This window comes from Dactylosporangium sp. CA-152071 (genome assembly GCF_050936335.1).
Taxonomy (GTDB): domain Bacteria; phylum Actinomycetota; class Actinomycetes; order Mycobacteriales; family Micromonosporaceae; genus Dactylosporangium; species Dactylosporangium maewongense.
In genome coordinates this window covers 1-115,343 of record NZ_JBNJMZ010000002.1, presented here as the reverse complement: position 1 = coordinate 115,343, position 115,343 = coordinate 1, and the positions used below count along the sequence as shown (strand labels likewise).

24 protein-coding genes and 3 pseudogenes (1 of these 27 running past the window's edge) are annotated in these 115,343 nt (G+C 73.7%); 10 read left to right on the top strand and 17 right to left on the bottom strand.

Annotated elements, in window-relative coordinates; genetic code table 11:
* The 4 genes and pseudogenes from ACQEVZ_RS40490 to ACQEVZ_RS40475 all read left to right on the top strand — a co-directional run.
* Window positions 1-389, top strand: partial view of a methylaspartate mutase gene (locus ACQEVZ_RS40490; protein WP_433377432.1) — the 3' portion only. 988 nt of this gene lie to the left of the window's left edge; only the last 389 of its 1,377 coding nucleotides appear in the window; its start codon lies beyond the left edge, outside the window; the stop codon is at window positions 387-389.
* Window positions 386-1,732, top strand: a complete 1,347-nt coding sequence (locus tag ACQEVZ_RS40485; protein WP_433377429.1) for an aspartate aminotransferase family protein — start codon at window positions 386-388, stop codon at window positions 1,730-1,732. The genes ACQEVZ_RS40490 and ACQEVZ_RS40485 overlap by 4 nt, the downstream gene beginning before the upstream one ends.
* Before the next feature lie 199 nt (window positions 1,733-1,931).
* Window positions 1,932-2,387: pseudogene (locus tag ACQEVZ_RS40480) on the top strand (S1 family peptidase); the annotation flags it as partial.
* A 1,998-nt stretch (window positions 2,388-4,385) separates the two neighbouring features.
* Window positions 4,386-6,011: pseudogene (locus ACQEVZ_RS40475) on the top strand (RelA/SpoT family protein); the annotation flags it as partial.
* 47 nt (window positions 6,012-6,058) lie between these two features.
* Here ACQEVZ_RS40475 and ACQEVZ_RS40470 read toward each other — a convergent pair.
* Complete coding sequence (locus ACQEVZ_RS40470) at window positions 6,059-6,982, bottom strand: AMIN-like domain-containing (lipo)protein (RefSeq protein ID WP_433377426.1); 924 nt, start codon at window positions 6,980-6,982, stop codon at window positions 6,059-6,061.
* A gap of 466 nt (window positions 6,983-7,448) precedes the next feature.
* Here ACQEVZ_RS40470 and ACQEVZ_RS40465 point away from each other — a divergent pair, with 466 nt between their 5' ends.
* Window positions 7,449-8,198 (top strand): AbfB domain-containing protein, encoded by a 750-nt coding sequence (locus ACQEVZ_RS40465; protein WP_433377423.1) that lies wholly within the window; start codon window positions 7,449-7,451, stop codon window positions 8,196-8,198.
* A 127-nt stretch (window positions 8,199-8,325) separates the two neighbouring features.
* Here the strand turns inward: ACQEVZ_RS40465 and ACQEVZ_RS40460 are convergent, their stop codons facing one another.
* Window positions 8,326-10,278, bottom strand: a complete 1,953-nt coding sequence (locus ACQEVZ_RS40460; RefSeq protein WP_433377420.1) for a ricin-type beta-trefoil lectin domain protein — start codon at window positions 10,276-10,278, stop codon at window positions 8,326-8,328.
* Between the two features lie 223 nt (window positions 10,279-10,501).
* Between ACQEVZ_RS40460 and ACQEVZ_RS40455 the strand changes: the two genes are divergently transcribed.
* Both ACQEVZ_RS40455 and ACQEVZ_RS40450 read left to right on the top strand, forming a co-directional pair.
* The gene (locus tag ACQEVZ_RS40455; RefSeq protein ID WP_433377417.1) at window positions 10,502-11,503 is read left to right on the top strand and encodes a LacI family DNA-binding transcriptional regulator; all 1,002 of its coding nucleotides are present in this window, start codon (window positions 10,502-10,504) and stop codon (window positions 11,501-11,503) included.
* A 78-nt stretch (window positions 11,504-11,581) separates the two neighbouring features.
* A pseudogene (locus ACQEVZ_RS40450) lies at window positions 11,582-11,884 on the top strand (DUF4419 domain-containing protein); the annotation flags it as partial.
* A 151-nt stretch (window positions 11,885-12,035) separates the two neighbouring features.
* On the opposite strand, the gene ACQEVZ_RS40445 reads toward ACQEVZ_RS40450, so the two are convergent.
* A complete protein-coding gene (locus ACQEVZ_RS40445) occupies window positions 12,036-13,043 on the bottom strand; it encodes a helix-turn-helix transcriptional regulator (protein WP_433377414.1) in 1,008 nt (335 codons plus the stop codon).
* Window positions 13,044-13,133: 90 nt separating this feature from the next.
* Here ACQEVZ_RS40445 and ACQEVZ_RS40440 point away from each other — a divergent pair, with 90 nt between their 5' ends.
* Window positions 13,134-13,532: a VOC family protein gene (locus ACQEVZ_RS40440; protein WP_433377411.1), complete on the top strand. Its 399-nt coding sequence runs from the start codon at window positions 13,134-13,136 to the stop codon at window positions 13,530-13,532.
* A gap of 182 nt (window positions 13,533-13,714) precedes the next feature.
* Here ACQEVZ_RS40440 and ACQEVZ_RS40435 read toward each other — a convergent pair whose 3' ends face one another.
* The 8 genes from ACQEVZ_RS40435 to ACQEVZ_RS40400 form a co-directional block, all read right to left on the bottom strand.
* Window positions 13,715-14,236, bottom strand: a complete 522-nt coding sequence (locus ACQEVZ_RS40435; RefSeq protein WP_433377408.1) for a hypothetical protein — start codon at window positions 14,234-14,236, stop codon at window positions 13,715-13,717.
* A gap of 170 nt (window positions 14,237-14,406) precedes the next feature.
* The gene (locus ACQEVZ_RS40430; RefSeq protein ID WP_433377405.1) at window positions 14,407-14,664 is read right to left on the bottom strand and encodes a hypothetical protein; all 258 of its coding nucleotides are present in this window, start codon (window positions 14,662-14,664) and stop codon (window positions 14,407-14,409) included.
* A gap of 95 nt (window positions 14,665-14,759) precedes the next feature.
* Window positions 14,760-48,725 (bottom strand): non-ribosomal peptide synthase/polyketide synthase, encoded by a 33,966-nt coding sequence (locus ACQEVZ_RS40425; RefSeq protein WP_433377402.1) that lies wholly within the window; start codon window positions 48,723-48,725, stop codon window positions 14,760-14,762.
* A 54-nt stretch (window positions 48,726-48,779) separates the two neighbouring features.
* Window positions 48,780-49,064, bottom strand: a complete 285-nt coding sequence (locus tag ACQEVZ_RS40420) for an acyl carrier protein (RefSeq protein ID WP_433377399.1) — start codon at window positions 49,062-49,064, stop codon at window positions 48,780-48,782.
* Complete coding sequence (locus ACQEVZ_RS40415) at window positions 49,061-50,746, bottom strand: acyl-CoA dehydrogenase family protein (RefSeq protein ID WP_433377396.1); 1,686 nt, start codon at window positions 50,744-50,746, stop codon at window positions 49,061-49,063. Before ACQEVZ_RS40415 ends, ACQEVZ_RS40420 begins: the two co-directional genes overlap by 4 nt.
* Complete coding sequence (locus tag ACQEVZ_RS40410) at window positions 50,736-52,445, bottom strand: acyl-CoA dehydrogenase family protein (protein ID WP_433377393.1); 1,710 nt, start codon at window positions 52,443-52,445, stop codon at window positions 50,736-50,738. Before ACQEVZ_RS40410 ends, ACQEVZ_RS40415 begins: the two co-directional genes overlap by 11 nt.
* On the bottom strand, window positions 52,442-54,214 hold the full coding sequence (locus tag ACQEVZ_RS40405; RefSeq protein WP_433377390.1) for a fatty acyl-AMP ligase: 1,773 nt from the start codon (window positions 54,212-54,214) through the stop codon (window positions 52,442-52,444). Before ACQEVZ_RS40405 ends, ACQEVZ_RS40410 begins: the two co-directional genes overlap by 4 nt.
* A 31-nt stretch (window positions 54,215-54,245) precedes the next feature.
* On the bottom strand, window positions 54,246-54,485 hold the full coding sequence (locus ACQEVZ_RS40400) for an MbtH family protein (RefSeq protein WP_360571750.1): 240 nt from the start codon (window positions 54,483-54,485) through the stop codon (window positions 54,246-54,248).
* 422 nt (window positions 54,486-54,907) lie between these two features.
* On the opposite strand from ACQEVZ_RS40400, the gene ACQEVZ_RS40395 reads away from it, so the two are divergent.
* Entirely contained in the window at window positions 54,908-56,497 is a 1,590-nt protein-coding gene (locus ACQEVZ_RS40395) for an MBL fold metallo-hydrolase (RefSeq protein WP_433377386.1), read from the top strand.
* Between the two features lie 101 nt (window positions 56,498-56,598).
* Window positions 56,599-58,563, top strand: coding sequence for an ABC transporter ATP-binding protein (locus ACQEVZ_RS40390; RefSeq protein WP_433377383.1), 1,965 nt, complete (start codon window positions 56,599-56,601; stop codon window positions 58,561-58,563).
* Window positions 58,564-58,632: 69 nt separating this feature from the next.
* Here ACQEVZ_RS40390 and ACQEVZ_RS40385 read toward each other — a convergent pair whose 3' ends face one another.
* From ACQEVZ_RS40385 to ACQEVZ_RS40360, 6 genes are all read right to left on the bottom strand, one after another.
* The gene (locus tag ACQEVZ_RS40385) at window positions 58,633-59,838 is read right to left on the bottom strand and encodes a cytochrome P450 (RefSeq protein WP_433377380.1); all 1,206 of its coding nucleotides are present in this window, start codon (window positions 59,836-59,838) and stop codon (window positions 58,633-58,635) included.
* A gap of 31 nt (window positions 59,839-59,869) precedes the next feature.
* The gene (locus ACQEVZ_RS40380) at window positions 59,870-60,904 is read right to left on the bottom strand and encodes a ParB N-terminal domain-containing protein (protein WP_433377377.1); all 1,035 of its coding nucleotides are present in this window, start codon (window positions 60,902-60,904) and stop codon (window positions 59,870-59,872) included.
* Window positions 60,905-61,230: 326 nt separating this feature from the next.
* A complete protein-coding gene (locus ACQEVZ_RS40375) occupies window positions 61,231-61,527 on the bottom strand; it encodes a LysR family transcriptional regulator (RefSeq protein WP_360571740.1) in 297 nt (98 codons plus the stop codon).
* A gap of 191 nt (window positions 61,528-61,718) precedes the next feature.
* Window positions 61,719-75,167 (bottom strand): amino acid adenylation domain-containing protein, encoded by a 13,449-nt coding sequence (locus ACQEVZ_RS40370; protein WP_433377373.1) that lies wholly within the window; start codon window positions 75,165-75,167, stop codon window positions 61,719-61,721.
* Window positions 75,167-106,456 carry a non-ribosomal peptide synthase/polyketide synthase gene (locus ACQEVZ_RS40365; RefSeq protein ID WP_433377370.1) on the bottom strand — a complete coding sequence of 10,430 codons (31,290 nt, stop codon included), beginning with the start codon at window positions 106,454-106,456 and terminating at the stop codon, window positions 75,167-75,169. Before ACQEVZ_RS40365 ends, ACQEVZ_RS40370 begins: the two co-directional genes overlap by 1 nt.
* Window positions 106,456-115,343 (bottom strand): amino acid adenylation domain-containing protein (locus ACQEVZ_RS40360; RefSeq protein ID WP_433377367.1); only part of this gene is annotated, 8,888 nt, incomplete at its 5' end. The genes ACQEVZ_RS40360 and ACQEVZ_RS40365, both read right to left, overlap by 1 nt.

Here is a 115,343-nt window from a genome sequence, read left to right as displayed (position 1 = left end):
TGGGCACCTCGGAGCTGCTGGACTTCGTGGCGCTGGACGAGGCCCGCATCGACGAGGAGATGTCGTGGCTGCAGCGGGAGGTCGCGGAGCTGGTCGACCCGGTGCTGCAGGACGGCGACGTGCCGGCCGGGGTCGCCGGGGCGTTCGCGGCGGGGCGGCTCGACGTGCCGTTCAGCGCGAGCGTCCACGCCCGGTCGCTGGTCGTGCCGGCCCGCGACGCGACCGGCGCGATCCGCTACCGCCGCACCGGCGAGCTGCCGTTCTCCGCGGCCGTGCGGCAGCGCAACGACCGCCTCACCGACACCGGCGCCGGGTCACCGGACCGGTTCATCCAGGCGGTCACCGCCGACATCAACTACTTCCTGACCAGCGAAGGGGTCACGTCATGAGCGCGCACCGCACCAACGCCGAGGCGACCGCGGCCGACCGGGCGCACGTGTTCCACTCCTGGTCGGCGCAGGGGGCGCTGCGACCGCTGCCGGTGGCCGGCGGGCGCGGCAGCCGCTTCTGGGACCTGGAGGGCAACACCTACCTCGACTTCTCCTCCCAGTTCGTCAACCTCAACATCGGCCACGCGCACCCGAAGGTCGTCGCGGCGATCCAGCGGCAGGCCGCGACGCTGCCCACGATCGCCCCGCACTTCGCCAACGACCAGCGCTCCGAGGCGGCCCGGCTGGTCGCGTCGCACGCCCCGGACGGGCTCACCAAGGTGTTCTTCACCAACGGCGGCGCCGAGTCCAACGAGCACGCGGTGCGCATGGCCCGGGTGGTGACCGGCCGGCCGAAGGTGCTGTCGGCGTACCGGTCCTACCACGGCGCCACGCACACCGCGATGCACCTGACCGGTGACCCGCGCCGCTGGGCCACGGACACCGGCGCCGCCGGCGTCGTGCGCTTCTTCGGCCCGTACCTCTACCGCAGCGCCTTCCACGCCACCACCGAGCAGGAGGAGTGCGACCGCGCCCTGGCCCACCTGGAGCAGGTCATCGCGCTGGAGGGCCCGGGCACGATCGCGGCGGTGCTGCTGGAGCCGATCGTCGGCACCAACGGCGTGCTCGTCCCGCCGGCCGGCTACCTGCCCGGCGTGCGCGACCTCTGCGACCGGCACGGCATCCTGCTCATCTTCGACGAGGTCATGACCGGGTTCGGCCGCACCGGCGCCTGGTTCGCCGCCGACCACTGGGGTGTGCGGCCCGACCTGCTCACGTTCGCGAAGGGCGTCAACTCGGGCTACGTCCCGCTGGGCGGGGTCATCCTCTCCGATGCCGTCGCCGCCGCGTTCGACGAGCGCCCCTACCCGGGCGGGCTCACGTACTCCGGCCACCCGCTCGCCTGCGCCGCCGCGGTCGCCACGATCACCGCCATGCGGGAGGAGGGCATGGTCGAGCACGCCGCCCACCTCGGCGAGCACCTCATCGGCCCGCGCCTGGCGAAGATCGCCGACGCCCACCCGAGCGTCGGCGAGGTCCGCGGCCTCGGCGTCTTCTGGGCCGTCGAGCTCGTCCGCGACCGCACGACCCGGGAGATGCTCGTCCCGTTCGGCACCGCGGGCGCGCAGGGCGCCGTCGGCGAGGTCGTCGCCGAGTGCCACCGCCGCGGCCTGTGGCCGTTCGCCCACTTCAACCGCATCCACGTCCTGCCCCCGTGCAACACCACCGAGGCCGACGTCCACGAGGGCCTGGACATCCTGGACGCCGCGCTGGACCTCGCCGACCGCCACGTCACCCGTTAGCCGCATCTGCGGACCACGACACGCGACGCGAGATTCCTCCGGCGGCACGCCTGGCGATACCATCACCATCATCGGAAAAGGCGACGGGAAAGTCCGCATTCAAGATTGGGCTTGAGTGGGGCGGGTCGAGCCAGCCGCCGCGACAGCGGCCGAGTCTCTCGAGGCATTGACGAGCGAGGCAACCGTAGCGCTCTCGACGATGCCTTCGGCCACGCGCGCCACCGCCGTCTCGGGCACCGGCTTCTTCGTCACTCCCGACCTGGTCGCGACCTGCGCGCACGTCGTCGCCGGCGACGTCACCGACCTGCCCGACTTCGTGCGCGCACGCGACACGGTCACCGGTGAGGAGCTCACGCTGCGGGCCGTGCCGGAGCTCTACTTCCGGCACCGCGACGGCATCGACCTCGCCCTGCTCAGCATCACCAGGTCCGTGCCGGCCGCGGGCCGCGCGTTCGTCCTGCCGTCGACGGATCTGGTCGCCGGGGACCGGCTCTGGACCTGCGGGCATCCGGCGGGCGACGTCCCCGCCGGCTTCCAGTACCAGGGAACGTCGCGACACAAGCTCAGGCCGGCCGGCCGGCTGCCGCGGCTCTTCGGCGCCCCGCTCCAGGGCACCGCCAACGGCAGCCCTGTCGTCAACCTCCGCACCGGGGCAGTCTGCGGGCTGCTGTGCCTGTCCGACGACGGCGGCGCGCACCTCGTGCCGATCGGCGCCGTGCTGGAGCGCTGCGCCGAGGCCCAGGCCCTGCTTGACGCCGGCGCCACCGCGCACGGGCGCTGGCTGGCCCGGCTCAGCGACGAGCAGCTCCTGGCCGGGGCGTGGCCGGTGCCGACCAGGCGCCTGCGCGGCTACCTCGACGCCGCCGAGAAGGCCGCCCAACGGCACCCCTACCAGGAGCTGATGGTCCCGCAGGACCACGGGGCACACCGGATGCCGGCGCTGTCGGAGATCTACGTGTACCAGCTGGCCACCGGCGAGAACGAGGAGGCCCGTGACGGCATCGAGGCGACCGACCTCGTCCCGATCGCCGCGGATCAGATCTTCGAAGGCACCGGCGACAGCGTCCTGCTCGGCGACGCGGGCTCGGGTAAGTCCAGCCTGCTGCAGTCGGCCGTCTGGACCTCGGTGCAACGCTGGGAGCGGGACGTCGACACGGTCGTGCCGGTGCGCGTCCGCGCCGCCCAGCTGCTCGGCAGGAAGATGCTGCCGGAGCTCGTCGCGGCCGCCGTCAACGAGGAGCTCGGCGCGGTCGGCGCCGGTCAGCAGTGGCCGGCCGGGTTCTTCGCCACGCCGCCGATGGCCGGCGTGCGGTGGCTGGTCCTGGTCGACGGCCTCGACGAGATCATCGAGTACCGCGACCGCAAGGCGGTCATCGACAAGATCGTGGGCTTCCGGGCGCTGTCGGACCGTGCCGCGCACCGGTTCGTCGTCGCCACCCGGCCGCTGACGGAGATCGACCACTACGCCGGCCCCGACTTCACCCCCGCGGCCTTCCGCCTGCTGCCGTTCACCGATCAGCAGTTCGTGCAGTTCGCGCAGCGATGGTTCGAGCACCTCGGCTCGCCGGAGCCCGGGGACCGGGCCACGGACCTGCTCGACCGGATACTCGGCGGCGGCCTCGACGACCTGTTCCGGATCCCGCTGGTCGCGATGATGATCTGCAAGCTGGTCGCGGACCAGCCCGGCGACGCGCTGCCGTCCTCCAGCATCGAGCTGTATCAGCGGTTCGTGTCCATGCTGACGGAGCGGCTCTTCCGCTCTGATCTGCGCGCGTCGCTCAACCGGGTGGCCGGCGACTACGGCGCCGAAGCGCTACCCGCGGTCGACCGGCTGCTGAGCCAGGTCCACCCGCTGGCCTGCCGGCTGGCCTGGCGGCAGCGCACCGATCAGCGCACGGACGCGCTCGCGGCGATGGTGGAGTGGACCGCTCACCTGCGCCCCCCGCACCTGCCGGACGGCACCTGGCGGGTGCTGGTCCGCGAGACGCTGCGCCGCACCGGCCTGCTCGTCGAGCGCGACGGGCGCTTCCAGTTCCTGCACCACAGCATCGCGGAGTTCCTCGCCGCCCTGCACGTCGACGCCGACCGGCGCCTGCGCACCGACGAGTTCGCCGCCGTGTTCCGTGCCCGCCGGGGCGGCTGGTCCGCGGCGCGGCCGCGCTGGCGGCACCCGTACGCCCGGTTTCTGGCGTTCCTGTGGCGGGACCGCGAGGACCTCGGCGAAGCGCTGCGGCACATCGCCGCCGGCGGCGGCCTCGACGGGGGCCTGTTCATCGCGGCGCTGCGCCACGACGGCGTGCCGGTGCCGCCGGCCGCCCTCGCGACGGCGGTGAAGACGCTGACACCGTTCGCCGGCAGCAACAGCGACCTGCCCAGTCGACGGTCCGCGATCGATGCGGTGACCGTGCTCGACCGTGCGGCCGGGGCCCGCCTGCTGGTCGCGGCGGCGACCGATGCCGCCGTGGACAAGCTGGGACGGCGTTGGGCCGTCGAGACGCTGGCCGGGCTGGCCGACCGGCGGGCCGCGGCCCGCCAGTCCGCGCACCGCCGCGACGGCGTGCCCCGCGATCACCGGTGGGCGCTCAGGGTGCTCGCGGCACGGCCCGGCCCGGCGGGCGCGGACCTGCTCGCGAAGCTCGCGGCCGACCGCAGTCTGGACGAGGTCGACCGGGAGTGGGTGTTCCAGGCGCTCGAGCGGGCCGGTGACCCGCGGGTGGGAGGGCTACGGCTCTCGGCGAAGGGCGTGTACCCCGTGGGCCTCACCGAGCCCAGTTCGCCGGTGGACGCGGCCCTACTGTTCGGCACCGCGCCGACCGGCCGCCGGGTCCGCGCGCGGTTCGCCCGGTTCAACGCGCCGTGGCAGAGCCCGGCGGTGAGCGAAGTGCTCGAACCGCTGATCGCCCAGCACAGGGCCGTCCACCCGAAGGCCGACCTGCGGCTGCTGCAGCGGGCGTATGACATGGCCGAGCACTTCCACAGGGGGCAGTACCGCGAGTCCGGCGACCCCTACATCACCCACCCGCTGGCCGTCGCCACGATCCTCGCCGACCTGGGGATGGACACCACGACCCTGGTCGCGGCGCTGCTGCACGACACGATCGAGGACACCGACTACACGATCGAGCGGTTGCAGCTCGACTTCGGCGGCGAGGTCACGCTGCTCGTCGACGGCTTGACCAGGCTCGACAAGGTCAAGCTGCGCGCCGCGGCGAAGCCCGAGACGGTCCACAGGGTGATCGTCGCCGTGGTCAAGGACCCGCGGGTGCTGGTCATCAAGCTCGCCGACAGGCTGCACAACATGCGGACCCTGACCTTCGTGCCCCGCACGAAGCAGGAGCAGAAGGCCAAGGAGACCCTGGAGGTCCTGGCGCCGCTGGCGCTCCACCTCGGCATGAACGCGATCAGGCGGGAGCTGGAGGACCTCGCGTTCGCCACGCTCTTCCCGAAGCGGTTCGACGAGATCAGCCGGCTCGTCGCCGAGCACATCCCGCAGCGCGACGCACTGCTGACCGCCGTGACCCGCCGGATCGCCGCCGACCTCAAGTCGGCGAAGATCAGGTCGGAGGTCACCGGCCGGCCGAAGCACCTGTTCTCCATCTACAAGAAGATGATCGTCCGTGGCCGCGACTTCGGCGACATCTACGACATGGTCGGCGTGCTCGTCCTGGTCGACACGGTCCGGGACTGCTATGCCGTGCTCGGTGTCATCCACGAGAACTGGCAGCCCGTCCCGGGGCGGTACAAGGACTACATCGCGACGCCGAAGTTCAACCTGTACCAGTCGCTGCACACCACCGTGATCGGGCCGAACGGCAGGCCGGTCGAGCTGCAGATCCGCACCTACGCGTTGCACCGCACCGCCGAGTACGGCATCGTCGCGTACTGGCGCTACAGCGCGGGCAGGGACGCCGCGATCGCCGAGCCCGGGACGGGACCGGCGGAGTTCCTCGACACGCTGCGCCTCGACCTGTCCGGCCGGGAGGTCTACGTCTTCACGCCCAAGGGCGACGTGATCGAACTGCCGGCCGGCGCGACGCCCGTCGACTTCGCCTACGCCCTGGACACGGACATCGGCCACACGTGCATCGGCGCGCGGGTCAACGGCAGGCTCGTGCCCTTGGAGGACGCCCTGTCCAGCGGCGACGTCATCGAGGTCTTCACGTCGAGGTCCGAGACCGCCGGCCCGGCCCGGGAGTGGCTGGGCTTCGTCAAGAGCCCCGAGGCCCGCACCGCGATCCGGCGGTTCCTCGACCAGGACCGCCGGGAGGACGCCGTCGAGTGAACCGCGCCGGTCGCCGGCGCGGTTCACTGCCGCTCGACGCGGGCTCAGTAGGCGATGTCCACGACGAGGCGGGTCGGGTCGGTCAGGAGCATGACCCGGTATCCGGTGCGGTGGTGGGTGGTGATGAACGCCGACACGGTGCCGTTGTCGTAGACGGCGAACGACACCGACTGTGCCTGGGACAGGCCGGTCGGCGCGGGGTTCGGGCCGGTGACGACGCCGCGCTGGGTGGTAGCGGCGGTGAGGCCGACGTGGATCGTCGTCGGGTTCGGGGCCGTGTAGGCGACGCTGATCAGCGGCGTGGTCGCCGTGCTCAGGTCGAGGACCACGCGGTCGTAGCCGGGGTGCGCGGCCGACCGCACGCCGGCGATCTGGACCTGTGCCGCGGTGCCGGCGCCGCCGAGGAACCGTTCGGTGGTGAACGGCTGGGTGGGCTGGTGCGCGACGTCCACCGCGATCCGCGGCGGGTTCGTCAGCCGCAGCACCCGGAAGCCGACCCCGTCGGCGAGCCCGAGACCGAAGCTGATGTACCCCTCGGACGCGCCGCCGGACTTGATCTGGCGCAGGGTCGGCAGGCGCGGGTCGTACACCCGGGTGAGGTCGATCGTGGACGCGCCGGTCGCGACGTCGTGGGCGAACGCGCCGTCGAACACGACCCGCAGCGTCGTGGCGCCCGCCAGCGGGATGGTGGCGCCGCTGCCGGCGGCGACGAGCGGGCCGTACTCCACGCGGTACCCGGGGGTGCCGCCGGTGAAGTCGAAGACGGTGCGGTCGTAGGCGTCGTGCCGGCCGGTCCGGACGCCCACCAACGTCGGCGGGTGCGGGTCCCACGGCGGCACGGTCGCGGTGCCCGTGATGGGCGTGACGCCCGTCGGGGCGGGCAGGTCGTCCGCCGCGGCCGCGGTGCCCGGCAGGGCGAGGACCGGGACGAGCAGCAGGGCGGCGGACAGCAGTCGGAGCTTGGTCATCCGCATGGCAGTGGCCTTTCCAGAGGGATCGAGTGCGATGACACGACCCAGACGCCCGACCCCTCCCGCCGGTTGACGCACCGCGCCCGCCGTGTCCTCGATTCGACACCAGATTTCGAAAATGATGGATGTGTCGGCGGCCGTCGCGGAGCCTGGATCCGCAGCGTGCGAAGAGCACCGACGTCGGGCGCAGCTGGCGCTTCCTGTCGACGGTGGCCCGGTCCGGCAACAGCGGCGGGCTGTGGGAGCCGGAGCTGGCCGTCGACGTGGCCGGGCGGCTCGTCGCGTACTTCGCCGACGAGAGCCAGCCGGGCCGCAGCCAGGTCCTCGTCCAGGCGGTCTCCACCGACGGCGTGAACTGGCCGGCCCGCAGCGTCATCGTCACCGGCCCGCAGCCGGGGCACCGGCCGGGCATGCCGGCGGTGCGGCGGATGCCCGACGGGCGCTGGCTGCTGGCCTACGAGGTGTGCGGGTTCGGCGGCCGGACGGCTCCCTCGAGGCCCGCGGCCGCTGCCTGGACCTCCCGGGCGCGGCGACCGCGGCGGGCACCCCGCTGCAGATCTGGGACTGCAACGGCTCCCCCGCCCAGCAGTGGCTGCGCCGCGCCGACGGCGCCCTGCTCAACCCCAACTCGGGCCGCTGCCTGGACGCCCCCGACGGGGTCACCGCCAACGGCACGCGGCTGCGGCTGTGGGACTGCAACGGCGCCGCCGCGCAGCGGTTCCCGTTCACGCCGGTCGTCGACCACCCCGCAGGTCTGCTACCGGGGCAGGCGGTGTCGCTGCGGTCGGTGAACTTCCCCGACCGGTTCCTGCGCCACCAGGACGGCGGCACCGTCACCGCCGTCCTGACCGCCGGCAGCCCGGTCGGGGACCGCCGCGCGGCGACGTTCACCGTCCGGCCCGGGCTCGCGGACCCGAGCTGCGTGTCGTTCGCGGCGCTCGACGTGCCCGGCGCGTACCTGCGCCACCGCAGCCTCGCCGTGCACCTCGACCCGTCCACGGACACCGCGCTGTTCCGCGCCGACGCGACCTTCTGCCCCGAGACGACCACCGCCGGCGTGCGCCTGCGGTCGTACAACTTCCCGGACCGGTACGTGCGGCACTACAACGCGGTCGGCTACATCGCCGCGCCGGGCGGCGGGACCCCGTCGGACGCCCCGGCCGGCTTCGACGCCGACACGGCCTGGCGCCCGGAGCAGGGCCTCGCCGCCTGACTGACTAGCCGAGCGTCCAGCTCGCCGCGGTGTTGTTCAGCGTCGCGCCCTCGATGTCGGGGTCGATGCGGGGAAGCGGTGGGGGTGGCGGCGCCCCGGGCGGAGGGGCGCCGCCACCGGATGTGCGCTAGGGCAGCGTCCAGAGCTGGTTGGCGCCGCCGAAGCAGGTCCAGATCTGCAGGCGGGTGCCATCGGCGGAGCTGTTGCCGGTCGCGTCGAGGCACTTGCCGGAGCCGGTGTTCACCAGCTTCGCGGCGTTCACCGTCCACTTCTGCGCGTTACTACCGTTGCAGTCGTAGAGCTGCACGGTCGTGCCGTCGGCGGTGCCTGCGCCGGTCACGTCGAGGCACTTGCCGAGCGCGCGGAGGCTGTTGTCGGCGTTGCCCGTCGTCCACTGCTGGGCGCCGGTGCCGTTGCAGCCGTACAGCTGGACCGCGGTCCCGTTGGCCGAGCTGGCGCCGGCGACGTCGACGCACTTGCCGCCGATGCCGGTGATCTGTCCGGTGCGGGTGCCGCCGCCACCGGTCTGCGTGGCGGTCGGGGTCGGGTTGCCCGTCGCGGTGTTCCACGTGAACGTCGCCGAGGTCCGCGTCGGCAGGCTGTACACGAACGACTGGCCGCCCCAGTTGACCTTCAGCGTCTGCGTCGAGCCGCTGGAGTTGTAGGCGATGAGCGCCTTCGAGCCGTCCGGGTTCTTGAACGCCACGTTGGGGATGGTGGCGTTCGCGGTGGAGTCGATGCGCACGGCGCCGGGGCGGACGAACTTGGTGAGGTGCCCCATCGTGTAGTACTCGACGGTGTAGTCGACCTGGCCGCTGCGCGAGTCGCCGCGGTGCACGGTGATCAGGCCGGTGCAGGTGCCGCAGCCGCCGTTGTGCGGGCCCATGTTCTGGTCGACGGCGAGGCTCCACTTGGTCCAGGACCGGCCCCAGTTGCGGAAGTACTCGATGAGGTCGTACATGTCCTCGGAGTGCTGGTTGCCGACCCAGGTGCCGCCGGAGTGCTCGGTGAAGTACTGGTTGACGTTCGGGAACTGGTTGTGGACCGTGGTCATCTGCGTCGGGCTGCCGCCGTAGTCGTGCCAGGCGATGCCGCCGAAGTTCGGGTGGCCGCGCAGCGCGGCGTCGTTGACCAGCGGCGCCACCCACGTGTCGTACGTGTCGAAGTTCCAGTCGCCGATGAGCAGCTTCGTGCTCAGGCCCGCGCCCTGCAGGGCCGGCATCAGGTCGTTCTTGGCGAAGGACTGCAGGCCGGAGACGGGCCACTGCATCGACGGGTAGCCGGGGCAGCAGCCGGGCTCGTTCTGCTGCGTCACGTAGTTGACGTGCACGCCCTGCGCCTCGTAGCCCTGGACGTACTTGGTGATGTACTGCGCGTACGTCTTGTACCACTGGGCCTGCAGGTAGCCCTGGCTGTAGGCGTTGTTGTCCTTCATCCACGGCGGCGCCGACCACGGCGAGCCGATGACGATCATGCCCGGGTTGAGGGCCTTGGCCTGCTTGGTCAGTGCCATCACGTCGGCGTCCCGGGCGAGCGAGAAGTCGTTCAGGTCGCAGCAGGTGGTGTCGTACGAGTAGCTGTTCTGCGCCAGATCGGAGGAGCCGATGACGTTGCGGGTGGCGCTGACGCCGATGCCGGCGGTCGGGCTGAACAGCTTGGTCATGACGTCGTTCTGGGTCGCCTGGCTCAGCGCGCCGCTGCCGCGGATGTTGAACGCGGCGGTGTCGGTGAACGACGCGCCGGCGCCCTCGAACGGCTGGTAGGTGCTGCCCTCGTTGACGGTGACCGTCTGGTTGGCGCTGCCGGTGCTGGCGGTGAACACGACCGAGGACTGCTGCTGCAGGCCGCGGGTCACGGTCCGGCCGCCGCTGTCGGAGGTGGTGGTGAGCCAGACGTTGACGCTCTCGTTGGCGGCGTTGGCGAACTGCTGGGGCAGCACGATCACGGCGGCGGCGACGACACCGACGGCCGCCGCGACGGTGACGAGCCGCCCCCGCCGGCGCCCTTGCCGGCGAGAGGGCCGGCGATGCGGGCGGGCCGCGGGCGGGTCTTCGGTGGGCGTTTCGTGGGCATGCGACATGGGCGCGCCTTTCCGGGGCGGGACACGACCGGGCGCCATCGCTGGCGGGCGGGGCACGGTCGCCGGTGGGGGTGACGGGTGTTCCATAGAACACACCCGATGCGGTGTCGAGTCAATCAAAGCGAAGCACAAATTTTCTGTAAATTTGTTACATCGCTGCCGCGCCTGCCTATACTTCGCCGCATCCCGGGCCCCCTGCCGGCGACATACTGGAGGAGCCGACGTGCCGAGACGTGCGACGATCCGCGACCTCGCCCACCACAGCGGCGTGTCGATCGCGACCGTGTCGCGCGTGCTCAACGGGCACGCGAACGTCGCCGCCGGCACCCGCGACCGGGTGCTGCACGCCGCCGGCCAGCTGGGGTGGCACGGCGGCCGCGCCACCGACGGCGACGTGGTGTTCGTCCGCTGCCCGTACGTGCTCAGCGACTACTTCGGGCTGATCGTCTCCTCGGTCGTGGAGACCGCCGAGCTGCACGGGATGAGCGTCATGATGAACGCCGGGAAGGGCGCCGCCGGCCGCAGCCCGCTCCCCGCGCTGCCGGACCGGCCTGGCGTGCGCGGCGCGGTGCTCATCCTGCCGCCCGAGCCCACCGAGGACCTGGTGATGCTCCGCGACCGGCGGTTCCCGTTCGTGGTCGTGGACCCCCGCACCGCGCCGCCGCGCGACGTCGTCGCCATCTCCTCCGCCCACTTCGCGGGCGCCCGCAGCCTCATGGCCCACCTGGTCGGGCTCGGGCACCGCCGGGTCGGGATCATCGGCGGTCCCCGCGAGTGGTCGGTCAACGACGGGCGGCTCGCCGGCTACGTGACGCCGCTCATCGAGCTCGGCCTCCTGCCGCCGTCCGAGCTGCTGCGCTTCGTCACCGAGCCGAACGAGGCGCAGGGCCACACCGCCGCCTGCGACCTGCTCGACCTGCCCGACCCACCGACGGCGCTGGTCGGCTTCAACGACAAGATCGCCGTCGGCATCCTGCGGGCGGCCGCCGAGCGGGGCCTGCGCGTGCCCGCGGACCTGTCGGTGGCGGGCTTCGACGACATCGACGTCAGCCGCGCCACCCACCCGATGCTCACCACGGTCCGCCAGCCTCTCGCCGAGCTCGGCCGGATGGCGGTGACCATGCTGCTGCGCATGATCGGCGGCCACGAGCTCGACGCCCTGCACGTCGAACTCGCCACCGAACTCGTCGTCCGCGACTCCACGGCGCCACCCCCGTCGATGTAACAGTTTCACGCGCATCTTCCACAGCGGCACCGCTCGAGCCCTGCGGCCCGGTGGAGCGCCCGGCTGCGGGGCAGTGCGGTGCGCGGTCGTGGCTATGGTTCGGGCGTAATCACCTTCCCGGTCGATGATGTGGCGCCCGCCGCCGCGCCGCTGCCGACGCGGCCGCTCGGCGAGCTGTTTCCTGACGCCCTGGCGTTCGGTGGCGACCCAGCGCTGCCGGTGCTCGACCCGGACGGCGTACACCCGCTGCTCAGCGCCATCGGCCGGGCGTTCGCCGACCATCGGCGGCTGGTGCTGTCGCCCGACGCGGTGTGGCTGACCATCGCGCACGGCGTCGCGCACCACGTCCGGCTGCACGCCGAGCAGCTGCGCCCGCGGCTGGCACGTCACTCGTCATGCTGCTCGACGCCGCTCTGGACTCCGGCGGCGACGTCGCGCACCTGGAGACCGGGCGCCTCGACCGACTCGGCGCACCGGCCGGCTGAACCGTTGCCAGAACGTCGGCCGGCGCGGCCTGCGGGAACGACACCGCTCATGGTCCGGGCCAGGCGGCAGTCGCCTCCTGCGGTGTCGTTGCGGTCGCACAGCCCGCGACACGGTTGGCCCAGGCGCTGATGACGTCGCGGAGCTGGGCCGGCTCGTGCACGAGGAACGGCAGCCCGAGCCCAGCCAGGACGCCGGGAAGCCAGTCGAGCCGCTGCGCCCGGAGCCGTACCAGCACCCAGTCCGCGCCATGGCCGGCCTCTGGTTCGATGGTGGCGATGCCTCGCGGCAGCCGCGCCTGTACCTCGTCGGCCGTGCCCTGCACCGCGATGACGACCTCGTGGCGCCAGGGGGTGCCGGCCAGGGCCGCGCGGACCACGTCGGCGGGCCGGAAGCCGTCGGGCACCGTGAACGTGCCCTCCGCCAAGCGCACCTGCGTGATCCGGTCGAGCCGGAACGTGCGCACTTCGCCCGAGGCCGAGTCGGGGCCGGTGACGTACCAGCGCCCGGAGTGCGCGACGATGCCGTACGGATGCACGGTCCGCTCGCTGCGCCGGCCGCCGCGGTCGGTGTAGGCGATCACCGCGGGTCGGCACTGCCGGGCGGCCTCCGCCAGCCGCAGCATGACGGAGGTCTCCGGCGTGGTCGTCGCGCGCTCCGGCGCGGTGAAGTCGGTGGTCGCGAACAGCGCGTCCAGCCGCGCGGCGAGTGTCTTCGGCAGCACCCTGCGTATCTTGGCGGCTGCGGCCTCGGCGGTCTCCCGCGACGTGGTCGCCAGGCCGGCTCGGCGGGCCGCCGCCAGGCCGAGGAGAACGGCAAGGGCCTCCTCGTCGGTCAGCATGAGCGGGGGCATGCGGAATCCGGGCGCCAGCCGGTAGCCGCCGTACCGTCCCCGCACCGCCTCGACCGGCACGTCGAGATCGACCAGGTGCTCGGCGTAGCGCCGCACGGTGCGCTCGTCGACGTCGAGGCGCCTTGCCAGCTCGAGAGCGGTGTGGGTGCCGCCGCCCTGCAGGATCTCCAGGAGGCCGAGCACCCGCGCGGTCGGTCGCGGCATGAATCAGATTCTTCCAGAAGCCGGGCGGAACATGTCCGGTATTGCTCGTAGCCTCTGCTCCACGCCTCAGCGCACACCAGGGAGCACGTCATGATCTTTGCGTCGGTCCGTGTCATCACCAGCGATGTCGACCGCCTCACGGAGTTCTACCAGCAGGTCACCGGGCAGCCCGCCCAACGGTACACGGGAGACTTCGCCGAAATCGTCCTGCCGGGGGCGACCCTCGCGATCGGCAGCACGGCCACGGTCAAGCTCTTCGGCGAAGGCTCGGCCGAGCCGGCCGCCAACCGGACGGCGATCATCGAGTTCCGGGTGGACGACGTGGACGCCGAGTTCGCCCGGCTGCGGGACGTGATCGGTGCGTTCGTTCAGGAGCCGACCACGATGCCGTGGGGCAACCGGTCGCTGCTCTTCCGCGATCCCGACGGGACGCTGGTCAACCTGTTCACACCGGTCAGTGCTGAGGCGATCGACCGGCAGCAGCGCTGATCGCCGCCGAGGGGCCGGACCCCGAGAGGCTTCGTCCGGCACCTCGAACGGGGGTCACCGGTCGGCCGTCCGCGTCGGCGCGGCCCGGGCCGCGCGGCCCTCGCGGTGGAACTGCCAGGCGTCCGACCTTGACGGCCTGCGGCAAGCATTGACGACGTTCTCGAACCGAGGTCAGCAACGGTTCAGCCGGCCGTGTCGCACGGCACGTCGTGCGACATCGGCACAGCACGGGCCATCCAGTCCCGGGCCTCGGCGATGTCCGCGCCGGCGAACTGCTGGACGCCCTCCTCGTGGAAACGCGAAACGACCACAAAGACGCGCGTGCCGACGCTGGCCTGCGAAGCCGACCCCGCATCGGCACGGTAGGTGAGCGGCCGGCCCACCTCGGCGCCTTTCAGCGACGCCTCCACCTGGATGGTGACCTCCCAGCCGCCGCCAGCACCGGACGACGAAACAGCTGTCACCACCCCCTCGGCGATGTACCGCGCACACGACGCGATCCCCGTGTCCGACAGCTTCCCCCGGTCGCCGCCTGTCGCGGCCACCCGGGCGGCGCCGAGACCCGTGACCACGATCGCGACAACCACCCCCGCGGCGACCAGAAGCCGGACCCGCTTCCGCCGGATCGGGGCCTGCGGGCTCGACGACTCGTCGTTGGCCACCCCGGGCTGCGCCGTCGCCGCGCTGCGCTCGCCGGTGTCCAAGGGGCACCTCTTCTCCACCGGTGTGCGTGTCCGTGGCCCAGCGAGATCGACGGACCATGGACCCGCCTCGTCGCTGGGGAACTCACAACGTAACGGATTTTGTCCACGCGTCCGAAGGCGCGTTGCGGCACATTGTCCTGGGGTACCTGGCCCGGCTCGCCCAGCATTCGTCAGCGCAGCGCCGCCACCGCGGTCTCGATCACCGTATCGGGCGGGCTGACGACGTCGGGCACGACGCCAGCGCCCTCAAGCAGGATCCGGGCCGAGCCCCGAGCCAGGGCGAACGCGGCGTCGGGATACGGCTGGGCGAGGCTGACCGTTCGAGAACGACGGTGCGCCGCCGTACCGGCGACCGATCCCGCACTGAGACAACGGCTGTCCGTGGCCGGCGGCAGATCGGAAGCCACCACCGCCGCGCGAGCACTCATCGGCCACCTGGGGCCCGACTGACCCGTGCCGCCGCGAGCAGTGCCGCGGCGGCGGCCGTCGTCGGATCGTTCTGGGAATCACTCGTCGCGGGTGGTCACCGGTACTCGTCGGGGGTGAGCATCGGGCGCAGGGCCGGGCGCGCCTGGCGGGGGATCGCCGGGTGGGTGCCGACGTGCAGGGCCAGACCGGCCGGGGTCGGGGTTTCGAAGAGGACGCGGATGTCGACCTCGACGCCGAGGGATGCCCGAATCCGGCTGATGAGGCGGACGGCGAGCAGGGAGTGGCCGCCGAGGTCGAAGAAGTCGTCGTCGACGCCGACCGTCTCCAGGCCCAGGGTCTCCGCGAACGCGCGGCTGAGCAGCTCCTCCCGCTCGTTGGCCGGGGGGCGCCCGGTCCCCGCGGTGCCCGCGTAGGCCGGCGCCGGCAGCGCCTTGCGGTCGAGCTTGCCGTTGCTGGTGAGCGGCAGCGTGTCGAGGATGACCACGGCGGCCGGCACCATGTGCTCCGGCAGGCGGGCCGCGACGTGCTCGCGCAGCGCGGCCGGTTCGGCGTCGCCGGCGACGTAGGCGACGAGGCGCAGGTCCCCGGGCCGGTCCTCGCGGACGACGACCGCGGCCTGCGACACCAGGCGGTGTGCGGCGAGGACGGCCTGGACCTCGCCGGGCTCGACCCGGAAGCCGCGGATCTTCACCTGCTCGTCGGCGCGGCCCAGGTAGGCCAGGTCGCCGGAAGGGGCCCAGCGCACGACGTCGCCGGTGCGGTAGAGGCGGCCGCCGGTGCCGAACGGGTCGGCGACGAAACGGGACGCGGTGAGCCCGGAGCGGTCCACGTACCCGCGGGCGAGCTGCGCCCCGCCGACGTACAGCTCCCCCGCGACGCCCAGCGGCACCGGCCGGAGGCGGGCGTCGAGGACGTACACGCGGGTGTTGGCGACGGGCCGGCCGATCGGCACCGGCGAGTCGCCGGACAACCGGGTGGTCAGCACGCCGATCGTCGTCTCGGTCGGGCCGTAGTGGTTGTACACCGGCCGGTCGCCGGCCGTGGCGACGAGGTCCTGAAGCCAGGCGGCCGGCGCCGCCTCGCCGCCGAGGACCAGCCCGCGGGCCGGCACGATCGTGCCGAGGGCCGCCAGGTGCGACGGGACGACCTTGAACGCGTCGACCCGTTCGGCGGTGACGAACGCGGCGAGCGCCGCCGGGTCGGTCACCGCCCCTTCGGGGGCGACGAGCAGCGTGCCGCCGGAGGCGAGGGCGCCGAACACGACGGTGTTGCCGAGGTCGGTCACCTGTCCTTGCAGGACGGCGTAGCGGCCGGGCCCGGACAGCCCGACGCGGGCCGGCACCGACGCGACGTAGTTGGCGAGGCCGCCGTGGGTGACCCCGACCCCCTTCGGGGTGCCGGTCGAGCCCGACGTGTAGATGACGTAGGCCAGGTGGCCGGGCAGCGCGCGGGCCTGGACCGGGTCGGCGGGCGTCGCGGCGATCCGGGGGTTCTCGACGGCGACCATCCGGACCCGGCCGGCCGGCAGGTCGTCGAGCACGTCCTCGGCGCCGAGCAGCAGCGCCGCCTTCGCGTCGGCGAGCATGAACGCGATCCGGTCGACCGGGTGGCCCGGGTCGAGCGGCAGGTACGCGCCGCCTGCCTTCCACACTGCGAGGATCGCGACGATCATGTCGGCGCCGCGTGGCAGGCAGAGCGCGACGACGGACTCCGTGCCGACGCCCTGGCCGGTCAGGTACCGGGCGAGCCGGTTGGCCCGGGCGTCCAGCTCGCCGTAGGTCAGCTCGGCGCCGTCCGCGACCAGGGCGACCGCGCCCGGGTCCTGCGCCGCGACCATCTCCGGGACGAGCAGCGCCGGCAGTGCTGTGGCGGTGTCGTTCCAGGCGTGCAGCACGAGGTCCCGTTCGGCCGGCTCCAGGACGTCGGCCGTGGACAGACGCCGGCCCGGGTCGGCCGCGACGGCCTCGAGGAGCCGCAGCCAGCGCCGGCCGATCGCGGCCACGGTGCCGGCGTCGAACAGGTCCGCCGACCCCGTCAGCCCGCCGGCGATCCCGGCCGGCGCACCGGCGGCGTCGTAGGTCTCGCCGACGACCGCGGCGAGGTCGAACTTCGCGGCGGTCGGCGCCGGCGCCGCCGCGGACCCGCCGGCCTGGATGCCGGGGAGGTCGAGGACCGGCTCCTCGCCGGTCTGCACGGTCAGCAGCACCTGGAACAGCGGGTGCCGGGCCAGGGACCGGGCCGGGGCGAGCTCCTCCACGAGCCGCTCGAACGGCACGTCGGCGTGTTCGAGCGCGGCCAGGGCAGTGCGGCGCATCGCGGCGAGCACGTCGGTGAACGCCGGGTCGCCGGACAGGTCGCTGCGGATGACGAGCGTGTTGACGAACGAGCCGACGAGTCCGTCGAGGGCCTCGTCGCCGCGGGCGTCGACCGCCGTGCCGACCGGGATGTCCGTGCCGGCGCCCAGCTTCGCCATGAGGACGGCGTACGCGGCCTGCAGGAGCATGAACATGGTGACGCCTTCGGCCCGGGCGACGGCGCGGAGCCGCTCGTGCAGGCTCGCCGGGATCTCGACCGGCACGGTGTGCCCGCGGTGGCTGCCGACCGCCGGGCGGGGCCGGTCGGCGGGCAGCGTCAGCTCCTCCGGTGCCCCGGCGAGGGCCCGCTTCCAGTAGCCGACCTGCCCGGCGATGACGCTGTCCGGGTCCTCCTCGGAGCCGAGCAGGTCCCGCTGCCACAGGGCGTAGTCCGCGTACTGGACCGGTAGCGACGTCCACTGTGGAGCGTCTCCGGCGAGGCGGGCGGTGTAGGCGGCCGACAGGTCCGCGGCGAGGGGACGCATCGACCACGCGTCGGCCGCGATGTGGTGGATGACGACGACGAGCAGGTTGTCGGGGGTGAACAGCCAGGCCCGGATCGGGATCTGGGTCGCCAGGTCGAACGCGTGCTCCGCGGCCCGGGCGACCGCATCCGGGCCGCCCTCCGTCACCTCGAGGTGCCAGTCGAGCTCGTCGAGGTCGAGGATCCGCTGGAACGGGTCGCCGTCCTCGGTCGGCAGGACGGTCCGCAGCACCTCGTGCCGCCCGATGACGTCACGCAGCGCGGCGCCGAGCGCGGCCACGTCGACGGCGCCGGTCAGCCGCACGGCGAGGGGGATGTTGTAGGTGGCGCTGGGGCCTTCCAGCTGGCTGATGAACCACAGCCGCTGCTGCGCGTAGGACACCGGCAGCCGCTCCGGCCGGACCGTCCCGGCCAGGCCGGCCCGGGCCGTGCCCGCACCCGGGAGGCGGGCGGCGAGCCCGGCCACCGTCGGCGCCTCGAACAGCGCCCGCAGCGGCACCTCGACGCCGAGGACGGCGCGGACCCTGCTGACGAGCCGGACGGCGAGCAGCGAGTGCCCGCCGAGGGCGAAGAAGTCGTCGTCGACCCCGACAGTGTCGACGCCGAGGACGTCGGCGAACGCGAGGCACAGCAGCTCCTCGTGCGCGGACGCCGGAACGCGTGAGGCGCCGGTCTCGAACCGCGGCTCCGGCAGCGCCCTGCGGTCGAGCTTGCCGTTCGGGGTCAGCGGCAGCGCGTCGAGCACGACGAACGCCGACGGCACCATGTACTCCGGCAGGCGCTCCGCCGCGTGCTCCCGGAGCCCGTCGGTGGCGCCGACGACGTAGGCGACGAGGCGGTCCTCGCGCAGCGCGACCGCCGCCCGGGCGACGCCGGGGTGGCCGAGCAGGACCGCTTCGACCTCGCCGGGTTCGATCCGGAAGCCGCGCAGCTTCACCTGCGTGTCGGCGCGGGACAGGTAGACGAGGTCTCCGCCGGCCGTCCAGCGCACGACGTCGCCGGTGCGGTACACGCGCTCGCCGGAGCCGGTGGGGTCGGCGACGAACCGTTCGGCGGTCAGGCCGGGGCGTCTCCGGTATCCGCGGGCCACGCCGGCGCCGCCGATGTACAGCTCCCCGGCGACCCCGGCGGGCACCGGGTGGAGCCGGTCGTCGAGGACGAGGACGCGGGTGTTGGCGATCGGCCGGCCGATCGTGACGCCGCCGGTGCCGGTGACGCCGGCGGCCGTGGACCAGACGGTCGTCTCGGTCGGGCCGTAGAGGTTCGTGACCGACGCGGCCCGACCGGCGAGCGTGCCCGCCAGGCCGGCCGGGAGCGCCTCGCCGCCGACGAGGACCCGCACGCCGCCCCAGTCGCCGGTGTCGGCGTCGGTGGTCAGCGCCTGCCACAGGCTCGGCGTGCCCTGCACGACGGTGACGCCGTGCCCGCGCACCAGGTCGCGCAGCAGCCGCGGGTCGCGGACCTCGTCCCGCCCGGCGAGCACGACGGTGGCGCCGTGCAGCAGCGGCAGGTACAGCTCCAGCGCGGCGATGTCGAACCCGACGGTCGTCACGGCGAGGAGCCGGTCGGCGGCGGTGAGGCCGAACCGGTCCTGCATCGCGGTGAGGAAGTTGACGAGCGCGCCGTGCTCGACGGCGACGCCCTTCGGGGTGCCCGTCGATCCGGACGTGTAGATGAGGTACGCGAGCTGCGCCGGGGTCACCTCGACGGCCGCCGGGCCGGGGGGCGGTGCCGGGTCGTCGAGCGTCAGGACCGGTGCCGCCGCGCCGGCCGTGGCACCGGCGGACGCGGCGTCGGTGAGGACACACACGGCGCCCGCGTCGGCGAGGACGAACGCGACCCGCTCCGCGGGGTACTCGGGGTCGACTGGCAGGTAGGCGCCGCCGGCCTTGAGCACGCCGAGCAGCGCCGCGACCAGGTCGGGGCCGCGCCGCAGGCAGACGCCGACGACGGACTCCCGCCCGGCGCCGCGCGCGAGCAGCAGGTGCGCGACCTGGTTCGCACGGGCCTCCAGGTCGGCGTAGGTGACGGCGGTGCCGCCGGACAGCACCGCGACGGCCTCCGGGGTCCTGGCCGCCTGCGCCGCGAACAGCGCGGGCAGCGTCGCGTCCGGCACGGCGGTGGCCGTGTCGTTCCAGTCCGCGAGGATCCGGCGCCGTTCGGTGTCGTCGAGGACGTCCACGTCGGACACCGGCCGGGCCGGGTCGGCGACGACCGCGTCGAGGACCCGCACCCAGCGTCCGGCGATCGACGCGACGGTCTCCTGCTCGAACAGGTCCGCCGCGCCGGTCAGGACGCCGCGCAGTCCGGCCGCGGTCCCTTCGGCGCCGAACGTCTCGGCGACGGCGAGGTCGAGGGCGAACTTGGCGGCCCGGGACCCGGCGGACGCCGGCCGGCTGCCGGCGCCCGGCAGGTCGACGGTCACCTCGGCGGCGCTCTCCAGGGTCAGCAGGACCTGGAACAGCGGGTGCCGGGCGAGGGACCGGGCCGGGGCGAGGTCCTCGACGAGGCGTTCGAACGGCACGTCGGCGTGCTCGAACGCGGCGAGTCCCGTGTCCCGCACCCGGTCGAGCAGCTCGGTGAAGCTGGGGTCGCCGCCGAGGTCGGTCCGCAGGACGAGGGTGTTGACGAAGAAGCCGACCAGGTCCTCGAGGGCCTCGTCGGTGCGGCCCGCGACCGGAGTGCCGATCGGCACGTCGGTACCGGCGCCGAGCCTCGACAGCAGCACCCCGAACGCGGCCTGCAGCACCATGAACACCGTGACCCCGCGTTCGCGGGCCAGGTCCCGGACGCGGGCGTGCAGGCCCGCCGGGACGTGCACCGTGACGCTGTGGCCGGTGTGCCCGGCCACGGCGGGGCGGCGCCGGTCGGTCGGGAGCGCGAGCTCCTCGGGGGCGCCGGCGAGCGCCTGCCGCCAGTAGCCGACCTGCCTGGCGATGAGGCTGCCCGGGTCGTCGGCGGATCCGAGCAGGTCCCGCTGCCAGAGGGCGTAGTCGGTGTACTGCGCCGGCAAAGGCGTCCACCGCGGCGCGGCGCCTTCCAGCCGGGCCGCGTACGCGGTGCCGAGGTCGCGGGCGAGGATGCCGGTCGACCAGCCGTCGCCGGCGATGTGGTGGACGACGACGACCAGCGTGCGGCCGCCGAACAGCCACGCCCGGATCGGGATCTCGGTCGCCAGGTCGAACGTGTGCCGGGTCGCCGCGTCGACGGCGTCCTGGCCGCCTTCGACGGTCTCCAGGTGCCAGCCGGCCTGCCCGCTGTCGTCGAGGATCCGCTGGAACGGTGCGCCGTCCGCGACGGGGAAGACGGTGCGCAGCACCTCGTGCCGGTCGATGACGTCCCGTAGCGCGGCGTCGAGCGCCTCGACGTCGACGTCGCCGGTGAGGTCGAGCACGGCGGGGATGTTGTACGTGGCGCTGGGGCCTTCCAGCTGTCCGATGAACCACACGCGCTGCTGGGCGTAGGACAGCGGCACCTGCTGCGGTCGGGTCCGGCGTTCGACGGCGGCCCTGGGTTCGCCCGCGCCGGCGAGCCGGGCGGCGAGGCCGGCGACGGTCGGCGCCTCGAACAGGGTCCGCAGCGGCACCTCGACGCCGAGGACGGTGCGGACCCGTGCCGTGAGACGGACGGCGAGCAGGGAGTGCCCGCCGAGGGCGAAGAAGTCGTCGTCGACGCCGACGGTGTCGAGGCCGAGCACGTCGGCGAACGCCTGGCAGAGGAGCTCTTCCCGCACACCGGCGGGTCCCCGCCCGGCGCCGGAGGTGAACCGCGGGTCCGGCAGTGCCCGGCGGTCGAGCTTGCCGTTGGCGTTGAGCGGCAGCGCGTCGAGCACGACGATCGCGGCGGGCACCATGTAGTCCGGCAGCCGCGACGCGGCGAGCTTACGCAGGGCGACGCTGTCGGCGGTGCCGGCCGCGTAGGCGACGAGCCGGTCATCGCGGGCGACGACGACGGCCTGGGTCACGTCGGCGTGCCCGGCGAGGACGGCTTCGATCTCGCCGGGTTCGACGCGGAACCCGCGGACCTTCACCTGCTGGTCGCTGCGGCCTAGGTAGACCAGGTTGCCGTCGGCGTCCCACCGCACGCCGTCACCCGTCCGGTACAGGCGTCCACCGGCGCCGAACGGGTCCGCGACGAACCGGTCGGCGGTCAGACCCGGCCGGTTCAGGTAGCCGCGCGCGATGCCGGTGCCGGCCAGGTACAGCTCGCCCGCCACGCCGGGCGCGACCGGCTGCAGGCGGTCGTCGAGGACGTACACGCGGGTGCCACCGATGGGCCGGCCGATCGGCGGGACCGTGCGGGTCGCGCCGTCGTCGAACCAGGCGGTGGCGTAGACGGTCGCCTCGGTCGGGCCGTAGATGTTCGCGACCGCCGGTACCGCGGCCCGGACCGTGTCCAGGACGGTCGCCGAGAGGCCTTCGCCGGCCAGGACCGCCATGCCTGCGGTCACGGATCCGATCACCGGCACGAGCGCCGACGGCACGGCGCAGATCAGTGACGCGTCGTCCACCGGCGCGTCGGCGAGGGCGAGGAGGTCGTCGACGAGGCGGACGGATCCGCCGCTGCACAGCGGACCGAACAGCTCGAACACCGACACGTCGAAGCTCAGCGACGTCGCGCCCAGCACCCGCTCGAACAGCCCACCACCGAACCGCTCCCCCGCCCACCGCACCAACGCCGCCACCGAACGATGCTCGACCACCACACCCTTCGGCGTGCCGGTCGAGCCCGACGTGTAGATGACATAGGCCGGATGCGACGGCAGCAGCGCCACGTCGAGGTCGGCAGCGTCGCCGCCGACCACCTCGGTCACGACAAGGACGGCGCCGGCGTCGGCGACCATGAACTCCACCCGCTCGTCCGGCAGGTCCGGGTCGAGCGGCAGGTAGGCGCCGCCGGCCTTGAGAATGCCAAGCACAGCGACCAGCAGGTCGATCCCGCGACGCATCCGGACACCGACGACCATCTCCGGTCCGACGCCGAGTCCGCGCAGGTGTCGGGCGAACCCGTTGGAGCGGGCGTGCAGCCGCGCGTACGTGACGGACCCGGCGCCGCAGACGACGGCGGTCGCGTCCGGGGTGCGGGCCGCCTGCGCGGCGAACAGCGCGGGCAGGGTGGTCTGCGGCACGGTGAACCCGGTCGCGTTCCAGTCGACGAGGACGCGGTGCCGTTCGGCCGGTCCGAGGATGTCCACTTCGGACAGCCGGGTGGCGGGTGCGGTGACGACCGTGGTCAGCACGCGGGCGAGGCGGTCCGCGAGCCGGTCGACGGTGCCGGCGTCGAACAGGTCCGCGGATCCGGTGACCGTGCCGGCGAGGCCGGCGGGGCCCTCGGTGACGGCGACGTCGAGGTCGAACTTCGCCGCGACCGGCCCGGCGGCCGCGGCCGTGACGGTGACGCCGAGCAGGTCGAGGACGGGGTCGGCGGTGTTCTGCACGGTCAGCATCACCTGGAACAGCGGATGCCGCGACAACGACCGCGCCGGCGACAACTCCTCCACCAGACGCTCGAACGGCACATCCGCATGCTCGAACGCCGCCAGACCACCCTCCCGCACCCGACCCAACAACTCCACAAACGTCGGATCCCCAGAAAGATCCATCCGCAACACCAACGTATTCACGAAGAACCCGACCAGACCGTCCAACGCCTCGTCGGTACGACCAGCCACCGCCGTCCCGATCGGCACATCCGTGCCCGCACCCAGCTTCGACAACAGCACCCCGACCGCGGCCTGGACGACCATGAACACGGTGACGCCGTGCTCGCGGGCGACGGTCCGCAGCCGCGCGTGCACGTCGGCGGGCAGGTGCAGGGCGGCGCTGTGCCCGGTGTGGCTCGCGACGGCGGGGCGGGGCCGGTCGGCCGGCAGGGTGAGCTCCGCCGGCGCCCCGGCGAGGGTCTGCCGCCAGTGGGCGACCTGCCGGGCGATGACGCTGCCCGGGTCGTCCTCCGAGCCGAGCACGTCACGCTGCCAGAGCGCGTAGTCCGCGTACTGGACCGGCAGCGGCGTCCACTGTGGGGCGGCACCGCCGCGCCGGGCCGCGTAGGCCGCCGACAGGTCGGCCGCCAGCGGGCCGGCGGACCAGGCGTCGCCGGCGATGTGGTGCAGGACCACGACGAGGGTGTGCCGGTCAGGCCCGGTGAACAGCGACGCCCGGATCGGCAGGTCGGTCGCCAGGTCGAACGGGCGGGCGGCGGCCGCGGCGATCGCGTCCGGCGTGCTGTCCGCGACCTCGAGGCGCCATTCGGCGTCGTCGAGGATCCGCTGGAACGGCAGGTTGCCCTCGGCGGGGAAGACGGTGCGGAGCACCTCGTGGCGGGCGATGACGTCCCGGAACGCCGCTTCGAGCGCGGCGGCGTCCACGGTGCCGGTGAGCTCCAGCACGGTCGGGATGGTGTAGGTGGCGGCGGGGCCTTCGAGCTGGTCGATGAACCAGAGGCGCTGCTGTGCGTATGACAGCGGCGGCCGCTGCGGGCGGGGCTGCGGCCCGAGCGCGGACCTGGCCGTGCCGGCGCCGGACAGGCGGGCGGCGAGCAGGGCGACGGTCGGGTGGTCGAAGAGGTCCCGCAGCGGCAGTTCGACGCCGAGGACGGTGCGGATGCGGCTGACGAGGCGGACGGCGAGCAGGGAGTGCCCGCCGAGGGCGAAGAAGTCGTCGACGACGCCGACCGCATCCAGGTCGAGCACCTGCGCGAACGCGGCGCACAGCAGCTCTTCGTGGACGTTCGCGGGTCCACGTCCGGCACCGGCCTGGAACTGCGGCGCGGGCAGCGCCCGCCGGTCCAGCTTGCCGTTCACCGTCAGCGGCAACGCGTCCAGGGCCACGAACGCGGCCGGCACCATGTACTCCGGCAACGACGCCGCGACGTGCTCACGCAGCCCTTCGACGGCACCGACCACGTAGGCCACGAGCCGGTCCTCACGCAGCAGGACGGCGGCCTGCGAGACCTCCGGATGGGTCAGCAGGACGGCCTCGACCTCACCCGGCTCGATCCGGAACCCGCGGACCTTCACCTGGTCGTCGGAGCGACCCACGAACACGAGATCACCGTCGGCGGTCCAACGGGCCCGGTCACCGGAGCGGTACATCCGCTCACCAGCGCCGAACGGACTCGCCACGAACCGGCTGCTGGTGAGGCCCGCACGGCCGGCGTAGCCACGGGCCAGCTGTGCGCCCGCGACATACATCTCACCGGCCACGCCGACCGGGACCGGCTGCAGCCGCTCGTCCAGGACGAACACCCGCAGGCCGGGAAGCCCTCGGCCGATGACGCTGCCGGACACCGGACCGTCGAGGAGACGGTAGGTGACGTGGACCGTCGTCTCCGTGATGCCGTACATGTTCACCAACCGGACACCGCGGTCCCACCACGCGGTGAGGCGCGCCGGGTCCAGGGCCTCGCCGCCGAACACGACCACGCGCAGGGCGCTCGGTGCCGCCGTCAGCTGGTAGAACGCGGACGGGGTCTGGTTCAGGACGGTCACCTGTTCGCGGTCCAGCAGCGCGGCGAACTCCGCCGGGGACCGGGACACGTCGAAGGGCACGACGACGACTGTGCCGCCGTGCAGAAGCGCGCCCCACAGCTCCCACACCGAGAAGTCGAACGCGAACGAGTGGAACCACGTCCACACGTCATCCGCGCCGAACACGAACCGCTCCGCCGTCGCGGCCAGCAGCGTCATCACGTTGCGGTGCGACACGACGACGCCCTTCGGCGTGCCGGTCGACCCCGACGTGTAGATCACGTACGCCGGGTGGTCCAGCAGCAGGCCCGGGACCTGAACGGCGCTGTCGTCGTCCGGCAGGTCCGAAAGATCGGACATGACCAGCGCCGGCCGGGCGTCCGCCAGCATGAACGCCACCCGCTCCGCCGGGTACGCCGGGTCGATCGGCAGGTAGCCGGCGCCCGCCTTCAGGACGCCGAGCAGCGCCACGACCAGGTCGGCGGAGCGGTCCATCTGCACGGCGACCAGGCTCTCCGGACCGACGCCACGACCGGCGAGGAAGCGGGCCACCCGGTTGGAGCGGGCGTCCAGCTCCGCGTACGACAGACGCAGGTCGCCGTCGACCAGAGCGGTCGCGGCAGGGGCGCTGGCGGCCTGTGCCGCGAACACGGACACCAGCGTGCCGGCCGGCGTCACGTCGACCGCGGGGTTCCACTCCGACAGGACCTGGCGGCGCTCGACCTCGCCGAGCACGTCGATGGTGGCGAGCGGCTCCGGGGCGCCCTGCGACAGGGCGGCGACGAGACCCGCCGTCGCGGTGTGCAGCATGGCGGCGACCGCGTGCGGGTCGATGGGGGCGGCGGCGTCGACCGCGAACGCGAAGCCGGTGCCGTCGTCGTCGACGGACACGGTCAGCGGGTAGTTCGTCCGTTCGCGGGCGGAGAGGACCTCGAACCCGCCGGTGCGGGCCGGGCCGCCGGTGCCGGCGTGCCGGTAGTTGAACAGGGTCGTGAACAGTGGCTCGTCGGCGGGGACGGCGCTGACCCGCTGCGCCAGCGCGAGCGAGGCGTGCTCGTGTTCGAGGAGGCCGGCGAGCTGGCGGCGCATGCCGGCGACGGCGGCGGCCGCGTCGAGGTCGCCGGTGCGGACGCGGACGGGCAGCGTGTTGATGAACGCGCCGGGGACCCGCTCGGCGCCGGTTCCGGCGTTCATGCGGCCGAGGAGGACGGTGCCGAACACGATGTCGGTACGGCTCGAGACGGCGGCGAGGACCCGGGACCAGGCGACGTGCATGACGGTGGCCGGGCTGGCGCCGAGCCGCCGGGCCGCGTCCCGCAGCCGGTGCGCGAGGGCCGGCTCGACCCCCAGGTGGGCCGTGACGACGTCGGAGCCGTCGCCGTGGACGCCCGCGACGCCGAAGGCGACGGTCGGCTCGTCGACGCCGGCGAGCAGGGCGCGGAAGTGCTCCTCGTGCCCGCCTGTGGCGCGGGCCTGGGCAACGAAGTTCCGGAACGGGACCGGCTCCGGCAGGTCGGCGGCGCGGCCGTCGAGGACGGCCTGGATCTCGCCGAGGACGACGTCGAGGGCGGTGTGGTCCTGGACCAGGTGATGAACTCGGACGAGGGCCAGCCACCGGCCGTCCGCCTCGGGGCTGACGTGGACGTCGAGCAGCGGGGCCCGCCCGAGGTCCATGGACCGGCCGACCTCGTCGACGCCGCCGACCTCGACGACCGGCAGCGTGGCGCTCCGCCACACCACCTGGACCGGTTCGCGCAGCCCCTCCCACACGACGGAGGTGCGGAACACATCGTGCCGGTCGATCACCTGCTGCAGCGCCGCGGTGAACGCGTCGAGGCGGGCGCGGCCGTCGAAGGCGAGGACGGTGGACAGCACGTAGGCGTCGTCGCCACCGCCGGCGAGGAGGTGGTGGAAGAGGATGCCTTCCTGCAGCGGGGCGAGGGGGTAGATGTCGGCGATGTCGCCCTCGGCGACGGCGGCGGTGACGATCCGCAGCTCGTCCTCGGTCAGGTCCGTGAGGGTGCCGGACACGGCGACCGGCACCGGCCCGGCGGTCGCGGCGAGGCCGGCCGGGGACGGGGTCTCGAACAGCGCCCGGACGGACACGGCGACGCCCCGTTCCCGGAGCCACTCGACGAGGCGAACGGCGAGCAGGGAGTGCCCGCCGAGGGCGAAGAAGTCGTCGTCGACGCCGACCGCGTCCAGGTCGAGCACATGCGCGAAGGCGGCGCACAGCAGTTCCTCGTGGACGTTCGCGGGTCCACGTCCCGCACCGGCCTGGAACTGCGGCGCGGGCAACGCCCGCCGGTCCAGCTTGCCGTTCACCGTCAGCGGCAGCACGTCCAGGGCCACGAACGCGGCCGGCACCATGTACTCCGGCAACGACGCCGCGACGTGCTCACGCAGCCCTTCGACGGCACCGACCACGTAGGCCACGAGCCGGTCCTCACGCAGCAGGACGGCGGCCTGCGAGACCTCCGGATGGGTCAGCAGGACGGCCTCGACCTCACCCGGCTCGATCCGGAACCCGCGGACCTTCACCTGGTCGTCGGAGCGACCCACGAACACGAGATCACCGTCGGCGGTCCAACGGGCCCGGTCACCGGAGCGGTACATCCGCTCACCAGCGCCGAACGGACTCGCCACGAACCGGCTGCTGGTGAGGCCCGCACGGCCGGCGTAGCCACGGGCCAGCTGTGCGCCCGCGACATACATCTCACCGGCCACGCCGACCGGGACCGGCTGCAGCCGCTCGTCCAGGACGAACACCCGCAGGCCGGGAAGTCCCCGGCCGATGACGCTGCCGGACACCGGACCGTCGAGGAGACGGTAGGTGACGTGGACCGTCGTCTCCGTGATGCCGTACATGTTCACCAGCTGGACACCGCGGTCCCACCAGCCGGCGAGGCGCGACGGGTCGAGGGCCTCGCCGCCGAACACGACCACGCGCAGGGCGCTCGGTGCCGGGGTCAGCTGGTAGAACGCCGACGGGGTCTGGTTCAACACCGTGACCCGCTCACGGACCAGCAGGTCCCAGAAGTCCGCCGGGGAGCGGGACACGTCGAACGGAACCACGACCACGGTGCCGCCGTGCAGCAGGGCGCCCCACAGCTCCCACACCGAGAAGTCGAACGCGAACGAGTGGAACCACGTCCACACGTCATCCGCGCCGAACGCGAACCGCTCCGCCGTCGCGGCCAGCAGCGTCATCACGTTGCGGTGCGACACGACGACGCCCTTCGGCGTGCCGGTCGACCCCGACGTGTAGATCACGTACGCCGGGTGGTCCAGCAGCAGGCCCGGCACCTCCACCGGGGCGTCACTGTCCGAGACTTCAGACAGGTCGGTCAGCAGCAGCGCCGGACGGGCGTCGGCGAGCATGAACGCCACCCGCTCCGCCGGGTACGCCGGATCGATCGGCAGGTAGCCCGCACCGGCCTTCAGCACACCCAGCAGCGCCACGACCAGGTCCGCCGAGCGCGACATCTGTACCGCGACCAGATCCTCCGGCCGCACACCACGGTCCACCAGGAGGCGGGCCACCCGGTTGGAGCGGGCGTCCAGCTCCGCGTAGGACAGGCGCGCGTCACCGTCGACCAGCGCGATCGCCGCCGGCGTGGCGGCGGCGATCGCGGCGAACACCGACGGCAGCGTCCCCGCCGGCGCCACGCCGACCGCCGGGTTCCAGTCCGACAGGACCTGCCGGCGCTCGGCGGGATCGAGGACGTCCACATCGGACAAGCGGGCCGCCGGCTCGGCGGCGACGGCGGCGAGGACGCGGAGCAGCCGGTCGGCGAGGCGGGTCACGGTGCCGGCGGTGAACAGGTCCGCGGCGCCGGTGACGTCGCCGGTGAGGCCGGCCGGGGCGCCGTCCTTGGTGTATCGCTCCGACACCGCCACGTCGAGGTCGAACTTGGCCGCCGGTGCCGCCCCGGCGGACGCCGTGACGGTGACGCCGGGCAGTTCGAGGACGGGGTCGGCCGTGTTCTGCACGGTCAGCATCACCTGGAACAGCGGATGCCGCGACAACGACCGCGCCGGCGACAACTCCTCCACCAGACGCTCGAACGGCACATCCGCATGCTCGAACGCCGCCAGACCACCCTCCCGCACCCGACCCAACAACTCCACAAACGTCGGATCCCCAGAAAGATCCATCCGCAACACCAACGTATTCACGAAGAACCCGACCAGACCGTCCAGCGCCTCGTCGGTACGACCAGCGACCGCCGTCCCGATCGGCACATCCGTGCCCGCACCCAGCTTCGACAACAGCACCCCGACCGCGGCCTGGACGACCATGAACACCGTCGCGCCGTGATCGCGGGCCACGTCGCGCAGGCGGGCGTGCACCCCCGCGGGGATGTGCAGCGGCACGGTGTGGCCGACGTGGCTCGCCGCCGCCGGGCGGGCGTGGTCGGTGGGGAGCTCCAGCTCGTCCGGCGCGCCGGCGAGGGCCTGCCGCCAGTGGGCGACCTGCCGGGCGATGACGCTGCCCGGGTCGTCCTCCGAGCCGAGCACGTCACGCTGCCAGAGCGCGTAGTCGGCGTACTGGACCGGCAGCGGCGTCCACTGTGGAGCGGCACCGGACAGCCTGGCCGTGTACGCCGTCGTCAGGTCCGCCGCGAGGGGGCCGGTGGACCAGCCGTCGCCCGCGATGTGGTGGACGACGACGACCAGGACGGACTCGTCGAGGAACAGCGACGCCCGGATCGGGATCTCCCGCTCCAGGTCGAACGGGTGCCGGGTCGCGGCGGTGACCGCCTCAGGGCTGCCCTCGGACACCTCGAGACGCCAGCCGTCGCGCCACTCGCTGTCGTCGAGGATCCGCTGGAACGGTGCGCCGCCGGCGACGGGGAACACGGTCCGCAGGACCTCGTGCCGCCCGATCACGTCGCGCAGCGCGGCGTCGAGCGCGGCGACGTCCACCGCACCGGAGAGGCGCAGCACGACCGGGACGTTGTAGGTGGGGCTGGGGCCTTCGAGCCGGCCGATGAACCAGAGGCGTTGCTGCGCGTACGACAGCGGCAGGCGCTCCGGGCGGACCTGTGGCGTCAGGGCGGGCCTCGCCGTGCCGGCGTCCGGGAGGCGGGCGGCGAGTCCGGCGACGGTCGGGCTGTCGAACAGGGTCCGGATGTCGATCTCGACGCCGAGGGTGGCCCGGATCCGGCTGACGAGACGGACGGCGAGCAGGGAGTGGCCGCCGAGGGCGAAGAAGTCGTCGTCGACGCCGACGGTGCCGAGGCCGAGGACGTCGGCGAACGCGGCGCACAGGGCGGTCTCGCGGGCGTCGGCGGGGCCGCGGCTCGACGTGCCGGCGCCGGTGGCGTCGGGTGCGGGCAGCGCCCGCCGGTCGAGCTTGCCGTTGCCGGTCAGCGGTAGCGCGTCCAGGGCCACGAACGCGGCCGGCACCATGTACTCGGGGAGGCGGGCCGCGACGAACTCCCGCAGCCCGCCGGTGGCGCCGACGACGTACGCGACGAGCCGCCGGTCGCCGGGGACGTCCTCGCGGACGACGACGGCCGCCTGGGTGACCTGCCGGTGCCCGGTCAGCACGGCCTCGATCTCGCCGGGTTCGATCCGGTATCCGCGGATCTTCACCTGCTCGTCGGCGCGGCCGAGGTAGACCAGGTTCCCGTCGGCGTTCCAGCGCACGACGTCGCCGGTGCGGTACAGCCGCTCACCGCCGCCGAGCGGGTCGGCGACGAACCGGCCCGCCGTCAGCCCGGCGCGGCCCACGTAGCCGCGGGCCAGTTGCGCGCCGCCGATGTACAGCTCGCCGGCCACGCCGACCGGCACCGGCTGCAGCCGCTCGTCCAGCACGTACAGGCGGGTGTTGGCGATCGGCCTGCCGATGGGCACCTGGTCCGCGAGGTCCTGGCCGGCGGCGACGCGGTACACGCAGCAGCCGACGACGGTCTCGGTCGGCCCGTACTCGTTCACGACGACCGAGCCGGGCGAGTGCGAGAGCCAGTCCCGGACCGGCGCGGCCAGGAGCGCCTCGCCACCGACGACGAGTACCTTGGCGGTCGGGCCGGTCAGCAGCTCGCTCAGCATCGGCAGGTGCGCGGGGACGACCTTCACCACGTCGAACCCGCCGGAGCCGTTGACCACGTCCGCCAACCCCTCCGCGCCGCCGTCGACGCTGGCCACCACCCGCGACCCCGCGATCAGCGGCACGACCACGCTCGTCACCGTCAGGTCGAACGCCAGGGAGGAGTGCAACACCGCACCCTGACCGGCCGGACCGTACTCCACCGCTGCCCACTGCGCATAGTTCGTCAGACCGCCGTGGGTGACCGCCACACCCTTCGGCGTGCCGGTCGAACCGGACGTGTAGATGACATACGCGAGATGATCCGGCAGCACCGCCACATTCAACGGATCTGGCGACTGCCGGGCGATCCGCGGGTCGTCGACCGCAACGGTCCGCACCCGGCCCGCCGGCAACTCGTCCAGGTCGTCCTCAAGACCCAGCAACACCGCCGCCTTCGCGTCAGCAAGCATGAACGCGACCCGCTCCGCCGGATAGGCCAGGTCGACCGGCAGGTACGCGCCGCCCGCCTTCCACACCGCCAGCAACGCCACCACCATGTCGACACCACGCGGCAGATACAGGCCGACGACCGAGTCAGGCCCCACCCCCGCACCAGCCAAGTAGCGCGCCAGACGGTTCGCGCGGACGTCGAGGTCCACATAGGACACCCCCACGCCGTCACACACCACCGCCACCGCATCCGGCGTCCGCGCCACCCGCTCCGCGAACAACGCCGGGACGAGATCGGCCCGCAACGGCTGGGACGTGTCGTTCCAGTCGGCGAGGACGCGCCGGCGCTCGCCGGCGGTCATGACGTCGACCGCGGACAGCGGGGTGCCGGGGTCGGCGGTCACCGCGGCGAGCAGCCGGACCCACCGGTCGGCGATCGCGGCGACGGTGCCGGCGTCGAACAGGTCCGCCGACCCGGTCAGCCGCCCACGGATCCCGGCCGGGACGTCGCCGCCGGTGACGTGCTCGCCGACGTTGAGGTCCAGGTCGAACGTGGCCGCCGACGCGGACTGCGCCGCCGGCACGAGCTCGGTGACCCGCACGCCCGGCAGGTCCAGGACGGCCGCCGCGGTGTTCTGCACGGTCAGGATCACCTGGAACAGCGGGTGCCGGGCCAGCGAACGGGCCGGGGCCAGCTCCTCGACGAGGCGCTCGAACGGCACGTCCTGATGCTCGAAACCGGCCAGGCCGGTGTCGCGGACCCGGTCCAGGATCTCGGTGAAGGCCGGGTCGCCGGCGAGGTCGGTGCGGATGACGAGCGTGTTGACGAAGAAGCCGACCAGGTCGTTGAGGGCTTCGTCGGTGCGGCCGGCGACCGCGACGCCGATCGGGACGTCCGTGCCGGCGCCGAGCTTCGACAGCAGCGCACCGAGCGCGGCCTGCAGCACCATGAAGACGGTGACGCCGCGGTCCCGGGCGAGGTCCCGCACGCGGGCGTGGACGTCGGCGGGGACGTCGACGGCGACGGTGTGGCCACGGTGCCCGGCAGTCGCTGGACGCTGCCGGTCGACCGGCAGCGTCAGCTCCTCCGGCGCGCCCGCGAGGGCCTGCCGCCAGTAGCCGACCTGCCGGGAGATCAGGCTGTCCGGGTCGTCTTCGCGGCCGAGGAGGTCGCGCTGCCACAGGGCGTAGTCGGCGTACTGGACCGCCGGTGCCGCCCAGCCGGGGGCACGGCCGGCGCGGCGGGCCGCGTAGGCCGCGGACACGTCGCGAGCGAGCGGGCCGGTCGACCAGCCGTCGCCGGCGATGTGGTGCACGACCACGACGAGCACCTGCTCGCCGTCCCCGGTGGTGAACAGCGAGGCCCGGATCGGCACCTCGGTCGCGAGGTCGAACGGGTGCTGGGTGGCCCGGCCGACCGCGTCCGCAAGGTCCCCGGCGGGCACCGTGACCCGCTGGAGCCGCCAGTCCAGGTCGGCGCCGGCGACGATGTGCTGGCACGGTTCGCCGTCGGCGGTCGGGAACACGGTGCGCAGCACCTCGTGCCGGTCGACGACGTCGCGCAGGGCCGCCTCGAGGGCGCCGGTGTCGACGTCGCCGGACAGCCCCAGCACCATGGGGATGTTGTACGTCGCGCTGGGGCCCTCGACCTGGCCGACGAACCACAGCCGTTGCTGCGCGTAGGACAGCGGCAGCCGCGACGGGCGGGGCAGCGGCACGAGCGCCGGGCGGGCGTCAGAGGCGCCGGGCAGCCGCGCGGCGAGGCCGGCGACCGTCGGGGCCTCGAACAGGGTGCGGATGTCGACCTCGACCTGCAGCGCCGCCCGGATCCGGCTGATCAGGCGGACGGCGAGCAGCGAGTGGCCGCCGAGGACGAAGAAGTCGTCGTCGACGCCGACCGAGTCGACGCCGAGCAGCTCGGCGAACGCCTCGCACAGCGCGGCTTCGCGGGCGTCGGCGGGGCCGCGGCCCGGCGTCGCGGCGCCGGTGGTGTCGGGGGCGGGCAGGGCGTCGCGGTCGAGCTTGCCGTTGACCGTGAGTGGGATCTCGGCGAGGGGCACGACCGCCGACGGCACCATGTACTCCGGCAGCCGCGCGGCGACGTGCTCGCGCAGCCCGGCGGGGTCGGCGGCGCCGACGACGTAGGCGACGAGGCGCCGGTCGCCGGGGGTGTCCTCGCGGGCGACGACCACCGCCCGGGTCACCAGCGGGTGGGCGGTGAGGACGGTCTCGATTTCGCCGGGTTCGATCCGGAAGCCGCGGATCTTGACCTGGTCGTCGGCCCGGCCGACGAACACGAGGTCGCCGCCCGCGGTCCAGCGCACCACGTCGCCGGTGCGGTACAGCCGGCCGCCGCCGGACGGGTCCGCGACGAACCGGGTCGCGGTCAGGGCGGCGCGGCGGACGTAGCCGCGGGCGAGGCCGGCGCCGGCGACGTACAGCTCGCCGGGGACGCCGGGCGGGACGGGCCGCAGCCGGTCGTCGAGGACGTGGACGCGGGTGTCGACGACCGGCCGGCCGATCGCGACCTGCGCGGCGGCCGGGTCGCACCGCCACAGCGTCGCGTCGACGGTGGTCTCCGTCGGCCCGTACGAGTTGAACATGCGGTGCCCGGCGGACCAGCGCGCCATCACCTCGGGCGGGCACGCCTCGCCGGCGACCATGATGGTCACGCCCGGGTCGATCGACGCCGGGTCCAGCAGGGCCAGCACGGCCGGCGGGAGCGTCACGTACGACACCCTCCGCGACCGCAGGAGATCGGTGAGCGCGTCACCGAAGCGGTGCTCGGCGGGCACGACGACGAGCGCGGCGCCCTGCAGCAGGGCCATGCACCATTCCCAGCCGAACGTGTCGAAGCTCGCCGACGCGAACTGCGCCACCCGGTCGCCGGGGCCGACGCCGAGCAGCTGGGCGTGGCCGGCGGCGAACGCGGCGAACCCGGCGTGGGAGACCAGGACGCCCTTCGGGGTGCCCGTCGAGCCGGACGTGTAGATGACGTACGCCGGGTGCTGCGGGAGCAGCGCGGCCGGCGGCGCGGCGGCCACGCCGGACGGCGGCAGGTCGTCGAGGATCACGACCGGCACGCCGGTGGCCGGCAGGGCGGCGGCGGTCGCGGCCGACGCGAGGACGGCGACGGGTGCCGCGTCGGTGAGCATGAACGCGATCCGCTCGGCCGGGTAGCCCGGGTCCACCGGCAGGTAGGCGGCGCCGGCCTTGAGCACGGCCAGGAGCATCACCATGAGGTCGGCGCCGCGGTCGAGGCAGACGCCGACGAGGCGCTCCGGGCCGGCGCCGAGACCCGTGAGGTGCGCGGCGAGCCGGTTCGCGCGGGCGTCGAGGTCGGCGTACGTCAGCTCGGCGTCGTCACTGACGACCGCCACCGCGTCGGGCGTGCGGGCGACCTGCGCCGCGAACAGCTCCGGCAGCGTCGCGACCGGCACGCCGGCCGGCGTGCCGGTCCAGTCGTGAAGGATCCGCTGCCGTTCGGCGGGGTCGAGCACCTCCACGTCGGACACGCGGCCGCCGGGGTCGGCGACCAGCGCCGCGATGACCCGGACCCAGCGGTCCGCGATCGCCGTCACGGACGCGGGGTCGAACAGGTCGAGCGACCCGGTCAGGCCGCCGCTGATCCCGGCCGGCGCGCCGGCGGTGTCGAACTGCTCGGCGACGATGGCGTTGAGGTCGAACTTCGACGGCGGCTCGTCGCGCGGAGCCTCCCGCACGTCCACTCCGGGCAGGTGCAGCACCTGGTCGGGGGCGTTCTGGAGGGTGAGCATCACCTGGAACAGCGGGTGCCGGGACAACGAGCGCTGCGGGGCGAGTTCCTCGACGAGGCGTTCGAACGGCACGTCCTGCTGGTCGTAGGCGGCCACGCCCGCGGCGCGGACCCGCGCCAGCACCTGCTCGAACGTCGGGTCGCCGGTCAGGTCCGTCCGGATGACCATCGTGTTGATGAAGTAGCCGACCAGGTCGTCGAGGTTCTCGTCGGTACGACCGGCGATCGGCGCCCCGATCGGCACGTCGGTGCCCGCGCCGAGCCGGTGCAGCAGCACCGCGAGGGTGGCCTGCAGCACCATGAACACGGTCACGCCCTGCTCGCGGGCGACCCGCAGCAGGCGGGCGTGGACGTCGGCCGGGACAGCGACGGGCACGGTGCGGCCGCGGTACGTCGCCGCCGCCGGGCGCTGCCGGTCGACGGGCAGCGCCAGCTCCTCGGGCGCGCCCTCCAGTACCTGCCGCCAGTGGGCGACCTGCCGCGAGACGACGCTGTCCGGGTCGCTCTCGGCGCCGAGGAGGTCCCGCTGCCACAGCGTGTAGTCGGCGTACTGGACCGGCAGCGGCTCCCACCGCGGCGCGCGGCCGTCGAGCCGGGCCGAGTAGGCGGCCGACACGTCCCGGGCGAGCGGGCCGCTGGACCAGCCGTCGGTCGCGATGTGGTGCACGACCGCGACGAGGACGCGGGTGCCGGAGCCGTCGTCGAACAGCCAGGCCTTGACCGGGATCTCCCGTGCGAGGTCGAAGGCGTGCCCTGCGGCGGCCGACGCCCGCTGCCGCAGCTCTGCCGGCTCGACGTCGGCGACGTCCAGCCGCCAGCCGAGCTCCTCGACGGGGACGACGTGCTGGTGCGGCCGGCCGTCGGCGACCGGGAACACGGTGCGCAGCACCTCGTGCCGGCCGATCACGTCGAGCAGGGCCGCCTCGAGGGCGCCGGCGTCGACGGGCCCGGTCAGTTCGAGGACCATCGGGATGTTGTAGAGCGGGCTGGGGCCTTCGAGCTGGTCGATGAACCACAGTCGCTGCTGCGCCGGGGACAGCGGCAGCCGCGGCGGGCGGGGCGACGGCACGAGGAGCCTGCGGGCGTCGGCGGCGCCGGTGAGGCGGGCCGCCAGGCGGGCCGGGGTGGGGGCGTCGAACACGGCGCGGGCCGGGCATTCGACGCCGAGGGCCGCCCGGACCCGGCTGACGAGCCGGACCACGAGCAGGGAGTGCCCGCCGAGGGTGAAGAAGTTGTCGTCGACGCCGACCGTGCCGACGCCGAGGACGTCGGCGAACGCCTGGCAGAGCAGCTCCTCGCGGACGTTCGCCGGGCCGCGTCCGGAGCCGCCCTCGAAGTGCGGTGCGGGGAGCGCCTTGCGGTCGAGCTTGCCGTTGACCGTGAGCGGCAGCGCGTCAAGGGTGACGAACGCGGCGGGGACCATGTACTCGGGCAGCCGCGCCGCCGTGAAGTCGCGCAGGTCGTCGGCGGCACCGACGACGTAGGCGACGAGCCGCTCCTCGCGGAGGAGCACGACCGCCTGGGACACGGCCGGGTGCTGCTGGAGGACGGCGGCGATCTCCCCCGGCTCGATCCGGAACCCGCGCAGCTTCACCTGCTCGTCGGCCCGGCCGAGGAACACCAGTTGCCCATCGTCGGTCCAGCGCACCAGGTCGCCGGTGCGGTACAGCCGTCCGGGCCCGAACGGGTCCGCCACGAACCGCTCGGCGGTCAGCTTCGGCCGGTTCAGGTAGCCGCGAGCGATCTGGGTACCGGCCAGGTACAACTCGCCCGCCACGCCCACCGGCACCGGCTGCAGCCGGTCGTCCAGGACGTAGCCGCGGACGTTCGCCATCGGCCCGCCGATCGGCACCACCCCACCGGGTCCGCACTCCCCCGACGTCACGGTGATCGCGGCTTCCGTCGGGCCGTACGTGTTGTACAGCCGGGCGTCCGGCAGCACCTCGAAGAACCGGTCCCGGACGGCGGTGGTCAGCTCCTCGCCGCCGCTGAGCACGTGCCGCAGCGACCGGCACTCCGCGGTCGACGGCTCCTCCAGGAGGGCCTGCAACAGGACCGGCACGAACTCCGCCGCCGTCACCCGCTGGTCGCGGATCAGCGCCGCCAGGTAGGCGGGCTCGCGATGCCCGTCGGGGCGGGCGACGACCATGGTCGCGCCGAACGTCAACGGCAGGAACAGCTCCCACACCGACACGTCGAACCCGACCGGCGTCTTGAACAGGATCCGGTCGGACGAGCCGAGGTCGTACTCGTCCGCCAGCCACCGCAGCGTGTTCACCACCGCCGCGTGCGGCACGACGACACCCTTCGGGGTGCCCGTCGACCCGGACGTGTAGATGACATAGGCCGCCTGCGCCGGATCCACCGCCACCGGCGCGAAGACACCGTCCACGTCCACGTCGGACAGCACCACCGTGGCACCCGCGTCGGCGAGCACGAACCCGGCCCGCTCCGCCGGCAGGTCCAGGTCGATGGGCAGGAACGCCGCACCCGCCTTCACCACGCCCAGCACCGCGGCGACCAGGTCCACACCCCGCGGCAGCCGGACACCGACCACCGACTCCGGACCGACACCGAGGCCCTGCAGGTAGCCGGCGACCCGGTCCGACCGCGCGTCCAGGTCGGCGAACGTGACCGTGGCGCCCTCGAAGAGCAGCGCGGTCGCGTCCGGGGCCGCGGCGACCCGCGCCGCGAACAGACCCGGCAGGGTGGCGGCGGGCCAGGGGGCGGAGGTGGCGTTCCACTCGCGGAGCACCCGGTCGAGACCGGCCTGGTCGAGAAGGGGCACCGCCGACAGCGGACGGGGACGGTCGCCGTCCAGCGCCTGTGCCAGGGCTTCGACGAGGCCGGCGGTCGCGGTGTGCAGCATCGCGGTGACGTTGTGCGGGTCGATCGGGGCGACCGCGTCCACGTCGAAGCCGAACCCGGTGCCGTCGTCGTCGATCGACACCGACAGCGGGTAGTTCGTCCGCTCCCGGAAGAACACCTGCCGGACGCCGTCGAGCTCGACGGGGCCGGTGGCGGCGTTGTGCCGGTAGTTGAACAGGGTCGTGAACAGCGGCTCGTCCGCCGGGACGGCGCTGGCCCGCTGGGCGAGCGCGAGGGGTGCGTGCTCGTGTTCGAGGAGCCCGGCGAGCTGGGCCCGCATCGCCGCGACCGCGGTGACGACGTCGGTGCCCGCGGTGCGGACCCGCACCGGGAGGGTGTTCATGAACAGGCCGGGGACGCGGTCGGCGCCCGCGCCGGCGTTCATCCGGCCGAACAGCACGGTGCCGAAGACGACGTCGTCGCGCCCGGACACGACCGCGAGGACCCGCGACCACGCGACGTGCAGCACCGTCGCGGGGCTGACGCCGGCACGGCGGGCGACGTCACGCAGCCGGGCCGCGAGGGTGCCGTCCATACCGGCGAAGACCTGCACGGCGTCGGTGCCGTCGCCGTGCACGTCGGCGACCCCGAACGCGACGGTCGGCTCGTCGACGTCGGCGAGCAGGTCGCGGAAGAACTTCTCGTGCCGGCCGTCGCGCAGCCCGACCCGGGCCTGGGCGACGAAGTCGCGGAACGGCAGCGGCTCCGGCAGGTCCGCGGACGCGCCGGCGAGGATCGCCCGGATCTCGTCGAGGACCACCTCGATCGCGGTGTGGTCCTGCACGAGGTGGTGCAGCCGGACCAGGCCGAGCCAGCGACCGCCGCTGACGCCTGCGACGTGCAGGTCGAGCAGCGGCGCGCGGCCGAGGTCCATCGCCAGCCCGACCGCCGCCACCAGGTCCTCGGCGCCGGCCGTGCCATGGATCTCGGTGACCGGCAGGGTCGCCGTCCGCCACACGACCTGGACGGGCTCGCGCAGGCCCGACCACACGAAGGCGGTGCGGAACACGTCGTGCCGGTCGATGATCCGCCGCATCGCTGCGGTGAACCGGTCGAGGCTCGGCCGGTCCGCGAACTCGAGCACGAGCGGCGCGACGTAGGTGTCCTCGCCGCCGGCGGCGAGGATGTGGTGGAACAGGATCCCTTCCTGCAGCGGGGCGAGCGGGTAGATGTCGGCGACGTTCGCCGCGCCACCCGGCACGGTGGCGAGCACCGCGTCGAGCTCTGCCGGGGTCAGGTCGGCCAGCGGCACCATGTCGGGCGTGATCGTCCGCGCCCCGGCCGGGATCAGGTTCGCCGGGACCGGCACCGTCACCGGGCCCGCCGCGGCGGCGACACCCGCCGGGGTCGGCGCCTCCAGCAGCGCCCGGACCGACACCGACACGCCGCGCAGCCGCAGCCACTCGACAAGCCGGACCGCGAGCAGCGAGTGGCCGCCGAGGGCGAAGAAGTTGTCGTCGACACCGACGGGGTCACCGGCAGGGTCGAGCCCCAGGACGTCCGCGAACCCGAGGCAGAGCAGCTCCTCGCGGATGTTCGCCGGTCCACGGCCGGTGCCGGCTGCGGCGAAGTCGGGTGCGGGCAGCGCTCGCCGGTCGAGCTTGCCGTTGACGGTCACGGGAAGCGCGTCGAGCGACACGAAGGCCGGCACCATGTACTCCGGGAGTCGCGCCGCCGCGAACGCGCGCAGCTCCCCCAGGTCGGCGGCGCCGACGACGTAGGCGACGAGCCGCTGGTCCGCGGTCGCGACGACGGCGACCTGGCCGACCTGCGGGTGCCCGGCCAGGACGGCCTGGATCTCCCCCGGCTCGATCCGGAAGCCGCGGATCTTGACCTGTTCGTCGGCGCGGCCGAGGAACACGAGATCTCCGTCGCCGGTCCAGCGGACCACGTCACCGGTCCGGTACAGCCGTTCCCCGATGCCGAGGGGGTCGGCGACGAACCGCTCCGCCGTCAACGCCGGCTGGTTCACGTAGCCGCGGGCCAGCTGGGCGCCGGCCAGGTACAGCTCGCCGGGCACCCCCGCCGGGACCGGCTGGAGGCGGTCGTCGAGGACGTAGGTGCGGACGTTCTCCATCGGCCGGCCGATCGGCACGACCGTCCCGGTGGCGTGCGGGTCGCACTCGTGCGAGGTGACGGTGACGGCCGCCTCGGTCGGGCCGTACGTGTTGTGCAGCCGGGCGCCCGGCAGCACCTGGCGGAACCGGTCGCGGACGGCGGCGGGCAGCTCCTCGCCGCCGCCGAACACGTGCCGCAGCGTCCCGCACTCCGGCAGGGTCGGCTCGGTGAGCAGGACCTGCAGCATCGACGGCACGAACTTCGCGACCGTGACCTGCTGCTCGCGGATGAGCGCGGCCAGGTACGCCGGGTCGCGGTGACCGCCGGGACGGGCGACGACGAGGGTCGCGCCGGCGACGAGGGGCAGGAACAGCTCCCACACCGCCACGTCGAACCCGACCGGGGTCTTGTGCAGGATCCGGTCGGCGGCGCTGATGCCGTAACCGTCGGTCAGCCACCGCAGCGTGTTGGAGATCGCGGCGTGCGACACGACCACGCCCTTGGGGGTGCCCGTCGACCCGGACGTGTAGATCACGTACGCCGGGTGACCGGGGTCGACCGTCACCGGCTGTTGAGCGCCGGTGGCGGGCACGTCGGACAGGTCGGACAGGTCGGACAGCACGATCCGGGCGTCCGCGTCGGCGAGCATGAACGCCACCCGCTCGTCCGGCAGGTCCGGGTCGACCGGCAGGAACGCGGCGCCGGCCTTGACCACGCCGAGGACGGCGACCACCAGGTCGATGCTCCGCGGCAGCCGGACGGCGACCACCGACTCCGGCCCGGTGCCCAGGCTCCGCAGGTGGGCCGCCACCCGCGCGGCCCGCGCGTCGAGCTCGGCGAAGGTGGCAGTGGCGCCGTCGAACACCACCGCGGGAGCGTGCGGTGTGCGGGCGGCCTGCGCCGCGAACAGGTCCGCGACGGTGGTGGCGGGGCGGGCGACGGCGGTGCCGTTCCACTCGCTCAGCACCCGCTCGCGGCCGGCCGGGTCGAGGACTGGCAGCGACGCCAGCTCCGCCGGGGCGCCCGCCTCCAACGCGGTGACGAGCCCGGCGGTGGCGGTGCGCAGCATCGCGGCGATGGTGTGCGGGTCGATCGGGGCGACCGCGTCGACGTCGAGGGTGAAGCCGGTGCCGTCGTCGTCGACGGACACGGCCACCGGGTAGTTCGTGCGTTCCCGGAAGTACACCTGCCGGATGCCGTCGAACGCGACCGCGTCGCCGGGGCCGGTGACCGCGTCGTGCCGGTAGTTGAACAGGGTCGTGAACAGCGGCAGGTCGGCCGGGACGGCGCTGGCCCGCTGCGCGAGGGTGAGCGGCGCGTGCTCGTGCTCCAGAAGCCGGGCCAGCTGGCCGCGCATCGCCGTGACCGCGGACGTGACGTCGACGCCCGCGGTGCCGGCGCGGACCGGCAGCGTGTTGATGAACGTGCCGGGGACCCGGTCGGCGCCGGCGCCGGCGTTCATGCGGCCGAACAGCAGGGTGCCGAAGACGACGTCGGCGCGGCCCGACGCGGCGGCGAGGACCCGGGACCAGGCGACGTGCATGAGCGTGGCGGGGCTGGACCCGCACCGGCGGGCCGCCTCGCGGAGCCGGGCGGCGAGGTCCGCGTCGAGCGGCAGGGCGGCCTGGACCACGGCCTTGCCGTCGCCGTGGACGTCGGCGACCCCGAACGCGACGGTCGGCTCGTCGACGTCGCCGAGGAGACCGGCGAAGTACCGCTCGTGCTCGCCGGTGTGCAGGCCGGCGCGGGCCTGGACGACGAAGTCGCGGAACGGCAGCGGCGGCGGCAGCTCGGCGGCACGGCCGTGCAGGATCGCGCGGATCTCGCCGAGGACGACGTCGAGCGCGGTGTGGTCCTGGATCAGGTGGTGGATGCGGACGAGGCCGAGCCAGCGGCCGTCGGCGGCCGGGCAGACGTGCACGTCCAGCAGCGGCGCGCGGCCGAGGTCCAGCGACAGGCCGGCGGCGGACAGCAGCTCCTCGGCGTCGGCGACCCCTTCGACCTGCGTCACCGGCAGCGTCGCCGTCCGCCACACGACCTGGACCGGCTCCCGCAGGCCGGCCCAGACGACGGAGGTGCGGAAGATGTCGTGGCGGTCGACGACGGTCTGCAGGGCGCCGGTGAACGCGTCGAGGTGGTCACGGCTGTCGAACTCGAACACTCCGGGCAGGACGTAGACGTCGTCGCCGCCGTCGGCGAGCCTGTGGTGGAACAGCAGGCCTTCCTGCAGCGGTGCCAGGGGGTAGATGTCGGCGACGTCGGCCGCGCCGCCGGGCACGGTGGCGAGGACCCGGTCGAGCTCGTCGGCGGTGAGGTCGGCGAGGGGCAGCATCTCGGGGGTGATGGTCTGCGCGCCGGCTGGGATCAGGTTGCGTGGCACCGGCACCGCTGCCGTGCCCGCCGCGGCGGCGAGACCGGCGGGGGTCGGCGTGTCCAGCAGCGCCCGGACCGCCACGGTGACACCCCGGACCCGCAGCCACTCGACGAGCCGGACGGCGAGGAGGGAGTGGCCGCCGAGGGCGAAGAAGTTGTCGTCGACGCCCACCGTGTCCAGGTCGAGGACGGCGGCGAAGCCGGCGCAGAGCAGCTCCTCGCGCACGTCGAGCGGCCCGCGGCCGGCGCCGGTCTCGAACACCGGCGCCGGCAGGGCGCGGCGGTCGAGCTTGCCGTTGACGGTCAGCGGCAGCGCGTCGAGGGTCACGAACGCCGACGGCACCATGTACTCCGGCAGCCGGGACGCGGCGTGCTCCCGCAGCCCGCCGACCGCGCCGACGACGTAGGCGACGAGCCGGTCGTCGCGGAGCACGACGGCGGCCTGCTCCACCTGCGGGTGCGCGGCGAGGACGGCCTGGATCTCGCCGGGCTCGATCCGGAACCCGCGGACCTTCACCTGCTCGTCCGCCCGGCCCAGGTAGACCAGGTCACCGTCGTCGGACCAGCGGACCACGTCACCGGTGCGGTAGAGCCGCTCGCCGTCGCTGAACGGGTCGGCGACGAAGCGCTCGCCCGTCAGCGCCGGCCGGCTCACGTAGCCCCGGGCGAGCTGGACGCCTGCGAGGTACAGCTCTCCGGCGACGCCGGCCGGCACCGGGGCGAGCCGGTCGTCCAGGACGTACACGCGGGTGTTGAACACCGGCCTGCCGATCGGCACCACCGGCGACGCGTCCGGCCGCACCTCGAACTCGGTGACGTCCACGGACGCCTCCGTCGGGCCGTACAGGTTGAACAGGCCGACGCCCGGCAGCACCTCGAAGAACCGGTCGCGGACCGCGGTGCCGAGGGCCTCACCCGAGCAGACGACCCGCCGCAGCCCGGAGCACTCCCCGGATTCCGGAGCGGCCAGGAACGCGTCCAGCATCGACGGGACGAAGTGAACGGTGTCGACACGCTCAGCGCGGATCAGCTCGGCGACGTACGACGGGTCGCGGTGACCGCCGGGCCTCGCGATCACCATCGCGGCGCCCTGGATGAGCGGCCAGAACAGCTCCCACACCGACACGTCGAACCCGAACGGCGTCTTGTGCAGCACCCGATCCCCCGGTTGGAGACCGAACCGTGCCTGCATCCACACCAGACGGTTCACGATGCCCTCGTGCGGCACCACGACGCCCTTGGGTAGTCCGGTGGAGCCGGACGTGTAGATGACGTACGCCGCGTGGCCCGGTAGCACGTGCACGCCCGGATCCGTGTCCGGCCATTCGTCGGCGGCAACGGACGTCAGCACGCACACGGCACCCGCGTCGGCGGCCATGAACGCGCTGCGGTCCACCGGCAGGTCTGGGTCGATCGGCAGGTACGCACCACCGGCCTTCACCACCGCCAGCAACGCCACCACCAAGTCCACACCACGGGGCAGGCGCACACCGACGACGGAGTCCGCCCGCACACCCTCAGCGATCAGCCGGTGCGCCAACCGGTTCGACCGCGCATCCAGCTCCTGGTAGGAAACCGTCACGCCCTCGAACACCAGCGCCGGCATGGACGGGGTCCGGCGTACCTGCGCCGCGAACAACGCAGGCAGCGTGCCCGGCGGCACCTCCGCCGCGGTGTCGTTCCAGTCCCGCAGCACCCGGTCCAGCTCGGCCGTGCCCAGCACCCCGATCTCGGACAGCGGCACGCCGGCGGCGTCGCCCTCGAGCGCCGACACCACACCGGCGAACGCGGCGCGCAGCATCACGGCGACCGCGTGCGGGTCGATCGGGGCGACGGCGTCCACGACGAGGCCGAAGCTGTCGCCGTTGTCGTCGACGACGACCGCGAGCGGATAGTTGGTCCGCTCGCGGTAGGACACCTGGCGGATGCCGGGCAGGTGGCGGTCCCGGTGCGCGTTGTCCTCCACGTTGTGCCGGTAGTTGAGCATCGTGGTGAACAGCGGCAGGTCCGCCGGGACGGCGCTGGCCCGCTGCGCGATCGCGAGCGGCGCGTGCTCGTGTTCGAGGAGGGCGGCGAGCTGCCCGCGCATCGCGGCGACAGCGGCGAGGACGCCGGTCCCGGCGGTGCGGACGCGGACCGGCAGGGTGTTCATGAACAGGCCGGCGACCCGGTCCGCGCCGGCACCGGCGTTCATCCGCCCGAACAGGACGGTGCCGAACACGACGTCGTCGCGGCCGGCGACCACCGACAGCACCCGGGACCAGGCGACGTGGGCGACGGTCGCGGGGCTGGCACCGACCCGGCGGGCGGCCTCGCGCAGCCGGGCCGAGAGTTCCGCGTCCAGCGCCAGGTGCGCGGAGACGACCCCGCTGCCGTCGCCGTGCGCGTCGGTGACGCCGTACGCGGCGGTCGGCTCGTCGACACCGTCGAGCAGGGACCGGAAGTACGCCTCGTGCCGCTCGGTGGCGGCGCCGGCGCGGGAGCGGGCGACGAACTCACGGAACGGCAGCGGCGTCGGCAGGGTGTCCGCGCGGCCTTCCAGGACCGCCTGGACCTCTTCGAGCAGCACCTCCATAGTCGTGTGGTCCTGGACGATGTGGTGGATGCGCAGGACGCCGAGCCAGCGGCCGGCCTCCGCGGGGCTGACGTGGACGTCCAGGAGCGGGGCCCGGCGCAGGTCCATGGCGGCACCGGCCCCGTCGGAGACGACCGGGACCGTCGCGGTCCGCTGCACCACCTGGACCGGCTCTCGCAGGCCTTCCCACCGGAAGGCGGTCCGGAACACGTCGTGGCGGTCGACGACCCGCTGCACGGCGGCGGTGAACGCGTCGAGCCGGGCCCGGTCCTCGAACTCCAGGACGAAGGAGCTGAGGTACAGGTCGTCGCCGCCGGACGCCAGGAGGTGGTGGAACAGCAGCCCTTCCTGCAGCGGCGCGAGGGGGTAGACGTCCGCGACGTTGGCGGCGCCGCCCGGCACGGCGGCGACGACCGCGTCGAGCTCGGCCTGGGTCAGCCCGACCAGGGGCAGCAGGTCGGGGGTGAGTTCGGTGGCGCCGGCCGGAATCCGGTTCGCGGGGACGGCGGTGGTGGACGGTGCGGCGACGGCCGCCGCGGCGAGACCGGCCGGCGTCGGCGTGTCGAACAGGGCGCGCACCGACACCGGCACACCACGGACCCGCAGCCATTCGACGAGGCGGACGGCGAGCAGCGACTGGCCACCGAGGGCGAAGAAGTCGTCGTCGGCGCCGACGGTGCCGGCGCCGAGGACCTCCGCGAACCCCTGGCAGAACAGCTCCTCGCGGGCGTTCGCCGGGCCGCGGCCGGTCCCCGCCGTCGCGGCGTCGGGCGCCGGGAGGGCCTTGCGGTCGAGCTTGCCGTTGTGGGTCAGCGGAAGGGCGTCGAGGGCGAGCACGGCGGACGGCACCATGTGCTCCGGCAGCCGCACCGCCGCGAACTGCCGAAGGTCGACGCCGGCGAGGTCGGCGCCGTCCTCGGCGACGACGTAGGCGACGAGCCGCCGGTCGCCGGGCACGTCCTCGCGGGCGACGACCGCCGCCTGCGCGACGAGCGGGTGGGCGGTGAGGACGGCCTCGACCTCGCCGGGTTCGATGCGGTAGCCGCGGACCTTGAGCTGTTCGTCGGCGCGGCCGAGGTAGACGAGGTCGCCGCCGGCGGTCCACCGCACGACGTCGCCGGTGCGGTACAGCCGACCGCCGGCGCCGAACGGGTCGGCGACGAACCGGTCCGCGGTGAGGCCGGGCCGGCCGACGTAGCCGCGGGCCAGCTGCGCGCCGGCGATGTACAGCTCGCCGGGCACGCCGACGGCGACGGGGCGCAGCCGCCGGTCGAGGACGTAGAGGCGGGTGTTGGCGATCGGCCGGCCGATCGGGACGAGGTCACCGTCGATCGGCTGGTCCGGGGTCACGCGGTGCACACAGCAGCCGACGACGGTCTCGGTCGGCCCGTACTCGTTGACGACGACCGACCCTGGTGCCCGGTCGAGCCACTGCCGGACCGGGCCGGCGGTGAGGGCCTCGCCGCCCACGACGAGGACCCGGGCCGCGTCCGGCGCGGCGGCGTCGTCGATGAGCCGGGCCAGCAGCGGCAGGTGCCCGGGCACGACCTTGAGGACGTCGAACCCGCCGCCGCCGTTCACGAGACCGGCGAGGCCCTCGGCGCCGCCTTCGGGGCTGGCGACGACCGGGGAGCCGGCGGCGAGGGGCATGAGGACGCTGGTGACGGTGAGATCGAACGCGAGCGACGAGTGCAGGACCGCGCCGCGGCCGGCCGGCCCGTAGTCGCCGATCGCCCAGGACACGTAGTTGGCGAGGCCGTCGTGGGTGACCGCGACGGCCTTCGGGGTGCCGGTCGAGCCGGACGTGTAGATGACGTACGCGACCTGGCCGGGCAGCAGCGGCACGCGCGGCGGGGCCGCCGGCCGGCGGGCGATCCGCGGGTCGTCGACGGCGATGGTCCGCACCCGGCCGGCGGGCAGCTCGTCGAGGTCGTCCTCGAGGCCCAGCAGCACCGCGGCCTTCGCGTCGGCGAGCATGAACGCGATCCGCTCCGCCGGGTACGCCGGGTCGATCGGCAGGTAGGCCGCGCCCGCCTTCCAGGCCGCCAGGAGTGCGACGACCATGTCGATCCCGCGCGGCAGGTACAGGCCGACGACGGACTCGGCGCCGACGCCCGCAGCGGTCAGGTGGTGGGCGAGACGGTTCGCGCGGGTGTCGAGGTCCAGATAGGACACCTCGTCACCGGCGCACGCCACGGCGACCGCGTCCGGCGCCGCCGCCACCTGACGGGCGAACAGCTCGGGGACGAGGCCGCCGGGCAGCTCGGTGGCGGTGTCGTTCCACCGGCGCAGGACCAGGTCCCGCTCGTCGTCGTCGAGCAGGTCCACGTCGCCGACCCGTTCGGCGGCGTCCGCGGCGGCGATCCAGCGCAGCACGCGGTGGAAGCGCCGCGAGACGTCCGCGCACTCGTCGTCGGCGTGCAGGTCGCGGTTGAGCTCGACGGCGGTGAAGACGCCGCCGGCCGCGCGGCCGTGGTAGAGGTCGATGCGCAGGTCGTCGACGGGGCCGGTGTACAGGCCGGTCCACTCCACCGCGCAGTCGCCGAAGCGGACCGGCTCGTCGGCCGGGATGACGTTGACGACCGTGTCGTAGAGCAGCCCGCCGACCATGCCGAGGTCGGCCATCATGTCGGTGTACGGGTACCGCTGGTGCACCAGGCCCTGCCGGGTCGCCGCCGACACCTGCCGCACGAGGTCCGCGACGGTCGTGCCGGGGGTGACGGCGAGCCGGACGGGGACGGTGTTGGCGGTCATGCCCGGGATGCCGAACTCGCGCATCCGGGTCCGGCCGTTGACGGCGACGCCGAGGACGATGTCGTCGGTGCCGGTGACCCGGTGGCGGTAGACCGCGGTGGCGGCGATGACGACACCGGCGAGGCTGGTCCGCAGCCGCTTCGCCGCCGCCCGCAGCGCCGCGAGGACGTCGAGGTCGTCGTGCTCGCGGTGCTGGACCGGACGGTGCGCCAGCCGGCCGGTGTGGTGACCGCGCCAGCCGCCCGGCTCGGGTGCGCCGGTGAGGACGCCGCGCCAGAAGTCGCGGTCCCGGTCCCGGTCGGCGGAGTCCCGGTAGGCGTCGTCGGAGTCGATCAGGACGCCGACCGGCGCGAGTGCCTCGCTGGCATCCACGCCGGCAAGGTCGGCGTAGATGCCGGCGAGCCGCCGGGCGAACACCGCCAGGCCTTCGCCGTCGACGGCGATGTGGTGGGCGCGCTGATACCAGATCGTGTGCCGGTCGCCGAGCCGCAGCACGGCCTGGGCGGTGAGCCAGCCGGCGGTAAGGTCGACCGGGGTGTCGACGTCCGCCCGCATCCACGCCTCGGCGGCGGCCCGCGGGTCGGGTTCGTCGCGCAGATCGACGACGGCGATCGGGAACGGCGTCGCGTCGTCGACGTACTGCCGTGGCGTCCCGGCGTCGGTGGTGAGCCGCAGCCGGTACGCGCCCGCCTCCGCGACGGTGCGGCGCAGCGCGGCGACGAACGCGTCGACGTCGAGGTCGCCGCGCAGCTCGTGGTAGTCGCCGATGTTGAAGGTCGGGCTGGCCGGAGCGAGCTGCTGGGCGTACCAGACACCGAGCTGGCCGGACATCAGCTCGCGGAGTTCGTGCTCAGACCCACCCATGACTGCCAACCTCGATCGTGTGAAGTGGAACGACGACGACGAACCGGGTGCCGATCACCCCGCGGAGGAATCACCGATCAGCGCGACGATGCGGTCGGTGAGGTCGGCGATGCTCGCCACGTCCCAGATGAGCGTGGGTTCGACGGTGACCCGCAGGGTGTCCTCGATCTCGCCGGAGAGCGCGAACGCGTAGACGGAGTCCAGCCCGTACTCGGCGAGCGACGCGTGCGGGTCGATCGCGTCCGGGGTCTCGTCCAGGTAGTGCGCGACGCGGCCGACGAGCCACGTGCGGATGCCGCCCGCGGTCGGCTCGACGGCGACGGTGTGCTGCTCGGTCATGGCTGGCCTCCCTGTCCCGGCAGGCGCCGGGCCGTCAGATCGAAGAGTTCGCGGTCCCGGTGGCGGGCGGCCGCGGCGAGATACAGCTGTTCCTCGACCCCGGCACGTTCGGCGTCGGTGAGGACGGAGGCGCCGCCGAGCCGGCCGGCCAGCCGGTCGAGGACGCCGAGCAGTTCCGCGTCGCCGAACCGGTCCCGCAGGGCGAGCGCCGACGCCGCCGCGAGCAGGACGCTGTACCGGTCGGCGAGCGCAAACGCGGCCGGGGACGCGCCGATGGTGATGTCCCGCGGCGGCAGGGCCAGGCAGGCGTCGCGCAGCTCGCGCAGCTCGGCGGCGAACCGGGCGGCGAACCGGGCGGCCGGCCCGCCGTCGGCCCGATCACCGGCCCCGTCACCGATCGCGGCGAGGGTGCCCATGACGGGGTCCTCGGTCGGCGCGCCGACGCTGAGCCGGTCCGGGTCCAGCGGCGGCAGCGCGCCGCCCGGCTCGAACAGCTCCCGCGCGGCCGGCGGGGACAGCAACCACGACCGGCGGGCCAGCCGTGGCAGCACCGGGAGCATCGCGGCGAGGCACGCGGAGCGCGAGATGTGGATGAACGTGGCCGACGCCGCGTCCCGGGCCATCTTCTGGAAGATGGCGTACGGGCCCTCACGCAGGTAGCCCTGCGCGCCGAGGACCGAGCGCAGGTCCTCGAACGCGTCGAGGGCCATCCGCGAGGTCAGGTACTTGGCGGCCGGGGCGTACAGCGAGACCGCCGGGGACAGGTGCAGCGCCCGCAGCACGACCGTCGAGACCGCGTCGACGGCGAGCAGGTCGGCGTGGGCGCGGGCGATGACCGAGCGGACGTAGGGCAGGTCGGCGGCGGTCGCGCCGTACAGGCGGCGCCCGGACGCGAAGCCGATCGCGGCCCGCAGCGCCGTGTCCAGCGGGCCGGTCATGAACGACGGGATGACCGCCCGGGTGATCTGGAACGCCCGCATCGCCGACTCCAGTCCTTCACCCTCCTTGCCGAGGAGGGTGCCGGCCAGCACCGGGCAGTCCCGCAGCTCCATGCCGCCGAGCTGCAGGCCGCGCAGCCCGGAGCTACCGGCCCGCGGCAGGTCCCGCACCGCGCCGGCGGGCAGGGCGGCACGGGAGATCAGGAACTGGCTGTGGCTGCGGCTGCCGGCGGTGTCGGCGGTCCGCGCGAACAGCACGAACGCCTCGGCTCGGCGCAGGTTTCCGACGACCTCCTTGCGGCCGGTCAGCAGCCACCGCCCGGCGTCGCGGCGGGCGGCGAACTCGGCGCTCGCGAGGTCGTTGCCGTGGCCGAGCTCGTGGAACGCGGCGGCGATCCGGCCACCGCCGAGGAGCAGTCCGGCGGCCTCGCGGCGCTGGTCGTCGGTGCCGGCGACCCAGACGTTGACCCAGCCGATGAACGAGCTGAAGCCGTACCCGGCCGCGAGGGACGGGTCGAGCCGCCACAGGGTGCGCTGGACGTCGGCGAGGCGGTCGGCGCTGGTCAGCCGGCCGCCGTAGGCCGCGGGGACGAACTCGGCGTTGAGGCCGTAGCGGTCGAGCCGGCGCTCGCCCTCGGCGAACATCTCGGCGCGTTCGTCGGCGGCGAGCGCCGCGGCGTGCCCGGCCGGGTTCTGCGGGTCCCACGGGTCGCCGAGCAGCGTGTCGAGCTCCTCAGCGCCCACCGGGGGCTCCCGGCACGGGGTCGCCGAACGGTGTCACGGGCGCGCCGGTCCGTGCGGCGTCGGCCACGACGTGGGCGAGTCGCTCGTCGTCGTCGGCGGCGGGAGGCTGCGGCAGCCGGAGGGTCGCGGCGATGCGGGACCGCAGCGCCTGCAGGGCCGCCCGCAGCCACAGGGCGTCCTCCCACAGCGGCTCGCCGCGGTGCCGGTCCTGTCCGGCGGCCCACAGGTGCAGGCTGGCGGCGGCCGCGAAGCCCAGCTCGTAGGCGGCGGCCAGTTCATAGGCCACCATCGCGGGGCGCGCCGCGGGCCGTGCCAGCGCCATGCGGGCGTGCAGCTCGTCCAGGTCGCCGCACAGCGCGGTCGCGAGCGCGGCCGGCGCGCCGGTCAGGGTCGCGGCGAGGTCCGGCAGCGACTGCACCACCGAGCAGCCCCGCCGCGACAGCAGCGTCAGCGCACCGGTGTCCAGCGGCCGCGGTGGTGTTCGCTCCTGTACCGCCTCGCGCAGGCCGCCCGGGTCGGCGCCACGCGAAACCCAGCCGCGGACGAGCCGCGGGAACTGCTGCACCAGGCCGGCCCGGTTCACCGGGGTGCTGCCGTCGAAGATCGCCACCACCTGGTGGTCGCGGCGCAGCTTCTGGAACGCGCCGTGCTCGTGCACGCCGGTCAGGAACGACCGGGCGCCGAGCAGCTCGGCGAGGTCGGCGAGGACCGAGTCCACGAGAGTCGGGGCGAGCGCCTTCGTCACGGCGGACAGCACGCTCAGCTCCGCCGTCAGGCTGTGGATCCCGCGGCAGGCGACGATGGTGGCGGCCTCCACCGCGGCGAGGTGCGCGGCGGCGCGGCCGAGGACCGACGCATGGAACGGCCGCTCAATGAGCGGGCGGCGCTGGATGACACGGCCGGCGACGAACCTGGCGGTCAGCCGCAGCGCGTGCTCGCCCGCGCCGAGGGACAGCGACGCGCACATGGTCCGGGTGAGCTGCAGCGCCCGCAGGACGGTCTCGACGCCGGTGCCTTCGGCGCCGATCCGCGCGGACGCCGGCACGTCGGCGCCGGTGAACTCGACGCCGGAGATGTCGGCGCCGCGGATGCCGTGCGTGGCCACCTTCGGCAGCTCCCGCCACGAGCCGGCCGGTGCGGCCGCCTTGTCGAACAGGAACAGGCTGTGGCCGCGGGCGCCGCCGTCGCCGGTGCGGGCCAGCACGGTCAGCAGATCGGCCCGGGTGGCGTTGTTGACCGGCCACTTCACGCCGGTCAGCCGGTAGCCGCCGGGCTGCGGCGCGGCGGTGCAGGCGCCGTTGAGCAGGTCCGCGCCGTGGTCCGGTTCGGACAGTGCCCAGCCGACCGGGTCGCCGGCCAGGACGGCGGCGGCGACCGTGCGGGCCTGCGGGCGGTCCGCGGCGACCCACACGGGTGCGGCGCCGAGGTAGGTCTTGGCGTGCGCGACCGCGGCGGTCACGTCGCGGCGGGCGACGGTGCGCAGCAGCCGCAGCAGCACCTCGTGGTCGTCGAGCCGGCCGCCGTGCGCGACGGGCACGTAGTACGCGGCGAGGCCGGCGGCGTCGAGCCGGGCGCACGCCTCGGCCGGGAACCGTTCGCCGGCGTCGGCCTCGGCGGCGACGCGGCCGCCCTCGCCGGGGTCGCCGAGCGCGGCGTCGAGCCGCGCGACCGGATCAGCGGCCGCGGTCGTGGTGCTCACTGCGCATCGACCGGCAGCAGGCGCCGCACGTCGGGGTCGAGCCGGCTGTGCAGGGTCGGGACGCGGCCGGCGAGGAACAGGTCCCGCATCGCCCGCCGCTGGATCTTGCCGCTGGTGGTGCGGCGGACAGTGCCGCGGCGGACCAGCACGACGTTGCGGGCCGGGACGCCGAAGAACTCGGTGAGGTGCCGCGCGACGTCCAGTGCCACGGCCGGCAGGTCCTCCGTCTTGGTCCGCGGGTCGACCTCGTGGACGACCACGACGCGTTCGTCCGGCACGGAGACGCCGAACGCGGCCCCGGCGAACGCCGCCAGCGCGGGGTGCGCCTGCCGGGCCTGCTGCTCCAGGTCGTGCGGGAACAGGTTGCGGCCGCGGACGATCACGATCTCCTTGAGCCGGCCGGTGATGAACAGCTCGCCGTCGCGGAACGCGGCCAGGTCGCCCGTGCGGAGCCAGCCGGGCTCGTCGTCGAGGCGGGCGTTGAAGATCTCCTCGCTGAGCTCGGGCCGGCCCCAGTAGCCGGGGCCGACGCTGTCGCCGCGCAGCCACAGCTCGCCGATCGCGCCGTCCGGCAGGACCTGGCGGGTCTGCGGGTCGACGACGCGGGCCGTGTGCGCGCGGGGCGTGCCGACGCCGGCGATCTCCTTGCCCTCACCGCCGGTGCTGTGGTTGAGCGCCGGACGCTCGGCGGACATGGTGCCGGCCGGGTCGGCGACGAACACGCTCGGCGCCTCGCCGCGCGGGGTCGAGGACACGTAGACGACCGACTCGGCCATGCCGTAGCCGGCCGTGAACGCCTCGGGCCGCAGTCCCGTGACGGCGAACCGCTTGGCGAACGCGGTCACCGTCGGCACGTGGATCGGCTCGGACCCGTTGACGAACTGCTGCATGCCCGACAGGTCGACGCCGTCGAGGTGGTGGTCCTGGATGAGCCGCAGGCACAGGCCGAACGCGAAGTTGGGCGCGGCGGTCACGGTGCACCGGAACCGGGACATGAGCCGGAACCACTCGACCGGCCGCTTCACGAACTCGCTCGGCGACATGAGGACGGTGTGGGACCCGTACAGCAGCGCCACGGTCAGCTGCCCGAACAGCCCGAAGTCGTGGTGCAGCGGCACCCACGTGCCGAACGTGTCGCCGGGCCGGCCGTGACCGGCGTTGTCGTGCAGGGAAAGCACGTTCGCGAGGACGTTGCGGTGTTCGAGCATCGCGCCCTTGGGCGAGCCCGTCGACCCGGAGCTGTACTGCAGGACGGCGAGCGCGCCGGGCCCGGCGTCGAGCCGGAGCCGCGACGGGCCCGGCAGGTCGCCGGGGCCCGCGTCGCCGGGCTCCTCGACGGGGACGTGCGCCAGGCCGTGCGCGGCGAGCCGCTCCGCCATCGCCGCCCGGTCCCGGGCCTCGGTGAAGACCAGGCCGGGGGCGCAGTCGCCGACGATGACCGCGACCCGCTCGGCGGCGAGCGCGGAACCGCCGAGCGGGGGTGCCGGCACCGCGACGAGCCCGGCGAGCAGGCACGCCAGGTAGAGCTCGACGAAGTCGGTGCCGGTCGGCAGCGAGATGACGACCCGCTCCCCCGGCGCCAGCCGCTCCGCCAGACGTTCGGCGCGCAGACCGGCTCGCCGGGCGAGCTCGCCGTAGGTCAGACCGGGGTGCCCCGGGCTCTCCGCCTCGCCCGCACCGCGGTAGACGGTGAGCGCGACCTCGCCGGGTTGTGCGGCGGCCCGTTCCAGAAACACGGCGCCCACGGTCCGGCGCGGATCGACACTCATGAGCAGACTCCCCAGCGGGTAGGTTCCGGCCTCAGCTCTGCGAAGCCTCGACCTTCTCGTTCTCCATCCGCTCCATCGCCTCGATGAGGCTCTTGGGGCGCATGTCGGTCCAGTTCTTCTCGATGTACTCGAGGCACTCCTCGCGACCGGCCTCCCCGAACACTTTCGTCCAGCCGGCGGGGACGTTGGCGAAGACCGGCCACAGCGAGTGCTGCCCCTCGTCGTTGACCAGGACGAGGAAGGTGCCTTCGGGGTCGTCGAACGGGTTCATCACGCCGCCCTTTCTCAAAGGTGACTGGGTCGGGGCACGACGGAACCCGGGCGCTCGCGCCCGGAGGGTTTCCGTGAGGCCCCGGGAGAGTCGGTGCCCGCCACACGCCGGCGGGCCGCGTTCCTCCGGCGGTGCCGGAGGCGGACCTACTATGACCCCGACCGGCGATCCGATCAACGGTGTCCGGGCGTCCCCGCGGACACGGTGTTCAACCGGCGGCCGGGCGTCAGTTGAACACCGCCGCACCGTGCTGTTCAGCGTCGCCGCAGGGGTTTCCGCGCGTTCTGGTCATCGCGCGGTCCCGTCAGTAAGGTCTCGCCCTGCCAGGTGCGCGTGGTGGTGGAGACGTGACCGACATGCGGTAGTGACAGCCGTCCCCCATGAGGAATCCGCGGCACTGACAACCCATGTGGAGGACACTGATGAGTGACACCGAGCCGCGCTTCCTGCGCTCCAACGCGATCCTGGAACCCCTCGTCGACCGCTTCTATGCGTGGCTGCACACCGTCGCGCCGGTCCAGGGCTCGATGAACCTCGCGTTCCTGCAGGTGCCGCTGCTGGAGTCCTACCTGGAGAACCCGCAGGTCCACATCGCCGCGGTCAACAACCCGGAGCTTCGCGGCGGGTACTTCGTCGGCATCGAGGAGGCCCGCAAGGACGAGGTGGCGGACCTGCTCGCGGCGATCAAGCGGGACCGGGCGGACATGCTCGCCTTCGCCAAGGCCATCATCGAGGGCGCCGACCTGGTCCGCGAGTCCGCGAACGGGTTCGATCTCACGCCGCTGTACCCGAAGCTGCCGTCCATCCTGAACGGCATGGTCGAGCTGGCGTACGACGCGGGCAACCAGGCGTCGCTGCACTTCATGGAGCCGGTGGTCTACAAGAGCTCGATGTTCGACGAGCGCCGCCAGTCGGTGCAGCTGTCCCTCGAGGACGGCGTCGAGCGACCGTTCATCCTTGCCACGCCCCGCCTCCCCGGCCCGAAGGTCCTCGACCTGGACATGCCGTTCCGGCACCCGGGGCTGGAGGCGCTGGTGAAGGCCCGCGTCCAGCCGACGACCGCCGGGCAGCTGCGGGAGGCGCTGGAGCTGGACGCGAGCCAGGCGGTGTTCCTGGACCGGCTGCTGGACACCAAGCCGAGCCTCAGCCCGGACCGGCACATCGAGTCCGGCGGCCGGGTCCGCTACTTCGGGCACGCCTGCCTGGTCATGCAGACCGCGCAGGCGGCGATCATCACCGACGCGTTCATCTCGGCCGACAACACCCACGGCGACCGTTACACCCTAGACGACCTGCCCGACTTCATCGACCTGGTCCTCATCACCCACGGCCACCAGGACCACATCGTGCTGGAGACGCTGCTGCAGCTGCGCGGCCGGCTCGGCGCCGTGGTGGTGCCCCGGTCGTCGAAGGGCAGCATCGTCGACCCGTCGCTGGGTGCGTACCTGCGGTCGATGAACCTGCCGGTGATCGAGGTCGACGAGTTCGACGAGGTGCCGTTCCCGGGCGGGAAGGTCACCGCGACGCCGTTCCTGGGCGAGCACTCGGACCTCGACATCCGCTCGAAGTCGACCTACTGGGTCGAGCTCGCGGGGAAGAACATCTTCGTCGGCGCGGACTCCTCCGGCATCGACCCGGTGCTGTACCGGCACATCCGCAACCACCTCGGCAAGGCCGACATGGCCTTCCTCGGCATGGAGTGCGACGGCGCGCCGCTGACCTGGCTCTACCAGGCGATCCTGACCGTCACCGTGTCGAAGAAGATGAGCAAGTCGCGGAAGCTGTCCGGGTCCAACGCCGAGCAGGCCGCCGCCATCATGACGGAGCTGGGCTCCGACGAGGCCTACATCTACGCCATGGGCGAGGAGAGCTGGCAGGGCCACGTCATGGCGACGACCTACAACGAGGACACGTACCAGATCAAGCAGATCGAAGAGTTCCTCACCTGGTGCAAGGACCGGAACATCACCGCCGAGCACCTCTTCAACAAGCGTGAGTGGCGCTGGTCCTGACCGAACCCTGACATGGCCGGCATCCTCCCCGGGTGCCGGCCTTCTTCGTCCGCACACCCACCGGCCGCCGCCGGTCCTCTCCAAGGCAGGGATGGTTCCCCATGGCAACTACGGTCGGCCCGCCGGGCGCCGCGCCGCTCCACGACGACACCGAGGACCCGGACGAGGCTCCCGCGGGCGCGGGCGGCGTCCTGCAGTCGCTGCACATCGACGACGACGTCACCCGCCAGCGGATCCGCCCGGGGACCTGGAAGCGGATCCTGCCGTTCCTCAAGGAACGCCGGTGGGGGCTGGTCATTCTGCTGACGCTGACGGCGGTGCAGGCGGCGGTCGTCGCGGCGGCGCCGCTGCTGGTCAAGATGCTCATCGACGACGGCATCGTGAAGCGCAGCACCGGCACGGTCATCGCGGTCGCCGCGGCGATCGGCGGGCTGGCCCTCTTCGGCGCGCTGGTCTCGTTCCTCGAGTCCTGGTTCGCCGGCAAGGTCGGCCACGGGCTCGTCTACGACCTGCGCGTGCGGGTGTTCGACCACGTGCAGCGCCAGCCGCTGGTGTTCTTCACCCGGGCCCAGACCGGCGCACTGGTCAGCCGGCTGAACGCGGACGTGATCGGCACCCAGCGGGCGGTCACCACGCTGCTGTCACAGTCGCTGTCGATCGTCCTGACGCTGGTGTTCGTGCTCGCCTCGATGTTCTACCTGTCGTGGCAGGTCACGCTCGCGGCGCTGGTGCTGATCCCGCTGTTCCTGTGGCCTGGCCGGGTCGTCGGTGCCCGGCTGCAGCGGCTGGCCCGGGAAGGGATGCAGCAGGACGCCGAGATCGGCTCGCTGATGAACGAGCGGTTCAACGTCGCCGGCGCGATGCTGAGCAAGCTGTACGGCCGGCCCCGGCAGGAGTCGCGGGCGTTCGCGAAGCGGGCCGCCCGGATGCGCGACATCGACATCGTCGGCAACGCCTACGAGAACCTCCTCGGCATCCTCCTCGCCACGCTCACCGCCCTCACCAGCGCGGTCATCTACGGGCTCGGCGGCTGGCTGGTCGTCGACGGCGCGCTGCAGATCGGCACGCTGGTCGCGCTGTTCGCGCTCATCACCCGCCTGTACAACCCGGTCATCCAGCTGAACTCGATCCAGGTGAACATCCTGATGACGCTGGTCAGCTTCGACCGGATCTTCGAGATCCTGGACCTGCGGCCGCTCATCGACGACAAGCCCGGCGCACAGCCGCTGCCGGCCGGCACCGGCGGCGTCGCCCCCGACATCGAGTTCGACGCCGTCGAGTTCCGCTACCCGTCGGCGGCGGACGTGTCGCTGCCGTCGCTGGAGACCTTCTCCGGCAAGCCGGTGGAGCGGGCCGAGAACGCGACGGTGCTGCACGGCGTCAGCTTCCGTGTCCCGGCCGGGAAGATGACGGCTCTGGTCGGCCCGTCCGGCGCCGGCAAGAGCACCATCACCCACCTGGTGCCGCGCCTGTACGACCCGGTCGCGGGGGCGGTCCGCGTCGGCGGGCACGACCTGCGGGACGTCACGCTGGAGTCGGTGAGCGAGCTGGTCGGTGTCGTCGCCCAGGACGCGCACATGTTCCACGACACGATCCGGGCCAACCTGCTGTTCGCGAAGCCGCGGGCGACCGAGGACGAGCTGGTCGCGGCGTGCCGCTCGGCGCAGATCTGGGACATGATCGCCGCGCTGCCCAACGGCCTCGACACGATCGTCGGCGACCACGGCTACCGCATGTCCGGCGGGGAGAAGCAGCGGGTGGCGCTGGCCCGGCTGCTGCTGAAGTCGCCACCGATCGTGGTGCTCGACGAGGCGACGGCGCACCTGGACTCCGAGTCCGAGGCGGCGATCCAGCGGGCCCTGGAGACGACGCTCACGGGCCGCACGTCGCTGGTCATCGCGCACCGCCTGTCGACGGTCCGCGACGCCGACCAGATCCTCGTGATCGACGGCGGGCGGATCCGCGAGCGTGGCACCCACGACCAGCTTCTCGCCGCGGGCGGAATGTACGCGGACCTGTACCGCACCCAGTTCGCCCCGCAGCAGCGCACGGCGATGGTCAGCTGAACCGGACACCGCAACGGCGGTGCCCCCTCGGGGACACCGCCGTTGTCGTGTGGTGGGCCGCGGCGGCGATCAGGCCGGCGTGAGCTTCACCGGCAGCCGTTCCGGGCCGTTCACGACGATGGAGTCCAGCAGGACCGGGTCGCCGTCGAACTCGACGCCGATGTTGCGGTCGAGCAGTTCCTCGTACAGGAACCGGATCTCGACCCGGGCAAGGACGCTGCCGACGCAGAAGTGCTCGCCGAAGCCCAGAGACAGGTGCCGGTTCGGCTGGCGGCCCACGTCGAAGCGGTCCGGGTCGGCGAAGACCTCCTCGTCGCGGTTCGCCGAGGGCAGCCACAGCGTCACCGGGTCGCCGGCCTCGATCCGCCGGCCGCGGAGCTCCACCGGCCGGGTCGCGGTGCGCAGGATGTGCGTCGGCGTGGACGTCCAGCGCAGCACCTCCTCGACCGCGGACGGCATGAGCGACCGGTCGGCGGCGACGCGACGCCACTCGTCCGGGTGCTCCAGGAAAGCGAGCATGCCGCCGGCCGCGGCGATGCGGGTGTTCTCGGCGCCGCCGACGAACAGGTTGTCGCAGTTGAGCAGGATCTCGCCCTGCGTCAGCGGTTTGCCGTCGATCTCGCCGGTCACCAGGACGCTCACGAGGTCCTCGCCCGGGTTCTTGCGCTTGGCCGTGGCGAGGCCCTCGAAGTAGCCCATGATGTCCAGGTGCGCGAACCGGCGGGTCATCGCGTCGTCGCCGCCGAACGCCTGGCGGCTCAGGGTGAACAGCCGCTCCCAGTCGGGCTCGGGAACGCCCATCATGCCGCAGATCATGTACAGCGGGATCCGCGCGGCGATGTCCTCGACGAAGTCGACCTGTCCGCGCCGGATCGCCAGCTCGACGACCTTGCCGGCGATCTCGCGCATCCGCGGCTCGATGCCTCGCACGGCCCGGACGGCGAACCACTCGTCGACGAGGCCGCGCAGCTGCCGGTGCCGGGGCGGGTCGGTGAGGGCGAGGGTCTGCCCGCCGCCCGGGTCCGCACCGTGACCGGCGGGGCGCAGCAGGATGCCCCCGGCCGAGCTGAACGTCTCGGCGTCACGGAAGACGGCCTTGATGTCGTCGTAGCGGGTCAGCGCCCAGAACGACGGATACTCCGTCGCCTCGTGCCGGTGCACGGGGTCGTTGGCGCGCAGCCACCGCCACTGGGCGAACGGGTCGCCGGCCCGGTAGAGGCCCGGGTCGACGAGGTTGATCCTGGGTGGCGTCGCGGTGTCCACGATGGCACTCATCTCTGTCGTGCGGCACCCTCAAGGGTCCGTCTCAGGCCATGTTTCGGGTGCGTTGTTCCAGGTCGTCGGCGACCCGCTGCCATTCGGTCGCGCACCGGCGGGCGACGTTGCTCAGCACGTAGGCCGCGTGCGGCGGCAGGCCGTCGCTGACCTCCTGCCACTCCTCGGGGACGAGCACCTTCGTCAGGACCCAGCGCAGCAGCCGGCGGCCGGAGTCGGTCAGCCGCAGCGACGGGTCGGCCTTCAGCCCGTGGACCAGCGCTTCGATGGCGATCAGGTCGCCGGGCACGCCGTCCCGGCCGGGACCGCCGCCGTGCCCCTCGCCCTGGCCGCCGCCCTGCCGGCGGACCCGGCTGGACGGCACCGGGCTCTCGCCGCGCTCGACCCGCTGGCGGACGTCGCGCACGGTCGCCGCGGAGAGTCCGACGCTGCGTGCGACGACCCGCAGCGACGCGTCGGGGTGCTTCTTGATGAAGTCCGCCGCCTTCAGGCGGCTGTCGGCGCTGTCCAGCGGCCGGACCCGCCCGTCGAGGCCGGTGCGGGCCTGCACCTCGCCGAGCTCGTCGATCTCGTCCCGCAGCCGGCGCCGCAGGTTTGCCACCGACCGGACGCCGAGCCCGGCGGAGGTCGCGATGGCCCGGTCCGACCAGGCCGGATGCATGATCATGATCCGTTCGGCGGCGGTGGTGCGGTCCGACAGCGACAGCGGCCGGCCGTGCGTCACGTTCGCCTTCACGCCGAGGACGAACGCCTCCTGCTCCGAACCGTCGAAGAACTGCACTTCGATGTGCTCGTCATTGCGCAGCTGGGCGGCCCGCAGCCGGTGCATGCCGTCGATGACCCGCATGCTCTGCCGGTGGACCAGGATCGGCGGGAGCTTGGTCTCCACGCCGGCCAGCATCTGGATGTGTTCGACGTCCTCGCCGTTGAGCCGTGGCGAGTCCGCCGGTTGTAACGAGTCGATGGGGACGAACTGGGTCGGGGACGCCCCGCCGACCAACAGGTCCAGATGTTTCCCACCGACGGATTCCGTGCCCCGCAGCGTTGGCCGCTCGAGTCTGGGCACTACATTGCTCGACTGTTCCAACATCACTCCCCCGCGTCCGCCCCCCTGTACTGGACGATGCGTCAGGAACGGTATCCACCGCATCCACGGCATTGCATGGCTACATCGACAAACCTGATGTTGGGTTGTGCGGGGTCGAACGGTCTGCTAACCACTCGAACGGGGTATCGACACACAGGGTCGCGACAGGTATACGCACCGCAACGGCCGGAATGCCCGCTCAACTGACGCAAGGGCACAGTTGAACACCCGTGAACAGAGAAAACCGCGGTGCGCAACCGTCAACTCGCACAGTTGCACACCGCGGTCGGTGAACGCCGCGGCGGCTACCTCTTCTTGTCGTTGCGCCGCCCACCGGCATGGCGGTCGACCGCGCCCGCGGTCTGCTTCATGCTCTCGATGAGCGCGAGCGCCGCCTGCGCCGTCGGCAGTAACACCTGCCCGGTCACGGTCAGTTTCGCCCCGGTGGAGTCCCGCGTGAACAGTGTCGCGCCGAGCGTGGTCTCCAACTGCCGGAGCTGATAGCTGAGTGCGGGCTGCGAATAGCCGAGCGCCTTGGCCGCGAGATCGATGCGGCCGGTCCGGGCGATAGAGGTGAAAGCTCGAAGTTCACGCTCATGCATCCAACGCCTCCCCGTTGCGGACGGCCTCCCACCCCGTGCAGAAGGCCGTCTACCGGGGCAACGATCGCGACATTTCAGTACGTTGTCAATGCCCGTCTCGTACTCCGAGGAAGTAAGCGGGCATTCGTTGCGTAACCGGCGCCGTCGATCAAGCCTGGCCAAAACCGACCTGGTGAGTGTATGCCGATACATCATCGACCGCCGATCCGTTCGCCGCCCTGGACGTATTCCTCGACGGCCGACCAGACCTCGCCGAGCCACCGCGGCTCGACCATCTGGCTGTGCCGGCAGTCGATCTCCGCCTCCCGGACCGCGCCGCTCACGTAGCGCTGCCAGTCCTGTGCCGACCGGGCGTCCGCCGGACGGTCCGCCCCAGCGACGAGCACCATCACGTCGCCCTCGAACCGGCCGTAGGTGTGCTCGGCGGAGATCCTCTGGTTGTTCAGGAAGCAGTGCGCGAAGTGCACGCAGTCCTCGTCGGACAGGCCGCCGAGCGGGCCCGCCATCCCGCGGACCCAGTCACGCAGCGCGAGCAGCTCGGCCTCCGGGTCCGGCGGCGCCGGCTCCTCGAGGTCCGTGGAACCTCCACCGGCCGCCTCGCCGTCCAGCGGCCCGTGCTCCGGCTCGGGGCGCGGCGGGTACACGTCGAGCAGGATCAACGCCGACACCTCTTCGCCGGCCGCCTGCAGCCGCACCGCGATCTCGTGGGCCACCCGCCCGCCGGACGACCAGCCCATCAGCCGGTACGGCCCGGCCGGCTGGACCGTCCGCAGCTGGTCGATGTAGTCCTGCGCCATCTCGCCCAGCGAGGCGGCGAACGGGGCGGCACCGTCCAGGCCGCGGGCCTGCAGCGCGTACAGGGGGATGTCGCGCGGCACGGCCCCCGCCATCGGCAGGTAGCACCAGCCGAGGCCGCCCGCCGGGTGCACGCAGAAGATCGCGGGCTGGTCGCCGTCCTCCCGGATCGGCATGAGGACCCCGAGCACGTCCCGCAGGGACGACAGGCCCGCGCGGCCCAGCAGGCCCTTCACCGTCGGGGCGGCGAAGATGTCCCGCACCGCGAACGACAGGCCCCGGTCCTTCAGCCGCGCCACCGCCCGGACCGCCAGCAGCGAGTGCCCGCCGAGCGCGAAGAAGTCGTCCTCGTCGCCGACGGTCTGCACGCCGAGCACCTCGGCGAACACCTCGCGGATGTGCCGCTCCAGCGCGGTCACCTGGATGTCGTCATCGACCGCGGCGGTCACCGGGCCGGGCACCGGCAGCGCCTTGCGGTCCAGCTTCCCGTTGGGCATCAGCGGCAGCACCGGCAGCGCCACCACGGCCGACGGCACCATGTAGGCGGGCAGGCGCTGCGCGGTGAACGCCCGCACCTGGCCCGGCAGGTCGTCCTCGCCGGGCTCCCCCGACGCAGCTGACGGAACGACGTAGGCGACGAGCCTCCGGTCGCCCGGGTCGTCCTCCCGCGCGATCACGGTCGCCTGCGCGACCCGCGGGTGGGCGGCGACCACCGCCTCGACCTCGCCGAGCTCGACCCGGAACCCGCGGATCTTCACCTGGTCGTCGGCGCGGCCGAGGAACGCGAGGTCCCCCTCGTTGCTCCACCGCACGACGTCGCCGGTGCGGTACATCCGCTGCCCGCCGCCACCGAACGGGCACGCGACGAACCGGCCGGCCGACAGCCCCGGGCGGCCGAGGTAGCCCCGGGCCAGGCCGTCCCCGGCGATGTACAGCTCGCCGCGCACGCCCGGCGCGACCGGGTCGAGCGCGTCGTCCAGGACGTACACCTGCGTGTTGGCGATGGGCCCGCCGATCGACGTCAGGTCCGCGGCGCCGGCGGTCGTGTGCCGCGCGGTGGACCAGACGGTGGTCTCCGTCGGCCCGTACAGGTTGGTCAGCGCCGGGGTCCGCTCCAGCAGCGTGCGCGCCAGGTCGTCCGGGAGCGCCTCGGCACCGACGTACACCCGGACCCCGGACCAGTCGACCCGGTCGTCGGCGTCGGCGACGAGGCCGCGCCACAGGCTCGGGGTGGCGTGCACGACCGTCGCCTCCCGGGACCGGATCAGCTCCCGCAGCGCCCACGGGTCGAGCACCTGCTCCTGCGAGGCGAGGATCATCGGCACCCCGCAGACGAGCGGCAGGTAGAACTCCAGCCCCGCCATGTCGCAGCCGACCGTGCTGACCGCGAGGAGCCGGTCGCCGGGCCCGAACGCGAACCGCTGCCGCATCGACTCCAGGAAGTTGACGACGGCCCGGTGCCCGACGAGGACGCCCTTCGGGCGGCCGGTGGAGCCTGAGGTGTAGATGACCCAGATCGGGTGCTCGGGCAGCAGGGCACCGCGCCGCTCACCCTCCTCGACCGGGGCGCCCGGCAGCGCGGCGAGCTCACCGGCGACGCCGGGCTCGTCGAGCAGCACGACCGGCACGATGTCGTGCCCGCCGACCCGCACCTCGAACTCCTCGAGCCGGTCGAGGAGGCCGCCGTCGCTGACGAGGCACACCGCGCCGGAGTCCGCGAGGACGAACGCGGTCCGCCCGGCCGGGTACGCCGGGTCGATCGGCAGGTACGCGGCACCCGCCTTGAGCACCGCGAGCAGCGCGACGAGCAGGTCGACGTCGCGTTCCAGGACGACCGCGACGATCGACTCCGGCCCGACGCCCCGGCCGATCAGCAGGCGGGCGAGGCGGTTGGCGCGGTCGTCGAGCTCCGCGTAGGTCACCTCCGTGTCGCCGCGGATGACGGCGACCGCCTGCGGAGTGCGGGCGGCCTGGGCCTCGAACATGCCGACGACCGTCGTGTCCGGCACGCCGGCGGCCGTGTCGTTCCAGGCGCCGAGGACCGTCGCGCGCTCGTCGCCAGACAGCACCTCGACCTCGCTGAGGCGCAGCAGCGGATCGGCGCTCACCGCGGCGAGCAGCCGGACCCAGCGCTCGACGATCCGCTGCGCCGTCGCCGTCTCGAACAGGTCGGTCGCGGCGACCAGCCCGCCGAACATGCCGGCCGGTGCGCCCGTGGCGTCGTAGAGCTCGCCGATGCTGCAGTCGAGGTCGAACTTCGCCGTCGCCGCGCCCTCCTGCGGCTCGGGTTCGGCCGCGGGCGGGCCGTCGCCCGCCGTGGCCGGGTCCTGCAGCAGCAGCATCACCTGGAAGAGCGGGTGCCGGGCCAAGGACCGGGCCGGGGCCAGCTCCTCCACGAGGCGCTCGAACGGCACGTCGGGGTGCTCGAACGCCGACAGCGCCGTCTCCCGCACCCGGGCGAGCAGCTCGGCGAAGGTCGGGTCGCCGGTGAGGTCCGTGCGCATCACGAACGTGTTGACGAAGTAGCCGACGAGGTTGTCGAGGGCTTCGTCGGTGCGGCCGGCGACCGCCGAACCGATCGGGACGTCCTGGCCCGCGCCGAGCTTCGACAGCAGCGCCGCCAGCGCCGCCTGGAGCAGCATGAACATGGTGACGCCCTGCTCGCGGGCGACGGCGAGGAGCCGGGCGTGCACGTCGGCGGGGACCTCGACCGCCGTGCGGGTGCCGCGGTGACCGATGACCGCCGGCCGGGGCCGGTCGAACGGCAGGGCCAGCTCCTCCGGCAGCCCGGCGAGGGCCTGCCGCCAGTGCGCGACCTGCCGCGAGATCAGGCTGTCCGGGTCCCGGTCGTCGCCGAGCAGCTGCCGTTGCCAGAGCGCGTAGTCGCCGTACTGCACGGGCAGCGGCGTCCACTGTGGAGCGACGCCGGCCCGCCGGGCGGTGTAGGCGACATCGACGTCGTTGCCGAGCGGGGTCCACGACCAGCCGTCACCGGCGATGTGGTGCACCACGACGACGAGGACGTTGGTGTCGGGCCCGGCGGTGCACAGCCACGCCCGGATCGGCACGTCGGTGGCCAGGTGGAACACGTGCTGGCGGGCCCGCTCGACGGCGGCCGGCAGCTCCTCCTCCGTCACCTCGACGACCTCGAGCTCCCACCGCAGGTCGGCGAGGTCGACGATGCGCTGGAACGGCTCGCCGTCCGCGGACGGGAACACCGTGCGCAGCACCTCGTGCCGGCCCAGCACGTCACGCAGTGCCGCGGCGAGCGCCGGCCGGTCGACGGGGCCGGGCATCCCGACCGCGACCGGAATGTTGTAGGTCGGGCTGGGGCCCTCCAGCTGGTCGATGATCCACAGGCGGCGCTGGCCGTAGGACAGCGGGATCCGGTCCGGGCGCGGCTGCGGGGTCAGCGCCGGCCGCGCGCCCCGTGCCGTCGAGAGCCGCGCGGCGAGGCCGGCCGGGGTCGGCGCCTCGAACAGGGCGCGGATGTCGACCTCGGTGCCGAGCAGCGTCCGGATCCGGCTGACCAGCCGCACGGCCAGCAGCGAGTGCCCGCCGAGGTCGAAGAAGTCGTCGTCGACGCCGGCTGAGTCCAGGCCGAGGATCTGCGCGAACGCCTGGCAGAGCAGCTCCTCGCGGGCGTCGGCCGGGCCCCGGCCGGTGCCGGCGGTGGTCGCGAACCCGGGCGCGGGCAGGGCCCGGCGGTCGAGCTTGCCGTTACCGGTCAGCGGCAGGGCGGCGAGGACCACCACGGCCGCCGGGACGAGATGGTCGGGCAGGCGGCCGGCCGCGTACTGCCGCACGGTGGCCGGCAGCGCCGGGTCCTTCAGGTCGTCCTCGTCGTCGGGCACGACGTAGGCGACGAGGCGACGTTCGCCTGCGGTGTCCTCGCGGGCGACGACGGCCGCCCGGGCCACCTGCCGGTGCGTGGTCAGCACCGCCTCGGTCTCGCCGGGTTCGATCCGGTAGCCGCGGATCTTCACCTGCTCGTCGACGCGGCCCAGGTACAGCAGGTGCCCGTCGGGGTTCCAGCGCACGACGTCGCCGGTGCGGTACAGCCGCTCGCCGGCGCCGAACGGGTCCGCGACGAACCGGCCCGCGGTCAGCCCGGCCCGCCCGACGTAGCCGCGGGCCAGCTGCGCGCCGGCGACGTACAGCTCGCCGGCGACGCCGGCCGGGACCGGGGTGAGGCGGTCGTCGAGGACGTAGACGCGGGTGTTGGCGACCGGCCGGCCGATCGGCGCCACCCCGTCGCGCACGGTGTGCTGGTCCAGCCGGGCGGTCAGCACGCCGATCGTGGTCTCGGTCGGCCCGTAGTGGTTGTGGACAGCCCGGTCCGTGGCGAGGAGGTCACGGATCAGGCCCGCCGGTGCCGCCTCGCCGCCGAGCACCACGCCGCGGCCGGGCAGGACGCCGGCGAGCCCGTCCGGCCCGGCGCCGAGCGCCGCCAGGTGCGACGGCACCACCTTCAGCGCGTCGACCCGTCGCGTGTCGAGGAACGCGGCCATCCCGGCCGGGTCGGTGACGACCGTCTCCGGCGCGACCACGAGCGTCCCGCCGGTGGCGAGCGCCCCGAACACGACGGTGTTGCCGAGGTCGGTGACCTGCCCCTGCAGCACGCCGTAGCGGCCCGGGCCGGCCAGCCCGACGCGGGACGGCACGTCGGCCACGTAGTTGGCCAGGGCGCCGTGGGTGATGCCGGCGCCCTTCGGGGTGCCGGTCGAGCCGGAGGTGTAGATGACGTAGGCCAGGTGGCCCGGCAGGACGCGGACGTCCAGGGGTTCGCCGGACGTCGCGACCAGCCGGGCGGCGATCCGCGGGTCGTCGAGCGCGACCGTGCGGATCCGGCCGGCCGGCAGCTCGTCGAGGAGGTCCTCGGTGCCGAGCACGACGGCGGCGCGGGCGTCGGCGAGCATGAACGACAGCCGGGCCGGCGGGTGGGTGGGGTCGAGCGGCAGGTAAGCGCCGCCGGCCTTCCACACGGCGAGGAGGGCCACGATCATGTCCAGCCCGCGCGGCAGGCACAGGCCGACCACGGACTCGGCGCCGACCCCCAGCCCGGTCAGGAACCTGGCGAGGCGGTTCGCCCGGCCCTCCAGCTCCGCGTAGGTGATCCCGGCCTCGTCGCTCACGATGGCGGCGGCGCCGGGGGTTCTGGCCGCCTGCGCGGCGATCATCGCCGGGACCGGCAGGTCCGGCAGCGCCGTGCGCGTGTCGTTCCACCGGACGAGAAGCCGGTGCCGCTCGTCGGCGGCGAGCACGTCGACGGCCGAGACCGGCAGGTCCGGGTCGGCGGTGACGGCGGCCAGGACCCGCGCCCACCGATCGGCGAACCCGGCGACGGTCGTGGCGTCGAACAGGTCGACGGAGCCGGTCAGTCCGCCGCGGATGCCGGCCGGCGACCCGTCCGGGTCGAAGACCTCACCGACGATGACGTCGATGTCGAACTTGGCCGCCGTCACCACCGGCGCCACCGTCTCCGGCCCGTCGGCCGGTTCACCCGCCGGGGCGGGTGCCGCGGTCGCCCACTGCGCCGCCACCTGCCCGGCGCTCACGCCCGCCAGGTCCAGCTCCGCGGCGGCGTTGTTCTGCATCGTCAGCAGCACCTGGAAGAGCGGGTGCCGGGCGAGGGAGCGCGACGGGGCGAGCTCCTCGACGAGCCGCTCGAACGGCACGTCCTGGTGCTCGAACCCGGCGAGGCTGGTCTCCCGCACCCGGGCGAGCAGCTCCGCGAACGTCGGGTCGCCGGACACGTCGGTGCGGATGACGAGCGTGTTGACGAAGGAGCCGACGAGGTCGTCGAGGGCTTCGTCGGTGCGCCCGGCGATCGCCGAACCGATCGGGATGTCGGTGCCGGCGCCGAGCTTGGCGACCGTCACGGCGAGCGCGGCCTGCAGCAGCATGAAGACCGTCACGCCCTGCTCGCGGGCGACGGCGCGGACGCGGGTGTGGACGCCGGCCGGGATGTGCACCGGCATGGTGTGCCCGAGATGCTGCGAGACCGCCGGGCGGGGCCGGTCCACCGGCAATGCCAGCTCCGCGGGGGCGCCGGCGAGCGCCTGCCGCCAGTAGGCGACCTGCCGGGCGATCAGGCTGTCCGGGTCCTCGTCGTCGCCGAGCAGGTCCCGCTGCCACAGCGTGTAGTCCGCGTACTGCACCGGCAGCGGCTGCCACACCGGCGCCCGGCCGTGCAGGCGGGCCGCGTACGCCGTGGACAGGTCGTCGGCGAGCGGTTTGGTGGACCAGCCGTCGCTGGCGATGTGGTGCACGACGACGACGAGGACCTGCTCGCCGGGGGCGGTGAACAGCCACGCCCGGATCGGGATCTCGGTGGCCAGGTCGAACGCGTGGTCCGCCGCCGCCGCGACCCCGGCGCGCAGCTCCTGTGCCGTCACGTCCGCGGCCTGCAACCGCCAGTCGAGGTCGGCGACGTCGACAATGCGCTGGAACGGCTGCCCGTCCTCGGTCGGGAAGACCGTGCGCAGCACCTCGTGCCGGCCGATCACGTCCCGCCACGCCGCGTCGAGGGCGGCGCGGTCGACGCTGCCGGACAGCCGCAGGACGACCGGCCGGTTGTAGGTGGCGCTGGGGCCTTCCAGCTGCCCGATGAACCACAGCCGCTGCTGCGTGAACGACAGCGGCAGCCGCGCCGGGCGCAGCGCCGGCTCCAGCGCGGGCCGGGCGACGCCGGCACCCGCGATCCGGGCCGCGAGGCCGGCCGGGGTCGGCGCCTCGAACAGGCTGCGCAGCGACACCTCGACGCCGAGTGTGGCCCGGATCCGGCTGACGAGCCGGACGGCGAGCAGCGAATGCCCGCCGAGGGCGAAGAAGTCGTCGTCGACGCCGACCCCGTCGACGCCGAGCACGTCGGCGAACGCCAGGCACAGCAGCTCCTCGCGGGCGTTCGCCGGGGCGCGCCCGGCCCCGGTCGTGAGGTCCGGCGCGGGCAGTGCCCCACGGTCCAGCTTGCCGTTGACCGACAGCGGCAGCTCGTCGAGGACCACGACCGCCGACGGCACCATGGCCTCTGGCAGCCGGCCGCGGGCGAACGCGCGCAGGCTCGCGCTGTCGGCGGTCCCGACGACGTACGCGACGAGGCGCCGGTCGCCGGCGGTGTCCTCCCGCGCGACGACGGCGGCCCGGACGACCAGCGGGTGCGCGGCGAGCACCGCCTCGACCTCGGCCGGCTCGACCCGGACCCCGCGGATCTTCACCTGGTCGTCGGCGCGGCCGAGGTACACCAGGTCGCCGCCGGCGTCGCGGCGCACCACGTCGCCGGTCCGGTACAGCCGCCCGCCGGTGTCGAACGGGTCGGCGACGAACCGTTCGGCGGTCAGCCCGGCCCGGCCGGCGTAGCCGCGGGCGAGCTGGGCGCCGGCGACGTACAGCTCGCCGGCGACCCCGACCGGGACCGGCGCGAGCCGCTCGTCGAGCACGAACGCCCGGGTGTTGGCGACCGGCCGGCCGATCGGGACGTCGGCGCCGCCGGCCGGGACCTCGCATCCGGCCTCGGTCGGCGCCTCCGCCGGGCCGTACAGGTTGAACAGCGCGACCCCGGGCAGCACAGCGAAGCTCCGGTCCCGCAGCCGCGCGGTGAGCGCCTCACCGGAGCACACGATCCGCCGCAGGACGGTGCACGCCGCGGCCTCCGGCAGCGCCAGGAACGCCTCCAGCATGGACGGGACGAAGTGGACGGTGTCGATGGAGCGCGCGCGGATCAGCTCGGCGACGTAGGACGGGTCGCGGTGGCCGCCGGGCCGGGCGACGACCGTGACCGCGCCCTGGACGAGCGGCAGGAACAGCTCCCACACCGAGACGTCGAACCCGGGCGGGGTCTTGTGCAGCAGCCGGTCCCCGGCGGCGAGGGGGATCTGGGTCCGCAGCCACGCCAGCCGGTTCACGATCCCGGCGTGGGTGACGACGACGCCCTTCGGCACGCCGGTCGACCCGGACGTGTACATGACGTACGCCGCCTGGTCCGGCAGCACTCTCCTGCTGATCGTGTCGCCGGCCGCGCCCGCCGGGTCGCGGACGTCGACGACCGGGACGCCCAGACCGGTCGCCGGTCCGCCGGTGATGACGCACGCGGCGCCCGCGTCGGCGAGCATGAACGCGATCCGCTCGGCCGGCAGCTCGGGGTCGACCGGCAGGTACGCGGCGCCGGCCTTCCACACGCCGAGCACCGCGGCGACGGTGTCGGCGCCACGGTCCAGGTGGACCGCGACCACCGACTCGGCGCCGACCCCGAGGGCGGTGAGCCGGTGGGCGATCCGGTCGGACCGGGCGGACAGCTCCCGGTAGGTGAGCACCGTGTCCTCGAACTCCACCGCCGGCGCGTCCGGCGTCAGGCTCGCCTGCGCGGCGAACAGGTCCGGCACGGTCCCTGACGGCACGTCGGCCGCGGTGTCGTTCCACTGGACCAGCACCCGGTCCAGTTCGGCCGCGTCGAGGACCGGCACGGCCGGCAGCGGGGTGCGCGGCGCGCCCGCCTCGAGGGCCGGCACCAGCCCTTCGATGGCGGTGAGCAGCATGCGGGCCACGGCGGCCGGGTCGATGGGGGCGACGGCGGCGACGACGAAGCCGAGCGCGTCGCCGTCGTCGTCGACCGACACCGTCAGCGGGTAGTTGGTGCGTTCCCGCGAGTACACGGGCCGGATCCCGGCGAATCCGCCCTCGTCCGTGTCACCGGTGGCGCCGGCGGCGTTGTGCCGGTAGTTGAGCAGGGTCGTGAACAGGGGCGCGTCCGCCGGGACGGCGCTGGACCGCTGGGCGAGGGCGAGCGGGGCGTGCTCGTGCTCGAGCAGCTCGGCGAGCTGCTGCCGCATGGCCGTGACGGCGTCGAGGACGTCGAGGTCGCCGGTGCGGACCCGCACCGGCAGGGTGTTCATGTACAGCCCGGGCACCCGGTCGGATCCGGCGCCGGCGTTCATCCGGCCGAACAGGACGGTGCCGAAGACGACGTCGTCGCGGCCGGAGACGGCGGCCAGGACCCGCGCCCACGCCACGTGCAGCACGGTCGCCGGGCTGGTCCGCAGGTCGCGGGCGGCCCGGCGCAGCCGCGCCACGAGCGCCGGCTCGACGGTCGTGCCGGTGCGGACCGCCGCCGCGCCGTCGCCGCGCACGTCGGTCACCCCGAACGCGGCGGTCGGCGCGTCGACGCCGGCCAGGAGCCGGCGGAAGAACTCCTCGTGGGTGCCGTCGGCGAGGCCGGCCCGGGTCTGTGCGACGAAGTCCCGGAACGGCAGCGGCTGCGGCAGGCTGCCGGCCCGGCCGGCGAGGACCGCGGCGATCTCGGCGAGGACGACCTCGAGGGCGGTGTGGTCCTGGACGAGGTGGTGGATACGCACCAGGCCCAGCCACGGCCCGCCGGTGACCTGCGCGGCGTGGACGTCGATGAGCGGCGCGCGGCCGAGGTCCATCGCCAGCCCGACCGCCGCCACGAGTTCCTCGGCGCCGGTCGTGCCGCCGACCTCGGTGACGGGCAGGGTCGCCGTCCGCCACACGACCTGCACCGGTTCCCGCAGCCCGGACCACACCACCGAGGTACGGAAGACGTCGTGCCGGTCGACGACCTGCTGCAGCGCGGCGGTGAACGCGTCGAGGCGGGCGTGGTCGGCGAACTCGAGGACGAACGGGGTCACGTACGCGTCCTGGCCGCCGTCGGCGAGGAGGTGATGGAAGAAGATGCCTTCCTGCAGCGGGGCGAGCGGGTAGACGTCGGCGATGCCGGCGGCGCCGTCCGGCACCGCGGTCACGACGGTGCGCACCTCGGCCTCGGTGAGGTCGGTCAGCGGCAGCATCTCCGGCGTGATCGCCCGCGCGTCCGCGGGGATCAGGTTGGGCGGGACCGCCACGGTGACGCCGCCGGCGGCCGCCGCGATCCCGGCCGGGGTCGGGGTCAGGAACAGTGCCCGCACCGACACCGCCATCCCGCGGGTCCGCAGCCGTTCGACGAGGCGTACGGCCAGCAGGGAGTGCCCGCCGAGGGCGAAGAAGTCGTCGTCGACGCCGACGGTCTCCAGGCCGAGCACGTCGGCGAACGCCTGGCAGATCAGCTCCTCGCGGACGTCGGCGGGTCCGCGGCCGGTGCCTGCGGCGGCGCCGAAGTCGGGGGCGGGCAGGGCCGCGCGGTCGAGCTTGCCGTTGGCGTTGAGCGGCAGCGCGTCCAGGACGATGACCGCGGCCGGGACCATGTAGTCGGGCAGCCGGGCGGCGGCGAGCCTGCGCAGCGCCACGCTGTCCGCGGTGCCGGCCACGTAGGCGACGAGCCGGTCGTCACGGGCGACGACGACGGCCTGCGTGATGTCGGCGTGCCCGGCGAGGACCGCCTCGATCTCGCCCGGCTCGACCCGGAACCCGCGGACCTTCACCTGCTGGTCGGTGCGGCCGAGGTAGACCAGGTCGCCGTCGGCGTCCCACCGGACCAGGTCGCCGGTGCGGTACAGCCGTCCGGGCCCGAACGGGTCCGCGACGAACCGTTCGGCGGTCAGCCCTGGCCGGTTCAGGTAGCCGCGCGCCACGCCCGTCCCGCCCAGGTACAGCTCACCGGCCATGCCGGGCGCGACGGGCTGCAGGCGGTCGTCGAGGACGTACACGCGGGCTCCGCCGATGGGGCGGCCGATCGGCGGCACGGGCCGGCTGACGCCGTCGTCGAACCACGCCGTGGCGTACACCGTCGCCTCGGTCGGGCCGTAGATGTTCGCCACCGCCGGCACCGCGGCACCGATGGTGCCGAGCACCGGGGCGGACAGGCCCTCGCCGGCGAGCACCACCATGTCCGCGGACACCGACCCGACGACCGGCATCAGCGCCGACGGCACGGCGCAGATCAGTGACACGTCGTCCACGTCCCCGTCCGCCAGGGCGAGGAGGTCGTCGACGATCCGGACGGATCCGCCGCTGCACAGCGGGCCGAACAGCTCGAACACCGACACGTCGAAGCTCAGCGACGTCGCGCCCAGCACCCGCTCGAACAGCCCACCACCGAACCGCTCCCCCGCCCACCGCACCAACGCCGCCGCCGAACGATGCTCGACCACCACACCCTTCGGCGTGCCGGTCGAGCCCGACGTGTAGATGACATAGGCCGGATGCGACGGCAGCAGCGCGGTGTCGAGGTCGGCGGCGTCGCCGCCGTCCACATCGGACAGCACGAGGGCCGCGCCCGCGTCAGCGACCATGAATGCGACCCGCTCGTCCGGCAGGTCCGGGTCGAGCGGCAGGTAAGCGCCGCCGGCCTTGAGAATGCCGAGCACGGCGACGAACAGGTCGATCCCGCGGCGCATCCGGACGCCGACGACCGTCTCCGGTCCGACGCCGGCGCCCCGCAAGCGGTTCGCGACACGGTTCGACCGCTCGTGCAGCTGCGCGTACGTGACCGACTCGGCGCCGCACAGCAGCGCCACCGCGTCCGGGGTCCGCGCGACCTGGGCCGCGAACAGCGCCGGCAGCGTGGTCTCCGGCGCGGTGAACCCGGTCGCGTTCCAGTCCACCAGGACCCGCCGCCGCTCCTCGGCGTCGAGCACGTCCACTTCGGACAGTCGCAGACCGGGGTCGGCGACGACGGCGCCGAGGACCCTGGCGAGCCGGGCCGCGACCGCCGCGACGGTGCGCGCGTCGAACAGCGCCGCGGCTCCGGTCACCGAGCCGACCACGCCGGCCGGGGTGCCGTCGGCGTGGAACGTCTCACCGACGCTGACGTCGAGGTCGAACTTCGCGACCGGGACACCGGGGCCCTGACCCGGCCGCGGGTCCGGCGTGTCGGGGACGGTCCCGGCGTCCTCGACGGTGAGCAGCACCTGGAACAGCGGCTGCCGGGCCAGCGAGCGGGCCGGGGCGAGCTCCTCGACGAGCCGCTCGAACGGCACGTCCTGGTGTTCGAACGCCCGCCAGCCGGTGTCCCGGACCTGGGCCAGGGTCTGCGCGAAGGTGGGGTCGCCGGTGAGGTCGGTCCGGATCACGAGCGTGTTGACGAAGAAGCCGATCAGGTCGTTGAGCGCGTCGTCGGTACGGCCGGCGACCGCGACCCCGATCGGGATGTCGGTGCCGGCGCCGAGCCTGGACAGCAGGACCGCGGTCGCGGACTGCAGCAGCATGAAGACGGTGACGTCGTGCTCGCGGGCGACGTCGATGAGCCGGGCGTGGACGGCGGCCGGGATCCGCACCTCGGCGGCGTGCCCGGCGTGGTCGGCGACGACGGCCCGGGGCCGGTCGAAGGGCAGCGCGAGCTCGTCCGGGACGCCGGCGAGCGCCTGCCGCCAGTACGCGACCTGCCGGTTGCCGAGGCTGCCCGGGTCGTCGTCGCTGCCGAGCAGCTCCCGCTGCCAGAGCGTGTAGTCGGCGTACTGGACCGGCAGCGGCGCCCACCGCGGGGCGTGGCCGCCGAGCCGGGCCTCGTAGGCGGTGGTCACGTCCCTGATCAGCGGTCCGCGGGACCAGCCGTCGCTGGCGATGTGGTGCACGACCAGGACGAGGACGCGCTCGTCCGGCCCGGCCTCGAACAGCGACGCCCGGATCGGTACCTCGGTCGCGAGGTCGAAGACGTGCCCGGCGGCCCGGTCGATCGCGGCGGGCAGGTCGCCGGGGGCGACCGTGTGGACGTGCAGCCGCCAGTCGAGGCCGTCGAGGCCGAGGACCTCCTGTTGCGGCTCGCCGCCCACGACCGGGAAGACGGTCCGCAGGACCTCGTGCCGCCCGATCACGTCCCGGATCGCGGCGCCGAGCGCGCCGGCGTCGATGTCACCGGGCAGCGGCAGCACGGTCGGGATGTTGTAGGTGGCGCTGGGGCCTTCGAGCCGGTCGATGAACCACAGGCGGCGCTGCGCGTAGGACAACGGGTACATCAGGATTCCTCCGTGGTTCGCATCGGCCGCAGCGCCGGCCGGGCTGGTGTGGTGTCCTCGAGCCGGGCGGCGAGCCGGGCGACGGTCGGTTCGTCGAGCAGCAGCCGCAGCGTCACCTCCACGCCGAGCAGCGAGCGGATGCGGCTGGTGAGCCGGACGGCGAGCAGCGAGTTGCCGCCGATGTCGAAGAAGTCGTCGTCGACGCCGACGTGGTCGACGCCGAGCACCTCGGCGAACGCCCGGCAGAGTGCCTCTTCGCGGGGGTTGGCGGGCGGCCGGCCGCCGCCGGTGGTCGCGGCGGCCTCCGGTGCGGGCAGCGCCCGCCGGTCGAGCTTGCCGTTGGTGGTCAGCGGCAGCGCGTCGAGGACGACCACGGCGGACGGCACCAGGTACTCCGGCAGCCGGGCCGCGACGTAGGCCCGCAGCGCGGTCGCGTCCGGCTCCTCGTCCTCGTCGGGCACGACGTAGGCGACGAGACGCCGGTCGCCGAGGACGTCCTCACGGGCGATGACGGCGGCCTGGGCGACCTCCGAGTGGCCGGCGATCACCGCTTCGATCTCGCCGGGTTCGATCCGGTACCCGCGGATCTTCACCTGCTCGTCGGCGCGGCCGAGGTAGACTAGGTTCCCGTCGGCGTTCCAGCGCACGACGTCGCCGGTGCGGTACAGGCGCTCACCGCCGCCGAGCGGGTCGGCGACGAACCGGCCCGCCGTCAGCCCGGCGCGGCCCACGTAGCCGCGGGCCAACTGCGCGCCGCCGATGTACAGCTCACCGGCCACCCCGACCGGCACCGGCCGCAGCCGCTCGTCCAGCACGTACAGGCGCGTGTTGGCGATCGGCCGCCCGATCGGCACCTGATCCGCCAGCTCCTGACCCGCCGTCACGCGGTACACGCAGCAGCCCACGACGGTCTCGGTCGGGCCGTACTCGTTCACGACGACCGAGCCGGGTGCCAGGTCCAGCCATTGCCGGACCGGTCCGGCGGTCAGCGCCTCACCGCCGACGACCAGGACCTTGGCGGTCGGGCCGGTCAGCAGCTCGCTCAGCATCGGCAGGTGCGCGGGGACGACCTTCAGCACGTCGAACCCGCCGGAACCGTTGACCACGTCCGCCAGACCCTCCGCGCCGCCGTCGACGCTGGCCACCACCCGCGACCCAGCGATCAACGGCACGATCACACTCGTCACCGTCAGATCGAACGCCAGCGAGGAGTGCAACACCGCACCCTGACCGGCCGGACCGTACTCCACCGCCGCCCACTGCGCATAGTTCGTCAGACCGCCGTGGGTGACCGCCACACCCTTCGGCGTGCCGGTCGAACCGGACGTGTAGATGACATACGCGAGATGATCCGGCAGCACCGCCACATTCAACGGATCCGGCGACTGCCGGGCGATGCGCGGGTCGTCGACCGCGACAGTCCGCACCCTGCCCGCCGGCAGCTCATCCAGGTCATCCTCCAGACCCAGCAGCACCGCGGCCTTCGCATCGGCAAGCATGAACGCGACCCGCTCCGCCGGATAGGCCAGGTCGACCGGCAGGTACGCACCGCCCGCCTTCCACACCGCCAGCAACGCCACCACCATGTCGATGCCACGCGGCAGATACAGGCCGACGACCGAGTCAGGCCCCACCCCCGCACCAGCCAGGTAGCGGGCGAGACGGTTCGCGCGAGCATCGAGGTCCACATAGGACACCTCCACGCCGTCACACACCACCGCCACCGCATCCGGCGTCCGCGCCACCCGCTCCGCGAACAACGCCGGGACCAGGTCGGCCCGCAGCGGCTGGGACGTGTCGTTCCAGTCGGCGAGGACCCGGTCGAGGTGTGCCGCGTCGAGGACCGGCACCGCCGACAGCGGGGTCGTCGACCCGTCGCTCAGGTCCGATTCGAGGGCCTCGACGAGACCGGCGACCGCGGTGAAGATCATGCTCACGACCGCGTCCGGGTCGATCGGGGCCACCGCGTCGACGAGCAGGCCGAAGCTCTCGTCGTCGTCATCGACGGCCACGGACAGCGGGTAGTTGGTCCTCTCCCGGACATACACCTGCCGCACGTCGGCGGTCGTGTCGTTGTCGTCACCTGCGGCAGTGTCGGTCTCCGGCGCCGTCCGGTCGAGCGTGTTGTGTCGATAGTTGAACAGCGAGTTGAACAGTGCCGTCTTCGCCGGCACGCCGCTCGCCCGCTGGGCCAGCGCCAACGGCGCGTGCTCGTGTTCGAGGAGACCGGCGAGCTGCCCGCGCATCGCGGCGACGGCGGCGACCACGTTCAGATCGCCGGTCCGCACCCGCACCGGCAGGGAGTTGATGAACAGGCCGGGGACCCGGTCGGCGCCGGCGCCGGCGTTCATCCGGCCGAAGAGCAGCGTGCCGAAGACCACGTCCTCGCGGGCCGCGACGACGGCGAGGACCCGCGAGAACGCCACGTGGATGACGGTCGCGGGGCTGGCGCCGAGCCGCCGGGACACTTCCCGCAGCCGCACCCCGAGGGCGTCGTCCATGCGGCCGAACCCGCTGGTGACACCGGATCCGTCGCCGCGGACCGCGTTGATGCCGAAGGCGGCGGTCGGCTCGTCGACCCCGGCGAGCAGGTCGCGGAAGAACCGCTCGTGCTCCTCCGCGCCGAGCCCGGACCGGGCCTGGGCAACGAAGTCGCGGAACGGCAGCGGCGCGGTCAGCTCGCCGGTCCGCCCGGTCAGGATCGCCCGGACCTCGTTGTAGACGACCTCGACCGCCGTGTGGTCCTGCACCAGGTGGTGGATGCGGACCATCGCCAGCCACCTGCCGCCGTCGAGGGCGGCGACGTGCACGTCGATCAGCGGGGCCCGGCCGAGGTCCATCGACAGGCCGACCACGGACAGCAACTCCTGGGCGTCGGTGGCCCCGTCGACCTGGGTCACCGGCAGCGCCGCCGTCCGCCACACGACCTGCACCGGCTCGCGCAGCCCGGCCCACACAACGGAGGTGCGGAAGATGTCGTGCCTGTCGACGACCTGCTGCAGCGCGGCGACGAAGTTGTCGAGGCTGCCACGGTCGGGCAGTTCGAAGATGCGTGGCACGGCGTAGACGTCGTCGCCGCCGTCCGCCAGGAGGTGGTGGAAGAGCATGCCCTCCTGCAGCGGGGCGAGCGGGTAGATGTCGGCGACGTTCGCCGCGCCGCCGTCGACGGTGCCGACGACCGCCTGCACCTCGTCGCCGGTGAGCTCGACGAGCGGCAGCATGTCCGGGGTGATCTCCTGCGCGCCGTCCGGGATCCGGTTGGGCAGCACGTCGACGGTCACCCGTCCGGCGACGGCGGCCAGCCGGGCCGGGGTCGGCGCCTCGAACAGCGTCCGGACCGACACGGTGACGCCCCGCACCCGCAGCCACTCGACGAGCCGGACGACGAGGAGCGAGTGGCCGCCGAGGGCGAAGAAGTCGTCGTCGACTCCGACGGCGTCGAGGCCGAGCAGTTCCGCGAACGCCTGGCAGAGCAGCTCCTCGCGGACGTTCGCCGGGCCGCGCCCGGTCCCGGCCGCGAACTCCGGCGCGGGCAGCGCCTTGCGGTCGAGCTTGCCGTTCGTGGTCAGTGGCAGCTGGTCCAGGACGACGATGGCCGACGGCACCATGTACTCCGGCAGCCGGGACGCGGCGTGCTCCCGCAGCCCGCCGACCGCGCCGACGACGTACGCGACGAGCCGGTCGTCGCGAAGCACGACCGCGGACTGCTCGACGTCAGGGTGCGCGGCCAGGACCGCCTGGATCTCGCCGGGCTCGATCCGGAACCCACGGACCTTCACCTGCTCGTCCGCCCGGCCCAGGTAGACGACGTCGCCGTCGGCGGACCAGCGGACCACATCGCCGGTGCGGTACAGCCGCTCCCCGCTGCCGTACGGGTCGGCGACGAACCGCTCGCCGGTCAGGCCGGGCCGACCCGCGTAGCCGCGGGCGATCTGGACACCCGCCAGGTACAACTCGCCGGCGACACCTACCGGCACCGGGGCCAGGCGGTCGTCCAGGACGTAGACGCGCGTGTTGAACACCGGCTTGCCGATCGGCACCACCGGCGACGCGTCCGGCAGGACCTCGAACTCGGTGACGTCGACGGACGCCTCGGTCGGGCCGTACAGGTTGAACAGGCCGACGCCCGGCAGCACCTCGAAGAACCGGTCCCGGACCGCGGTGCCCAGAGCCTCACCGGAGCAGACGACCCGCCGCAACCCGGTGCACGCGGCCGCTTCAGAGGCCGCGAGGAACGCGTCCAGCATCGACGGGACGAAGTGGACAGTGTCGACACCGGCGGTGCGGATCAGGTCAGCGATGTACGACGGGTCGCGGTGACCGCCCGGCTTCGCGATCACCATCGTCGCGCCCTGGATCAGCGGCCAGAACAGCTCCCAGACAGAGACGTCGAACCCGAACGGCGTCTTGTGCAACACCCTGTCCCCGTGCGCAAGCCCAAACCGGGACTGCATCCACACCAGGCGGTTGACGATGCCCTCGTGCGGAACGACGACGCCCTTGGGCAGACCTGTGGACCCGGACGTGTAGATGACGTACGCAGCCTGAGCGGGCAGCACCTCGACACCCGGATCGGTGTCCGCATACCCTTCTGCGTCGACGTTTGTCAATACGATAGCGGCGCCCTGGCTCATGTACGCGACCCGCTCGGCAGGCAGATCCGGATCGATCGGCAGGTACGCGCCACCGGCCTTCACCACTGCCAGCAACGCCACCACCAGGTCCACCCCACGCGGCATCCGCACACCGACCACGGCATCCGCACACACACCCTCGGCGATCAACCGATGCGCCAGACGATTCGCGCGGCGGTCCAGCTCCGCGTACGACACCGACGAACCCTCGAACTCCAGCGCCAGGGCGTCCGGGGTCCGCGCGACCTGCGCCGCGAACAGCGAGGGCAGCGTTGCCGCCGGCACGTCCGTGGCGGTGTCGTTCCACCGGTGGAGCACGACGTCCAGGTCCGCCGCGTCGAGGACGCCAATGGAGGCCAGTAGCGCCGGTGTGCCGGCCTCGAGCGCCGGGATGAGGTGGCCGACGGCCGTCTCCAGCATCGCGGCGACCGCCCGCGGGTCGATCGGGCCGACCGCGTCGACGGTCACGCCGAAGCCGGTCCCGTCGTCCTCGATCGACACCGTCAGCGGGTAGTTGGTGCTCTCCCGGGAGGACACCGTCCTGACGCCGTCGAACCCGCCGGCCGTTTCGCCGTCCACCGGTCCGGTGGCGCTGTTGTGCCGGTAATTGAGCAGCGTGGCGAACAGGGGCTGGTCGCCGGGGACGGCGCTGACCCGCTGGGCGAGGGCGAGCGGGGCGTGCTCGTGTTCGAGGAGCCCGGCGAGCTGCCGGCGCATCGCGTCGACCGCCGCCGTGACATCCAGCCCACCGGTGCGGACCCGCACCGGCAGCGTGTTCATGAACAGGCCCGGCACCCGGTCAGCGCCGGCGCCCGCGTTCATCCGCCCGAACAGCACCGTGCCGAACACGACGTCGTCACGACCGGACACCACCGCGAGCACCCGCGACCACGCCACGTGCATCAACGTCGCCGGGCTCACCCCGAGCCGCCGCGCCGCCTCCCGCAGCCGGGCCGCCACGGCGTCGTCGAGCACGGTGCCGGCGCGGACGAGTCCGGAGCCGTCGCCGCGGACGTCGCTGACCCCGAACGCCGCCGTCGGCTCCTCGACACCCGCCAGGAGGTCACGGAAGTACACCTCGTGCCGCCCGTCCGCGAGGCCGGCCCGCGACTGGGCGACGAAGTCCCGGAACGGCAACGGATCCGGCAGCTCGTCGGCCCGCCCGGCGAGGACCGCGTCGATCTCACCGATCACCACATCGAGCGCCGTGTGGTCCTGCGCGAGGTGGTGCACGCGCAGCAGACCCAGCCAGGGTCCGGCGTCGGTCCGCGTGACGTGCAGGTCCAGCAGCGGCGCCCGACCCAGGTCCATCGTCAGGCCGACGGCCGCCAGCAGCTCGTCAGCGCCCGTGGTGCCCTCGACCTCGGTCACCCGCAGCGTCGCGGCGCGCCAGACGACCTGCACCGGCTCCGGCAGCCCGGCCCACACGACGGAGGTGCGGAACACGTCGTGCCGGTCGATCACGTGCTGCAGCGCCCCGGCGAACGCGTCGAGACGCTCGCGACCGTCGAACTCGAGGACGAACGACGTGACGTACACGTCGGCGCCACCGTCGGCGAGCAGGTGATGGAACAGGATGCCCTGCTGCAGCGGCGCGAGCGGGTAGATGTCCGCCACGTTCGCCGCGCCGCCGTCGACGGTGCCGACGACCGCCTGGACCTCGGCCTCGGTCAGCTCGACCAGCGGCAGCATGTCCGGGGTGATGTCCTGGGCGCCCGCCGGGATCAGGTTCGCCGGGACGTCGACCGTCACGCCACCCGAGGCGGCGGCCAGACCGGCCGGGGACGGCGTGAGGAACAGTGCCTTCACCGACACCGACACACCCCGCACCCGCAGCCACTCCACCAGCCGCACGGCGAGCAGGGAGTGCCCGCCGAGGGCGAAGAAGTCGTCGTCGACCCCGACGCCGGCGACGCCGAGGACCTCGGCGAACGCCTGGCACAGCAGCTCCTCGCGAACGTTCGCGGGGCCGCGCCCCGACCCGGCCGCGAACTCCGCCGCGGGCAGCGCGCGGCGGTCCAGCTTCCCGTTCGCCGTCAGCGGCAGCGCGTCGAGCACGACGAACGCGGCCGGCACCATGTACTCCGGCAGCCGCTCCGCGGCGAACTCCCGCAACCCGTCCACCGAACCCACCACATACGCGACAAGCCGCTGCTCCACCGTCGCCACAACCGCGACCTGCTCCACCCGCGAATGCACGGCCAGAACCGCCTGGATCTCACCCGGCTCGATCCGGAACCCACGCACCTTCACCTGCTCGTCGGCGCGGCGCACGTAGACGAGGTCGCCGGCCGCCGACCAGCGGACGACGTCACCGGTCCGGTACAGCCGTCCGGACCCGAACGGGTTGGCGACGAACCGTTCCGCGGTCAGCCCGGCCCGGCCGGCGTATCCGCGGGCCAGTCCGGACCCGGCGATGTACAGCTCCCCGGCCACGCCGGTCGGCGCCGGCTGGAGCCGGTCGTCGAGCACATACACCTGCGTGTTGGAGATGGGGCGGCCGATGTGCGGCGGCTGCCCGGCGGTGAGGGGTTCCGACATGGTCGCGGCCACGGTCGCCTCGGTCGGCCCGTACGGGTTGACGAACCGCCGCCCGGGCGCCCACCGGTCGAGCAGGTCGGCGCTCAGCGCCTCGCCGCCGGTCACGAGGTTCGTGACGGACGGCAGGTCGTCCGGGGCGAGGACGCCGAGGACGGCGGGCGGCAGCCACGCGAACGTCACGTCGTGCCGGGCGATCACCTCGGCGAGGCCGGCGCCGGGCAGGAGCCCCCGGGTGGGGGCGACGACGAGGCAGGCGCCGGAGCTGAGCGCGAGGAGCAGCTCCCAGGTGGCGGCGTCGAAGCCGACGGACGCGAACTGCAGGGCGCGGTCGCCTTCGCCGAGATCGAACCGCTGGGCCGTGGTGGCGACGAGGTTGACCGCGCCGCCGTGCGTGACGACGACGCCCTTCGGCGTGCCGGTCGACCCCGACGTGTAGATGACGTATGCCGCGTGCTCCGGCAGCACCTGGGCACTGAGGTCTCCGGCGGTCGCCGTCTCATGGACGCTTACGACCGGCAGGTCGAACGCGCGGTCCGACACCACGAGCCGCGCTCCGGCGTCGGCGAGCATGAACGCGATCCGCTCCGCCGGCAGCTCCGGATCGACCGGCAGGTACGCGCCGCCAGCCTTCCACACCGCCAGCAACGCCACCACCAGGTCCACACCGCGGTCCACACACACCGCGACCACCGACTCCGGCCCCACACCTCTGCCGGCGAGGACCCTCGCGAGGCCGGCCGCCCGCGCGTCAAGCTCCGCGTACGACACGGACACTCCGTCACCCAGCACCGCCGGGGCATCCGGCGTCCGCGCCACCTGCGCCGCCAGCATCGCCGGAACTGTCCCGGCGGCCACCTCGGCCGCGGTGTCGTTCCACTCCACCAGCAGTCGCCGGCGCTCGCCGGTACCGAGGACGTCCACATCGGACAGTCGCACCGCAGGGTCCGCGAGGACGGCGTCCAGAACCCGCACCCAGCGCTCGGCCATGTCGACGACGGTGGCGGGGTCGAACAGGTCCGCGGACCCGGTGAACGTGCCACGAAGGCCCGCCGACGTCTCCGCCATGACGACTTCCAGGTCGAACTTCGCCGCCGAGGTCGCTTCGACCTCGAGGGCTCCGGCCGCCGGGCCAGACCCACCGACCGCGACGCCGGGCAGGTCGAGGACCGCATCGCCGGTGTTCTGCACCGTCAGCATCACCTGGAACAGCGGGTGCCTGGCCAGGGACCGGACCGGCGCCAGCTCCTCCACGAGGCGTTCGAACGGCACGTCCTGGTGCTCGAACCCGGCGAGGGCCGTCTCCCGGACCCGGGCGAGCAGCTCAGCGAACGTCGGGTCCCCGGACAGGTCCGTCCGCATCACCAGGGTGTTGACGAAGAACCCGACCAGGTCGTCGAGCGTCTGGTCGGTGCGGCCGGCCGTCGCCGCGCCGATCGGGATGTCGGTGCCCGCGCCGAGCTTCGACAGCAGCACACCGAGGCCGGCCTGCAGCAGCATGAAGACGGTGACGCCCTCCGCCTGGGCGACCTGCGCCAGGCGGGCGTGCAGGCCCGCGGGCAGTTCCAGGGGGACGACGTGCCCGTGGTGGCCGGCGACGGCCGGCCGCTGCCGGTCCGCCGGCAGGGCCAGGTCTTCGGGTGCGCCGTCGAGGGCCTGCCGCCAGTACGCGACCTGCCGCGAGATGAGGCTGTCCGGGTCGGCCTCGTCGCCGAGGAGCTCCCGCTGCCACAGGGTGTAGTCGGCGTACTGCACGGGCAGCGGCTGCCACGCCGGTGCCTGCCCGGCGAGCCGGGCCTGGTAGGCCGCCGACAGGTCCGCGGCGAGGGGCTCCATCGACCAGGCGTCGCCGGCGATGTGGTGGACGACCACGACGAGGACGTGTTCGCCGGTGCCGTCGCCGAACAGCCAGGCCCGGATCGGCACGTCGGTGGCCAGGTCGAACGTGGTGCGGGTAGCCGCGTCGACGGCTCCGGCGAGGTCCGCCGGTGGCACCTCGGCGACGTGCAGCCGCCAGTCGAGGTCGCCGGCGGGGACGACGAGCTGGGCCGGCTGCCCGTCGGCGGTCGGGAACACGGTGCGCAGCACCTCGTGACGGCCGATCACGTCCCGCAGTGCCGCGTCGAGCGCGGCCGGGTCGACAGCGCCGGCGAGGCCGAGCACCATCGGGATGTTGTACAGCGGGCTGGGCCCCTCGATGCGGCCGATGAACCAGAGGCGCTGCTGCGCGTAGGACAGCGGCAGCCGCTCCGGCCTGGTCCGCGCCGTCAGGGCCGGCCGGGCTCGTTCGGCCCCGGACACTCTGGCCGCCAGCCCGGCCGGGGTGGGGGCGTCGAACAGTGCCCGCAGCGGCAACTCCGCACCGAAGACGGCCCGGATGCGACTGACGAGGCGGACGGCGAGGAGCGAGTGCCCGCCGAGGGCGAAGAAGTCGTCGTCGACGCCGACGGTGTCGACGCCGAGCACCTCGGCGAAGGCGAGGCACAGCAGCTCCTCCTGCACGCTGACCGGGCCACGCCCGCTGCCGGCGTTCGCGGCGAAGTCCGGCGCCGGAAGCGCCCTGCGGTCCAGCTTGCCGTTGACGGTCAGCGGCAGCGCGTCGAGGGTCACGAACGCCGACGGCACCATGTACTCCGGCAGCCGGGACGCGGCGTGCTCCCGCAGCCCGTCGGCGGCGCCGACGACGTAGGCGACGAGCCGCTGGTCTCCGGTCGCGACCACCGCGACCTGCTCGACGTCGGGATGCGCGGCCAGGACCGCCTGGATCTCCCCCAGCTCGATCCGGAACCCACGGATCTTCACCTGGTCGTCCGCCCGGCCCAGGTAGACCAGGTCGCCCTCGTCGGACCAGCGGACCACGTCACCGGTGCGGTACAGCCGCTCGCCATCGCTGAACGGGTCGGCGACGAAGCGCTCGCCCGTCAACCCCGGCCGGCTGACATAGCCGCGGGCCAGTTGGACACCGGCCAGGTACAACTCACCGGCGACGCCGGCCGGCACAGGCGCCAGGCGATCGTCGAGGACGTACACGCGGGTGTTGAACACCGGCTTACCGATGGGCACGACGGGTGCTGCGCCAGGCCGGACCTCGAACTCGGTGACGTCCACGGATGCCTCCGTCGGGCCGTACAGGTTGAACAGGCCAACAGTCGGCAGCACCTCGAAGAACCGGTCCCGGGCCGCGGCGCCCAGAGCTTCACCGGAGCACACGACCCGCCGCAGCCCGGTGCACTCGCCGGATCCGGGGGCGGCGAGGAACGCGTCCAGCATCGACGGGACGAAGTGAACGGTGTCCACCCGCGCGTCACTGATCAGGCCTGCGATGTAGGACGGGTCACGGTGGCCGCCGGGCTTCGCGATCACCATCGTCGCGCCCTGGATCAGGGGCCAGAACAGTTCCCAGACGGAGACGTCGAACCCGAACGGCGTCTTGTGGAGCACACGGTCGCTCTCGGCCAGCCCGAACCTGGACTGCATCCAGACCAGGCGGTTCACGATCCCCTCGTGCGGTACGACAACGCCCTTGGGCAGACCCGTGGAACCGGATGTGTAGATCACGTACGCCGCATGACCCGGCAGCACCCGCACACCCGGATCCGTCTCCGGCCAACCCTCAGCCGAGACGTCGGTCAATACACACACCGCGCCCGCGTCCGCCGCCATGAACGCACTACGATCCACCGACAGCTCCGGATCGATCGGCAGATACGCACCACCGGCCTTCACCACCGCCAGCACCGCCACCACCATGTCCACGCCACGCGGAAGACGCACCCCGACGACGGAGTCCGCCCGCACACCCTCAGCGACCAGCCGGTGCGCCAACCGGTTCGACCGCGCATCCAGCTCCTGGTAGGAAACCGTCACGCCCTCGAACACCAGCGCCGGCATGGACGGGGTCCGGCGCACCTGCGCCGCGAACAACGCAGGCAGCGTCCCCGGCGGCACCTCCGCCGCGGTGTCGTTCCAGTCCCGCAGCACCCGGTCCAGCTCGGCCGTGCCCAGCACGCCGAGCTCCGACAGCAGCATCCGGTCGCCGCCGCGTTCGAGGGCGGGGACGAGGCCGGCGACGACGGTGTGCAGCATGTCCGCGACCGCCGCCGGGTCGATCGGCCCGACCGCGTCGACGGTCAGGCCGAACCAGTCGCCGTCGTCCTCGATCGAGACCGTGATCGGGTAGTTGGTGCTCTCCCGCGAGTACACCGCCTCGACACCCTCGAACCCGTCGCCGCCCGTGCCGGCGTCACCGGCGCGCGTGCCACCGGAGCCGTTGTGCCGGTAGTTGAACAGGGTCGTGAACAGCGGCTGGTCGCCGGGGACGGCGCTGACCCGCTGCGCCAGGGCAAGGGGGGCGTGCTCGTGTTCGAGGAGCCCGGCGAGCTGCCGGCGCATCGCGTCGACGGCGGCCGTGACGTGCAGGTCGCCGGTGCGGACCCGCACCGGCAGCGTGTTCATGAACAGGCCGGGGACCCGGTCCGATCCGGCGCCGCCGTTGATCCGGCCGAGCAGGACGGTGCCGAAGACGACGTCGTCGCGGCCGGAGACGACGGCGAGGACCCTGGACCAGGCGACGTGCAGCACGGTCGCCGGGCTGACGCCGAGCCCGCGGGCGACCTCACGGAGCCGCCGGCCGAGGGTGGTGTCCAGGCCGACGCCGGCCCGGACGACGCCGGAGCCGTCGCCGCGGACGTCGCTGACGCCGAAGGCGGCCGTCGGCTCGTCGACGCCGTCGAGGAGGTCGCGGAAGAACGCCTCGTGGCCACCGTCGGCGAGCCCGGCGCGGGCCTGCGCGACGAAGGTGCGGAACGGCAGCGGCGCCGGCAGGGTGTCGGCGCGGCCGAGCAGCACCGCCTCGATCTCCTCGAGGACGACGGCGACGGCCGTGTGGTCCTGGACGAGGTGGTGCATCCGCAGCAGGCCCAGCCACTGACCGTCGACGGCCGGGGCGACGTGCAGGTCCAGCAGCGGGGCCCGGCCGAGGTCCATCGCCTGGCCGACAGCGGACAGCAGCTCCTCCTCGCCGGCGATCCCTTCGACCTCGGTCACGGACAGCGTCGCGGATCGCCACACGACCTGGACCGGTTCGCGCAGCCCTTCCCAGACCACCGACGTCCGGTACACGTCGTGCCGGTCGATGACGTGCTGGAACGCGTCGGCGAACGCGTCGAGGCGGCCCCGGTCGGCGAACCGCAGGACGTAGGTGGTGACGTAGGCGTCGGTGCCGCCACCGGCGAGGAGGTGGTGGAACAGGATCCCTTCCTGCAGCGGCGCGAGGGGGTAGATGTCGGCGATGTTCGCCGCGCCGCCGTCGACGGTGCCGGCGACGGTGTCGATCTCCGCCTGGGTCAGCTCGACCAGGGGCAGCAGGTCGGGGGTGATCGCCTGCGCGCCGGCGGGGATCAGGTTCGCCGGCACGTGGACCGCGGCGGGGCCGGCGACCGCGGCCAGCCCGGCCGGGGTCGGGGCCTCGAACAGGGCCCGCGCCGACACCGACACGCCCCGCACCCGGAGCCACTCGACCAGCTGCACGGCGAGCAGGGAGTGCCCGCCGAGGGCGAAGAAGTCGTCGTCGACGCCGACGTCGGTGAGGCCGAGGATCTCGGCGAACGCCTGGCAGAGCAGCTCTTCCCGGACGTCGGCGGGGCCGCGGCCGGTGCCGGCGGCCGACGCGAAGTCCGGTGCCGGCAGCGCGGCGCGGTCCAGCTTCCCGTTCGCCGTCAGCGGCAGCGCGTCGAGGACGACGACGGCCGACGGCACCATGTACTCCGGCAGCCGTTCAGCGGCGAACTCCCGCAGCCCGTCACCCGCGCCGACGACGTAGGCGACGAGGCGCCGGTCGCCGGGCTCGTCCTCCCGGGCGATCACCGCGACCCGGGCCACCCCTGGGTGCGCCGCGAGGACCGCCTCGACCTCGCCGGGCTCGATCCGGAACCCGCGGATCTTCACCTGGTCGTCGGCCCGGCCGACGAACACCAGGTCGCCGCCGGTGGTCCAGCGGACCACGTCGCCGGTCCGGTAGAGCCGCTCACCGCGGCCGGACGGGTCCGCGACGAACCGGGTCGCGGTCAGGGCGGGCCGCCGCACGTAGCCGCGGGCGAGCCCGGACCCGGCGACGTACAGTTCGCCGGCGACACCCGCCGGCACCGGCGACAGCCGCTCGTCCAGCACGTACACGCGGGTGTTCACGACCGGCCTGCCGATCGCGACCTGCCCGGCGGCCGGGTCGCAGCGCCACAGCGTGGCGTCGACGGTCGTCTCGGTCGGGCCGTAGGAGTTGAACATCCGGTGCCCGGCCGCCCACCGCGACATGACCTCCGGCGGGCATGCCTCGCCGGCCACGACGACCGTCACGTCCGGCCCGATCGACGACGGGTCCAGCAGGGCGAGGACGGCCGGCGGCAGCGTCACGAACGTCACCGCCTCGGCCGCCAGCAGCCCGGTCAGCGCCGCACCGAGCCGCTGCCCGGACGGGATGACCACCAGCGCCGCGCCTTGCAGCAGCGCCATGCACCATTCCCAGCCGAACGTGTCGAAGCTCGCCGACGCGAACTGCCCGACCCGGTCGCCGGGGCGCACCCCGAGCAGCCGCGCGTGCCCGGCCGCGAAGCTCGCGAACCCGGCGTGCGACACCAGCACACCCTTCGGCGTGCCGGTCGACCCGGACGTGTAGATCACGTAGGCGGGATGCTGTGGTGTCAGCGTCGCCGGTACGGCGGGAGCGGGCTCGACGGCCGGCAGCGAGCGCTCGTCCAGCACCACCACCGGCGCGCCGGCGTCCCGGACGACGGCTGCGGTGTCCGCGGCGGCGAGGACCACCACGGGGGCGGCGTCGGCCACCATGAACGCGATCCGCTCCGCGGGGTACTCCGGGTCGATCGGCAGGTAGGCCCCGCCGGCCTTCAGCACGCCGAGCAGGGCCACCATCAGCTCGATCCCGCGCCCGAGGCACAGCCCGACGAGACGTTCCGGTCCGGCGCCGAGGTCGGCCAGGTGCCGCGCCACACGGTCGGCGCGGGTGTTGAGCTCGCCGTAGGTCACCGAGACGCCGCCGGCGACGACCGCGACCGCGTCCGGGTCGCGGGCGACCTGCGCCTCGAACAGCTCCGGCAGGGTCTGCTCGGTGAGGGGGGCGGCGGTGTCGTTCCAGTCGACGAGCAGCCGGTGCTGTTCGGCGGCGTCGAGGACGGTCGCGCGGGAGATCGGCGCGTGCGGGTCGGCGGCGAGCGATGCCAGGACCCGCACCCACCGGCCGGCGATCGTCGCGACCGTCGCGGCGTCGAACAGGTCGGCCGCCCCGGTCAGGATCCCTTCCATGCCGCCGGGCGCGCCGCCGGCGTCGAAGGTCTCCGCGACGATGGTGTTCAGGTCGAAGCGGGCCGCCGACGTCTCGTCCGCCGTGGGGGTCTCGGCCGGTTCCCCGCCAGCGACGATGCCGGGCAGGTCGAGGACCGCGCCGGCGGTGTTCTGCACCGTCAGCATCACCTGGAAGAGCGCGTGCCGGGCGAGGGACCGGGCGGGGGCGAGCTCCTCGACGAGGCGTTCGAACGGCACGTCCTGGTGGTCGAGGCCGGCGAGGGCCGTCTCCCGGACGCGGCTGAGGAGCTCGGCGAACGTCGGGTCGCCGGACAGGTCGGTGCGCATGACGAGGGTGTTGACGAAGAACCCGACGAGGTCGTCGAGGGCTTCGTCGCCGCGGCCCCCGACCGGGGTGCCGATCGGGATGTCGGTCCCGGCGCCGAGCTTCGACAGCAGGACGCCGAGGCCGGCCTGCAGCAGCATGAAGACGGTGACGCCTTCGGCGCGGGCGATCCGCAGCAGCCGGGCGTGCAGGTCGGCGTCGATCCGGACCGGAACGGTGTGGCCGCGGTGGGTGGCGACGGCGGGCCGCGGGCGGTCGGTCGGCAGGGTCAGCTCCTCGGGCGCGCCGTCGAGGGCCTGCCGCCAGTAGGCGACCTGCCGCGAGATGACGCTGTCCGGGTCGTCCTCGTCGCCGAGCAGCTCACGCAGCCACAGGGTGTAGTCGGCGTACTGGACCGGCAGCGGCTCCCACGCCGGGGCCTGCCCGGCGAGGCGGGCCCGGTAGGCGACGGACACGTCGCCGGCGAGCGGCACCAGCGACCAGCCGTCGCTGGCGATGTGGTGCACGACGACGACCAGCATCCGGGTGTCCGGTCCGGCGCTGATCAGCGACACCCGGATCGGCAGCTCCCCGGCGAGGTCGAAGGTGTGCCCGGCCGCGGCCGCGATCTCGGCCGGCAGGTCGGCCGGGTCGGCGTCGAGCAGCCGCAGCCGCCAGTCGAGGCCGTCCACGGCGATGACGTGCTGGAACGGCCGGCCGTCCGGCGTGGTCCGCAGCACGGTCCGCAGGACCTCGTGCCGGCCGACGACGTCGAGGAAGGCTGCCTCGAGCGCGGCCGTGTCCACGTCACCGGTCAGCGGCAGGGTGACCGGTTCGTTGTACGTGGCGCTGGGGCCTTCGAGCTGCCCGATGAACCAGAGCCGCTGCTGGCCGTACGACAGCGGCAGCCGCTCCGGCCGCTCCCACGGCACGAGGGCCGCGCGGGCGCTTCCCGCACCGGACCGTAGCCGGCCGGCGAGCTTCGCGGGGCTCGGGGCGTCGAACAGCAGCCGGAGCGGCAGTTCGACGCCGAGGACGGCCCGGATGCGGCTGACGAGGCGGACGGCGAGGAGCGAGTGCCCGCCGAGGGCGAAGAAGTCGTCGTCGACGCCGACCGTGTCGACGCCGAGCACCTCGGCGAAGGCGAGGCACAGCAGCTCCTCCTGCACACTGGCCGGGCCACGCCCGGTCCCGGCGTTCGCGGCGAAGTCCGGTGCGGGCAGGGCCTTGCGGTCCAGCTTGCCGTTCACGGTCAGCGGTAGCGCGTCGATGGTCACGAACGCGGACGGCACCATGTACTCCGGCAGCCGCTCTGCGGCGAACTCCCGTAGCCCGTCGGCCGCGCCGACGACGTAGGCGACGAGCCGCTGATCCGCGGTCGCGACCACCGCCACCTGCTCGACGGCAGGGTGCGCGGCCAGGACCGCCTGGATCTCACCGGGCTCGATCCGGAACCCGCGGACCTTCACCTGCTCGTCCGCCCGGCCGAGATAGACGATGTCGCCGTCGGCGGACCAGCGGACCACGTCACCGGTGCGGTACAGCCGCTCCCCGCTGCCGTACGGGTCGGCGACGAACCGCTCGCCCGTCAGACCAGGCCGACCCGCGTAGCCGCGGGCGATCTGGACACCCGCCAGATACAACTCGCCGGCGACACCCACCGGCACCGGGGCCAGGCGGTCGTCCAGGACATAGACGCGCGTGTTGAACACCGGCTTGCCGATCGGCACCACCGGCGACGCGTCCGCGAGGACCTCGAACTCGGTGACGTCCACCGACGCCTCAGTCGGACCGTACAGGTTGAACAGGCCGACGCCCGGCAGCACCTCGAAGAACCGGTCGCGGACCGCGGTGCCCAGTGCCTCGCCGGAGCAGATGACCCGCCGCAGCCCGGTGCACTCACCGGATCCGGGCGCGGCGAGGAACGCTTCCAGCATCGACGGGACGAAGTGAACCGTGTCCACCCGCGCGTCACTGATCAGGCCGGCGATGTAGGACGGGTCCCGGTGGCCGCCCGGCTTCGCGATCACCATCGTCGCGCCCTGGATCAACGGCCAGAACAGCTCCCACACCGACACGTCGAACCCGAACGGCGTCTTGTGCAACACCCTGTCCCCGTGCGCAAGCCCAAACCGGGACTGCATCCAGACCAGGCGGTTCACGATGCCCTCGTGCGGCACGACAACACCCTTGGGCAGACCGGTCGAGCCGGACGTGTAGATGACGTACGCAGCCTGAGCGGGCAGCACCTCGACACCCGGATCGGTGTCGGCGTACCCTTCAGCGTCGACGTTTGTCAATACGATAACGGCGCCCTGGCTCATGTACGCGACCCGCTCGGCAGGCAGCTCCGGATCGATCGGCAGGTACGCCCCACCGGCCTTCACCACCGCCAGCAACGCCACCACCAGGTCCACCCCACGCGGCAGGCACACACCCACCACGGAATCCGCGCACACACCCTCGGCGATCAACCGGCGCGCCAGACGGTTCGCGCGGCGGTCCAGCTCCACGTACGACACCGACGAACCCTCGAACACCAACGCCGGCGCATCCGGGGTCCGAGCCGCCTGCGCCGCGAACAGCGAGGGCAGCGTTGCCGCCGGCACGTCCGTGGCGGTGTCGTTCCACCGGCGCAGCACGATGTCCAGGTCGGCTGCGGCGAGCACGCCGACTGACGACAGCGGCGCCGGCGCACCGGCCTCGAGCGCAGCGACGAGGTGACCGACGGAGGTGTGCAGCATCGCCGCCACCGCCTGCGGGTCGATCGGGCCGACCGCGTCGACGGTCACGCCGAAGCCGGTCCCGTCGTCGTCGACCGACACGGTCAGCGGGTAGTTGGTGCCTTCGCGGGAGTACACGGCTCGGATGCCGGCGAACCCGCCGGGAGCGTCGCCGTCGGGGTCCGGGTCGCCGCCGGTGTTGTCGTGCCGGTAGTTGAGCAGCGTGGCGAACAGGGGCTGGTCGGCGGGGACGGCGCTGACCTGCTGCGCGAGGGTCAGCGGGGCGTGCTCGTGTTCGAGGAGCCCGGCGAGCTGCCGGCGCATCGCGTCGACCGCCGCCGTGACATCCAGCCCACCGGTGCGGACCCGCACCGGCAGCGTGTTCATGAACAGACCCGGCACCCGATCGGCGCCGGCGCCCGCGTTCATCCGCCCGAACAGCACCGTGCCGAACACGACGTCGTCACGACCGGACACCACCGCGAGCACCCGCGACCACGCCACGTGCATCAACGTCGCCGGGCTCACCCCGAGCCGCCGCGCCGCCTCCCGCAACCGGACCGCCAGGTCCAGGTCGACGGCCTGGACGGCCTGGACGAGGCCGGTGCCGTCGCCGCGGACGTCGCTGACCCCGAACGCGGCGGTCGGCTCCTCGACGCCCGCCAGGAGGTCGCGGAAGTACGCCTCGTGCTGCCCGCCGGCGAGCTCCGCCCGCGCCTGCGCGACGAAGTCGCGGAACGGCAGCGGCGCCGGCAGCTCGTCGGCGCGGCCGGTGAGGACCGCCTCGATCTCGGTGAGGACCACTTCGAGGGTCGTGTGGTCCTGGGTGAGGTGGTGCATCCGCAGCAGTCCGAGGTGCCGGCCGTCGCCGGTCCGCGTCACGTGCAGGTCGAGCAGCGGCGCCCGGCCGAGGTCCATCGCGAGGCCGACCGCGGACACCAGCTCCTCGGCGTCCGCGGCGGCGTCGACCTCGGTCACCCGCAGCGTCGCGGTGCGCCACACCACCTGGACGGGTTCGCGCAGCCCGGCCCAGACGACCGCGGTGCGCAGGACGTCGTGCCGGTCGATGACGTGCTGCAGCGCCGCGACGAACGAGTCGAGACGGTCCCGGTCGTCGAACTCGAGGACCGTCGGGGTGACGTACACGTCCCGGCCGCCATCGGCGAGCAGGTGATGGAACAGGATCCCTTCCTGCAGCGGCGCGAGCGGGTAGACGTCGGCGACGTTGGCCGCGCCGCCGTCGACGGTACCGACGACGGACTCGACCTCGGCGGCGGTGAGCGCGACGAGCGGCAGCATGTCCGGGGTGATGGTCCGCGCGCCGGCCGGGATCAGGTTGGCCGGCACCTCGACCGCGACACCACCCGCCGCCGCGGCCAGACCGGCCGGCGTCGGCGTCAGGAACAGCGCCTTCACCGACACCGACACACCCCGCACCCGCAGCCACTCCACCAGCCGCACCGCGAGCAGCGAGTGCCCGCCGAGCGCGAAGAAGTCGTCATCGACCCCGACACCCCGGACGCCGAGCACGTCGGCGAACGCCTGACACAGCAGCTCCTCGCGAACGTTCGCGGGGCCGCGCCCCGACCCGGCCGCGAACTCCGCCGCGGGCAGCGCGCGGCGGTCCAGCTTCCCGTTCGCCGTCAGCGGCAGCGCGTCGAGCACGACGAACGCGGCCGGCACCATGTACTCCGGCAGCCGCTCCGCGGCGAACTCCCGCAACCCGTCCACCGAACCCACCACATACGCGACAAGCCGCTGCTCCACCGTCGCCACAACCGCGACCTGCTCCACCCGCGAATGCACGGCCAGAACCGCCTGGATCTCACCCGGCTCGATCCGGAACCCACGCACCTTCACCTGCTCGTCGGCGCGGCGCACGTAGACGAGGTTCCCGTCGCCGGTCCACCGCGCCACGTCACCGGTCCGGTACAGCCGTCCGGACCCGAACGGGTTCGCCACGAACCTTTCCGCCGTCAGGGCGGCCCGGCCCGCGTACCCGCGCGCCAGACCGGCACCTGCCACGTACAGCTCACCCGCGACCCCCGGCGGCACCGGATGAAGGCGGTCGTCCAGCACGTAGGCCTGAGCGTTGAGGATCGGCCCACCGATCGACGGCACGTCACCGGCCGTGAGCGGCTGCGACATCGACGCACACACTGTCGTCTCCGTCGGACCGTACGCGTTCACCAGCCTGCGCCCCGGCGCCCACCGGGCGACCAGATCGGCGCTCAGCGCCTCACCCGCGGACACGACCGTCGACACCGACACCAGATCTGCCGGATCGAGCACGGCGAGAACCGCCGGCGGCAGCGTCGCGTGCGACACCTCGAACCGGCCGATCAGCTCGACCAGACCCGCGCCCGGCAGCAGTTCGCCGGCAGGCGCCACGACCAGGGCGGCGCCTGAGCACAGTGACACGAAGATCTCGGCGGTCGCCGCATCGAAACCGGCCGACGCGAACTGCAGCACCCGGCTCCCCGGCGCCAGCGCGAACCGCTCCGCCTGCGCCGCGACCAGGCTCGTCAGGCCCGCGTGGGTGACGACGACGCCCTTCGGCGTCCCCGTCGAACCCGACGTGTAGATCATGTATGCCGCGTGCTCAGGCAGCACCCCCACTGCGACGCCTCCGCCCGGCGCCGGCTCGTGGACGCCGACCACCGGCAGGTCGAACGCGCGGTCCGACACCACGAGCCGCGCGCCGGCGTCGGCGAGCATGAACGCGATCCGCTCCGCCGGCAGCTCCGGATCGACCGGCAGGTACGCACCCCCGGCCTTCCACACCGCCAGCAACGCCACCACCAGGTCAACGCCACGGTCCAGACACACCGCGACCACCGACTCCGGCCCGACACCCCTGTCCATGAGCACCCGGGCCAGCCCGGCCGCGCGCGCGTCAAGCTCCGCATACGACACCGAGCCACCGTCACCCAGCACCGCCGGCGCATCCGGCGTCCGCGCCACCTGCGCCGCCAGCAACGCGGGCACCGTCCCGCCGGACAGATCGACCGCGGTGTCGTTCCACTCCACCAGCACCCGCCGATGCTCATCGGCGCCGAGGACGTCCACATCGGACACCCGCACGGCCGGATCCGCGAGGACGGACTCCAGGACCCGCACCCAGCGCATGGCCATGTCGGCCACGGTGGCGGCGTCGAACAGGTCCGCGGACCCGGTGAACGTGCCGCGGAGACCGCCCGGCCCCTCCGCCATCACGATCTCCAGGTCGAACCTGGACGTGGATGTGCCTTCCGCCGCCGCGCCGGGCCCACCGGTGGCGACGCCCGGCAGGTCGAGGACGGCGTCGCCGGTGTTCTGCACCGTCAGCATCACCTGGAACAGCGGGTGGCGCGCCAGGGACCGCACCGGCGCCAGCTCCTCCACCAGGCGCTCGAACGGCACGTCCTGGTGCTCGAACCCGGCAAGCGCGGTCTCCCGCACCCGGCCCAGCAGCTCCGCGAAGGAGGGGTCCCCGGACAGGTCGGTCCGCACGACGAGGGTGTTGACGAAGAACCCGACGAGGTCGTCGAGGGCCTGGTCGGTACGCCCGGCGACGGCGGCACCGATCGGGATGTCCGTGCCGGCACCCAGCTTCGACAGCAGCACCGCGAGACCGGCCTGCAGCAGCATGAAGACGGTGACACCCTGCGCCTGGGCGGCCTCGGTCAGGCGGGCGTCGAGCTCCAGGGGGACCGCGTGCCCGCGGTGACCCGCGGTCGCGGGCCTCGGCCGGTCGGCGGGCAGCGTCAGCTCGTCCGGTGCTCCGTCGAGGGTCTGCCGCCAGTACGCGACCTGCCGCGCGATGACGCTGTCGGGGTCGGCCTCGTCGCCGAGCAGCTCACGCTGCCACAGCGTGTAGTCGGCGTACTGGACCGGCAGCTGCTCCCACTGCGGGGCCTGTCCGGCCACGCGCGCCTGGTAGGCGGCCGACACGTCCGCGGCGAGGGGGCCCATGGACCAGCCGTCGCCGGCGATGTGGTGGACGACCACGACGAGCACCGACTCGTCCGAGCCGTCGCTGAACAGGGACGCCCGGATCGGTACCTCGGCCGCGAGGTCGAACGGGTGCTGCGCCGCCGCCTCGATCGCCCCGGGCAGGTCCGCCGCCGGGACGTGGGCCCGGTGCAGCCGCCAGTCGACCTCGCCGACGGGGATTATCCGCTGGTACGGGTGGCCGTCCGCGGCCGGGAACACGGTGCGCAGGACCTCGTGGCGGCCGATCACGTCCCGCAGCGCCGCCTCGAGGGCGTCCGCGTCGATGGCACCGGCGAGGCCCAGCACCTCCGGGATGTTGTACGTGGCGTTCGGGCCCTCCAGCTGCCACAGGAACCACAGCCGTTGCTGCGCGTGCGACAGCGGCAGCCGCTCCGGCCTGGTCAGGGCGGTCAGCGCCGGTCGGGCGGCAGCCGCACCGGGGAGCCGCTCCGCCAGCCGCGCCGGCGTCGGGGCCTCGAACAGCGCCCGCAGCGACACCTCGAGGCCGAGGACGGCCCGGAGCCGGCTGACGAGGCGGACGGCGAGGAGCGAGTGCCCGCCGAGGGCGAAGAAGTCGTCGTCGGCGCCGACCTCTTCGACCCCGAGGACGTCGGCGAACGCCCGGCAGAGCAGCTCCTCGCGGGCGGTGGCGGGGGCGCGCCGGGTGCCGGCGGCCGCCGCGAAGTCCGGTGCGGGCAGCGCCTTGCGGTCGAGCTTGCCGTTCGGCGACAGCGGCAGCTCGGCGAGGACCATCACCGCCGCGGGGACCATGTATTCGGGCAGCCGGTCGGCCGCGAACCCGCGCAGTACAGCGGGCAGATCCGCGCCGTCGTCTCCGGCGGGGACGACGTAGGCGACGAGCCGCTTGCCGCCGGTCGCGTCGTCGCGGACGATGACGGCGGCCCGGTCGACGGACGGGTGGGCGGTGAGGACGGCTTCGATCTCGCCCGGTTCGATCCGGAACCCGCGGATCTTCACCTGATCGTCGGCGCGGCCGACGAAGACCAGCTCGCCGTCGGCGGTCCAGCGGACCACGTCGCCGGTCCGGTACATGCGGCCGCCGCTGCCGAAGGGGTCGGCGACGAACCGGGCCGCGGTCAGACCGGCCCGGCCGATGTACCCGCGGGCCAGCTGGGCCCCGGCGATGTACAGCTCGCCGGGGACGCCGGCCGGCACCGGGGACAGGCGCTCGTCGAGGACGAACGCGCGGGTGTTGCCCATCGGCCCGCCGAACGGCACGACGGAGGCGGTCTTCATCCGCTCGTGGTCCACGACCTGGGACGCCATGATGACGGCGGCCTCGGTCGGGCCGTAGGAGTGGGCGAGCATCCGGTCCGCCGACCACAGCTCGGCCTGCCGGACGGAGATCCCCTCGGAGCCGACGAGCATCCGCCGGACCGGCGCCAGGTCGCTGGGGTCCAGCATCTGCAGCAGGCTCGGCACGACGCTCGCCGACCGGACCCCGGCCGACGCGACGAGGTCGCGCAGCGACCCGGCCTCCATCCGCTGCGCCGTCGACGCCACCACCAGGGCGGCGCCCGACGTCAGGGCGACGGCGATGTCCAGCACCGACGCGTCGAAGCTGAACGAGACGAACTGCAGGATCCCGTCGCCGGGGGCGGCGCCGAACACCGGGGAGAGCACCGCCACCGCGTTCGCAAGCGCCGCGTGCGAGACCCCGACGCCCTTCGGCGTGCCGGTCGACCCGGACGTGTAGATGACGTACGCCAGCTGGTCCGGCACTGTCCGCACCGGCAGCGGCCCGCCGGCCGGCGCGTCGATGGGCTCGTCGAGCAGCACCACCGGCTCGACGCCGGCCAGCACCCCGGCGACCGGCGACACGGTCAGCACGCAGACCGGGGCCGCGTCGGCGACCATGAGGGCGATCCGGTCCGCCGGGTAGGTGGGGTCGATCGGCAGGTAGGCGCCGCCGGCCTTCCACACGGCGAGGGCCGCGACGACCATGTCGGCGCCGCGCGGCAGGCACAGGCCGACCAGGGACTCCGCGCCCGCGCCGCGGCTCACCAGCAGCCCGGCGATGCGGTCGGCGCGGCGGTCGAGCTCCGCGTAGGACAGGGACTCGCCCTCGAACACGACCGCCGGCGCGTCCGGCGTCCGCAGCGCCTGCAGCGTGAAGAGTTCCGGGACGATCGCGGCCGGGACGTCGACCGCCGTGTCGTTCCACTCGACGAGGATCTGGTCGCGTTCGGCGGGGTCGAGCACGTCCACGCCGGAGATCGGGGCGGCCGGGTCGGCAAGGACGGATTCCAGGACCCGGACCCATCGCCGGGCGATGCCGGCGATGGTGGTGGCGTCGAACAGGTCCGAGGATCCGGTCAGCGCGCCGTGCAGCCCGGCCGCGGCACCGTCGGCGGCGTAGGCCTCCATCATGACGAGGTCGAGGTCGAACTTCGCCGACGTCGTCGCCTCGATCGCCGTCGCGCCCGCGCCGCCGGCCTGCCCGCCTGTCTCGACGCCCGGCAGGTCGAGGACCGCGTCAGCGGTGTTCTGGACGGTCAGCATCACCTGGAACAGGGGGTTGCGGGCCAGGGACCGGGCCGGCGCCAGCTCCTCGACGAGGCGCTCGAACGGCACGTCCTGGTGCTCGAACCCGGCGAGGCTGGTCTCCCGCACCCGGCTCAGCAGCTCCGCGAACGTCGGGTCCCCGGACAGGTCGGTCCGCATGACGAGCGTGTTGACGAAGAACCCGACCAGATCGTCCAAGGCCTGATCGGTACGCCCGGCAATGGCCGCGCCGATCGGGATGTCCGTGCCCGCGCCCAGCTTCGACAGCAGCACCGCAAGGCCCGCCTGCAGCAGCATGAAGACGGTGACACCTTCGGCCCGGGCCACGTCGAGCAGCCGGGCGTGCAGCCGCGGGTCGATCCGGACCGGCACGATGTAGCCGTCGTGGCCGGCCATGGCGGGGCGGCGCCGGTCGGTGGGGAGCTCCAGCTCCTCGGGTGCACCGGCGAGGGCGTCCCGCCAGTAGGCGACCTGCCGCGAGATGACGCTGCCGGGGTCGGTCTCGTCGCCGAGCAGGTCACGCTGCCAGAGGGCGTAGTCGGCGTACTGGACCGGCAGCGACTGCCACGCCGGGGCGTGACCGGCGAGCCGGGCCTGGTAGGCCGTCGACAGGTCGGCGGCGAGAGGCTCCAGGGACCAGCCGTCGCTGGCGATGTGGTGCACGACCACGACGAGGGTCTTCCGGCCGTCGCAGGTGAACAGCCACGCCCGGATCGGCGCCTCGGCGGCGAGGTCGAACGGGTGCTCGGCGGCCGCGTCGACCGCCGCGTCGAGGTCCGTCACGTCGGCGAGGTCGAGACGCCAGTCGAGCGCTTCGAGGGGGATGATCCGCTGGAACGGTTCACCGTCGGCGGTGGGGAAGACGGTGCGCAGCACCTCGTGGCGGCCGATGACGTCGCGGAGGGCGGCGTTGAGGGCGTCCGGGTCGGTGTCGCCGGACAGGCCGAGCACCATGGGGATGTTGTAGGTGGCGCTCGGCCCCTCCAGCTGGCTGATGAACCAGAGGCGCTGCTGCGCGTAGGAGAGCGGGAGCCGGTCGGGCCGCTGCCACGGCACGAGCGCCGTGCGGGCCGTTCCCGCGCCGGGCATCTGCTCAGCGAGCCCGGCGGGTGTGGGCGCTTCGAAGAGTGCCCGTAGCGACAGTTCGACGCCGAACACGGCCCGGACGCGGCTCATCAGCCGCACGGCGAGCAGGGAGTGGCCGCCGAGAGTGAAGAAGTCGTCGTCGACGTCGACGTGGTCGAGGTCCAGAACTTCGGCGAACGCGATGCACAGCAGCTCTTCGCGGACGTTCGCCGGCCCGCGACCCGTTCCGGCGGCCGAGGCGAAGTCGGGTGCGGGCAGTGCCCGCCGGTCGAGCTTGCCGTTGGCGGTGAGGGGCAGGTTCGCCATGGCCACGAACGCGGACGGGACCATGTAGTCCGGCAGCCGGTCCGCCACATAGTCCCGCAGCCCGTCGACCTCGCCCACGACGTAGGCGACGAGCCGCTTCTCACCCGCGGTGTCCTGCCGTGCGATCACCGCAACCTGGGCGACCTGCCGGTGCCCAGCGAGAACGGCTTCGATCTCGCCCGGCTCGACCCGGAACCCGCGGATCTTCACCTGCTCGTCAGCGCGTCCGACGAACGCGAGCACACCCTCACCGGTCCACGACACGACATCGCCGGTGCGGTACATGCGAGCACCACCGGCCCGGTCGAACGGGTCCGCGACGAACCGCTCACCCGACAGCCCCGGCTGCCCCACATACCCGCGCGCCAAGCCAGCACCGGCGACGTACAGCTCACCGGCGACACCGACCGGCACCGGCTGGAGACGCTCGTCCAGGACGTAGGCATGGGTACCGGAGATCGGTCCGCCGATCGGGACACCGGCCGCGTCCTGCGGCCGGACGTTGTGCACGGCGGAGAACGTGGTGTTCTCGGTGGGTCCGTAACCGTTCGACAGCCGGAGTTCCGGGTTCGCCGCAAGCACCGTCTGGCAGGTGGCGGGCGACAGGACGTCGCCGCCGGCGAGAAGGTGCCGGACCGGAGCGAGGACCGACACGTCCGCGGCGACCACCTGGTCGAACCAGCCGGCGGTCATCCACAACGTCCCCACCTCATGCTCGGCCAGGAACCCGCCCAGCTCCGCCGTGGACATCGCACCGGACGGCGCAACCGCGAGGGTCGCGCCGTTGAGCAGCGCACCCCAGATCTCGAACGTCGCCGCGTCGAACGACGCCGACGCCAGATGCCCCACCACATCCCCGACACCCACCTCGAAGAAGCTCGCGTCCCGAACGAGCCTCACGACGGCCCGGTGCGGCACAACGACACCCTTCGGGGTGCCCGTCGAACCCGACGTGTACATGACATAGGCGGCATGCCCGCCCGTCACCGCGGGCAACTCGGCCGTTGCGGTGGCGACCGCGGCCACCACGCGCCGCTCGTCCAGGGCGATCGCGCGGAACCGGCCCGACGGCAGCTCGTCGAGGACATCCTCCAGGCCGAGCAGGACCGCGGCGCGGGCGTCGGCCAGCATGAACCGGATCCGCTCCACCGGCAGCTCCGGGTCGACCGGCAGATACGCGCCACCGGCCTTCACGACCGCCAGCAAGGCGATGATCAGGTCCGCGCCGCGGGGCAGGCACACGCCCACGACCGACTCAGGGCCCACCCCGGCACCACGCAAGTAGGACGCCAGACGGGTCGACCGCTCGTCCAGCACCGCGTACGTGACGCCACCCGACAGCGCCACCACGTCCGGCGTCGCCGCCGCCTGGACCGCGAACAGCTCAGCCAGCGACACGTCCGGAGTGCGGACCGTCAGGTCGTTCCACCCGTACACCACCTGCTCACGCTCGACGGAGTCCAGGAGGTCCACAGTGGACACCGTCATGGACGGGTCCGACAGGACGGCCTCGAGCACCCGGACCCACCAGCGGGCGATCGACGCGACCGTCCCCGCCTCGAACAGGTCGATCGAGCCGGTCAGGAGCCCCCGGATGCCGGCCGGCGCGCCGTCGGGCTCGAACGTCTCGCCGACGATCCAGTCCAGGTCGAACTTCGCCGCCGCGAGCTCGGCGGCGGCGGTCGAAGCGCCGCCGACGCTGACCGCCGGAAGGTCCAACAGGGCGGTCGCGGCGTTCTGGACGGTCAGCATGACCTGGAAGAGCGGGTGCCGGGCGAGCGACCGGACCGGCGACAGCTCCTCCACCAGCCGCTCGAACGGCACGTCCTGGTGCTCGAACCCGGCCAGCGACGCCTCCCGCACCCGGCCCAGCAACTCCGCGAACGTCGGATCCCCGGACACGTCCGTCCGCATGACGAGCGTGTTCACGAAGTAGCCCACGAGATCGTCCAGAGCCTGGTCGGTCCGGCCGGCAACCGCGGCGCCGATCGGCACGTCCGTCCCCGCGCCGAGCTTCGACAGCACCACGGCGAGCGACGCCTGCACGACCATGAACACGGTCGCACCCTGCGCCCGCGCCACCTCCAGCAGCCGGGCGTGCACCGCCGCCGGCACCTCCACCGGCACCACGTGGCCGCGGCGGCTCGCCACCGCCGGGCGACGGCGGTCGACGGGCAGCACCAGCTCGTCGGGCAGTTCCGCGAGGGTGCGTCGCCAGTACGCGACCTGCCGCGAGATGACGCTGCCCGGGTCGGTCTCGTCGCCGAGGAGGTCCCGCTGCCAGAGGGCGTAGTCGGCGTACTGCACCGGCAGCGGCTGCCAGTCGGGTGCGTGCCCGGCACGGCGTGCGGCGTAGGCGGTGGAGACGTCGGCGGCGAGGGGACGGGTCGACCAGCCGTCGCCGGCGATGTGGTGGACCACGACGACGAGGACCCACTCGCCGGTGCCGTCGCCGAACAGCCACGCCTTGATCGGCAGGTCGGCGGCCAGGTCGAACGTGGTCTGCGCGGCCGCCTCGACGGCCGCGGGAAGCTCCTCCGCCGGGACGTGGACCCGCTCCAGCCGCCAGTCGAGCTCGTCGGCGGGGATGATCCGCTGGTACGGCTGCCCGCCGACGGCGGCGAAGACGGTGCGGAGGACCTCGTGGCGGCCGATGACGTCCCGCAGCGCGGCCTCGAGGGCGGCCGGGTCGATGTCGCCGGAGAGGGCGACGACCTCCGGGATGTTGTGGGTGGCGCTCGGGCCTTCGAGCTGCCAGAGGAACCAGAGGCGCTGCTGCGCGTAGGACAGCGGGAGCCGCTCGGGTCGGTCCCAGGGTGCCAGCGCGGTCCGGGCGGCCTCGGCGCCGGGGAGCCGGCGGGCCAGCCCGGCCGGGGTGGAGGCTTCGAACATGGCGCGCAGCGGCACCTCGACGCCGAACACGGCGCGGATGCGGCTGACGAGCCGGACCGCGAGGAGGGAGTGCCCGCCGAGAGCGAAGAAGTCACCGTCGACCGGCACGCTGTCCAGGCCGAGGACGTCGGCGAACGCCTGGCAGAGCAGCTCTTCCCGGACGTTCGCCGGGCCGCGTCCGCTGCCGCCTTCGAAGTGCGGTGCGGGGAGCGCCTTGCGGTCGAGCTTGCCGTTGACGGTCAGCGGCAGCTCGTCCAGGGTCACGAACGCGGCAGGCACCATGTACTCCGGCAGCCGCCCCGCCACGAACTCCCGCAGCCCGTCCGTGCCGCCGACGACGTAGGCGACGAGCCGCTCCTCGCGGAGCAGGACCACCGCCTGCGAGACGCCAGGGTGCCGCTGCAGCACGGCCTGGATCTCACCCAGCTCGATCCGGAACCCGCGCAGCTTCACCTGCTCGTCGACCCGGCCGAGGAAGACGAGCTGCCCGTCGACCGTCCACCGCACAAGGTCGCCGGTACGGTACAACCGTCCGGACCCGAACGGATCCGCGACGAACCGCTCCGCCGTCAACGCCGGCCGGTTCAGGTAGCCACGCGCCAACTGCGTGCCGGCCAGGTACAGCTCACCCGCCACACCGACCGGCACCGGCCGCAGGTGATCGTCCAGGACATACGCCCGGACGTTCGCCATCGGCCCACCGATCGGCACCACGTCCCCGGGGGCGCACTCCCCCGACGTGACCGTGATCGCGGCTTCCGTGGGGCCGTACGTGTTGTGCAGCCGGGCGTCCGGCAGCACCTCGAAGAACCGGTCGCGGACGGCGGTGGTCAGCTCCTCGCCGCCGCTGAGCATGTGCCGCAGCGACCGGCACTCCGCGGTCGACGGCTCCTCCAGGAGCGCCTGCAGCAACGCCGGCACGAACTCCGCCGCCGTCACCCCCTGATCGCGGATCAACGAGGCAAGGTACGCGGGCTCCCGGTGACCGTCGGGGCGGGCGACCACCATCGTCGCGCCGAACGTCAGCGGCAGGAACAGCTCCCACACCGACACGTCGAACCCGACCGGCGTCTTGAACAGAACCCGGTCCGACGACGTCAGGTCGTACTCGTCCGCCAGCCACCGCAGCGTGTTCACGACCGCCGCGTGGGACACGACGACACCCTTGGGGGTGCCCGTCGACCCGGACGTGTAGATCACGTACGCCGGGTGCGACGGGTCGACCGCCACCGGCTCGAACGCGCCGGTCACAGGAACGTCCACGTCGGACAGGACGATCCTGGCGCCCGCGTCGGCGAGCATGAACCCGACCCGCTCCGCCGGCAGGTCCAGGTCGATCGGCAGGAACGCCGCACCGGCCTTCACCACGCCGAGGACCGCCACCACCAGGTCCACACCCCGCGGCAGCTGGACGCCAACCACCGACTCCGGACCGGCGCCCAGACCCTGCAGGTAACCGGCGACCCAGTCGGACCGCGCGTCGAGGTCGGCGAAGCTCACCGACGTGCCCTCGAACACCACCGCGGTCGCGTCCGGAGCCTGGGCGACCTGCGCCGCGAACAGCCCCGGCAGGGTGGCCGCGGGCCACGCCACGCCGGTGGCGTTCCAACCGTGCAGGACCCGGTCGCGTTCGCCGGCGTCGAGGATGTCCACTGTGGAGATCGCGGCGGACGGGTCGGCGAGGACGGCGTCGACGGCGCGCGCGACGCGGTCGGCGAGGGTGGTGACGGTCGCGGCGTCGTACAGGTCGTCGGAGCCGATGAGCAGCCCCCGCAGGCCGGCCGGCGCGCCGGCTGCGTCGAGGGTCTCCTCGACGGTCAGGTCGAGGTCGAACTTCGCCGGGACCAGCGGCGGGGTCGCGTCGCCGTCCGGTGCCGACGAGCCGGCAAGGTCGACGCCGGGCAGGTCGAGGGTCGCGCCGGCGGTGTTCTGCACCATCAGCATCGTCTGGAAGAGCGGGTGCCGGGACAGCGATCGCGCCGGCGCCAGCTCCTCCACCAACAGCTCGAACGGCACGTCCTGATTGCTCAACGCCGACAGACCGGACTCCCGCACCCGGCCCAGCAACTCCACGAACGTCGGATCCCCCGACAGATCCGTCCGCATCACAAGCGTGTTGACGAAGAAACCGACCAGATCATCCAAACCCTCATCGGTACGGCCGGCGACCACCGTCCCGATCGGCACATCCCGACCCGCACCCAGCTTCGACAGCACCACCCCGAACACAGCCTGGAACACCATGAACAACGTCACGCCATACGCCCGCGCGAGATCCACCAGCCGCGCGTGCGTCCCGGCGGCCACTGTGAACGTGACCGCATGCCCCTGATAGCCGCTCGCCGCCGGCCGCGGACGGTCGAACGGCAACGCCAGCTCCTGCGGCGCACCTTCCAACGCCTCCCGCCAGAACGCCACCTGCCGCGACATAAGGCTCTGCGGGTCGTCCCGGTCGCCGAGCAGCTCCCGCTGCCACAGGGCGTAGTCGGCGTACTGGCCGGGCAGCGGCTCCCAGGTCGGGGCGTTGCCTTCGCGGCGGGCGGCGTAGGCCGTCGACAGGTCCCTGGCGAGCGGGCCGGTCGACCAGCCGTCGGCGGCGATGTGGTGCATGAGCACGACGAGGACCTGCCGGCCGGGGCCGGACCGGAGCAGCCGCGCCCGGATCGGGATCTCCGTCTCGAGGTCGAAGACGCTGTTCGTGGCCGCCTCGACCGCGGCCGCCAGGTCGTCGTCGGTGACGTCGGCGACGTCGAGCTGCCACGCGAGGTCGTCCATGGCGAGGATGCGCTGGAACGGTTCGCCGTCGGCGGTCGGGAACACGGTGCGCAGCACCTCGTGCCGGCCGATCACGTCCCGCAGTGCCGCGCCGAGCGCCGCCGCGTCGATGTCGCCCGAGAGACCGAGCACCATCGGGATGTTGTACAGCGAGCTGCGACCTTCCAACTGCCCGATGAACCACAGGCGACGCTGTGCGAAGGACAACGGAAGCATCAGGACTCCTCAGTGGTGCGCATCGACCGGAACGCCGGCCTGTTCGTTTTCTGATTGCCCATGCGGACGGCGAGCTCGGCGACCGTCGGCGCCTCGAACAGCGACCGCACGTCCACCTCGACGTCCAGGAGGGCCCGGATGCGGCTGACGACGCGGACGGCGAGCAGCGAGTGCCCGCCGAGGGCGAAGAAGTCGTCGTCGACGCCGACCCGGTCGAGGCCGAGCACCTCGGCGAACGCCTGGCAGAGTGCTTCCTCGCGGGGGTTGGCGGGGCCGCGGCCGGAGCCCGCGGTCGTCGCCGTCTCGGGCGCGGGCAGCGCCCGCCGGTCGAGCTTGCCGTTGGCCGTCAGCGGCAGCGCCGCGAGGACGACGACCGCGGCCGGGACCATGTACTCGGGCAGCCGCGCCGCGACGAACGCCCGCACTTCTGCCGCGTCGGGCGCGTCGTCCTCGTCGTCCGGGACCACGTAGGCGACGAGCCGCTTGTCGCCGGGGACGTCCTCGCGGACGACGACGGCGGCCTGCCCGACTTCCGCGTGGGCGGCGACGACCGTCTCGGTCTCGCCGGGTTCGATCCGGTACCCGCGGATCTTGACCTGTTCGTCGGCGCGGCCGAGGTAGACGAGGTCCCCGCCGGCGGTCCAGCGCACGACGTCGCCGGTGCGGTAGAGCCGCGTGCCGGTGCCGAGCGGGTCGGCGACGAACCGGCCGGCCGTCAGCCCGGCCCGGCCGGTGTACCCGCGGGCCAGGCCGGCGCCGGCGACGTACAGCTCCCCGGCGACGCCGGGCGGGACCGGGGCGAGGTGGTCGTCGAGGACGTAGACGCGGGTGTTGGCGATGGGCCCGCCGATCGTCGGTGTGTCCCCGGCGGTGAGCGGCTGCGACATCGTGGCGCAGACGGTGGTCTCCGTCGGCCCGTAGGCGTTCACCAGCCGCCGGCCCTCGGCCCAGCGGCCGGCCACGTCCGCGCTGAGCGCCTCGCCCGCGGACACGACCGTCGACACCGACGCCAGGTCGGCCGGGTCGAGGACGGCGAGGACCGCCGGCGGCAGCGTCGCGTGCGACACCGCGAACCGGCCGATCAGCTTCGTCAGGCCGGCGCCGGGCAGCAGTGCCGCGGCGCCGGCGACGACCAGCGACGCGCCGGAGCACAGCGTCACGAAGATCTCGGCGGTGGCCGCGTCGAACCCGGCGGAGGCGAACTGCAGCACCCGGCTGCCCGGGGTCAGCGCGAACCGCTCCACCTGCGCCGTCACCAGGCTCGCCAGGCCGTTGTGGGTCACGACGACGCCCTTCGGGGTGCCGGTCGACCCGGAGGTGTAGATGACGTACGCCGCGTGCCCCGGCAGCACCGTCGCGGCCGGCGGGGTGCCGGGCTGCCGCGCGACCGAGGCGGCGACCCGCGGGTCGTCGAGGGCGACGGAGCGGACCCGGCCGGCGGGCAGCTCGTCGAGGATGTCCTCGATGCCGAGCAGCATGCTGACGCGGGCGTCGGCGAGCATGAACCCGACCCGGTCGACGGGCAGCCCGGGGTCGATCGGCAGGTAGGCGCCGCCGGCCTTCGACACCGCCAGCAGGGCGAGGATCAGGTCGGCGCCGCGGGGCAGGCTGACGCCGACCAGCGACTCCGCTCCGACGCCGAGCGTCGTCAGGTGCCGGGCCAGCCGGTTCGCCTGGACGTCCAGCTCGGCGAACGTCAGGGAGACCCCGTCGCCGAGCACGGCGGTCGCGTCCGGGGTCCGCCGGACCTGCGCGGCGAACAGCTCCGGCAGCGTCGCCGCCGTGACGTCGGCCGCGGTGTCGTTCCAGCCGGTCAGGACCTGGTCGAGCTCGGCCGCGCCGAGCACCGGCACCACCGCCAGCGGGGTGCGTGACCCACCGTCGAGGTCGGCTTCGAGGGCCGTGACGAGGCCTTCGAGGGCGGTGAGGGTCATGCGGACGACGGCGTGCGGGTCGATCGGCGTGACGGCGTCCATGGTGAGGGTGAACCCGTCGCCGTTGTCGTCGACCGAGGCGGACAGCGGGTAGTTCGTGCGTTCCCGCACGTACACCTGCCGCACGGTGGTGCCCGTGTCGTCGTCGTCCTGCTGCGTGGCCTGGTCGAGGGTGTTGTGCCGGTAGTTGAACAGCGAGTTGAACAGCGCGACGCTCGCCGGCACGTCGCTGGCCCGCTGGGCGAGGGCCAGGGGCGCGTGCTCGTGTTCGAGGAGGCCGGCGAGCTGCCCGCGCATCGCGGCGACGGCGGCGACGACGTCGAGGTCGCCGGTCCGCAGCCGGACGGGCAGCGTGTTGATGAACATGCCGACCCGGTCCTCGCCGACGCCGGCGTTCATCCGCCCGAACAGCAGCGTGCCGAACACGACGTCCTCGCGGGCGGCGGCGACGGCGAGGACCCGCGACCAGGCGACGTGCAGGACGGTCGCCGGGCTCGCGCCGAGCCGCCGGGACACGTCCCGCAGCCGCCGGCCGAGGCCGGCGTCGACGTCCGCCCGGGCGACGACCGCGGTCGACCCGTCGCCGCGGACGTCGGTGACCCCGAACGCGGCGGTCGGCTCGTCGATGCCGCTCAGCAGGTCCCGGAAGTACTGCTCGTGGTCGCTGCCGGCGAGGCTGGCGCGGGCCTGGGCGACGAAGTTCCGGAACGGCTGCGGGGTGGGCAGCCCGGCGGTGCGGCCCGCCAGGATCTCGCGGACCTCGTGGTAGACGGTCTGCGCGGCGGTGTTGTCCTCGACCAGGTGGTGCATCCGCACCATGACCAGCCGGCGGCCCTCCTCGAGGGCGGTCACGTGGGCGTCGATCATCGGGGCGCGCCCGAGGTCCATCGACAGGCCCACGACGGACATCAGGTCGCTCGCCGGGTCGCCCGCACCGGCCGGGAGGTCGACCTCGGTCACCGGCAGCGGCGCGGACCGCCACACGACCTGCACCGGCTCGCGCAGCCCCGACCACACGACGGAGCTGCGGAAGATGTCGTGCCGGTCGATGACCTGCTGCAGCGCGGTGAGGAAGGCGTCGAGGCCGGCCTGGTCGGGCAGCTCGAACGCCCGCGCGACGGCGTAGACGTCGTCGCCGCCGTCCGCCAGCAGGTGGTGGAAGAACATCCCCTCCTGCAGCGGGGCCAGGGGGTAGATGTCGGCGATGTTCGCCGCGCCGCCGTCGACGGCGGCGACGGCCGCCCGCACCTCGTCGCCGGTGAGCTCGACGAGCGGCAGCATGTCGGGGGTGATCTCCTGCGCGCCGTCCGGGATCAGGTTCGGTGGCACCTCGACCGCGGCGGCACCGGCGGCCGCGGCGAGCCGGGCCGGCGTCGGCGCGTCGAACAGGGCGCGGACCGACACGGACATCCCGCGGGCCCGCAGCCACTCCACGAGCCGCACGGCGAGCAGCGAGTGCCCGCCGAAGGCGAAGAAGTCGTCGTCGACACCGACGGCGTCGAGGCCGAGCAGTTCCGCGAACGCCTGGCAGAGCAGCTCCTCGCGGGCGTCCGCCGGGCCGCGCCCGGTCCCGGACGCGAACTCCGGCGCGGGCAGCGCCCTGCGGTCGAGCTTGCCGTTCGTGGTGAGCGGCAGCGCGTCGAGGGTGACGAACGCGGCCGGGACCATGTACTCCGGCAGCCTCGTCGCGGCGAACTCCCGTAGCCCGTCGACCTCGCCGACGACGTAGGCGACGAGACGGTCGTCGCGCAGCACCACGGCGGCCTGCTCGACCTGCGGATGCGCGGAGATGGCCGCCTGGATCTCGCCGGGCTCGATCCGGAACCCACGGACCTTCACCTGCTCGTCCGCCCGGCCCAGGTAGACGACGTCGCCGTCAGCGGACCAGCGGACCACGTCGCCAGTGCGGTAGAGCCGCTCGCCGGTGCCGAACGGGTCCGCGACGAACCGCTCGGCCGTCAGACCAGGGCGGCCGGCGTAGCCGCGGGCCAGCTGGACACCGGCCAGGTACAACTCGCCCGCGACACCCACCGGCACCGGGGCCAGGCGGTCATCCAGGACATAGACGCGCGTGTTGAACACCGGCTTCCCGATCGGCACCACAGAAGAACCGTCCGGCCGCACCTCGAACTCGGTCACGTCCACGGACGCCTCGGTCGGGCCGTAGAGGTTGAACAGCCCGGCGAACGGCAGCACCTCGAAGAACCGGTCCCGGGCCGCGGTGCCGAGCGCCTCACCGGAGCACACGACCCGCCGCAGCCCTGTGCACGCGGCCGCTTCGGGAGCGGCGAGGAACGCCTCCAGCATGGACGGGACGAAGTGGACCGTGTCGACACCGGCGGTGCGGATCAGGTCGGCGATGTACGACGGGTCGCGGTGCCCGCCGGGCTTCGCGATCACCATCGTCGCGCCCTGGATCAGCGGCCAGAACAGCTCCCACACCGACACGTCGAACCCGAACGGCGTCTTGTGCAGCACCCGGTCGCCTTCAACGAGCCCGAAGCGGGCCTGCATCCAGACGAGGCGGTTCACGATGCCCTCGTGCGGCACCACCACGCCCTTGGGCAGGCCTGTGGAGCCGGAGGTGTAGATGACGTACGCGGCCTGAGCGGGCAGCACCCGCACGCCCGTCCCACCGTCCGCGTAGCCGTCGGCGTCGGCGTCGGCGTCGGTCACGACGCAGACCGCGCCCCGGCTCATGTACGCGACGCGCTCGGCCGGCAGGTCCGGGTCGATCGGCAGGTACGCCCCGCCGGCCTTCACCACCGCCAGCAGCGCCACCACCAGGTCCACGCCGCGCGGCAACCGCACACCCACGACCGAGTCCGGCCGCACACCCTCGGCGATCAGACGGTGCGCCAGGCGGTTCGCGCGTGCGTCCAGCTCCGCGTACGACACCGCAACGCCCTCGAACTCCAGCGCCGCCGCATCCGGGGTCCGCGCGACCTGCGCCGCGAACAGCGAAGGCAGCGTCCCCGCCGGCACGTCCGCCGCGGTGTCGTTCCACTGGCGCAGCACCACGTCCAGGTCGGCGGCGTCGAGGACGCCGACGTCGGCCAGCCGCGTCCGCGTGCCGGCCTCCAGGGCCGGGACCAGGCCGGCGATCGCCGCGTTCAGCATGGTGACGACCGCGCCCGCGTCGATCGGCCCGACCGCGTCGACGGTCAGGGTGAAGCCGGTCCCTTCGTCCTCGATCGACACCGTCACCGGGTAGTTGGTGCTCTCCCAGGTGTGCATCAGCTCGACGCCGTCGAACCGGGGACCGTCTTCGCCGGTGCCGCGGCCGACGCCGCCGCCGTTGTGCCGGTAGTTGAAGCAGGTGGTGAAGAGCGGCTGGTCGCCGGGGACGGCGCTGACCCGCTGCGCCAGGGCGAGGGGCGCGTGTTCGTGTTCGAGGAGGCGGGCCAGCTGGCCCTGCATCTCGGCGACGGCGTCCCGCGCGTCCAGGTCGCCGGAGCGCATCCGGACCGGCAGGGTGTTCATGAACAGGCCGGGGGCCCGGTCGGCGCCGGCGCCGGCGTTCATCCGGCCGAACACGACCGTGCCGAACACGACGTCGTCGCGGCCGGACACGATGGCCAGGACCCGGGACCACACCACGTGCAGGACCGTCGCCGGGCTGACCCGCAGGCGCCGGGCGGTGGTCCGCAGCCGCGCCGCGAGGTCGGCGTCGAGGTCGAGGCCGGCGCGCATCAGCCCGGACGCGTCGCCGCGGGTGTCCATGACCCCGAACGCGGCGGTCGGCTCGTCGACGCCGTCGAGGAGGTCGCGGAAGAACGCCTCGTGCCGCCCGTCGGCGAGCCCGGCCCGGGACTGCGCAACGAAGTCGCGGAACGGCACCGGCGCCCGCAGCCGGTCGGCGCGGCCGGCCAGGATCGCCTCGATCTCGGTCATGACGACGTCGAGAGCGGTGTGGTCCTCGACGAGGTGGTCGATGCGCAGCACCATCAGCCACCGGCCGCCGGGAAGCTCGGCCAGGTGCAGGTTCAGCAGCGGGGCCCGGCCGAGGTCGTTCGGCACCGCGACGATCCGCATCAGCTCGGCCACCGGGTCGGTGGTGCCGGCCGGCAGGGTCACCTCCGTGACGGGCAGGGTCGCGGACCGCCACACGACCTGGACCGGTTCGCGCAGCCCGGACCAGACGAACGAGGTGCGGAACACGTCGTGCCGGTCGACGACCTGCTGCAGCGCCCCGGCGAACACGTCGAGACGGTCCCGGTCGTCGAACTCGAGGACGAACGAGGTGACGTAGACGTCGGCGCCGCCTTCGGCCGCCAGGTGGTGGAACAGGATGCCCTGCTGCAGCGGGGCCAGGGGGTAGATGTCGGCGACGTTCGCCGCGCCGCCGTCGACGGTGCCGACGACGGTGTCGATCTCCGACTGGGTCAGGTCGACCAGTGGCAGCAGGTCGGGCGTGATGACCTGGGCTCCGGCCGGGATCCGGTTCGCGGGGACGTCGACGGCGACGCCGCCGGCCGTGGCGGCCAGCCCCGCCGGGGTCGGCGTCTCGAACAGCGCCCGCACCGACACGTTCACGCCGCGGGCCCGCAGCCACTCCATGAGGCGGACGGCGAGCAGGGAGTGGCCGCCGAGGGCGAAGAAGTCGTCGTCGACGCCGACCTCGTCGACGCCGAGGACCTCGGCGTACCCCTGGCAGATGACCTCTTCGCGGGCGTTCTCCGGTCCGCGGCCGGACCCGGTCCTGAAGTCCGGTGCGGGCAGCGCCTTGCGGTCGAGCTTGCCGTTGACCGTCAGCGGGATCGCGTCCAGCGACACCACGGCCGACGGCACCATGTACTCGGGCAGCCGTTCGGCGGCGTACTCCCGCAGCCCGTCAACCGCACCGACGACGTAGGCGACGAGCCGCTTGTCGTCGGTGGCGATCACCGCCACCTGGGACACCTGCGGGTGCGCGGCGAGGACGGACTCGATCTCGCCCAGCTCGATGCGGAACCCGCGGATCTTCACCTGCGCGTCCGCCCGGCCGAGATACACGAGGTCGCCGTCGCCGGTCCAGCGGACGACGTCACCGGTGCGGTACAGGCGGCCGCCACCACCGAACGGGTCGGCGACGAACCGGCCCGCGGTCAGTCCGGCCCGGCCGAGGTAGCCGCGGGCCAGCTGCTCACCGGCGACGTACAGCTCGCCCGCGACCCCGGGCGGCACCAGCCGGAGGTTGTCGTCCAGGACGTAGGTGCGCAGCCCGGCGAGGCCGCGGCCGATCACGCTGTCGCTGGTCCCGCCCGCCGCCAGGGGCCGGTAGGTGACGTGCACAGTGGTCTCGGTGATGCCGTACATGTTGACCAGCCGCACGCCGTGCTCCCACCAGCCGGTGAGCCGCCCGGTGTCGAGGGCCTCGCCACCGAACACGACGACCCGCAGGTCGGAGGGCGCCGGGGCCAGTTGGTAGAACGCGGACGGGGTCTGGCTCAGCACCGTCACGCGCTCGCGGATCAGCAGCTCCCAGAACTCACGCGGGGACCGCGACACGTCGACCGGCACCACGACCACGCGGCCGCCGTGGAGGAGAGCGCCCCAGAGTTCCCAGACGGAGAAGTCGAACGAGAAGCTGTGGAACCATGTCCACACGTCATCGGCGCTGAACAGTTCACGGGTCGCCGCGAAGAGCGCCACGACGTTGCGGTGCGTCACCACCACACCCTTCGGCGTGCCCGTCGAGCCCGACGTGTAGATGACGTACGCCGCATGCGCCGGCACCACCTCGACGGCGGGGTCTGCGCTGTCCGGGACCGGGTCGCCGGTGTGCACGACCGGCACACCGCTCACCATGTCCACCCGGTCGGTCAGCACACACCGCGCACCCGCGTCGGCCACCATGAACGCGGCCCGCTCCGCCGGCAGCGCCGGGTCGATCGGCAGGTACGCCCCACCGGCCTTCCACACCGCGAGGAGCGCGGCGATCAGGTCCACGCCACGCGGCAGGCACACCGCGACGACCGACTCCGCGCCCACACCGTTGGCGACGAGGAGCCTGCCCAGGCTGGACGCGCGGGCGTCCAACTCGGCGTACGACACCTGGACGCCGTCGGACGCGACCGCGACCGCGTCCGGCGTCCGCGCCACCTGCGCCGCGAACAACGCACCCAACGACACCTCCGGCACATCCACCGGGGCGGTGTTCCAGTCCGTGAGGAGCCGGTCGCGTTCGGCGGGGTCGAGGGCGTCGGTCGCGGAGATCGGGGCGGTCGGGTCGGCGACGACGGCCGCGAGGACGCGGATCCACCGCTGCGCGATGCCGGCGACGGTGCCGGCGTCGAACAGGTCGGCCGATCCGACGAGCACGCCGTGGAGTCCGGCGGCGGCGCCGTCGGCGTCGAACGACTCGAAGATCTCGACGTCGAGGTCGAACTTCGCGGCCGCCGACAGCTCCGCGGCCGGTTCGGCGGCGGCGCCGACACCGATGCCGGGCAGGTCGAGGACGGCGTCGGCGGTGTTCTGCACCGTCAGGTTCACCTGGAAGAGCGGGTTGCGGGCCAGGTGGCGGACGGGTGCGAGCTCCTCGACGAGGCGCTCGAACGGCACGTCCTGGTGCTCGAACCCGGCGAGGCTGGTCTCCCGCACCCGGCTCAGCAGCTCCGCGAACGTCGGGTCCCCGGACAGGTCGGTCCGCATGACGAGCGTGTTGACGAAGAACCCGACCAGATCGTCCAAGGCCTGATCGGTACGCCCGGCAATGGCCGCGCCGATCGGGATGTCCGTGCCCGCGCCCAGCTTCGACAGCAGCACCGCAAGGCCCGCCTGCAGCAGCATGAAGACGGTGACACCTTCGGCCCGGGCCACGTCGAGCAGCCGGGCGTGCAGGTCGGCGGGCAGTTCGAGGGGGATCACGTGCCCGCGGTGGCCGGCGACCGCTGGGCGGCGCCGGTCGGCCGGCAGCGCCAGCTCCTCCGGTGCCCCGTCGAGCGCCTGCCGCCAGTAGGCGACCTGCCGCG

What these genes read in the sequence shown, in the direction of transcription:
- ACQEVZ_RS40485 (WP_433377429.1), top strand. Translation starts at nt 386, where the DNA reads ATGAGCGCGCACCGCACCAACGCCGAGGCGACCGCGGCCGACCGGGCG.
- ACQEVZ_RS40470 (WP_433377426.1), bottom strand. Translation starts at nt 6,982, where the DNA reads ATGACCAAGCTCCGACTGCTGTCCGCCGCCCTGCTGCTCGTCCCGGTC.
- ACQEVZ_RS40460 (WP_433377420.1), bottom strand. Translation starts at nt 10,278, where the DNA reads ATGTCGCATGCCCACGAAACGCCCACCGAAGACCCGCCCGCGGCCCGC.
- ACQEVZ_RS40445 (WP_433377414.1), bottom strand. Translation starts at nt 13,043, where the DNA reads ATGCCGCGACCGACCGCGCGGGTGCTCGGCCTCCTGGAGATCCTGCAG.
- ACQEVZ_RS40440 (WP_433377411.1), top strand. Translation starts at nt 13,134, where the DNA reads ATGATCTTTGCGTCGGTCCGTGTCATCACCAGCGATGTCGACCGCCTC.
- ACQEVZ_RS40430 (WP_433377405.1), bottom strand. Translation starts at nt 14,664, where the DNA reads ATGAGTGCTCGCGCGGCGGTGGTGGCTTCCGATCTGCCGCCGGCCACG.
- ACQEVZ_RS40425 (WP_433377402.1), bottom strand. Translation starts at nt 48,725, where the DNA reads ATGGGTGGGTCTGAGCACGAACTCCGCGAGCTGATGTCCGGCCAGCTC.
- ACQEVZ_RS40420 (WP_433377399.1), bottom strand. Translation starts at nt 49,064, where the DNA reads ATGACCGAGCAGCACACCGTCGCCGTCGAGCCGACCGCGGGCGGCATC.
- ACQEVZ_RS40405 (WP_433377390.1), bottom strand. Translation starts at nt 54,214, where the DNA reads ATGAGTGTCGATCCGCGCCGGACCGTGGGCGCCGTGTTTCTGGAACGG.
- ACQEVZ_RS40400 (WP_360571750.1), bottom strand. Translation starts at nt 54,485, where the DNA reads ATGAACCCGTTCGACGACCCCGAAGGCACCTTCCTCGTCCTGGTCAAC.
- ACQEVZ_RS40395 (WP_433377386.1), top strand. Translation starts at nt 54,908, where the DNA reads ATGAGTGACACCGAGCCGCGCTTCCTGCGCTCCAACGCGATCCTGGAA.
- ACQEVZ_RS40390 (WP_433377383.1), top strand. Translation starts at nt 56,599, where the DNA reads ATGGCAACTACGGTCGGCCCGCCGGGCGCCGCGCCGCTCCACGACGAC.
- ACQEVZ_RS40385 (WP_433377380.1), bottom strand. Translation starts at nt 59,838, where the DNA reads ATGAGTGCCATCGTGGACACCGCGACGCCACCCAGGATCAACCTCGTC.
- ACQEVZ_RS40375 (WP_360571740.1), bottom strand. Translation starts at nt 61,527, where the DNA reads ATGCATGAGCGTGAACTTCGAGCTTTCACCTCTATCGCCCGGACCGGC.
- ACQEVZ_RS40370 (WP_433377373.1), bottom strand. Translation starts at nt 75,167, where the DNA reads ATGTACCCGTTGTCCTACGCGCAGCGCCGCCTGTGGTTCATCGACCGG.
- ACQEVZ_RS40365 (WP_433377370.1), bottom strand. Translation starts at nt 106,456, where the DNA reads ATGCTTCCGTTGTCCTTCGCACAGCGTCGCCTGTGGTTCATCGGGCAG.